At 61.9% G+C, this 115,343-nt stretch carries 105 protein-coding genes and 1 other RNA gene (2 of these 106 cut by a window edge); 53 read left to right on the forward strand and 53 right to left on the reverse strand.

What is annotated here, in order from left to right; all coding sequences use genetic code 11:
- Both FX984_RS25680 and FX984_RS25685 read left to right on the forward strand, forming a co-directional pair.
- Positions 1–25, forward strand: the end of a protein-coding gene (locus FX984_RS25680) for a serine/threonine transporter (protein ID WP_027604686.1). Its footprint begins 1,262 nt before the window's first position; the window shows 25 of its 1,287 coding nt (coding positions 1,263–1,287); the start codon falls outside the window, past its left edge; the stop codon is at positions 23–25.
- Positions 26–324: 299 nt separating this feature from the next.
- Positions 325–642, forward strand: a complete 318-nt coding sequence (locus FX984_RS25685; RefSeq protein ID WP_027604687.1) for a DUF3509 domain-containing protein — start codon at positions 325–327, stop codon at positions 640–642.
- On the opposite strand, the gene FX984_RS25690 is transcribed toward FX984_RS25685, so the two are convergent.
- Positions 639–1,127, reverse strand: coding sequence for a phosphate-starvation-inducible protein PsiE (locus tag FX984_RS25690; protein WP_027604688.1), 489 nt, complete (start codon positions 1,125–1,127; stop codon positions 639–641). The two genes, FX984_RS25685 and FX984_RS25690, sit on opposite strands and share 4 nt — an antisense overlap.
- Before the next feature lie 248 nt (positions 1,128–1,375).
- Here FX984_RS25690 and FX984_RS25695 point away from each other — a divergent pair, with 248 nt between their 5' ends.
- Positions 1,376–1,636: a YebG family protein gene (locus tag FX984_RS25695; RefSeq protein ID WP_012722374.1), complete on the forward strand. Its 261-nt coding sequence runs from the start codon at positions 1,376–1,378 to the stop codon at positions 1,634–1,636.
- Positions 1,637–1,685: 49 nt separating this feature from the next.
- Here the strand turns inward: FX984_RS25695 and FX984_RS25700 are convergent, their stop codons facing one another.
- Positions 1,686–2,705, reverse strand: coding sequence for a Leu/Phe/Val dehydrogenase (locus FX984_RS25700; RefSeq protein ID WP_027604689.1), 1,020 nt, complete (start codon positions 2,703–2,705; stop codon positions 1,686–1,688).
- Between the two features lie 185 nt (positions 2,706–2,890).
- Here FX984_RS25700 and FX984_RS25705 point away from each other — a divergent pair, with 185 nt between their 5' ends.
- On the forward strand, positions 2,891–3,694 hold the full coding sequence (locus tag FX984_RS25705) for a SirB1 family protein (RefSeq protein WP_027604690.1): 804 nt from the start codon (positions 2,891–2,893) through the stop codon (positions 3,692–3,694).
- Between the two features lie 79 nt (positions 3,695–3,773).
- Here the strand turns inward: FX984_RS25705 and FX984_RS25710 are convergent, their stop codons facing one another.
- The 4 genes from FX984_RS25710 to hmgA are packed head-to-tail and all read right to left on the reverse strand — an operon-like array spanning position 3,774 to position 8,418.
- On the reverse strand, positions 3,774–5,144 hold the full coding sequence (locus FX984_RS25710) for an MFS transporter (protein ID WP_027604691.1): 1,371 nt from the start codon (positions 5,142–5,144) through the stop codon (positions 3,774–3,776).
- 49 nt (positions 5,145–5,193) lie between these two features.
- On the reverse strand, positions 5,194–5,832 hold the full coding sequence (gene maiA / locus FX984_RS25715; RefSeq protein ID WP_027604692.1) for a maleylacetoacetate isomerase: 639 nt from the start codon (positions 5,830–5,832) through the stop codon (positions 5,194–5,196).
- 12 nt (positions 5,833–5,844) lie between these two features.
- Positions 5,845–7,131, reverse strand: coding sequence for a fumarylacetoacetase (gene fahA / locus FX984_RS25720; protein ID WP_146476000.1), 1,287 nt, complete (start codon positions 7,129–7,131; stop codon positions 5,845–5,847).
- Positions 7,132–7,134: 3 nt separating this feature from the next.
- Positions 7,135–8,418 (reverse strand): homogentisate 1,2-dioxygenase, encoded by a 1,284-nt coding sequence (hmgA, locus tag FX984_RS25725; RefSeq protein WP_027604694.1) that lies wholly within the window; start codon positions 8,416–8,418, stop codon positions 7,135–7,137.
- Between the two features lie 120 nt (positions 8,419–8,538).
- Here hmgA and FX984_RS25730 point away from each other — a divergent pair, with 120 nt between their 5' ends.
- Positions 8,539–9,318 carry an IclR family transcriptional regulator gene (locus tag FX984_RS25730; RefSeq protein WP_146476002.1) on the forward strand — a complete coding sequence of 260 codons (780 nt, stop codon included), beginning with the start codon at positions 8,539–8,541 and terminating at the stop codon, positions 9,316–9,318.
- Between the two features lies 1 nt (position 9,319).
- On the opposite strand, the gene dacB is transcribed toward FX984_RS25730, so the two are convergent.
- The 7 genes from dacB to FX984_RS25765 all read right to left on the reverse strand — a co-directional run bounded on the left by dacB (position 9,320) and on the right by FX984_RS25765 (position 16,784).
- A complete protein-coding gene (gene dacB, locus FX984_RS25735) occupies positions 9,320–10,765 on the reverse strand; it encodes a D-alanyl-D-alanine carboxypeptidase/D-alanyl-D-alanine endopeptidase (protein WP_146476004.1) in 1,446 nt (481 codons plus the stop codon).
- A 332-nt stretch (positions 10,766–11,097) separates the two neighbouring features.
- Positions 11,098–13,515, reverse strand: a complete 2,418-nt coding sequence (locus tag FX984_RS25740; protein WP_146476006.1) for a TonB-dependent siderophore receptor — start codon at positions 13,513–13,515, stop codon at positions 11,098–11,100.
- A 109-nt stretch (positions 13,516–13,624) separates the two neighbouring features.
- Positions 13,625–14,560, reverse strand: coding sequence for a glutathione S-transferase family protein (locus FX984_RS25745; RefSeq protein ID WP_146476008.1), 936 nt, complete (start codon positions 14,558–14,560; stop codon positions 13,625–13,627).
- 75 nt (positions 14,561–14,635) lie between these two features.
- Entirely contained in the window at positions 14,636–14,911 is a 276-nt protein-coding gene (locus FX984_RS25750; RefSeq protein ID WP_027604699.1) for a GIY-YIG nuclease family protein, read from the reverse strand.
- 36 nt (positions 14,912–14,947) lie between these two features.
- Positions 14,948–15,418 carry a nuclear transport factor 2 family protein gene (locus FX984_RS25755; RefSeq protein WP_098480340.1) on the reverse strand — a complete coding sequence of 157 codons (471 nt, stop codon included), beginning with the start codon at positions 15,416–15,418 and terminating at the stop codon, positions 14,948–14,950.
- A 96-nt stretch (positions 15,419–15,514) separates the two neighbouring features.
- Positions 15,515–16,150 carry a response regulator gene (locus FX984_RS25760; RefSeq protein ID WP_027604701.1) on the reverse strand — a complete coding sequence of 212 codons (636 nt, stop codon included), beginning with the start codon at positions 16,148–16,150 and terminating at the stop codon, positions 15,515–15,517.
- Positions 16,151–16,358: 208 nt separating this feature from the next.
- Positions 16,359–16,784, reverse strand: coding sequence for a hypothetical protein (locus FX984_RS25765; RefSeq protein WP_146476010.1), 426 nt, complete (start codon positions 16,782–16,784; stop codon positions 16,359–16,361).
- A 454-nt stretch (positions 16,785–17,238) separates the two neighbouring features.
- On the opposite strand from FX984_RS25765, the gene FX984_RS25770 reads away from it, so the two are divergent.
- The 8 genes from FX984_RS25770 (at position 17,239) to FX984_RS25805 (ending at position 24,916) form a co-directional block, all read left to right on the forward strand.
- Positions 17,239–17,862 (forward strand): DUF1120 domain-containing protein, encoded by a 624-nt coding sequence (locus tag FX984_RS25770; RefSeq protein ID WP_027604702.1) that lies wholly within the window; start codon positions 17,239–17,241, stop codon positions 17,860–17,862.
- Positions 17,863–17,908: 46 nt separating this feature from the next.
- On the forward strand, positions 17,909–18,523 hold the full coding sequence (locus FX984_RS25775) for a DUF1120 domain-containing protein (protein WP_027604703.1): 615 nt from the start codon (positions 17,909–17,911) through the stop codon (positions 18,521–18,523).
- 29 nt (positions 18,524–18,552) lie between these two features.
- On the forward strand, positions 18,553–19,173 hold the full coding sequence (locus FX984_RS25780; protein ID WP_027604704.1) for a DUF1120 domain-containing protein: 621 nt from the start codon (positions 18,553–18,555) through the stop codon (positions 19,171–19,173).
- A gap of 85 nt (positions 19,174–19,258) precedes the next feature.
- Positions 19,259–19,882 carry a DUF1120 domain-containing protein gene (locus tag FX984_RS25785; protein ID WP_146476013.1) on the forward strand — a complete coding sequence of 208 codons (624 nt, stop codon included), beginning with the start codon at positions 19,259–19,261 and terminating at the stop codon, positions 19,880–19,882.
- 29 nt (positions 19,883–19,911) lie between these two features.
- A complete protein-coding gene (locus FX984_RS25790; RefSeq protein WP_146476015.1) occupies positions 19,912–20,607 on the forward strand; it encodes a fimbria/pilus chaperone family protein in 696 nt (231 codons plus the stop codon).
- A gap of 80 nt (positions 20,608–20,687) precedes the next feature.
- On the forward strand, positions 20,688–23,120 hold the full coding sequence (locus FX984_RS25795) for a fimbria/pilus outer membrane usher protein (RefSeq protein WP_146476018.1): 2,433 nt from the start codon (positions 20,688–20,690) through the stop codon (positions 23,118–23,120).
- Positions 23,117–24,247 carry a DUF1120 domain-containing protein gene (locus tag FX984_RS25800; RefSeq protein WP_146476021.1) on the forward strand — a complete coding sequence of 377 codons (1,131 nt, stop codon included), beginning with the start codon at positions 23,117–23,119 and terminating at the stop codon, positions 24,245–24,247. Before FX984_RS25795 ends, FX984_RS25800 begins: the two co-directional genes overlap by 4 nt.
- A gap of 18 nt (positions 24,248–24,265) precedes the next feature.
- Entirely contained in the window at positions 24,266–24,916 is a 651-nt protein-coding gene (locus tag FX984_RS25805) for a DUF1120 domain-containing protein (RefSeq protein ID WP_146476023.1), read from the forward strand.
- On the opposite strand, the gene FX984_RS25810 is transcribed toward FX984_RS25805, so the two are convergent.
- Positions 24,913–26,178: a CynX/NimT family MFS transporter gene (locus tag FX984_RS25810; protein ID WP_146476025.1), complete on the reverse strand. Its 1,266-nt coding sequence runs from the start codon at positions 26,176–26,178 to the stop codon at positions 24,913–24,915. The genes FX984_RS25805 and FX984_RS25810 overlap by 4 nt on opposite strands.
- On the reverse strand, positions 26,168–26,827 hold the full coding sequence (locus tag FX984_RS25815; RefSeq protein WP_092356653.1) for a FadR/GntR family transcriptional regulator: 660 nt from the start codon (positions 26,825–26,827) through the stop codon (positions 26,168–26,170). Before FX984_RS25815 ends, FX984_RS25810 begins: the two co-directional genes overlap by 11 nt.
- Before the next feature lie 159 nt (positions 26,828–26,986).
- Between FX984_RS25815 and FX984_RS25820 the strand changes: the two genes are divergently transcribed.
- Positions 26,987–27,298, forward strand: a complete 312-nt coding sequence (locus FX984_RS25820; RefSeq protein WP_027604712.1) for a type II toxin-antitoxin system MqsR family toxin — start codon at positions 26,987–26,989, stop codon at positions 27,296–27,298.
- The gene (locus FX984_RS25825; RefSeq protein WP_098480346.1) at positions 27,295–27,777 is read left to right on the forward strand and encodes a type II toxin-antitoxin system MqsA family antitoxin; all 483 of its coding nucleotides are present in this window, start codon (positions 27,295–27,297) and stop codon (positions 27,775–27,777) included. Before FX984_RS25820 ends, FX984_RS25825 begins: the two co-directional genes overlap by 4 nt.
- Before the next feature lie 50 nt (positions 27,778–27,827).
- Here FX984_RS25825 and FX984_RS25830 read toward each other — a convergent pair whose 3' ends face one another.
- The 4 genes from FX984_RS25830 to FX984_RS25845 all read right to left on the reverse strand — a co-directional run bounded on the left by FX984_RS25830 (position 27,828) and on the right by FX984_RS25845 (position 31,997).
- Entirely contained in the window at positions 27,828–28,592 is a 765-nt protein-coding gene (locus tag FX984_RS25830) for an amino acid ABC transporter ATP-binding protein (RefSeq protein ID WP_003171943.1), read from the reverse strand.
- 11 nt (positions 28,593–28,603) lie between these two features.
- On the reverse strand, positions 28,604–29,701 hold the full coding sequence (locus FX984_RS25835) for an amino acid ABC transporter permease (RefSeq protein WP_027604714.1): 1,098 nt from the start codon (positions 29,699–29,701) through the stop codon (positions 28,604–28,606).
- Between the two features lie 10 nt (positions 29,702–29,711).
- Positions 29,712–30,893 (reverse strand): amino acid ABC transporter permease, encoded by a 1,182-nt coding sequence (locus tag FX984_RS25840; protein ID WP_027604715.1) that lies wholly within the window; start codon positions 30,891–30,893, stop codon positions 29,712–29,714.
- 72 nt (positions 30,894–30,965) lie between these two features.
- Positions 30,966–31,997, reverse strand: coding sequence for an amino acid ABC transporter substrate-binding protein (locus tag FX984_RS25845; protein WP_027604716.1), 1,032 nt, complete (start codon positions 31,995–31,997; stop codon positions 30,966–30,968).
- A gap of 345 nt (positions 31,998–32,342) precedes the next feature.
- On the opposite strand from FX984_RS25845, the gene FX984_RS25850 reads away from it, so the two are divergent.
- Positions 32,343–32,999, forward strand: a complete 657-nt coding sequence (locus tag FX984_RS25850) for an alpha/beta hydrolase (protein WP_027604717.1) — start codon at positions 32,343–32,345, stop codon at positions 32,997–32,999.
- 95 nt (positions 33,000–33,094) lie between these two features.
- Positions 33,095–34,558: an ATP-dependent RNA helicase RhlB gene (gene rhlB, locus FX984_RS25855; protein ID WP_169899203.1), complete on the forward strand. Its 1,464-nt coding sequence runs from the start codon at positions 33,095–33,097 to the stop codon at positions 34,556–34,558.
- A 144-nt stretch (positions 34,559–34,702) separates the two neighbouring features.
- On the opposite strand, the gene moaE is transcribed toward rhlB, so the two are convergent.
- The 5 genes from moaE to FX984_RS25880 all read right to left on the reverse strand — a co-directional run bounded on the left by moaE (position 34,703) and on the right by FX984_RS25880 (position 38,822).
- Positions 34,703–35,152: a molybdopterin synthase catalytic subunit MoaE gene (gene moaE / locus FX984_RS25860; protein WP_027604719.1), complete on the reverse strand. Its 450-nt coding sequence runs from the start codon at positions 35,150–35,152 to the stop codon at positions 34,703–34,705.
- Between the two features lie 2 nt (positions 35,153–35,154).
- On the reverse strand, positions 35,155–35,397 hold the full coding sequence (gene moaD / locus FX984_RS25865; protein WP_027604720.1) for a molybdopterin converting factor subunit 1: 243 nt from the start codon (positions 35,395–35,397) through the stop codon (positions 35,155–35,157).
- Positions 35,394–35,867: a cyclic pyranopterin monophosphate synthase MoaC gene (gene moaC / locus FX984_RS25870; protein ID WP_027604721.1), complete on the reverse strand. Its 474-nt coding sequence runs from the start codon at positions 35,865–35,867 to the stop codon at positions 35,394–35,396. Before moaC ends, moaD begins: the two co-directional genes overlap by 4 nt.
- A gap of 88 nt (positions 35,868–35,955) precedes the next feature.
- Positions 35,956–37,350 carry a PhoH family protein gene (locus FX984_RS25875; RefSeq protein WP_005785025.1) on the reverse strand — a complete coding sequence of 465 codons (1,395 nt, stop codon included), beginning with the start codon at positions 37,348–37,350 and terminating at the stop codon, positions 35,956–35,958.
- Between the two features lie 347 nt (positions 37,351–37,697).
- Complete coding sequence (locus FX984_RS25880) at positions 37,698–38,822, reverse strand: polysaccharide deacetylase family protein (RefSeq protein ID WP_027604722.1); 1,125 nt, start codon at positions 38,820–38,822, stop codon at positions 37,698–37,700.
- A gap of 120 nt (positions 38,823–38,942) precedes the next feature.
- On the opposite strand from FX984_RS25880, the gene yaaA reads away from it, so the two are divergent.
- The 17 genes from yaaA (at position 38,943) to FX984_RS25970 (ending at position 60,352) form a co-directional block, all read left to right on the forward strand.
- Positions 38,943–39,722: a peroxide stress protein YaaA gene (gene yaaA, locus FX984_RS25885; RefSeq protein ID WP_027604723.1), complete on the forward strand. Its 780-nt coding sequence runs from the start codon at positions 38,943–38,945 to the stop codon at positions 39,720–39,722.
- 886 nt (positions 39,723–40,608) lie between these two features.
- Positions 40,609–41,925: a nucleotide sugar dehydrogenase gene (locus tag FX984_RS25890; RefSeq protein WP_027604724.1), complete on the forward strand. Its 1,317-nt coding sequence runs from the start codon at positions 40,609–40,611 to the stop codon at positions 41,923–41,925.
- A gap of 83 nt (positions 41,926–42,008) precedes the next feature.
- Positions 42,009–43,490, forward strand: a complete 1,482-nt coding sequence (alg8, locus tag FX984_RS25895) for a mannuronan synthase (RefSeq protein WP_161985711.1) — start codon at positions 42,009–42,011, stop codon at positions 43,488–43,490.
- 38 nt (positions 43,491–43,528) lie between these two features.
- On the forward strand, positions 43,529–44,695 hold the full coding sequence (locus FX984_RS25905) for an alginate biosynthesis protein Alg44 (protein WP_027604726.1): 1,167 nt from the start codon (positions 43,529–43,531) through the stop codon (positions 44,693–44,695).
- A gap of 2 nt (positions 44,696–44,697) precedes the next feature.
- Complete coding sequence (gene algK, locus FX984_RS25910) at positions 44,698–46,089, forward strand: alginate biosynthesis TPR repeat lipoprotein AlgK (RefSeq protein WP_027604727.1); 1,392 nt, start codon at positions 44,698–44,700, stop codon at positions 46,087–46,089.
- The gene (locus tag FX984_RS25915) at positions 46,086–47,573 is read left to right on the forward strand and encodes an alginate export family protein (protein ID WP_027604728.1); all 1,488 of its coding nucleotides are present in this window, start codon (positions 46,086–46,088) and stop codon (positions 47,571–47,573) included. Before algK ends, FX984_RS25915 begins: the two co-directional genes overlap by 4 nt.
- A complete protein-coding gene (gene algG / locus FX984_RS25920; protein WP_027604729.1) occupies positions 47,573–49,141 on the forward strand; it encodes a mannuronan 5-epimerase AlgG in 1,569 nt (522 codons plus the stop codon). Before FX984_RS25915 ends, algG begins: the two co-directional genes overlap by 1 nt.
- Positions 49,142–49,152: 11 nt before the next feature.
- On the forward strand, positions 49,153–50,601 hold the full coding sequence (locus FX984_RS25925) for an alginate O-acetyltransferase (protein ID WP_146476075.1): 1,449 nt from the start codon (positions 49,153–49,155) through the stop codon (positions 50,599–50,601).
- Between the two features lie 8 nt (positions 50,602–50,609).
- Positions 50,610–51,719, forward strand: coding sequence for a mannuronate-specific alginate lyase (locus FX984_RS25930; protein ID WP_083236343.1), 1,110 nt, complete (start codon positions 50,610–50,612; stop codon positions 51,717–51,719).
- A gap of 219 nt (positions 51,720–51,938) precedes the next feature.
- Positions 51,939–53,471 (forward strand): MBOAT family O-acyltransferase, encoded by a 1,533-nt coding sequence (locus FX984_RS25935; protein ID WP_027604732.1) that lies wholly within the window; start codon positions 51,939–51,941, stop codon positions 53,469–53,471.
- Between the two features lie 11 nt (positions 53,472–53,482).
- Positions 53,483–54,667, forward strand: a complete 1,185-nt coding sequence (locus FX984_RS25940; RefSeq protein ID WP_027604733.1) for an alginate O-acetyltransferase — start codon at positions 53,483–53,485, stop codon at positions 54,665–54,667.
- A 16-nt stretch (positions 54,668–54,683) separates the two neighbouring features.
- A complete protein-coding gene (locus FX984_RS25945; protein ID WP_027604734.1) occupies positions 54,684–55,337 on the forward strand; it encodes an alginate O-acetyltransferase AlgF in 654 nt (217 codons plus the stop codon).
- Positions 55,338–55,442: 105 nt separating this feature from the next.
- Entirely contained in the window at positions 55,443–56,894 is a 1,452-nt protein-coding gene (locus FX984_RS25950) for a mannose-1-phosphate guanylyltransferase/mannose-6-phosphate isomerase (RefSeq protein WP_027604735.1), read from the forward strand.
- Positions 56,895–57,157: 263 nt separating this feature from the next.
- Positions 57,158–57,622 (forward strand): hypothetical protein, encoded by a 465-nt coding sequence (locus FX984_RS25955; protein WP_027604736.1) that lies wholly within the window; start codon positions 57,158–57,160, stop codon positions 57,620–57,622.
- 14 nt (positions 57,623–57,636) lie between these two features.
- Positions 57,637–58,449 carry an SDR family oxidoreductase gene (locus FX984_RS25960; protein ID WP_092356189.1) on the forward strand — a complete coding sequence of 271 codons (813 nt, stop codon included), beginning with the start codon at positions 57,637–57,639 and terminating at the stop codon, positions 58,447–58,449.
- Positions 58,450–58,863: a nuclear transport factor 2 family protein gene (locus FX984_RS25965; protein ID WP_154905403.1), complete on the forward strand. Its 414-nt coding sequence runs from the start codon at positions 58,450–58,452 to the stop codon at positions 58,861–58,863.
- A gap of 136 nt (positions 58,864–58,999) precedes the next feature.
- On the forward strand, positions 59,000–60,352 hold the full coding sequence (locus FX984_RS25970; RefSeq protein WP_146476027.1) for a hypothetical protein: 1,353 nt from the start codon (positions 59,000–59,002) through the stop codon (positions 60,350–60,352).
- Here the strand turns inward: FX984_RS25970 and FX984_RS25975 are convergent.
- Genes FX984_RS25975 through FX984_RS25990 form a run of 4 tightly spaced genes read right to left on the reverse strand, consistent with a single transcriptional unit; the run spans position 60,293 to position 65,083 of the window.
- Positions 60,293–61,159, reverse strand: a complete 867-nt coding sequence (locus FX984_RS25975) for an efflux RND transporter periplasmic adaptor subunit (RefSeq protein ID WP_027604740.1) — start codon at positions 61,157–61,159, stop codon at positions 60,293–60,295. The genes FX984_RS25970 and FX984_RS25975 overlap by 60 nt on opposite strands.
- 10 nt (positions 61,160–61,169) lie before the next feature.
- Entirely contained in the window at positions 61,170–61,370 is a 201-nt protein-coding gene (locus FX984_RS25980; protein WP_027604741.1) for a DUF1656 domain-containing protein, read from the reverse strand.
- Complete coding sequence (locus FX984_RS25985; protein WP_146476029.1) at positions 61,360–63,537, reverse strand: FUSC family protein; 2,178 nt, start codon at positions 63,535–63,537, stop codon at positions 61,360–61,362. Before FX984_RS25985 ends, FX984_RS25980 begins: the two co-directional genes overlap by 11 nt.
- 10 nt (positions 63,538–63,547) lie before the next feature.
- Positions 63,548–65,083, reverse strand: coding sequence for an efflux transporter outer membrane subunit (locus FX984_RS25990; protein ID WP_098480354.1), 1,536 nt, complete (start codon positions 65,081–65,083; stop codon positions 63,548–63,550).
- 183 nt (positions 65,084–65,266) lie between these two features.
- On the opposite strand from FX984_RS25990, the gene FX984_RS25995 reads away from it, so the two are divergent.
- The 5 genes from FX984_RS25995 to FX984_RS26015 all read left to right on the forward strand — a co-directional run bounded on the left by FX984_RS25995 (position 65,267) and on the right by FX984_RS26015 (position 69,662).
- Positions 65,267–66,235: a LysR family transcriptional regulator gene (locus FX984_RS25995; RefSeq protein ID WP_146476031.1), complete on the forward strand. Its 969-nt coding sequence runs from the start codon at positions 65,267–65,269 to the stop codon at positions 66,233–66,235.
- A gap of 112 nt (positions 66,236–66,347) precedes the next feature.
- Positions 66,348–67,322: a 2-hydroxyacid dehydrogenase gene (locus tag FX984_RS26000; RefSeq protein WP_092356177.1), complete on the forward strand. Its 975-nt coding sequence runs from the start codon at positions 66,348–66,350 to the stop codon at positions 67,320–67,322.
- A 99-nt stretch (positions 67,323–67,421) separates the two neighbouring features.
- A complete protein-coding gene (locus tag FX984_RS26005) occupies positions 67,422–68,324 on the forward strand; it encodes a chemotaxis protein CheV (RefSeq protein WP_027604746.1) in 903 nt (300 codons plus the stop codon).
- Between the two features lie 3 nt (positions 68,325–68,327).
- The gene (locus FX984_RS26010) at positions 68,328–68,810 is read left to right on the forward strand and encodes a GNAT family N-acetyltransferase (protein WP_065938570.1); all 483 of its coding nucleotides are present in this window, start codon (positions 68,328–68,330) and stop codon (positions 68,808–68,810) included.
- 108 nt (positions 68,811–68,918) lie between these two features.
- Positions 68,919–69,662, forward strand: a complete 744-nt coding sequence (locus FX984_RS26015; protein ID WP_027604748.1) for a YkgJ family cysteine cluster protein — start codon at positions 68,919–68,921, stop codon at positions 69,660–69,662.
- A gap of 17 nt (positions 69,663–69,679) precedes the next feature.
- On the opposite strand, the gene FX984_RS26020 is transcribed toward FX984_RS26015, so the two are convergent.
- Together FX984_RS26020 and FX984_RS26025 are read right to left on the reverse strand one after the other, a co-directional pair.
- Positions 69,680–70,462, reverse strand: a complete 783-nt coding sequence (locus tag FX984_RS26020) for a transporter substrate-binding domain-containing protein (protein ID WP_146476033.1) — start codon at positions 70,460–70,462, stop codon at positions 69,680–69,682.
- 166 nt (positions 70,463–70,628) lie between these two features.
- Positions 70,629–70,862 carry a hypothetical protein gene (locus FX984_RS26025; RefSeq protein WP_092356174.1) on the reverse strand — a complete coding sequence of 78 codons (234 nt, stop codon included), beginning with the start codon at positions 70,860–70,862 and terminating at the stop codon, positions 70,629–70,631.
- Positions 70,863–71,075: 213 nt separating this feature from the next.
- On the opposite strand from FX984_RS26025, the gene FX984_RS26030 reads away from it, so the two are divergent.
- From FX984_RS26030 to FX984_RS26055, 6 genes are all read left to right on the forward strand, one after another.
- Positions 71,076–72,242, forward strand: a complete 1,167-nt coding sequence (locus FX984_RS26030) for an efflux RND transporter periplasmic adaptor subunit (protein ID WP_146476035.1) — start codon at positions 71,076–71,078, stop codon at positions 72,240–72,242.
- On the forward strand, positions 72,239–75,334 hold the full coding sequence (locus FX984_RS26035; protein WP_146476037.1) for a multidrug efflux RND transporter permease subunit: 3,096 nt from the start codon (positions 72,239–72,241) through the stop codon (positions 75,332–75,334). The genes FX984_RS26030 and FX984_RS26035 overlap by 4 nt, the downstream gene beginning before the upstream one ends.
- A gap of 31 nt (positions 75,335–75,365) precedes the next feature.
- Positions 75,366–76,043, forward strand: coding sequence for a heavy metal response regulator transcription factor (locus tag FX984_RS26040; protein ID WP_027604753.1), 678 nt, complete (start codon positions 75,366–75,368; stop codon positions 76,041–76,043).
- Complete coding sequence (locus tag FX984_RS26045; RefSeq protein WP_027604754.1) at positions 76,033–77,397, forward strand: heavy metal sensor histidine kinase; 1,365 nt, start codon at positions 76,033–76,035, stop codon at positions 77,395–77,397. The genes FX984_RS26040 and FX984_RS26045 overlap by 11 nt, the downstream gene beginning before the upstream one ends.
- A gap of 288 nt (positions 77,398–77,685) precedes the next feature.
- Positions 77,686–79,014 (forward strand): OprD family porin, encoded by a 1,329-nt coding sequence (locus FX984_RS26050; protein WP_027604755.1) that lies wholly within the window; start codon positions 77,686–77,688, stop codon positions 79,012–79,014.
- Between the two features lie 86 nt (positions 79,015–79,100).
- A complete protein-coding gene (locus tag FX984_RS26055) occupies positions 79,101–80,594 on the forward strand; it encodes a sensor domain-containing diguanylate cyclase (protein ID WP_027604756.1) in 1,494 nt (497 codons plus the stop codon).
- 106 nt (positions 80,595–80,700) lie between these two features.
- Here FX984_RS26055 and lpxC read toward each other — a convergent pair whose 3' ends face one another.
- The 18 genes from lpxC to rsmI all read right to left on the reverse strand — a co-directional run bounded on the left by lpxC (position 80,701) and on the right by rsmI (position 100,200).
- The gene (gene lpxC / locus FX984_RS26060) at positions 80,701–81,612 is read right to left on the reverse strand and encodes a UDP-3-O-acyl-N-acetylglucosamine deacetylase (protein ID WP_003171886.1); all 912 of its coding nucleotides are present in this window, start codon (positions 81,610–81,612) and stop codon (positions 80,701–80,703) included.
- Between the two features lie 112 nt (positions 81,613–81,724).
- Positions 81,725–82,930 (reverse strand): cell division protein FtsZ, encoded by a 1,206-nt coding sequence (gene ftsZ / locus FX984_RS26065; protein WP_017526184.1) that lies wholly within the window; start codon positions 82,928–82,930, stop codon positions 81,725–81,727.
- A 74-nt stretch (positions 82,931–83,004) separates the two neighbouring features.
- Positions 83,005–84,267: a cell division protein FtsA gene (gene ftsA / locus FX984_RS26070; RefSeq protein WP_027604757.1), complete on the reverse strand. Its 1,263-nt coding sequence runs from the start codon at positions 84,265–84,267 to the stop codon at positions 83,005–83,007.
- 15 nt (positions 84,268–84,282) lie between these two features.
- On the reverse strand, positions 84,283–85,152 hold the full coding sequence (locus FX984_RS26075) for a cell division protein FtsQ/DivIB (RefSeq protein ID WP_027604758.1): 870 nt from the start codon (positions 85,150–85,152) through the stop codon (positions 84,283–84,285).
- A 4-nt stretch (positions 85,153–85,156) separates the two neighbouring features.
- Positions 85,157–86,113 carry a D-alanine--D-alanine ligase gene (locus FX984_RS26080; RefSeq protein ID WP_027604759.1) on the reverse strand — a complete coding sequence of 319 codons (957 nt, stop codon included), beginning with the start codon at positions 86,111–86,113 and terminating at the stop codon, positions 85,157–85,159.
- Positions 86,110–87,558 carry a UDP-N-acetylmuramate--L-alanine ligase gene (murC, locus tag FX984_RS26085; protein WP_027604760.1) on the reverse strand — a complete coding sequence of 483 codons (1,449 nt, stop codon included), beginning with the start codon at positions 87,556–87,558 and terminating at the stop codon, positions 86,110–86,112. The genes FX984_RS26080 and murC overlap by 4 nt, the downstream gene beginning before the upstream one ends.
- Positions 87,551–88,621, reverse strand: coding sequence for an undecaprenyldiphospho-muramoylpentapeptide beta-N-acetylglucosaminyltransferase (murG, locus tag FX984_RS26090; RefSeq protein ID WP_027604761.1), 1,071 nt, complete (start codon positions 88,619–88,621; stop codon positions 87,551–87,553). The genes murC and murG overlap by 8 nt, the downstream gene beginning before the upstream one ends.
- Positions 88,611–89,834: a putative lipid II flippase FtsW gene (ftsW, locus tag FX984_RS26095; protein ID WP_027604762.1), complete on the reverse strand. Its 1,224-nt coding sequence runs from the start codon at positions 89,832–89,834 to the stop codon at positions 88,611–88,613. Before ftsW ends, murG begins: the two co-directional genes overlap by 11 nt.
- Positions 89,831–91,177, reverse strand: coding sequence for a UDP-N-acetylmuramoyl-L-alanine--D-glutamate ligase (murD, locus tag FX984_RS26100; RefSeq protein WP_146476039.1), 1,347 nt, complete (start codon positions 91,175–91,177; stop codon positions 89,831–89,833). Before murD ends, ftsW begins: the two co-directional genes overlap by 4 nt.
- Before the next feature lie 6 nt (positions 91,178–91,183).
- Positions 91,184–92,266, reverse strand: a complete 1,083-nt coding sequence (gene mraY / locus FX984_RS26105) for a phospho-N-acetylmuramoyl-pentapeptide-transferase (RefSeq protein ID WP_003171875.1) — start codon at positions 92,264–92,266, stop codon at positions 91,184–91,186.
- A complete protein-coding gene (locus FX984_RS26110) occupies positions 92,266–93,636 on the reverse strand; it encodes a UDP-N-acetylmuramoyl-tripeptide--D-alanyl-D-alanine ligase (RefSeq protein ID WP_098480360.1) in 1,371 nt (456 codons plus the stop codon). Before FX984_RS26110 ends, mraY begins: the two co-directional genes overlap by 1 nt.
- Entirely contained in the window at positions 93,629–95,092 is a 1,464-nt protein-coding gene (locus tag FX984_RS26115) for a UDP-N-acetylmuramoyl-L-alanyl-D-glutamate--2,6-diaminopimelate ligase (RefSeq protein ID WP_146476041.1), read from the reverse strand. Before FX984_RS26115 ends, FX984_RS26110 begins: the two co-directional genes overlap by 8 nt.
- Complete coding sequence (locus FX984_RS26120) at positions 95,092–96,834, reverse strand: peptidoglycan D,D-transpeptidase FtsI family protein (protein ID WP_162844256.1); 1,743 nt, start codon at positions 96,832–96,834, stop codon at positions 95,092–95,094. Before FX984_RS26120 ends, FX984_RS26115 begins: the two co-directional genes overlap by 1 nt.
- Entirely contained in the window at positions 96,834–97,127 is a 294-nt protein-coding gene (ftsL, locus tag FX984_RS26125; protein WP_003216203.1) for a cell division protein FtsL, read from the reverse strand. The genes FX984_RS26120 and ftsL overlap by 1 nt, the downstream gene beginning before the upstream one ends.
- Complete coding sequence (gene rsmH / locus FX984_RS26130) at positions 97,124–98,071, reverse strand: 16S rRNA (cytosine(1402)-N(4))-methyltransferase RsmH (RefSeq protein ID WP_010213048.1); 948 nt, start codon at positions 98,069–98,071, stop codon at positions 97,124–97,126. The genes ftsL and rsmH overlap by 4 nt, the downstream gene beginning before the upstream one ends.
- Positions 98,068–98,523, reverse strand: coding sequence for a division/cell wall cluster transcriptional repressor MraZ (gene mraZ, locus FX984_RS26135; RefSeq protein ID WP_003171868.1), 456 nt, complete (start codon positions 98,521–98,523; stop codon positions 98,068–98,070). The genes rsmH and mraZ overlap by 4 nt, the downstream gene beginning before the upstream one ends.
- 354 nt (positions 98,524–98,877) lie before the next feature.
- Positions 98,878–99,231, reverse strand: an RNA gene (rnpB, locus tag FX984_RS26140) — RNase P RNA component class A.
- A 96-nt stretch (positions 99,232–99,327) separates the two neighbouring features.
- The gene (rsmI, locus tag FX984_RS26145) at positions 99,328–100,200 is read right to left on the reverse strand and encodes a 16S rRNA (cytidine(1402)-2'-O)-methyltransferase (RefSeq protein WP_027604767.1); all 873 of its coding nucleotides are present in this window, start codon (positions 100,198–100,200) and stop codon (positions 99,328–99,330) included.
- 209 nt (positions 100,201–100,409) lie between these two features.
- Here rsmI and FX984_RS26150 point away from each other — a divergent pair, with 209 nt between their 5' ends.
- From FX984_RS26150 to FX984_RS26165, 4 genes are all read left to right on the forward strand, one after another.
- Positions 100,410–102,221, forward strand: coding sequence for a penicillin-binding protein activator (locus tag FX984_RS26150; protein WP_027604768.1), 1,812 nt, complete (start codon positions 100,410–100,412; stop codon positions 102,219–102,221).
- Complete coding sequence (locus FX984_RS26155) at positions 102,221–102,592, forward strand: YraN family protein (RefSeq protein WP_027604769.1); 372 nt, start codon at positions 102,221–102,223, stop codon at positions 102,590–102,592. Before FX984_RS26150 ends, FX984_RS26155 begins: the two co-directional genes overlap by 1 nt.
- Before the next feature lie 92 nt (positions 102,593–102,684).
- Positions 102,685–103,278, forward strand: coding sequence for a phosphoheptose isomerase (locus FX984_RS26160; protein WP_007904374.1), 594 nt, complete (start codon positions 102,685–102,687; stop codon positions 103,276–103,278).
- Positions 103,275–103,856 carry a BON domain-containing protein gene (locus tag FX984_RS26165; RefSeq protein WP_027604770.1) on the forward strand — a complete coding sequence of 194 codons (582 nt, stop codon included), beginning with the start codon at positions 103,275–103,277 and terminating at the stop codon, positions 103,854–103,856. Before FX984_RS26160 ends, FX984_RS26165 begins: the two co-directional genes overlap by 4 nt.
- Before the next feature lie 64 nt (positions 103,857–103,920).
- Here the strand turns inward: FX984_RS26165 and FX984_RS26170 are convergent, their stop codons facing one another.
- Together FX984_RS26170 and FX984_RS26175 are read right to left on the reverse strand one after the other, a co-directional pair.
- Positions 103,921–104,694 carry a YiaD family glycine zipper/OmpA-like lipoprotein gene (locus FX984_RS26170; RefSeq protein WP_027604771.1) on the reverse strand — a complete coding sequence of 258 codons (774 nt, stop codon included), beginning with the start codon at positions 104,692–104,694 and terminating at the stop codon, positions 103,921–103,923.
- 214 nt (positions 104,695–104,908) lie between these two features.
- Positions 104,909–105,553, reverse strand: a complete 645-nt coding sequence (locus FX984_RS26175) for an MBL fold metallo-hydrolase (protein ID WP_092356165.1) — start codon at positions 105,551–105,553, stop codon at positions 104,909–104,911.
- 144 nt (positions 105,554–105,697) lie between these two features.
- Here FX984_RS26175 and FX984_RS26180 point away from each other — a divergent pair, with 144 nt between their 5' ends.
- The 4 genes from FX984_RS26180 to FX984_RS26195 are packed head-to-tail and all read left to right on the forward strand — an operon-like array spanning position 105,698 to position 109,143.
- Positions 105,698–106,288, forward strand: a complete 591-nt coding sequence (locus FX984_RS26180) for a paraquat-inducible protein A (protein ID WP_092356162.1) — start codon at positions 105,698–105,700, stop codon at positions 106,286–106,288.
- Positions 106,285–106,929, forward strand: coding sequence for a paraquat-inducible protein A (locus tag FX984_RS26185; RefSeq protein ID WP_108573900.1), 645 nt, complete (start codon positions 106,285–106,287; stop codon positions 106,927–106,929). Before FX984_RS26180 ends, FX984_RS26185 begins: the two co-directional genes overlap by 4 nt.
- Entirely contained in the window at positions 106,910–108,565 is a 1,656-nt protein-coding gene (locus tag FX984_RS26190; protein ID WP_027604775.1) for a PqiB family protein, read from the forward strand. Before FX984_RS26185 ends, FX984_RS26190 begins: the two co-directional genes overlap by 20 nt.
- Before the next feature lie 17 nt (positions 108,566–108,582).
- Entirely contained in the window at positions 108,583–109,143 is a 561-nt protein-coding gene (locus FX984_RS26195) for a PqiC family protein (protein WP_027604776.1), read from the forward strand.
- Between the two features lie 12 nt (positions 109,144–109,155).
- Here the strand turns inward: FX984_RS26195 and FX984_RS26200 are convergent, their stop codons facing one another.
- The 3 genes from FX984_RS26200 to FX984_RS26210 all read right to left on the reverse strand — a co-directional run.
- Positions 109,156–111,885 carry a winged helix-turn-helix domain-containing protein gene (locus tag FX984_RS26200; RefSeq protein WP_027604777.1) on the reverse strand — a complete coding sequence of 910 codons (2,730 nt, stop codon included), beginning with the start codon at positions 111,883–111,885 and terminating at the stop codon, positions 109,156–109,158.
- Between the two features lie 240 nt (positions 111,886–112,125).
- Positions 112,126–113,490, reverse strand: a complete 1,365-nt coding sequence (locus FX984_RS26205) for a DUF1329 domain-containing protein (RefSeq protein ID WP_027604778.1) — start codon at positions 113,488–113,490, stop codon at positions 112,126–112,128.
- Between the two features lie 29 nt (positions 113,491–113,519).
- Positions 113,520–115,343 carry the 3' portion of a DUF1302 domain-containing protein gene (locus FX984_RS26210; protein WP_092356148.1) on the reverse strand. Its footprint extends 36 nt past the window's final position, so only the last 1,824 of its 1,860 coding nucleotides appear in the window; its start codon lies beyond the right edge, outside the window; it ends in the stop codon at positions 113,520–113,522.

Genomic DNA, 115,343 nt, shown 5'->3' on the forward strand with positions numbered 1-115,343 from the left:
GATCGTTTTTTCCGTGTTGCCCTGAAACGGATCACCAACCTCAATAACAACATAAAACCCATGTGGGAGGGGGCTTGCTCCCGATAGCGGTGCATCAGCCAAGTATTCATTGACTGATGCACCGCTATCGGGAGCAAGCCCCCTCCCACATAAGGAGCTCATTGTTTGACAGATCGCTGTACGGCACGCCCTTTGCTGTACAGCCCATGAGGTAAACGGAATTTGTACCACCTCAGCGACGGAGTGGCCGGTGGTCAGGCAACGCGAACTAATCACGACACCGGTCGTCAATGACTGCATGTTCTTATCAGGCGGTAACGCACCATGGACAATCCTTTTCAGATCATCACCGACACCTTCACCCCAAAATACCGTGTCAACCTGAGCATCCAACGGCTCGACGGCAGCATCATGCTCACCCTCTCGGACGAGACGGGCGTAGTGGCCAAACGCATGATCAGCGCCGAACAACGCAACGACCCGCAACGGCTCAAACGCCTGGTGCAAAGCATTCAATTCGGCATCGCCATCGAGCAGGGCCACAGCGCCATGGAGATCCTGGCGGTGATGACGGACGGCGACAGCCACAAACTGCTGCAGCGGCCACCGGCCCGCGCCCTGCCCTTCAGCGTCGGGCTTTAAAGCTCACCCTTCTCGGTCTCCAGGCTCGCCTCGCCCTTGCGACGCGGGCCTTCGACCTTCACCGACGGGAACGCCGACGACGCGTAGCGCACCACCAGAATCGCAAACGCCAGCAGCAGAATCCCGCCGCACAGGTAGATGATGCCGAGGTCGGGCGGATTGTGGTGGGACACGTTGGAGATCAACAGGCGCGTCAGCGCGGTGATCGCCACGTAGATCAGGAAGCGCACCGGCATGTGGTTGGTCTTGAAATAAATCCCGACCATCGCGCCCAATTCCAGGTAGATGAACAGCAGCAGGATGTCGTCGATCTTGATGTGCCCGTTCTCCAGCATCCCCAGGAATTCCATCACCGCAGCCCAGGCGGTCACCGCACCGATGGCGAACAACGCCAGGTAATGGAACGACTCGACAAACAGGTTACCCAGGGACTCGGCCAGCCCATGGACTTGATGGCGCAGCTTTTCGGCCCAATTAAATTTCACGATGGTGCTTCCTTAGGTCGGTTCGACCGGATAATGCGGGTTGGACGTGACGGTTGTTCTGCATGCAGAAAAAAGGCCAGAGGCGGGTATAAGATGATGGCGGGGTGACATGAGGCACGCCTGGCCTGTATTTACGGGCTACATTAAAAAACTGCTACCCAAACCCCACGGTTTGGCTTACCCTTTTCGCTGTATATAAATACAGTAGTCGCAAAAGACAACTATCGTGAAGGCATGTGAGGTGGTGAATGGCCGTCGAAGTGGTATACCGCAGCAGCCGAGATCTGGAGCGTTTGTTCATGGATAAAGCCGAAGCTGACCGTCATGACAAGATGCTTGAACTCGCTGAGTTGCTCGCAGAAGTGTTGCAAAAAGCCGTGCCGTCCCTGAGCGAGCAGCAGGTGGAGGAAGCCGGGATCTACATGGCGAAGAATCGCGATGTGTTTGCCAAGGCGTTCAAGAGCCAACCGGATGCATTGTCCGAGTTGCTGAACGCACCGGCGGAATAAGCCCGAATTGAACAGGCCCTGAGTCGATGATTCAGGGCCTTTTTAATGCCTATTTGTAGAGCAGGCGCTCGGCCAGCTCGTCCGCGACCCGTGCGGGTGAGCGTTTTTCGGCCTGGGCGTGGGCGAAGATTTCAGTCAGGCGCGTGCCGATGTTGGACAGGTGCGCGGTGATGGTCGGCAGTTCGGCACCGCTGTGCTTGAGGGCGACGTAGATCAGGCCGCCGGAGTTGATCACGTAGTCCGGGGCGTAGAGGATGCCGCGGCCTTCGAGTTGGTCGGCCACTTGCAGGTTGGTCAGTTGCGCACTGGCGGAACCGGCGACGGCGGCGCAGCGGAGCTGGCCGACGCTCTGGCGGTTGAACACGGCGCCCAGGCCGCAGGGCGCGAGGATGTCGCACGGGGTGCTGAGCAAGGCGTCGTTGGCGATAGGGTGCGCGCCGAGCTGTTCCATGGCCAGCTGCACCTTGCCGTGGTCGATGTCGCTGACCAACAGTTCGGCGCCGGCGGCGTGCAGTTGTTCGGCCAGGGCGAAGCCCACGTTGCCCAGGCCCTGGATAGCTACGCGCAAGCCTTCGAGGTTGTCGCTGCCCAGGCGGGCCATGGCGGTGGTGCGGATACCCGCGAACACGCCCATGGCGGCATGGGGCGAGGGGTCGCCGGCGGCGGTGGTGCTGGTAACGAAGCGAGTGTGCTGGGCGATGCAGTCCATGTCGGCGACCGAGGTACCGCTGTCGGTGGCGGTGATGTAGCGACCGTCGAGTTGCTCGATGCAACGACCAAAGGCTTCAAACAGCGCCGCACGGTTTTCCACATGGGCGGGGCGCAGGATCACCGCCGTCCCGCCCCCCACCGGCAACCCGGCCAGGGCGGCCTTGTAGCTCATGCCTTGGGCCAGGCGCGCGGCGTCCGCCACGGCGCTTTCATCGTCGGGGTAGGCAAGGTAGCGACAACCACCCAGGGCAGGGCCCAGGCGGCTGTTATGGATGGCTATGACCGCCTTCAACCCCGTCACCGGGTCGATGCTCAGGTGCAGCGATTCAAGGCGGGTGCTGTGCATGAGAGCAAACATCGTCGAGCTCCCGAATCACTTCTTGTGTCGCCAAGTATAGGCTTGCGGCAGAAAACTGCCGAAGTGCGCTGGAATAAGCCGTCCGGTTTTGTAGGTCTTGTGACATAAGCGGATAGGATATTTCTTAAGCCACTGGACGAAAATTCCCAGCAAGGCTAAAACGGGGGCATTCGCCGGAGAATGCAATGAATCCCCGTCACGCTTTTTTCGCCTGCCTGGAACGTTCGCCCCCCGCGCTGTTTGAAGCCGCGCTGTGGATCGCCGCCGAGCATGACCCGGCGGTGCAACCGGCGTTGATCATGCAGGACCTGAAATTGCTCGAGCAACAGGTCAGCCTGGGCATGCCCCTGCTGCCAGCGGATGAACTGGGCCAACCCTTGCTGCGAGGTATGAATGACCTCGGCTTCGCCCAGGATGATTTCACCCCGCTGCGCCCCGCCGCCGCCCTGCTGGACAAGGTGTTGCAACGCAAACGCGGGCAACCCCTGGCCATGGGGTTGATTGCCATGGAGCTGGCGCGACGCCTGGGCATTCCCATGGTCGGCGTCAACTTCCCCGGCCACTTCCTGCTGCGGGTGCCCGGTGCCGATCACTTGCTGGACCCTTGCGGCGGGCGACGCCTGTACCCCAACGACTGCCGCGAGCTGCTGCAACGCCAGTATGGTCCCAACCTCAAGTTGCAGGCCGATCACCTGCACACCGCCGAACCCCGTTCGATCCTGCAACGGTTGTCCCGCAACCTGCGCCAGTTGCACCTGGCCAATGACAACCCCCTGGCCGCGCTGATCGACGCCGAACGCGTGCTGGAACTGGGCAATGCCAGCGCTGCCGATTACCTCGCGCGGGCCAGCCTGTATCAACGCCTGGACTGCCCCAACGCCGAGCGCTTCGACCTGGAACACGCGTTGATGCTCAGCGAAGACCCGATCCAACGCCTGCGCCTGACTGAACGCCTGGGGCACCTGCCACCCAACTCCGTGGTGCATTGAACCCACTGCTCTCAAGCGCCTATTTCCCTGTGGCAAGCGGGCTTATGTGGTGATCCTGCTCGATGTAGATGCAACATCTTCAGTGATTGGCCGGCACCTTGAGGATATCGCCATGCAAAGGGCTCTTCGGCGCGTCAGTCGCGGGCGAGCGCACTTGAATGATCAACAACGCCGCGATCACCGCCGGAATCGCGCAGAAGAAGAAAATCTGCTGCACCGGAATATGCATCGCCAGCAGCATGCTGCCCAGCAACGGGCCCAGGATTGAGCCGAAGCGCCCTACACCCAATGCCCAACCCGTACCGGTGGCGCGTACATGCGCCGGATAAAAATTGCTGGCGAAAGCATTAAGGGTCAGTTGCCCGCCGATGATGCAAAACCCGGCGGCAAACACACAGGCCACCAGATAGCGCGGATTGTCGTGGTTCAGCCCCAGCAGCACGGTACACACCGCCGCTGCCGCCAGCACGCCGGACAACAGCCGCACCTTGTGCTTCAATCGATCGGCAAACCAGGCCATGCCGATGGCCCCCAAGGTGCCGGCGAACAGGAACATTGAGGTCACCAGGTTGGCTTCACTCAACGCCAGGCCACTTTCCAGCAGCAGCGACGGCAACCAGCTGATCATGAAATACAGCAGGATCAGGCTGACAAAGAAGGTCGCCCAGATCAGCACGGTCGGGCGTGCATAGCCATGGCGAAACAGCTCCACCACCGTCAACGGGCTGCCCTGCTCGCGGCGGTTTTCGTCCTCGCCCGCCAGCGGCGCACGCCACCCGGGCAACATGCGCGCGGTGACCTTATGCAAGCGTGCATACGGCGGCGCATCGCGCAGCAGGCGCGGCAGGGATTCCGGCAGCAGCCACACCAGGAAAGGGAACAGCAGCAACGGCGTCACGCCGCCGGCAAGAAACACCGCCTGCCAGCCAAAGCCGTCGATAAATCCTGCGGCCACAAACCCACCGGCTGCGCCGCCGAACGAAAAGCCGCACGCCGCCAACGTCACCATCAAGGTGCGCAAGCGTGGCGGGGAATAGTCCGACATCAACGCCATGGCACTGGGCATCGCGCCGCCCATGCCGATACCGCAGATAAAGCGCGCCGCCATCAGCGTGGTCAGCGAGCTGGCGAAGACCATCAACACCGTGAGGCTGGCGTAGATCAGCACGCAGCCCAGCAGGATGCGGCGAACGCCAAAGCGGTCGGCCAGGGGTGTCACCAGCAACGAGCCCAAGGTCAGCCCCAGCAGGTTGGCACTGAACACCGGTCCGAACGCGGCCTTTTCCAGCCCCCAATCCGACGCCAGCGCCGGTACCACATAACCCAGCACCTGGGCATCGTAGCCATCGGTTACCAGCAACAAGGCCAGCAACAGGAGAATCAACCACTGGTAGCGCGACACCGGACGGGCATCGAGTGCCGCGCGAAAGCTGGCAATCTGATTGTGCATCGCAAGGTACCTGTTTTTATTATTGTGCTCACGCTCTGCGCGGGCACGATCACTCAGGAGTGTCGGGTTGATTGGCAGGATGGGCCTGGATAAATGCCGGATGCTGCGCCGCCAACGCCGCCACCCGGCCAATGCGTGGATACGCCCCCAACGGCACCTTGAAGCGCTCCGCCGCATACAATTGGGGAATCAGGAAGGCATCGGCCATCCCCGGCTGCTCGCCGAAGCAATAGCCCTTATCGCCAATCAACTGTTCCACCGCCCCCAGCCCCTGGCTGATCCAATGCCCGATCCACTCCAGCACCTGCGCCTCGTCATGTCCCCACTGACGCAACAGGTTCTGGGTGCTGGAGTTGTGCAATGGGTGAATATCGCAGCCGATGATCGACGCCACTGCGCGCTCATGGGCACGGGTGGCCATGTCCTTGGAAAGCAGCGGCACCTGTGGATAACGTTCGTCCAGGTATTCAATGATCGCCGCGGACTGAATCAGCAGCTCGCCGTCATCGGTGCGCAAGGCCGGCACACGACCTTGGGGGTTGATGGCCAGGTATTCGGGCTGGCGATTGGCGCCACCCGCCGGCACCAGCAGGTTGACGGGCACCGCAGTGAAATCCAGGCCCTTGAGCGCAAGGGCGATGCGAACCCGGTAGGACGCCGTAGAGCGGTAGTAGGTATAGAGTTCCATCGCCCTGCCCTCCTAGCGCGCCGCGACCACGGTGCCACGGCATTCGCCGAAGCCGATGCAGGCGAAGCCTTCACGGTTGCAACGGGCGCGCAGGATGACCTCGTCACCGTCCTCAAGGAACCTGCGCACTTCGCCGGAAGGCAGTTCGATGACCTTCTTGCCGCCTTCGGTCATCTCCAGCAGGCTGCCGAACTGCCCGGCTTCAGGGCCGGACAAGGTGCCCGAACCAAACAGGTCACCGGCCTGCAGTTGGCAGCCGTTGACGCTGTGGTGCGCCACCAATTGCGCGACGGTCCAGTACATATGCAGGCTGTTGCTCAGGGCCACGCGATGGGCCGGCAGGTTCTGTTCGCGCATGGCGGCGGTGGTCAACAGCACCTCAAGCTCGATATCCAAGGCGCCAGCGGCCTGGTCACGCTTATCCAGCAGGTACGGCAGTGGCTGCGGATCGCCTTCGGGCCGCGCCGGCTGGGCTTTGCGGAACGGTTCCAGGGCTTCGGCCGTGACCACCCACGGTGAAATGCTGGTGATAAAGCTCTTCGACAGGAACGGCCCCAGCGGCTGGTATTCCCAGGCCTGGATGTCCCGCGCCGACCAATCATTGAGCAGGCAGAAACCGGCGATATGCTCGGCCGCATCGCCAATGGCAATCGAGTCGCCCATGGCATTGCCCTGGCCGATCCAGATGCCCAGTTCCAGCTCATAGTCCAGGCGTGCGCAGGGGCCGAAGGTTGGTTCGGTCTGGCCAGCCGGCAAGGTCTGGCCTTTGGGGCGACGGACGTCGGCACCCGAGGGGCGAATGGTCGAGGCGCGGCCGTGATAACCGATCGGCACGTACTTGTAGTTCGGCAGCAGCGGGTTATCCGGGCGGAACAGTTTGCCGACGTTTTGCGCGTGCTCGATGCCGACGTAGAAGTCGGTGTAGTCGTTGATCTTCGCCGGCAGGTGCATCTGGCAATCGGCGGCGCGGTGCAGCACCTGCGCTTCACGGGCCTGCAGCCTGCTGCCCTCGGCAAGCAGTTCCAGCAGGCGCTCGCGCAAGGCCACGCGCGGGCCACGGCCCAGCTCGAAAAAGGCGTTCAGCTGGCCGCCCGCAGTCGCGTCAACGGCGCGGCGGGCTTCGCCCTCAAACTCATCCAGGGCGGCGTGCAGGTCGAGGATCGCGTCGCCAATCGCCACGCCACTGCGCGGGGCCGAGCCGTTGATGCTGAACACGCCCAGCGGCAGGTTTTGCAGGGGGAAATCGCGGTGACCATTGGCGGAGGCTACCCAACTGCGGGTAAGGGTTGGCTGCGTCATGGGTTATCTCCGGTTCGGGTTGAAGGTGACGGGCAACGAGGCCCAGCACGCGTCATAGGAAGGTTGCAGTTGCGGGCACTCCAGGGCGAACTGAGTAGGACGCAGCACTTGGCTGGTCTCGAACATGAAGGCCATGGTGTTATCGATCTTGTGCGGTGCCAGGTCGACGTTGATGGCCTTGGTGCAGGTCTCGCCGTCCGGGCCGTGGGCGCTCATGCAACTGTGCAGCGACGCGCCGCCGGGCAGGAAGCCTTCGGCCTTGGCATCGTAGGCGCCCTGGATCAGGCCCATGTATTCGTTCATCAGGTTGCGGTGGAACCACGGCGGACGGAAAGTGTTCTCGGCCACCATCCAGCGCGGCGGGAAGATCACGAAGTCGAGGTTGGCCAGGCCGTGCACGCTGGTGGGCGAGGTCAATACGGTGAAGATCGACGGATCGGGGTGATCGAAGCTCACGGTGCCAAGGGTGTTGAAGCGGCGCAGGTCGTATTTGTACGGCACGTTATTGCCGTGCCAGGCCACCACGTTCAGCGGTGAATGGTCCAGCTCACAGGCCCACAGTTCACCGAGGAATTTCTGCACCAGCGTGGTCGGTTGCCTGAGGTCTTCGTAGTGGGCCACCGGGGTGAGGAAGTCACGCGGATTGGCCAGGCCGTTGCTGCCGATAGGCCCCAGGTCCGGCAGGCGCAGGGGCGCGCCGTGGTTTTCGGCGACGTAACCGCGCGCCTGTGCATCCAGCAGCTCGACACGAAATTTGAGGCCACGGGGCAACACCACAATGTCCAGCGGCTCGACGTCCAGCACCCCCAGTTCGGTGGCGATGCGCAGGCGGCCCTGCTCGGGGACGATCAACAGCTCGCCGTCGGCATTGAAGAACACGCGGTCCATGGAGCGATTAGCGCAGTAGTTATAGATGCTGATGCCCGAGGGTTTTTCCGACCCGGCGTTGGCTACCATGCCGACCAGGCCGTCGATAAAGTCTGTCGGCTCACTCGGAATATCCAACGGGTTCCAACGCAAGCGATTGGGCGTCACCGCGCCCAACGGACCGCCGGCCAGCTGCCGCTCCAGCTTGATAAACGCGGGGTGATTGGCCGATGGCTGGATGCGGTACAGCCAGGTGCGGCGGGCTTCGCTGCGTACCATGGTGAAGGCGGTGCCGGAAAACAGCTCGGTATACAGCCCGTAGGGGGCTTTTTGCGGGGAGTTCTGGCCGACCGGCAAGGCGCCGGGCAGGGCTTCGCTGGCGAATTCATTGCCGAAGCCCGACAGGTATTCGAGGTTCATGGATCATCCTCAGGGCGGAAGTTGTTTTTATCGTAATCCAGTTACGCATAACGTAATTTGATCACTATCGACCGTCAAGCTATAAAGACGCCCATTCATCTCTCGGATTCTCGCCCCTCCATGGAAAAGCCCCGCGACACCGGTAAACAGAAAGTCCACTCGGCCGAAGTGGGCACCGATATCCTCAAGGCCCTGGCCGAACTGTCGCCCTCCACGTCGTTGTCGCGGCTGGCCGACCACGTGCAGATGCCGGCGAGCAAGGTGCACCGTTATTTACAGGCGCTGATCGCCTCGGGTTTTGCCGAACAGAACGCCGCCACCAACCATTACGGCCTGGGACGCGAGGCGTTGCGCGTGGGCCTGGCCGCGCTGGGCAGCATGGACGTGCTGAAAGTCGGCGCGATGCCCCTGGCAGAGCTGCGCGACGAGTTGAATGAAACCTGCTTCCTGGCGGTATGGGGCAACCAGGGCGCGACGGTGGTGCAGATCGAACCGGCCGTGCGCGCCGTGACAGTGGTGACGCAATTGGGTTCGGTGTTGCCCCTGCTCAGTTCATCCACCGGGTTGGTGTTCAGTGCCTTCCTGCCGTCGCGGGAAACCGTCGAGTTGCGTGAGCGTGAAATCCAGGCCGGCACCGCCCATGCCCTCGCCGACGACCAGGCTTACGCCACCACCTGCGAACAAATCCGCAACCGTGGCCTGCACTTTGTGCATGGCCTGCTGATGCCGGGGGTGGATGCGCTGTCGGCACCGGTATTCAACGCGGTCGGGCACGTGGCGGCGGTGATGACCGTGGTCGGCCCCACCTCGCTGTTCCACGCCGACGAAGATGGCCCGGCGGCGCAACGCTTGCTGGCGGCGACCCGAGCCGTGAGTTGGCGGATGGGTTACCAGCCCTGAACTAGTCGTGCCACTGGGCCAGGGCAAGCGCCAGGCGGTTCTCGAGGGCGCGGACAGGGGCTGCGTCACTGAGGTAGTTATTGCTGATTATCGAAAACACCAGGCGTCGCCCCTCGGCATCGGTGATATAGCCGCTCAACGATGATACGCCGGCCATGGAGCCGGTCTTAGCGTGCAGGTTGTTTTCGGCAGCCGTCCCGCGCAGGCGATAACGCAGGCTGCCGCCGGTCATACGGTCGGCATTGCCGGCAATCGGCAAGGCGTTGTACCAGGCGTCGAACCAGGGTTGCCTGGCGGTGACCAGCAGCAGGTCCGTCAGGTTCTGCGCCGACACCAGGTTGCGTCGCGACAAGCCTGAGCCATCTACCTGGCTGAGCGTCGCCGGGGCCAGGCCCTGGCGCTGCATGAACGCCGCCACCGCCGCCACGCCCGCTGTCGCAGTGCCCGCGTTGGCGGTTTTGCGGCCCATGGCCTTGAGCAGGGCTTCGGACATGTTGTTGTTCGAGAGCTTGAGCAGCGGTGTGATCAAGTCCTGCAACGGCGCCGATTGATGCTCGACCAACACCGTCGCCGTCCCAGGGCTGGCCCCCCCGATCACGCGCCGCCCGAGCACCTGGATACCTTGCTGCGCCAGCGCCTGCTCAAACAGATTGGCCACCAGTTGCGTCGGTTCCCACACACTCACCCACTGCCGACTTTGCTTGCCCGGGGCGAGCGCGCCGCTGAGTTGCAGCAGGTTAGTGCCGTGCTGGCGGGTGATGGCGTAGCTGTTGCCGGGGCCGCTGACGGCACGGTTGCTCAGTTGCACGTAGTCGGTGGACGGGCTCACCACCACGTTCACTGGCTGGCCGAGGGCGACGGGAGCCTTTGCCGTGACGAGTAAGGTGCCTGCGTCAAAATCCGCATTCGGCGACACCGTCAACGCCGAAATCTGCGCGCCGTAGTAGGTGCTCTCATCGTCTTGCGCCCAATCCACGCCCAGGCGCTCGGCATCGAACCAGGTGTCGTCGAACACCAGGTCGCCTTGCACCTGGCGCACGCCCCGGCTCGCCAGCTGGGCCGCCAATGCCTGGTAATCGGCGAATTGCGTGGTCGGGTCGCCCAAGCCACGCAGGTACAGGTTACCGGCCAGGCGCTCGCCTTGCTGGGTGCCGTTGCTCAACAGCTGGGTGGAAAAACGGTAGTGCGGCCCCAGCACATCCATCGCCGCAGCGGTGGTGAGCAACTTGAGGTTGGAAGCCGGAATCAGACGGGTGCGCGGGTTGTGCTGATAGAGGGTACTGCCGCTGCGGGCGTCGCGCACCATGACGGAGACCATGGCGCCGTTGAGGACAGGATCGGCCAGCAGCTGATCCAGGGTTGAAGGCGTGGATGGCTGCGAAACACTCGCGCAGCCGCCCAGTAAAACGCTCAGGCACAGCAGGTGCAGCCATCTTCCAAAATGCATCAGTAACGTGTTCCGCAAAGCCATGGGTGGCCGCAACGCTAACAGCTCCGTACCTTTGTGGCGAGCGGGCTTATCCCGCGTTGGGTGGCGAAGCCGCCCTTACTGATGCCGTCGTGTTTTTTCAGGAGCACCGCAGAGTCTGTTTTGGGGCTGCTTCGCAGCCCAACGCGGGGCAAGCCCGCTCACCACAGGAAGCCCACTTACCAGAGGAAGCCCGCTCACCACAGGAAGCCCACTCACCAGAGGAAGCCCGCTCACCACAGGAGGCCCGCTTACCAGAGGAAGCCTGCCCACCACAAGGAGCACACTTGCCATAGGGAGCCCGCCAGGTTTTAGAACTCCAGGGTGCTGGACACCGATACCTGCCGCGCATCGCCCATGGACACAAACAGGCGACTGGCCGCCGAGGTGTAGTAGACGCGGTCGAACAGGTTCTTCACGTTGACCTGGAACTTGACCTTCTGCCCGTCGATCCTGGTGTCGTACGTGGCGAAGGCGTCCGCCACGGTGTAGCCCGGCAGGTTGAAGTCGTTGGCGGCGTCGCCTGCGCGCTCGCCGACATAGCGCGCACCGGTGCCCACGCGTAACTGATCGCCGCCGAAAATGTTGCCGAAGTCGTAGGCCACCGACAGTGAGCCGGTGTGCTTGGCCACGTTTTGCAGACGGTTGCCTTCCAGCGTCGGGTCGTTGTCCTTGATGTCTTCGGCGTCGGTGAAAGCGTAGCTGCCGATCAGGCTCCACTTGTCGGTCAACTGGCCGCTGGCGTCCAGTTCCAGGCCACGGGAACGCACCTGCCCTGCGATGCTGTAGATGGTGTTGGCGCCGGAGCCCACCGACACCAGCACATTGCGTTTGTCGATAGTGAACAACGCCGCGCTGGCGGTGATGCGCCCGGGGATGTCGAGCTTGGCGCCCAGCTCCCACGACTTGGACTCCTCCGGCGTGAGGTCGCCGGTCAACGTGCTGCCATTAAGCAGTGGGGCGATGGTGGAGTTGGGCTTGAACGACTCGGTGTAGCTGCCGTAGAACGACAACTCATCGGTGTAGCGGTACACCAGGCCGGCACGCGGCACCCAGGCCTGGCCGTTGCCGTCGGTGTTGGCCTTGAACGGCACGCCCTTGCCGGCGTACTGGTCATACATCTGATAGCGCGCACCGGCCACGAAGATCCACTGGTCAGTCAGGTGAATCGCGTCCTGGAAGAACAGCGAATCGCTGCGCAGCAGGTCGGTCTGGGCGCTGTCGGCGGCGCTGACGGTGGTGCCCGCAACTTCGTTGCCGTACACCGGGTTGTTGTAGTTGAAGGTACCGCGCGAGCTCTGGCGAATCAGGTCGGCGCGGTAGATCTTGCGGTACTCGTCGTCCAGGCCGAACACCAGGTCATGCTGCATGCCCAGCACATTGACCTTGCCTTCCAGGCTGGCCGTGGCGAAACGGTCGGTGGTGATCGCACCTTTGGTGCCGTCCATCTTGCGGGTCAGGGTGCCGTTGGTGTTCACCGCACTGACGCGCACCTGGCTGGCGTCGTAGGTTTCACGGTTCCAGCTGTAGCCGAAGTGGGCTTTCCAGTCGTCGTTCAAATCGTGGTCGGCTTCAAAGCGGTACAGGTCGGAACGGCCTTCCATGTTATTGAACGGCTCGTCCAGACGGCGAGTGGCGGGGATGTCCAGCGGGTGGTTGGACTTGTCGATGGCCGTGCCGCGGTCGAACGGCGAGAGAAATTCGCGGTGTTCGTAGGCGAACAACAACTTGGTGGTATCGCCGTACCAGGCCAGGGACGGCGCCACCAGCGACTCGCGGTGGGTGCCGAAATTGCGCCAGTAGTCTTCGTCTTCATGGTCGACGATCAGGCGATAGGCCAGGCCCGAATCGCCGATGGGGCCGGTGGTGTCGAGGTTGCCGCCGCTGCCGTTCTTGCCATCCCCGAAAGTCGAGCCGCGCACGGTCAGGGACGCGGCCTGGGTCAGTTGCGGTTTTTTGCTGACGATATTGACCACGCCGCCCGGGTCCTGGATGCCATACAGCAGCGACGACGGGCCCTTGAGCACTTCGACCCGTTCTGCGGTTGAATTCAACGCCCGGCCCTGCACCACCGGCATGCCATCGCGCATGATCGAGCCGTTACGGTTATCGCCGAAGCCGCGCAGCATCACCGCGTCCTGGGTGCTGGCCAGGGTGTTGGCCTGGGTAATGCCGCTGATATTGGCCAGGGCGTCATCCAGGTTGCGCGGGGTCTGGTCGCGCAACACTTGGGCGGGGACCACGTTGACGGTCTGCGGGGTTTCCAGCAGCAACGCGCGGGAACGCATCACCGAGCTGGTGGGCGGGGGCTGGTAGCTGGTGCTGTCCTCGGTTTGGCCGACACCGCTGATGGTGGTCGCGCCGAGGTTGAGCGCGCCCTCGGTGGGCACGGGTTCCAGAGCCAGGGTGCGGGCATCGATCTGGCGGAAAGTGAAACCGGAGTTGCCCAGCAGACGTTGCAGGGCCTGGGTCGCGCTCATTTGCCCGCTGACCGCCGGCGCACTGAGGCCGTAAGGCGCTTCATCGGTGTAGATCACGCTGATCCCGGTGACCCGGCTGAAATCGCTCAAGGCCTGGGGCAACGGTTTGGCAGCCAGGGCAAAGGTGAACCGGGCGCTTTGCTGCTCCTGCGCCTGCGCCACGCCGAGGGGCAGCAATGCCAGCCCCGACACCGCCAATACCGAGGCTCCCAGCCACTGTTTAACCCAACCGCCCGCCGTCGACTTCATGCTGTGAGAACCCGTGTAGAAAACGCTGTTAATGCGAATAGATCGCAGTTTCAAGCACTACACGGATGGACTGACGGTTTACCTCACCTTTATTTGCAAATATTTTTATTTATTGCGCCTGAATGCAAAAACCCAAGCGTGGGAAATGCACATGCACGGTGCCGGCGCGTTCATCGGTGCGACGCAGGATCAGCTCTTCGCGCCCGGCAAACAGCAGTTCACCGGCCACGGGGTCGGTGCCGTAGTCAGTGGCCGAGATGGTCACCTGCTGGCCGGGTTTGAAGCCGTTCAAGTCCTCGAAAACCTCATCGGACAGCGCAGTGGGCGTAGCGTTACGCGCCACTTCCAGCGCTTGCTCGGCGCTGATCTCACTGGCAGTGCCATGGCCAAAGCTCAGTACGCGGTCCAGCCACGCCGCCACAGCGGGATACGCATCCACCAACGGCGCAGTCACCGATGAGCCCTTGAGGAACCACAGCGGATGGGCCAGGGCAAAGTCGGCAATCGACGGTTCACCAAACAGGAAGTCCCCCGTCGGGTGCTGCAATTGCTGATCGATACGATGGATGATCGCCGGCCATTGATGCTTGGCCTGGTCCAGTTGCACGCGGGCGGCGGTGCCACCGCTGAACAATTTGCTGCGGTCAGCCACCAGCACCTGGAGCATTTGCGGCGGTACCTTGGCAAATTTGACGGCCAGGGATTCAGGCTGGAACACCAGCGCCACGGCATGGGAAAACACTACCGAGTCGGCCCAGGCGGCGAAGCCTTGGGTAACCAGTTCCAGGCCTTGGGGAAACAGCGTCGGGGCGGATTTTTCCTGCTCCAGGCGTCGGGCGATCAAGGCGGTGTCGCAGTAGATGTCGGCACCGACTTGCAGCACCGGCGTCTTGCGATAGCCGCCGGTCAAGGCGGTGAGGCCGGGCTTGGGCATCACCGGCGAGATGCGCACGGAATACCAGGACAAGCCCTTGAAGCCCAGCATCAGGCGGGCTTTTTCAGCAAAAGGGGATTGCGGGTAGTGGTGGAGAATCAACTCAGACATGCCAGGCTCCGCTCGATAGGTAAGCGGCTAGCTTAGCCTGCAAAACCCCAGGCGGGGACGATGGCAACCCATCAGTCAAATCAATGAGCCACTTGCGGCCAGGCACTCCTTGGCGCTTTTCTTCAACTTCTTGATCAAGCGCTCCTGGCGCAACGCCTCGCCTTTGCTCGCGCATTGCTCCGTGTACACCAGCGCGACCGCCGGGCTGGACAGGAAAAACCGTGCGCCCTTGCCGCTCTGATGCGCGGCAAAACGGCGCACCGGGTCATTGCTGATGCCGCAATACAACGCGCCATTGGCGGCGCGTACCAGGTACACAAACCAGGGTTTGGGTTCAGAAGGATCAGTCACGGGTCGATTCGGTAAACCAGAAGAGCGCCAAGCTTATCAACGACCGGCCTGGAATGCCCTGAGACCTTTGAGCGCCTGGGCACGCACGGCGTTTTTCAGGGCCGGCGACCAGCCCAGCAACAGGCCCTTGAGGCCCAGGGCCTGGCGCGACCAGCGCCACAGATCGAAGTGGTCGTGGTGTTCGCAGATCTTGCCATCACGAAACACAAACCGCGCGCCGATATCGTTGACCACCGTGTTACCGGTGGCGCTGAACAGGTAGGTCGCGACCCAATGCGCGCTGCCGGTGGTTTCATCGCTGCGCACATGGTCGAACGTCAGGGAGAAATCCTTGGCCCGGGTGGTGAGCATGCGCCACATATCGCCGGCGTCATGCCCGCGCAACTCACCGAAGGCCGGGTCGCTGAACAGCACATCCTCGGTGTAGCAGGCCGCCATGGCCTCGGCATCCAGCCGCTGGAAAGCGCTGTAGAACTCGGTGATCAGGGCATTGTGTGCGTCGCTCATGGGCAGGTTCCAGACCAGGGGTTATAAGCCGTCCAAGATAGTCCGGGCGCCGGTAAAACTCTATCGCCATTTACACCGGGAATGCCCCACCCGGCGCTACGGCACCATGCCGCAGCTGCGGGCGTAGGCAAACAGGTCCACATCGGTGGAGATGCACAGCCGGCTCATGGCCGTGCTTTTCTGCTTGCTGATCGTGGAAATACTGCGATTGACCCGGGCCGCAATCTGGCTGACGGTCATGCCGCTGGCCAGCATCCTGACCACTTCGCGCTCCTTGCTGGACAGCTGCGGCTGTTGCAACTGATCGCCGGTGCCCGCCTCCACCAACTGCGCGCGCAGGCATTCACTGACAAACGTCTCGCCCCTGGTCACTGTAGCGATAGCGGTGGGCAGCTCCCGGGCCGAGGCGCTCTTGGCGACAATCGCCCGTGCCCCGTGGGCAAAGGACGCACGCAGCGTCGCCACATTGGCGAACATGGTGACCAGAATCACCGGCAAAGTCGGGTACTGGCGCCGCAACAGCCCCAGCAGTCCGTAGCCGTCGGCCTGCTGGCCGCCGGGCATGGCGAAGTCAGTCACCAGCACGTCACACGCCACGCTGCCCAGCAACTTGAGCAATTCATCGGGACCGTCGGCCTCACCGACCACTGTGCATCTACCGCCCGCCTCAATCACCACCCGTTGCCCGATGCGCACAATGGGATGATCGTCGGCAATAATTACACGCAACATAAATACCCACGAATGATGGCAACTTGGAATTGGCGCAAAAATACCTGTGTCTTCTTGTCTCAACAACCACTCGACGCAGCCGGCTCCGGATCGCGCCCAGCGTTTGATAGATGGCATCTTTACGCCTACAAAATAAAAAGAAATTACCTACATCCAAGACCTTCAGCGCACAGTAATAACCTCCTACAAACTTTCGAACCCCGAAGACTCATAACTTACTCAGATAAGCCATGTACCCCCGCAAGTTGCGCTGGAAGGCTTGCAACTGCGGCGTATTCGCCACCACACCATCGGCCTGGACCCGCGCAATCAACTGCTCGCCGCAACGCTCCAGGTCGACTCCGCCGACAAAGGCCAGGCTGCCCACCAAACGGTGCAATCTTTCCACCAGCAAGGGCGCATCGGCGCGGGCCTGCGCCAGGTCCAGCCAGGCATCGTCTTCCCGTGCTTCCTCAATCAGGCTGGCCACCGCCCGATTCACCATCTCATCACTGCCGAAAATCTCGATCAGGCTGGCTCGCGTCGGCCATGCAATCGCGCCTGGACGACAAACCGGCTCCTCCACCGACGGTGGCAAGGGTGAGGGTGCCAACTTCAGGACAGGTACTCGCTTGGAAAATACCCTTGTCACCATGGTCACCTCACTGTGCTTACATTGATTGCTCAGCCCATGAGTTCATTAACATCCACTTGAATAGGAGCGGGACGTTGCAACAGCCAAATAAACGAACAGCGTGCAACATCCCCATGGCACTCATGTGACTGTCATAAGCGACAATGAATAGCCTTGCGGACAGGGAAAAGACGATACAACAACTACGAAAAACCCAACTTTCCTACAATCCAAAACATTAATTCCCACGAACTTGCACTCAAATACTGACTACTCCGATTGTCGTAATAGTTGTATTTCCCTCGCCACTCCCCCCGGCTAAATTGCCGCCACCCCCAAAGAGGGGATGGATCGGCCCGTTTCGTCGATCCCAGCAAGACACCACCCGCCGCCCTGCTCGCCGCCTTCCACAAAAAGCTCGGACGATGCCGTGCGCAAGCCTTTATCAGCCAGCCCCTTAGTGGAACCTATAGAAATGAGCAAGTCCCTCACCCTGTTCAGCGCCGCCCTGTTGCTCACCAGTGCCTTGCCTGTCTTGGCTGCCAGCACGGTGGATCTGACGGTCAAAGGTTTGATCACGCCCAGTGCGTGTACGCCCAACCTGCCGGGCGCAGTGGATTTCGGAAAAATTTCCGCGAAAGACCTGAACCTCGACAGCCAGACCCCGCTGCCCACACAAACCGTACAACTGTCCGTCAGTTGCGAGGCATCGACGCTGTTTGCCATCAAGCCTTTCGACAACCGTGCCGGCTCCTCTACCCGCCCCGCCTCGTTCGGACTGGGCCTGATCAACGAGACGGAGAAACTGGGCAGGTACTTCCTGACCATGCGCAATCCCGTCGCCGACAAGCCGTCGACCTTGCTGGTGTCGTACACCGAAGGCCGTTGGACGTGGCTCGCAGAAGACGACACCGTTGAGCCCAACTACCTGATTGCACTGGGAGGCCTGGACGAAACGATTGGCTGGCAGCCTCACCCGCTGCAGGACATGAGCGTGGAGATTGTGCTCAACACCGCGATCGCGCCGGCCAACACACTGACGCTGACCAACGAGGTGGCACTGGATGGTTCTGCGACCTTTGAAGTGAAGTACCTGTAGTGCTTACCCCGCGTCCATCGACCCTGCTCAAATGGTGATTGCCCCTATGAACCTATTTGTCACTCGCGCAGCACTGTTGCTGTTGTTTACGCCAGCGGTGTTTGCCGCCAGCAATACCGACCTCACCGTCAAGGGCAGCATCACGCCCAGCGCCTGCGCGCCGCTGATTTCCGGGGGCGGCGTGGTCGACTTCGGGAAAATGTCGGCCAAGTCGCTCAATGCCGAGCAACACACCGTGTTGCCCAACCAGAACATGCAATTGAGCGTCCGTTGCGAAGGGCCGACATTTTTCACCCTCAACACCATTGATAACCGCGCCGGTTCTTCGGCCAACCATGATCACTGGCATGGCCTGGGCATGACCCCGAACGATGAAAAGATCGGCGGCTCGACCTTCCACCTCTACACCCCCGTGGCCGACGGCGCGGCTGCACGCATCATTACCTCAAGCGATGGCGGGGTGAGCTGGGCCCCCACCAACCAGTTGAACCATATCTGGCTGACCGCCGTTGCAAGCAGCAATGGCCTGGTGCCCATCGCCGTCCGCGACTTTGACGCGCAGATCCGCCTGTACACCCACGTCGCCCCCGCCGACCGCCTGACCCTGCTGGACGAAGTCCCCATCGACGGGCACGCCACCGTTCAACTCAAGTACCTGTAATTCCGCCTATCGAAAGGAGTTCGCTCACCATGAAAACCCTGTTCAGTGCCGCTGCCACCAGCTTGATGCTGCTCACCTGCGCCACCGCCCATGCCGCCTCCACCGTGGACCTGACCGTCAAGGGCCTGATCGTGCCCAGCGCCTGTACCCCCAACCTGTCCGGCGGCGGCGTCATCGACCACGGGAAGATTTCCGCCAAGGACCTGCGCCCGGACAACCCTACCCACATCGGTAAGAACGTCATGACGATTGCGGTGGTCTGTGATGGTGCGACCTCGTTTGCCCTGAATGCGATCGATAACCGCGCGGACTCCGCAATAATGGCGAGTCTCTTCGGACTGGGCTTTATCAACGGTACGCAAAAACTGGGCTGGTTCGACCTGATGTTGCAAAACGCCGTCGCCGACGGCGTACAGGTGGAAACCATCGCTTCCGGCGACGGGGGCAATACCTGGTACAAGGAAAAGTTCTGGGACCCGGGCCTGTACATGTCGGTCGCCACCACGGATGACACCACCCAGCCGGTGCCCGTGAAGGAATTGGTCATGGAGATGGAGGTCAGCACCTCGATTGCCCGCACGGACAGCCTGGACCTGAGCAACGAGGTCACCCTCGACGGGTCGGCCACCCTGGAAGTGAAGTACCTGTGATGCCGGGGATGCCATGCCATGCCAGGCCAGTCCTGCCATGGCCTCCCTTACAGATCGGCCACCGTCTCCCAGCCAGTGATGCCCTATGAACACGCCCGCCACGCTTTTCGCTGCCCTGCTGACACTGACCTTCGCCGCCCCGGCGTGGGCCGCCTCTATCGTCGATATCACCGTGACCGGCCGGTTGACCCCGGACGCCTGTCACGTCGAGCTGTCGGAAGACGGTATGGTTGACCATGGCAAGATTCCCTCCCATACGCTGAGCAGTGATGAATTCACCCTGATGCCGAGCCGACTCCTGGAGCTGTCCGTACAGTGCGCCCGGCCCATGCTGTTTGCGCTGGTGGGCCTGGACAACCGTGCGGAGTCGGCGCTGGCCCCAGGGGTCTTCGGCTTGGGCAGGAACATCCATGCCCCCGAAGAACGCCTCGGCGGCGTGGCGCTGTCCTATCGCAACCCACTGGGCGACGCGCAACCCATGCAGGTGCTGATTTCCCTCGACAACGGTGAAACCTGGACGCCTCGCCCCAACGCCGCGCCCAAGGCCTACACCGGTTTTGCCCTGCCGGGGGATCGCCAGCCGGATTTCATCAGGCATCTGAGCGCCCAACTGCACATCGAAACCTCGATCAACTTTTCCAACTACCTGACCCTGGATCAAGAGGTGCCGCTGGATGGCTCCATCGTCCTGGATCTGCGCTACCTCTGACTCCTCTCCTGCCCAATGGAACTCTTGTCATGACGACACTACTTTTGAACATTGCGACCCTGGCATTGCTGTTCAGCATGAATGCCCGGGCTGATGGCATGGTCCCCGACACCTCCGTGGTGATCGTCTACGAAAGCGACGGCGAAGCCAGCGTTTCGGTGACCAACACCGACAGTCAGCTGGCCCTGCTGCACGTGACCCTGGAAGATATCCCGGAAGACAACGAGCCCTTGCTGGTGGTCACCCCGCCGTTGTCGCGGGTGGAGCCGACGAAATCGCAACTGGTGCGTTTCATCCTGCAAGATCATTTGCCGCTCAAGAGCCAGCGCCTCAAACGCGTGATTTTCGAAGGCATGCCCAAGGGCCGCCCCGCAGCCGAGGCCGGACATGCACGGGTGGGTGTCACCGTGCGCCAGAACCTGCCGGTGATCATTCATCCCAAGGGCCTGGCGCCCAATCGCACGCCCTGGACCGGCTTGACCTGGTCCCTGGAAAACAACCAATTGCTGGTCAGCAATGACACGCCGTATGTGGTGCGGCTGGCCCAGGAACTGCGCCTGCTGCCCGGCGACGGCAAGGCGATGCTGCCGCGCACCTACGTGTTGCCGGGTGAGCGCCTGCGTGTGCCGGCAACCGCCGCCGGCGCCCGCATGGTAAGACTGCAACCGGCCACCCTGTATGGTTTCGCCGTCGCCGCCTACGACGCGCCGCTCACCCTCCCCTGACGCAAGACGACGTGACGGCCTGACAAGCGCCGCTAAGACGCGCAGCCGCCCAATATTCGAATGCCTTGGTGAAAACAGTCGTGAATGATCGTGACGGCAACGCCGTGCCCGCCGCTCCACCCCGCCTTGCCTTACCCGTGCTGTTGTTGACCTTTGTCTTGTTCCCCGAAGAGGTACGGGCCGACGAGTACGCAGGCTTTGATACCAAGACCCTGGACCAGCGCGGCATCGACCCGCAACTGGCGAGCCTGCTACTGGATGCCCCGCGCTTCACGGCAGGCACACACGCCGTGACCTTGCGGGTCAACGGGCAACGCCGCGGCCGCCTGCAGGCCCGTTTCGATGAGCACGGCGCCCTGTGCTTTGACCGCGCGCTGCTGGACACCGCCAATCTGCGGGTCCCGGCGGACAGCGGCCCGTGCCATGACGTGCTCGCCCGCTTCCCGCAGAGTCTGGTCGAGCCGGACCCGGCCAGCCTTACCGTATCGCTGGTGGTGCCAAGCGAAGCCTTGCGCCCCCTGCAGCAGGACATCTCGGGGTACCAGGCAGGCGGCGTCGCGGGCCTGCTCAACTACGACCTCAGCGGGTTCTACAACCGCTTCGGCGACGACGCCAGCCGTTTCGGCTCGGCCAATACCGAGGTCGGCTTCAATGCGGGCGACTGGATCGTGCGCAGCCGCCAGGTGCAGACCTGGCAGGATGGCCTGTCACGCAGCACCCACCTGGAAGCCTATGCCCAACGCACCTTTGCCCGTTATCAAACGGTGCTGCAGGCCGGGCAAGTCAGCCTCTACAACCCGGTGTTGTCCGGCGCCCAGATCACCGGCGTGCAGGTATTTACCGAACAAGCCCTGCAAGACCAGGAACAGGGCGCGACCATCGAGGGCATCGCCAACAGCCCCGCACAGGTCGAGGTGCGGCAGAACGGCGCGCTGATCCACTCGACGGTGGTCCCCGCCGGCCCGTTCGCCCTCACCGATGTACGGCGCTTGAACACCCGCTCGGATGTGGAGGTAACGGTCAAGGAAAGCACGGGCGGCGAACGGCGCTTTACCGTACCGGCGGCGATGCTTGGCCTGGGGCTGCCGGCAGCCGGTTACTCGGTGGCGGCAGGACGCGTGCGCAATATGGGTAACGCTCAAGGTGACGATCCGTGGGTGGTCAGTGCGGGCTGGAACGGCGCCGTGCATCCGCAATTGTCCGTGGGCGGTGGCGTGCTGGCCGCCAGCCAATACCGTGGAGTGGGAGCAAGCATGGCCTGGTTGCCCGGGCTGGACAGCCAGTTGCAGCTGGCCAGCCAACTCTCCGATGCCCAGGCCCGCGACAAGGCACAGGGTGTACAAACCGATCTTTCCTGGGCCCAGCGCCTGGGTGAACAATGGTCATTCAGTCTCGCCAACTCCTGGCGCACCCCAGGCTACCGCGAGCTGGAGGAAGCCACCTACGCAGCCCAACCCGACCGGCACCGCAGCACACGCTATCGCGATCAACAAAGCGCCACCCTGGGCTGGTCGCACCCGTGGCTCGGGGCATTCAGCGCCGGGCTCTCGCGCTCCAGCAATTTTGACGGGGCCAACAGCAGCCGCGCGCTGGCGTCCTGGGGGACGAGCGTCAACGGCGTTTCGCTGTCGGCCAGTGCCGAATGGCAGATGGGCGGGCGCCAGCAACAGGACAACGCGGTGTACCTGAACCTGAGCCTGCCCCTGGGCGAGAGTCGCCGGGCCCGCGCCTGGGTGCGCAACTCGGGCGGCGAGCACCGTTCCGGGCTCGGCCTGAACGAACAGGTCAACGACCAACTCAACTACCGGGTCAGCGCCGAGTACGACAGCCGCGACCGCCAGGTGGAGACCAGCGTGGGCCTGTCCGCCCTGCCGCGCTACAGCCAGTTGGACCTGAGCTACAGCCGCAGCGACGCCGAACGCTCGAGTTACCAGGGCGGTGCCCGTGGCGCGATGGTGGTGCATGGCGGCGGGATGACGTTCTCGCCGTACCCGGTGCGCGACACCTTCGCCCTGGTGTCGGTGGGCGACATGAGCGGCATCAAGCTCAGCACCCCCAGCGGCCCGGTCTGGACCGATTGGCAAGGCCAGGCGGTGGTTTCCCAGGTCAATGCGTACGGACGCAGCCCGGTCGAGGTACAGACCCGCTCGCTGCCACGCAACGCCGATATCCACAATGGCCTGGCAATGATCTCGGCCGGGCGTGGTGCGGTGGATCGCGTCGAGTTCGGCGTCGCGCTGACGCGCCGCTTGCTGCTGACGGTACGCACCGACCAGGACCAGCCGTTGCCCCGTGGCGCCACGGTGAGCACCGCCGAGGGTGAATTCGTCACCCTGGTCCAGGACGGCAGCCAGGTGTTCCTGCCCAATGTGCTGGAGCACACCACGCTGTGGGTCGGCACCGCAGGCAAACACCGCTGTGAATTGCGCTTTGAATTGCCGGCCAAAGCAAATCCGACGGTGTATTACGAAACCGCCCCCGCCCTCTGCCATAGCCCCGAGGATGATCGATGACAGCCCTACGACTAGGCATCGCCTGCGTGCTGATGGGCGCGCTCAATAGCGCCCTGGCCCAGGACGAATGCCGCCTGAACGTCAGCGAGGCGTTGCTGGATTTTGGCCTGATGAACCGCGCCGCCCAGCGCGACAGCGCCCCACAGCGTTTGCTCGGCGAGCGGCGCCTGAGCCTGACGTTCACGTGCCCGCACCCCACCGACCCGAGCCTGTTCTATCGCGCTTTGGCGACAAGCGCAGAGCGCTGGCAATTTACCGAGCAGGGCAGCTACACCCTCCACGCCAGCGACGCTGTACTGGATGGCCAGGCGGTGGCCCTGGGGTTGCTGCCCGCCAGCGGCCAGCCTGCCGTCGCCACAGGTAACAGCCTGGATTGGCGGCCGGGCCACGGGATTGCGCCGGTCCAGAACGGTACGCTGCTGACGGGCAAGCACTTTTCACTGCAACTGAGCGTCAACGCCTGGGCCGACAGCGCCGCCACCCGCGTCAGGGATGCCACCACCTGGGAAGTCTCCGGCACGGTCTACCACCGTCCCAGCGATCGCTACCGCGAACTGACACTGCAGGCGCATTTCGCTCCCGTGGCCTGTGTACCGCAGTTGTCTAATGGAGGGCTGGTGGATTACGGCACGCTGGCGGCCAAAGACCTGAACGCCACCCACGAAACCCCACTGCCCACCCGCACCCTGCAGTTTTCTGTCAGTTGCGACGCCGCCACCCCCTTCGCCTTGAAGATGCACGACAACCGCAACGGCTCGGCGACCGGAGGCACCGATGAAACCGCCTACGGCCTGGACCTGGACGCCAGCCAGAACAAGATCGGGCGCTACTACCTGAACATCGACCCGGCCGAATTCAGCGCCGACGCCCTCGGCACGCTGTATCGCACCGACTCCACCAGCGGCGGGGTGGCCTGGAGCAGTTCCAGTGCCCGGCAGATCCCCATCGCCGCCAACAGCCTCATGGGGTTCACCGACCGCGCCGCCAGCACGTTGGGGCCGGTACCGATCCAGCACCTGGCCGGCACGGTGCGCCTCAAGGCCTACCTGGCGCCGACCCAGGCCCTGGACTTGCGCAACGTGGTGTACATCAACGGCTCCGGCACCCTCGAAATCATCTACCTGTAACCCATTGGAACCCGCCCCATGAAAACCCCCGGCATCACCCTGCTCTCCCTGCTGTTACTGGGGAGCGCGCTCCCCGCACAGGCCGCCTCGCGCGTGGACCTGGCGGTCAAGGGCCGCATCACGCCCACCGCCTGTACCCCGCAGTTGTCCAACGGCGCGTTGATCGACTACGGCAAGATCTCCCACCAGGACCTGAACGCGGACAAAAATACGCGCCTGCCGGTCAAGCTGCTGCAAGTCAGCATCGCCTGCAACGCCTCGAACCGCTTCGCCTTGCGCATGCACGACAATCGCGACGGTTCGGCCATGGTCAACAGCGAGATTTACTACGGCCTGGGCCTGGACAACAGCGGCAACCGTATCGGCCTGTACGCCATGACCTTCGACCCCAGGCAGACCCTGGTCGACAGCACCACGCAGGTGTATGGCACCGAGTCCACCACCGGTGGCGTGGCCTGGCGCACCGCCAACCTCAACCCCATCAATATCGGCGCCAACAGTTACCTGGGCTTTACCGGCATCGCCGGCAGCACGGCCGGGCCCTCGGCAATCCAGGAGCTGATCAGCACGGTCAAGGTCGAAGCCGTGATCAATGCCACGCAAAACCTGGACCTGAGCAGCGATACCCGACTCGACGGCCTTGCCACGCTGGAGGTGGTGTACCTCTAGACTTTCTCGCTGCTGACCTGCACATACTGCGCCCGCCCCGCCCCCAGCCCGGCAATGATGGCGCCCAGGCCGATGACCGCGAAAATCCAGCCGATGGCCGACCAGCCGCCCGTCCAGTCGTGCACCAGGCCCACCGCAAATGGGCCAATGGACGCCAGGGTGTAGCCAAAGCCCTGGGCCATGCTCGACAGGTTGGCCGCCACATGGGAGTCGCGCGAGCGCAGCACGATCAGGGTCAGCGCCAGGCTGAACGTACCGCCCTGGCCCAGGCCGAGCAGGATCGCCCAGCCCCACAGGCCGTCCAGCGGTGCATACAGGCAACCGAACAAACCGCCGAGGGTCAGCAGCATCACCACTACGATCGCCAGGCGCTGGTCTTTGCCACGGGTGGCGAGCCAGGGTGCGGCGAGGGAACTGAACAATTGCATGACGATAGAGCCGGACAACGCCAGCCCGGCTTCGGTGGCGCTCAGGCCACGACCGATCAGGATCGACGGCAGCCAGCCAAACACGATGTACGACAGGGACGATTGCAGGCCCATGTACAAGGTGACCTGCCAGGCCAGCGGATCACGCAGCAGGCCCTTCACTCGGTAGGCGACCTGGTGGGTGGCGTGTCTGCGGCCGACCTGCGGTAACCAGAACAACGCCGCCGCCAACGCCGGCAGAATCCAGAAGCCCAGACCAATGGTCCAGCGGTCACCGAAGTAATGACTCAGCGGCACCGTGGCACCGGCGGCCAACGCCGCGCCCAGGCACAGGGCCATGGTGTAGACGCCGGTCATGGCACCGGCCTGCCTGGCGAAATCACGCTTGATCAGGCCCGGCAGCAAGACGCCGATGATGCCGATGCTCGCACCGGCGATCAGGCTGCCGACGAACAAGCCCACTTCGCCAAAAGCGCTGCGCAGGATGATGCCGGCGGCCAGGGTCAGCAAAATCCCCAACACCACCCGCTCGGCGCCAAACCGCCGGGCCAGGATCGGCGCCGTGGGTGCGAACAGGCCGAGGCACAACACCGGCAGGGTGGTGAGCAAACCGGCCTTGGCCGCCGACAACCCCAGGCTGCTGGAGACGTCGGCCAGCAATGGCGCCACGCTCGACAACGCCGGACGCAGGTTCAAGGCCACCAGGATCAGGCCCAGCAGCAGCAACCAGGGGCGACTCACCACCGGGTGGCTGCTTTGCACCACGTCGTCGTCGGCCTCGGCGTCGATCAACAGTTCGTCCAACTCGCTCGTACGCTTGGTTTCAGGGTTCATTGATCAACTGCCGGCAAAGGGATTTGGCGCGTTCCGGGTCCTGGTGTTCCACGGCTGCGAGCAGGGCGATATGCAGGTCGAACACCGCCTGGCGACGCGGCGAAATGTTCAGGGTCTGGCGCAACTGCGCGCCGACGATGGCGGAAAAGTACTGGTACAGCTCGCTCAACGCCGGGTTGTGCGCGGCGTCCACCAGGCGTTTGTGGAACAGCAGGTCGGCGCTGATATAGGCCTCGAGGTCACCGTGGTACAGCACCGCGCTGGCCTTGAGTGCCTCATGCAAAGCGGTGAGGTCGGCGTCGGTACGGCGCACCGCCGCGAGCCCGACGGCCTCCACTTCCAGGATCTGCCGCGTCTCCTGCGCCTGCTCCAGGGTGCAGTGGGATAACGCGCGCATGGCCCCCAGCGGGTCGGTCATCGAGCGCAGGTAACTGCCGTCGCCCTGGCGGATCTCGATCAACCCGGAGAACGCCAACACGCGCATGGCCTCGCGCACGGTGTTGCGGCTGATGCCCAGCTCGGCGGCCAGCTCCGGCTCGGTGGGCAGGCGTTCGCCGATGGCCCACCGGCCTTCGCTGATGCGCCAGCGCAATTGCTCAAGGGCCTGGTCCACCAGGGAGCGTTTGATCAAGGGGGCGATGTCTGTCATGGAATGCAGGCTTTCGTCCAATCATAGGATGAATTTTCCTACAGCCTATTCAGAGTTGCCTACAAAGGCAACGCACTAGGGTTCTTAGGCAGGAAAAGGAGCAGTATTTTCGATTGGTAAAATTACCCTCAAAGGGTAATTATTCGGCTCAGGTGTCTTATGGAAAAGTACACACCTCATTACGATCTGGCGGTGATCAAGGCGGACGTCAGGCGGCTTGGAGGCCGGGCATTTACGCTCGCAGCAAAGCAAACAGGCGCGCGGCTCGGTCTGAATATCAAGGAGATGCAAGAGGTCGTTTTCGAACTACAAAACAGGATGTTGTACAAATCGATGACCACGTATGCCGATCACCGGGTGTGGCAGGACGTGTACCACATCAATTCACACGGTCTGGAGATTTACATCAAGGTCACTTACTGCACAGCCGGTAACCCTCCAGTGATCTCCTTCAAGAAGAAGAGCTCATGAACACTCAACATTGCTTCATTTGCGGTGCACCCGACGCCATGAGGCGCTTCGAAAGCCGCAGCGAAACCCTCCGTGTCAACGGTATGGAACGGCGTGTCGATGACCTGTCTGGCTGGGAATGCCAACTGTGCGGCGACGGCATGCATGACCCTGACAGCTCCGACCGCTATAGCGCCGCCAGCGATGAACTGGTCCGTACCGCGCGGACAATGATCGGCAACGAGATGAAACGCATCCGTCGCAAGCTGCACCTTACGCAGAAAGAAGCCGTGCAACTGTTGTCCGGTGGCGGTCACAACGCTTTTTCACGTTATGAACGCGGTGAGCTTCTGCCACCGAAGCCACTGGTTCTATTGATGCGATTGTTGGACCGTTACCCTCACCTGCTCGCCGACGCCAGGGTCTTGGCCGAAGGCGCTGACCTGCGGGGCTTCACCCATACCGCGAACACAGGGCAGGAGGCGCTCAAGGCCTCCTGAACAGACAAAAATAAACCCGGCCAGGCCGGGTTTATTTTTTCAGGCATCGATCAATGCAGGATCTGGCTCAAGAACAGCTTGGTCCGGTCATTCTGCGGGTTGTCGAAGAAGTCATTCGGCGCCGCCTGTTCGACGATCTCGCCCTTGTCCATGAAAATCACACGGTTGGCCACGGTGCGCGCGAAACCCATTTCGTGGGTCACGCACAACATGGTCATGCCGTCTTCGGCCAGGCCGATCATGGTGTCGAGTACTTCCTTGACCATTTCCGGATCGAGGGCCGAGGTCGGCTCATCGAACAGCATGATTTTCGGCTTCATGCACAGGGCGCGGGCAATCGCAACGCGCTGTTGCTGGCCGCCGGACAGTTGCCCCGGAAACTTGTGGGCCTGCTCCGGGATGCGCACACGCTCCAGGTAGTGCATGGCGATTTCCTCGGCCTTGCGCTTGGGCATCTTGCGCACCCACATCGGCGCCAGCGTGCAGTTCTGCAGGATGGTCAGGTGCGGGAACAGGTTGAAGTGCTGGAACACCATGCCGACTTCACGGCGGATCGCTTCGATCTGCTTGAGGTCGTTGGTCAGTTCCACGCCATCGACCACGATGCGGCCCTGCTGGTGCTCTTCCAGACGGTTGAGGCAACGGATGGTGGTGGACTTGCCCGAACCCGACGGGCCGCACAGCACGATACGCTCGCCCTGCTTGACGTTGAGGTTGATGTCTTTCAACACATGGAACTGGCCGTACCACTTGTTGACGCCCTGCATCTGGATAATGCCTTCAGGGCTCACAGGCTGTTTGATCGCTTCGCTCATAACATCAACTCCTAACGCTTGTGGCCTGTGTCGAGCTTGTGTTCCAAATGAATGGAATAGCGCGACATACCAAAACAGAAAATCCAGAACACCAGGGCGGCAAACACATAGCCTTCGGTGGCCATGCCCAACCATTTAGGGTCGGCGGCGGCTTGCTTGACGCTGTTGAGCAGGTCGAACAGGCCGATGATAATCACCAGGCTGGTGTCCTTGAACAAGGCGATAAACGTGTTGACGATGCCCGGGATCACCATCTTCAGGGCTTGCGGCAGAATCACCAGGCCCATGCTGCGCCAGTAACCCAGGCCCATCGCCGCGGCCGCTTCGTACTGACCTTTAGGGATCGCCTGCAAACCGCCACGCACCACCTCGGCCACGTAGGCCGACTGGAACAGGATCACGCCGATCAACGCCCGCAGCAGCTTGTCGATGCCCATGCCTTCGGGCAGGAACAACGGCAGCATCACCGAGGACATGAACAGCACGGTGATCAACGGCACGCCGCGCCAGAACTCGATGAAGGTCACGCAGACCACACGAATCGCCGGCATGTTCGAGCGCCGCCCCAAGGCCAGCACAATCCCCAGCGGCAAGGCACCGGCGATGCCGACAGTGGCGATGACCAGGGTCAGCATCAGGCCGCCCCATTGGCTGGTTGCCACATTGGTCAGCCCGAAGATCCCGCCGTGGAGCAGGAAGTAGGCGATGATCGGGTACAGCACCAGGAAGCTCAGGCCATAGACCGCCTTGCGTGGGAAACGCGAGATGAACAACGGCGCCACGCCGACGATGGCCAGCCACACGGTCAGGTCCACACGCCAGCGCAGGTCGCCGGGGTAGTAGCCGTACATGAACTGCCCGAAGCGCTGCTGGATAAACACCCAGCACGCGCCTTCCTTGGTGCAGTCGGCGCGGGTGGTGCCGACCCAGTTGGCATCGAGGATGGCCCACTGCAGGATCGGCGGCACCACCAGGTAGATCAGGTAGAACGCCAACAGCGTCAGCAGGGTATTGAGCCAACTGGAGAACAGGTTGGCGCGCATCCAGGCCATCGGTCCGAAGACTTTGCTCGGCGGCGGCATATCAGGTTTGAAAGTATGCGAACTCATGTGCGTTTCCTCACCGCTCGATCAGCGCAATGCGCTTGTTGTACCAGTTCATCAGCAGGGAAATGCTGATGCTGATCGCCAGGTACACACTCATGGTGATGGCAATAACCTCGATGGCCTGGCCGGTCTGGTTGAGCACCGTGCCGGCAAACAGCGAAACCATTTCCGGGTAACCGATACCGGCGGCCAGCGACGAGTTCTTCGCCAGGTTCAGGTACTGGCTGGTCAGCGGCGGAATGATCACCCGCAGGGCTTGCGGGATGATGACCTTGCGCAGCGTCGGCCCAGGGCGCAGGCCCAGGGAGCGCGCAGCTTCGGTCTGGCCGTGGCTGACGGACTTGATGCCCGAACGCACGATCTCGGCGATAAACGCTGCCGTGTACACGGTAAGCGCCAGGGTCAGGGCCAGCAGTTCAGGGATCAGTACCCAGCCGCCGACAAAGTTAAAACCTGAAAGCTTTGGCATTTCCCAGTGCAGCGGCGCGCCGAAGATCAAGGCACACAACGCCGGGATCACGATAAACAGCGCCAGGCCCGCCCAGAACTTGTGGAAGGGTACGCCGGTCGCCTCAAAGCGCTTGTTGGCCCAACGCGCCATCAGCACGATTGCCACGATGGCAACCACGATGCTGGCCACAAACGGCCAGAACCCGTCAGCGGCCAGCGCTGCGGGCATGTTCAGGCCACGGCTGCTGACAAAGAAGGTGTCACCGAAGTTATGGCTGTTGCGCGGCCCCGGCATGGTCAGGAACACCGCGAAGTACCAGAACAGGATCTGCAGCAGCGGCGGAATGTTGCGGAACACTTCCACATACACGGTCGCCAGCTTGTTGATCATCCAGTTCGGTGACAGGCGCGCCACGCCGATGATGAAGCCCAGCAGGGTCGCCAGGATCACCCCGATAAAGGTCACCAGCAACGTGTTGAGCAGCCCGATCACAAAGACACGGGCATAGCTGTCCGATTCGGTGTAGTCGATCAAATGCTGCGCGATGCCGAAGCCGGCACTGCGCTCAAGAAAGTCGAAACCCGAGGTAATGCCCCGGTGCTGAAGGTTGGTCTGGGTATTGTCGAAGAGGTACCAGCCCAGCGAGATCACCGCCACAATCGTGATGATCTGGAAGAGCCACGCACGCACTTTGGGATCGCTGAAGCTGAGCTTCCGATTTGGTGCGCCGATTTGTTTTTGCATGAAGTGCCCCGGAAAGAATGGAACAGAACATCACCCGGCGGTTGGCCCACCGGGTGACAGAACCATCAGCGATCAGCGCACAGGCGGTGCGTATTGAATGCCGCCGTTGTTCCACAGCGCGTTCAGGCCGCGGTCGATTTCCAGCGGGGTGCTCTTGCCCAGGTTGCGCTCGAACACTTCACCGTAGTTACCGACTTGCTTGACGATCTGTACGACCCAATCCTTCTTCACTTTCAGGTCTTTGCCGTATTCGCCGTCAGCACCGAGCAGACGCGCAACGTCCGGGTTCTTGGTGGACTTGGCTTCAGCTTCAACGTTTTTGGACGTGATGCCGGCTTCTTCAGCGTTGAGCATGGCGTAGCCCACCCAGCGCACGATGGCCAGCCACTCGTCATCACCGTTACGCACGACCGGGCCCAGCGGTTCCTTGGAAATGGTTTCCGGCAGAACTACGTAGTCTTTTGGCGAGGCCAGCTTGCTGCGCTGGGCGAACAGTTGGGACTTGTCGGAAGTCAGTACGTCGCAACGACCGGATTCCAGCGACTTGGCGCTTTCATCGGAGGTGTCGAAGGTGATCGGGGTGTATTTGAGGTTGTTGCCACGGAAGTAGTCGGAAACGTTCAGCTCAGTGGTGGTACCGGCCTGGATGCAGATGGTTGCACCGTCCAGTTCCTTGGCACTTTTGACGCCCAGCTTGTTGTTAACCAGGAAGCCGATGCCGTCGTAGTAAGTGATGAAGCCCGGGAATTTCAGGCCCATGCCCGCATCGCGGGAGCTGGTCATGGTGGTGTTGCGCGACAGGATGTCGACTTCGCCGGATTGAAGCGCGGTGAAACGCTCCTTGGCGTTCAACTGGCTGAATTTGACCTTGGTGGCGTCGCCGAAAACGGCAGCGGCCACGGCGCGGCAAACGTCAGCATCGATCCCGAGGATCTTGCCGCTGGCATCCGGTACCGAGAAGCCCGGCAAGCCGTCACTCACGCCACATTGCACAAAGCCTTTCTTCTGCACGGCGTCCAGAGTGGCGCCAGCCTGGGCGAAACCACTGACACCCAGTACAGCCGCCGCGCTAACGATGGCCAGGGTGGATTTCAATACCTTCATTCAAACCTCCAGTTGCTCTTGTTGTGTCGAAGCTCCAACCTCAGCGCACCCTTATGAGGCGATATCGACCCGTGTTGGCTTTTTTTAGGGTCAAGCGGCATGAGGCTTTCGCGGTAATTCCAGCGGCTATCCCAGAAGCGGCAGTCACTGATAGTGTTACCGTCCAGGGAAAGTTCTGACATCGACCTACACATAGCAAGGCGCGTACCAGAGTGGCGGCTGAGTCGTTTCAGCCCCTCGTCAATGGAAAAAGATTCAACCTTGCGACATTCTCTTAACAGATCAACCTGTCGCGCACCGTTCCGACGCACCCAATCGGAGCGCACGCACATATATGGAGCAGACATGACCGAACCCTTGATTCTTCAGCCCGCCAAGCCCGCAGACGCCTGCGTAATCTGGTTGCATGGCCTGGGTGCCGATCGCTACGACTTCCTGCCGGTGGCCGAGGCGCTGCAGGAAAGCTTGCTGTCCACCCGCTTTGTTTTGCCCCAGGCACCGACCCGTCCGGTGACGATCAATGGTGGCTACGAGATGCCCAGCTGGTACGACATCAAGGCCATGAGCCCGGCCCGCTCGATCAGCCTGGAAGAGCTGGAAGTGTCAGCAAAAATGCTGACCGATCTGATCGAAGCACAGAAGAGAACCGGAATAGACGCTTCGCGGATTTTCCTCGCGGGCTTTTCCCAAGGTGGCGCCGTGGTATTCCACACCGCGTTCCTGAATTGGGAGGGGCCATTGGGCGGCGTCATCGCCCTCTCCACCTACGCGCCCACCTTCAGCGATGAGCTTGAATTGTCGGCCAGCCAACAACGCATTCCAACGCTGTGCCTGCACGGCCAGTACGACGAGGTGGTACAGAACGCCATGGGCCGCAGCGCCTACGAGCACCTGAAAACCCGTGGTGTCACCGTGACATGGCAGGAATACCCAATGGGCCACGAAGTGTTACCCCAGGAGATTCACGATATAGGGACTTGGTTGACCGCTCGCCTGGGCTGAACCCCACGTTTATGTAGCCGTATGACAGACGCACTACGCCGCGCCCGATTCTTGCATTACACTGGCCGGCGTACATTCCTTAACCAATTAATGAGATCACCGTGCTCAAAGCACTCAAGAAGATGTTCGGCAAAAGCGAGGCTGAGCCGCTCGCGCCTGTTCCCAGTGCTCCTGTCCCCTCCTCCGGCAGCCGCAATGACGGTCAACAGCCAGGCCGGACTGCACCTGTCGCCCAGCCGAAGACGCCGACGGTGACACCGCCCGAACAGGCAAAACCCGAGACCCAAGCCGCACCCGCCCCCAAGCCTCGCCGGGAACGCGCGCCCAAACCGCCGGTGATCCCGTGGAAACTCGAGGATTTCGTCGTCGAGCCCCAGGAAGGCAAGACCCGCTTCCATGATTTCAAACTGGCCCCGGAACTGATGCACGCCATCCAGGACCTGGGGTTCCCGTACTGCACGCCGATCCAGGCGCAGGTACTGGGCTTTACCCTCGCCGGCAAAGATGCCATCGGTCGTGCCCAGACCGGTACCGGCAAGACCGCCGCGTTCCTGATCTCGATCATCACCCAGCTGCTGCAAACGCCGCCGCCGAAAGAACGCTACATGGGTGAACCGCGTGCGCTGATCATCGCGCCTACCCGTGAACTGGTGGTGCAGATCGCCAAGGACGCCGCCGACCTGACCAAGTACACCGGCCTCAACGTCATGACGTTCGTCGGCGGCATGGACTTCGACAAGCAGCTCAAGCACCTCGAAGCCCGCCACTGCGACATCCTGGTGGCAACCCCCGGCCGCCTGCTGGACTTCAACCAGCGCGGCGACGTGCACCTGGACATGGTCGAAGTGATGGTGCTGGACGAAGCCGACCGCATGCTCGACATGGGTTTCATCCCACAAGTGCGCCAGATCATTCGCCAGACCCCGCCGAAAAACGAGCGCCAAACCCTGCTGTTCTCCGCGACCTTCACCGAAGACGTGATGAACCTCGCCAAGCAGTGGACCACCGAGCCGTCCATCGTCGAGATCGAAGCGGAAAACGTCGCCAGCGAAAACGTCGAACAGCACATCTATGCCGTGGCCGGTGCCGACAAGTACAAGCTGCTCTACAACCTGGTCAACGACAACGGCTGGGAACGCGTGATGGTGTTCGCCAACCGCAAGGACGAAGTGCGCCGCATCGAGGAACGCCTGGTGCGCGATGGCGTGAATGCCGCGCAACTGTCGGGCGATGTGCCGCAACACAAGCGCATCAAGACCCTGGAAGGCTTCCGCGAAGGCAAGATCCGCGTGCTGGTGGCCACCGACGTGGCCGGGCGCGGGATTCACATCGACGGCATCAGCCACGTGATCAACTTCACCCTGCCGGAAGTGCCGGACGACTATGTGCACCGCATCGGCCGTACCGGCCGTGCGGGGGCTGCGGGCGTGTCGATCAGCTTTGCCGGGGAGGATGACTCGTATCAGTTGCCGTCGATCGAGACCTTGCTGGGCCGCAAGATCAGTTGCGAGACTCCGCCGACGCACTTGCTGCGGGCTGTAGAACGCAAACGCCCGTAAGCTGAAAAGCGATAAAAATGTGGGAGGGGCGGTGCGACGATTCGACTTGCCCCCGATAGCAGTGGATCAGTCGATACATAAATTGACTGACGCACCGCTATCGGGGGCAAGCCCCCTCCCACATTTGGTTAAGTGTTCGGCTGGTTATTTCCAGCGATCCGCCGCAGCGTGGTCGCTGTCCCGCCCTTCCACCCAGCGCGCACCCTCACGGGTGTTTTCCTTCTTCCAGAAAGGCGCACGGGTTTTCAGGTAATCCATCACAAACGCACAGGCATCGAACGCGGCCTGGCGATGGGCACTGGCGGCGGCCACGAACACTATCGGCTCGCCAGGCTCCAGCGCACCGATACGATGCAGCACTTCGAGCTTGAGCAGCGGCCAGCGTTGCTCGGCTTCGACGGCGATCTTGGCCAAGGCTTTTTCAGTCATGCCCGGATAGTGTTCGAGAAACATCCCGGACACCTCTCGGCCCTCGTTGAAATCGCGCACATAGCCGACGAAACTCACCACCGCGCCCACGCCCACATTCGCCGCGTGCATCGCGTTGACCTCGGCACCGGGGTCAAACGGTTCGACCTGTACACGAATGGCCATGTTCAGCCTCCGGTCACGGGCGGGAAGAACGCAACTTCATCACCGGCCTGCAACGGCTCGTCGAGAGCACACAACTCCTGGTTGCGAGCACACATCAAGCTGGTTTCGTTGAGCACTTCAAAGCCCGGATCAGCGGCCAGCGCCTGGCGCACGGCATCGACCGTGGCGAATTCGCCTTCCATCTCAAGTGAATCCAGGCCTATTTTTTCGCTGTAACGCGCGAAAAACAGTACGTTGATGCTCATTGTCCATCCGCCTTGAAATGCCCGCTCTTACCGCCAAGCTTTTCCAGCAGGCGGATGTTTTCGATGGTCATGCCGCGATCCACGGCCTTGCACATGTCGTAGATCGTCAGCGCCGCGACGCTGGCCGCCGTCAACGCTTCCATCTCTACGCCGGTCTGCCCGGACAGCTTGCAGCGCGCGACGATGTGTACCGAGTCTGCGCCATCGGCACTCAGTTCGACCTTGACTCCGGTCAACATCAGCGGGTGACACAGGGGAATCAGATCACTGGTTTTTTTCGCCGCCTGGATCCCGGCGATGCGGGCCACGGCAAACACGTCGCCCTTGGGATGGGCGCCGTCGACGATCATTTGCAGGGTCTCGGGCAGCATGCGCACCCGCGCTTCGGCCACCGCCTCCCGGAACGTCACGGACTTGTCGGTGACGTCGACCATATGGGCGCGACCTTGGGAATCGAGATGAGTCAGCACAGGGATACTCCTGATCAGGAGCGGCGATTGTAAACCCAACACGCAATAAATGTGGGAGCAGCGGTGCGACGCACCGCCGCTCCAACGGTTACAGGTGCGACTCTGCGTATTCAGCCAGAATCGAGCGAGGCACCCCTTGCAGCGCGATATGCACGCCGTTCGGGAAGTCCTTGAAGCGTTCCGTCAGGTAGGTCAGCCCGGAGCTGGTCGCGGACAGGTAAGGGGTGTCGATCTGTGCCAGGTTGCCCAGGCACACCACTTTGGAACCGGCGCCGGCACGGGTGATGATGGTTTTCATCTGGTGCGGGGTCAGGTTCTGGCATTCATCGATCAAAATCAGGCTCTGCTGGAAGCTGCGACCTCGGATGTAGTTGAGGGATTTGAACTGCAACGGCACTTTGCTGAGGATGTAGTCGACGCTGCCATGGGTGTTTTCGTCATCCATGTGCAAGGCTTCGAGGTTGTCGGTGATCGCCCCCAGCCACGGCTCCATTTTTTCCGCCTCGGTACCGGGCAAAAAGCCGATTTCCTGGTCCAGGCCCTGCACGGAGCGGGTGGCGATGATGCGGCGATAGCGCTTGGTCACCATGGTCTGCTCGATGGCGGCAGCCAGGGCGAGGATGGTTTTACCGGAACCGGCAGCGCCCGTCAGGTTGACCAGGTGGATGTCCGGGTCGAGCAGCGCATACAGCGCCAGGCTCTGGTAGATGTCACGCGGTTTCAGGCCCCAGGCTTCCTGGTGCAACAGGGGTTCCTGATGCAGGTCGAGGATCAGCAGCTTGTCGACCTGGATCTCTTTGATCCAGCCCACGAAGCCCTGTTCGTCGACAATGAATTCATTGATATGCACGGCCGGCAGGTTGTCGATCAGTTGTACCTGGTGCCAGGTACGGCCATGGTCCTGACGGGTTTCGACCTTGCTGACACGGTCCCAGAACGAGCCGGTCATCATGTGATAACCACGGGACAGCATCGACACGTCGTCGACCAGTTGGTCGGTACTGTAGTCCTCGGCAGCGATCCCACACGCTCGTGCCTTGAGGCGCATATTGATGTCTTTGGTCACCAGCACCACGCGCAGGTCCTTGTCGCGAGCGTGCAGGTCGATCAATTGGTTGATGATTTTGTTGTCGTTCAGGTTTTCCGGCAGCAGGCTGTTGGGCTCGCTGCGCTTGCTCATCAGGATCGACAGCAAGCCCTTGGGCCCGCTTTTGCCGCGCTGGATCGGCACGCCGACCTCAACGTCCTCGGGTGACGCTTCGCCCAGGGTCTTGTCGATCAGGCGGATGGCCTGGCGGCATTCGGCAGCCACGCTGTGGTGCCCGCTTTTGAGTTTGTCGAGCTCCTCAAGCACGATCATCGGGATGGCGACGTGGTGTTCTTCGAAGTTAAGCAGTGCGTTTGGATCGTGGATCAGTACATTGGTATCAAGCACATAAAGGATTGGCTGGTCGGAAGAAGGGTTACGTCCATGATCATCCATACTCGGTCACCTTTGTGGGAGCCAGTCGACGCAATACCACAACAGTGCTGCGCCTCGATTCGACCACCGACTGCACCTGAGTGACGTCAAGCGCAGTGCCCACATGAGGAGTCTTGGAAGACGCCACCTGTGTTGCAGGTTTCGGCGATCTGACTTCGTAATACCGCAAAACCCATGACAGGAAAAAGTACTTTGACGCTTTTTTGAAGTTTATTTTTCAGGATGACGAATAGCACTAGCCGAGTGCCCGATGCACCGTTAAAGTCGGAAGTCCGCCTGCATCGAAATGTCGCACAAAATCAGCGCCAAAATGCCTCCAACCCAACAGGGCCGGGCACTTCATCCTTTTAACGAAACGCCTCCCGGCAGTCCTGCCAACCCAGCCCACTCTGCGCCGTTGCCTGCAGCAACATCGGCAATGCCACCCGCGCCTTATCCTGGGTGTCGTGAAACACAATCACGCCTTTGCGCCACAACAGCATCAACGTCAGCACCCGTTGCGCCGACTCATCGGCCTTGAGCTTGCCCGGCTCGTCCTGGGAATCGATGTCCCATAACGCCACCTGCAAGCCCTGGGACTGGAAGAACCCCTGGCTGTCCGCGCGCCGCTGCCCGTAAGGCGGGCGGAACAGCGGCACGTAGTTTTCCGGCATCAGGTTCTGCACCAACTGCGCGCTGCGGGTGATGGAACTCTGCCAGTCCACCCAATGGCTGTGGGAACGGTACTGCCAGCCCTCGGTACCGACGCACTGTCCCTGGTACAACGCCTCCACCTCAGCGGCAGAACTGCGCTCCACACGGTTTTGCAGGCTGCTGCCGAGGACAAAGAAGGTGGCGTTCATCTTCTGCTTGCGCAGGTAGTCGGCGAGCCAGTCGGTGTTGCCGCTGACCGGTGCCGGACCGCCGTCGAAGGTCAGCAGGAACAGGCGGTCGTTGAACTCATCGCCATTGCGTTCATGGTCGCCAAAGCGCGCGACTTCGCTGCTGATCTGCGGAAACAGCGCGGCCTTGCGCAGCAGTTCGTCCAGATAACGCTCGTGGAAAGCATGGCTGGGGGCGGCCCAGCCTATATAGAAGGAGTCTTCGCTGATCGCCAGCTTGCCGGCCTGCTCGCGCAGGTCGTCCATGTTCTCCACCAGGTAGCAGAACGAGGCGTCGACTTCGCAGCTCTGCTGGGCGAACGTGTAGTTCTCCAGCAGGCGCTGCCAAAGCTCGCGACGCAGATCGTCGATGGCGGCCAGGTTGATGATCTTCAAGCCCAGGCGCTGCTTGAGTGCGGTTTCATCCTGGGATTCACTGGCCAGCAGGCTGTGGGCGAACATCAGGATTTCCGCACGCGAAGCCACGTCGAACAGGGCAGGACTGCTGAGTTTTTCCGGCCAGGTGCCACGGTCCAGGCTGGCTACATCCACCGGCGCCGCCTGGGCATTCAGGCACAGCAGGCACGCCGACAATAAAAGCGCTATTCGCACGCAGGGTCTCCCTCTCCAGAGTCACCGGCCATCATAGCGGATCGCGCCTATCGCCATCATAGGTGGAGTCAAAACGCCCAACCCCCTAGAATCCCCGCACGATTTACAGGAGACGACTTCATGCTGATGGTGATTTCCCCCGCCAAGACCCTCGATTTCGAGACCCCAGCGGTGACCCAGCGCTTTACCCAGCCACAGTACCTGGACCATTCCCAGGTGCTGATCGAGCAACTGCGCGAGCTGAGCCCGGCGCAGATCAGCGAATTGATGCACGTGTCCGACAAGATCGGTGGCCTCAATGCCGCCCGCTTCGGCAGCTGGACCCCGGCCTTCACCCCCGAGAATGCCAAGCAGGCCTTGCTGGCGTTCAAGGGCGACGTGTACACCGGCCTGAACGCCGAGACCTTCAGCGATGCCGACTTCAGCTACGCCCAGGACCACCTGCGCATGCTCTCGGGCCTGTACGGCCTGCTGCGCCCCCTGGACCTGATGATGCCGTACCGCCTGGAGATGGGCACCAAACTCGCCAACGCCCGTGGCAAGGACCTGTACGCCTTCTGGGGCACGCGCATCAGCGAATGGCTGAACGAAGCCCTGGCCGAACAAGGCGACGACGTGCTGCTCAACCTGGCCTCCAACGAGTACTTCTCGGCGGTCAAGCGCACGGCCCTGAACGCTCGGATCATCAACACCGAGTTCAAGGACCTGAAGAACGGCCAGTACAAGATCATCAGCTTCTACGCGAAAAAGGCCCGGGGCATGATGAGCCGCTTCGTGATCGAAGAGCGCATCAACGATCCGGCCAGGCTCAAGCAGTTCGATGTGCAGGGTTACCGCTTCAATGCGGAGCAGTCCAAGCCGGACAATCTGGTGTTCCTGCGCGATCACGCACCGGAATAAGGCCGTACCAGCCTCTTTCAGACAATGAAATCCAAATGTGGGAGGGGCTTGCCCCGATTGCGGTGGTTCAGTCACGAATCTATCGACTGATGCACTGCCATCGGGGGCAAGCCTCCTCCCACATTTTTATCCGCGCTTCACACCAAGAATCGTCATTTATTTGACGTCAAAAAATATCCCGACACATCCCTAACATTTCTTTCACTCGACTTTTCCGATTTTTTTTCGTAGTGGCACCACTTTTTTAAAACACTAGTGGCACAAAACTATCCCTTCGCGCCAACTACCCGTAACTACTGGCCCAGATAGCAAGTGCTATCAATATAGTACCAGTGCCATCTTTACCTATATTTCAAGAAATTTCGGGAAACAGGATGAGCGGCCAGGAACTTCGTCCTGAAGCGCCGCTCATACCACCGGTAACGAAATTCTCTGTTTCTGTAGGAGATGACTTACAAGGCGGACCAACGGAAGTAGCGAAGTTGTCATATTCAACTTTGACTCAGTGGTCACATTACCAACCGATTAGTTGAGAGCGGCGATAAGGATCCATTGCCACGAACTATAAGGCCAAGGCTGTGCTTACCCTAATGGGTCAGTGAGACAACCCAAGGCATTGATATGTAAAGGCTTACAGCCTCTATCAAGGCCCTGCGGCACTGGCGCCAGGCCCTTCTCCCAGGAAGGCTGGCTGCATTTCAGGGCAGGCCCCAATAACAAGGCCAAGTTGCGCACAACTTGAGTGCAATAGTTAGTCACTCGTTATTCAACATGCCTGTACGCGGCAAGTCGGCGTCTATTCGCCCAACTTTCGCGGCATTTGTGACGTTTGCAAACATGAACTCCGGCCATCTAATGGCATGATTTAAATACAGAGGTAATTGCGATGCGCATCAGCATATTTGGTTTGGGTTACGTTGGCGCAGTGTGTGCCGGTTGCCTGTCTGCCCGTGGCCACGAAGTGGTCGGCGTAGACATCTCCAAGGAAAAGATCGACCTGATCAACGCCGGCAAATCGCCGATCGTCGAGCCGGGTCTGGGCGAACTGTTGAGCCAGGGCATCGCAAACGGTCGACTGCGCGGCACCACCAACTTCGCCGACGCCATCCGTGATACTGACCTGTCGATGATTTGCGTCGGTACGCCGAGCAAGAAGAACGGCGACCTGGAACTCAACTACATCGAATCGGTATGCCGCGAGATCGGTTTTGTCCTGCGTGACAAGACCACCCGCCACACCATCGTGGTACGCAGCACCGTGTTGCCGGGCACCGTCGCCAACGTGGTGATCCCAATCCTCGAAGACTGCTCCGGCAAGAAAGCCGGCGTCGACTTCGGTGTTGCGGTCAACCCGGAATTCCTGCGCGAATCCACCGCCATCGCCGACTACGACCTGCCACCGATGACCGTCATCGGCGAATTCGACAAAGCCTCCGGCGATGTCCTGCAGTCGCTGTACGAAGAACTCGACGCACCGATCATCCGCAAGGACATCGCCGTAGCCGAGATGATCAAGTACACCTGCAACGTGTGGCACGCCACCAAGGTCACCTTCGCCAACGAGATCGGCAACATCGCCAAGGCGGTCGGCGTCGACGGTCGCGAAGTGATGGAAGTGGTCTGCCAGGACAAGACCCTCAACCTGTCCCAGTACTACATGCGCCCAGGCTTCGCGTTCGGCGGCTCCTGCCTGCCTAAAGACGTGCGCGCCCTGACCTACCGCGCCAGTTCCCTGGACGTGGAAGCGCCGCTGCTCAACTCGCTGATGCGCAGCAACGAGTCCCAGGTGCAGAACGCCTTCGACATCGTCGCCGGCCACGACAAACGCAAAGTCGCCCTGCTGGGCCTGAGCTTCAAGGCCGGTACCGACGACCTGCGCGAAAGCCCGCTGGTCGAGCTGGCGGAAATGCTGATCGGCAAGGGCTACGACCTGAGCATCTACGACAGCAACGTCGAGTACGCCCGTGTCCACGGTGCCAACAAGGACTACATCGAAGGCAAGATCCCCCACGTGTCGTCCCTGCTCAACTCGGACTTCGATGATGTGATCAACAACTCCGACGTGATCATCCTCGGTAACCGCGACGAGAAGTTCCGCGCCCTGGCGCAGAACGCACCGCACGGCAAGCAAGTGATCGACCTGGTGGGCTTCATGTCCAAGGCCACCAGTACGACAGGCCGTACCGAAGGCATTTGCTGGTAACAGCAACGGTAAGTTTCGAGCTGCAGGCGTACCAATCCCCAGCGCTTGCAGCTCGAAGCCTTCTTCACCTTCGGATGACGCTTATGTCCAAGTTAAAACACGTACTGCTCCAATCCGCCGGCTGGCTGTTCTTTCTGAGCCTGCTGATGGGTCTCGCCCTGCTGTTGCCGGCGAGTACGTTCGACTCCGAGTCGAAGAATTTTATTTTCCTGATTGGCGCTGTCGGTATCTGGCGCTACTCGATGGGTGCTACGCATTTCTTTCGCGGCATGCTGTTCCTGTACGTGGTCTACCCGCACCTGCGCCGTAAAGTGCGCAAGCTGGGCAAGGCTGCCGATCCGTCCCACGTGTTCCTGATGGTCACCAGCTTCCGTATCGATGCGCTGACCACCGCGCAGGTCTACAGCTCGGTGATTCGCGAGGCCATCGAATGCGGCTTCCCCACCACCGTGGTCTGCTCGCTGGTGGAAATGTCCGATGAGCTGCTGGTCAAGAGCCTCTGGGAACGCATGAACCCGCCGGATCACGTCAAGCTCGACTTCGTGCGTATCGCCGGTACCGGCAAGCGCGACGGCCTGGCCTTCGGTTTCCGCGCCATCTCTCGCCACCTGCCGGACGACCGCGCCGTGGTTGCCGTGATCGATGGCGACACCGTGCTCGCCGAAGGCGTGGTGCGCAAGACCGTGCCGTGGTTCCAGCTGTTCGGCAACGTCGGCGGCCTGACCACCAACGAATTCTGCGAAGTGCGCGGCGGCTACATCATGAGCGAGTGGCACAAACTGCGCTTCGCCCAGCGCCACATCAACATGTGCTCCATGGCCCTGTCCAAGCGCGTGCTGACCATGACCGGCCGTATGTCGGTGTTCCGCGCCAACGTCGTGACGGACCCGGGCTTTATCGCCGACGTGGAAAGCGACTCGCTGCAGCACTGGCGCCTGGGCCGCTTCAAGTTCCTCACCGGTGACGACAAGTCCAGCTGGTTCAGCCTGATGCGCCTGGGCTACGACACCTTCTACGTGCCGGACGCCGCGATCCACACCGTGGAACACCCGCCGGAAAAGAGCTTTATCAAAGCCAGCCGCAAGCTGATGTTCCGCTGGTACGGCAACAACCTGCGCCAGAACTCCCGAGCCCTGGGCCTGGGTGTGCGTCGGCTGGGCCTGTTCACCAGCATCGTGTTGTTCGACCAGCGTGTGTCGATGTGGACCTCCCTGCTCGGCCTGACCGTGGCAATCATCGCCACCTTCAAGTACGGCGGCGCGTTCATCCTCGCGTACCTGCTGTGGATCGGCATCACCCGCCTGATCCTGACCCTGCTGCTGTCGTGCTCCGGCCACAAGATCGGCCCGGCTTACCCGGCGATTCTCTATTACAACCAGATCATGGGCGCGTTGGTGAAGATCTACGTGTTCTTCCGCCTTGATCAACAGTCCTGGACCCGCCAGGACACCAAACTGACCCGCGATTTGGCCAGCTTTCAACGTTGGTTCAACACCTGGTCGTCTCGGACCATGACCTTCTCCGCCGGCAGCATCTTCGTTGCCGTGTTGCTGATGATGGTCTGACCCTGCCAAGCCTGAATTAACCAAGGAATTACACCGTCATGAACAGCCAAGTAAATGCCAACGTTGTCCACGAGTCCGAAGCCCAGCGTCAACATGCCCGGGTCAAAATCCCGGCCAAGCTGCGCTTCTTCAACACTGACCGCACCCAGACCGAAGCGCGGGTGATCGACCTGTCCGCCGGCGGCCTGGCGTTCACCGCCACCCAGCCGTTGACCGTGGGTGAAGTGCACAAGGGTCGCCTGCAGTTCGTCATCGATAACCTCGGCCTGGCCATGGATGTGGAGCTGCAGATCCGCTCCTACGACCGCCAGACCGGCCGCACCGGTTGCCAGTTCCAGAACCTCGACGCCCAGGATATTTCCACCCTGCGCCACCTGATCACCTCGCACCTGTCCGGCGACATCGTGACCATGGGTGACGTGCTGGCGACCCTGCAACGCGACAACTTCACCAAGGCGCGCAAGGTCAAGGACAGCGGCAGCAACATGAGCGCCTTCGGTCGCCTGCGCGCCGTGACGTTCAGCCTGGCGATCTTCCTCGTCGGCCTGGCAGCCTTCGGCTTCGTGTTCAAATCGGTGTACGGCATGTACTTCGTCAGCCACGCCCAGGCGGGCCTGGTCAGCGTGCCCGGCATGAACGTGACCATGCCCCGCGACGGCACCGTGCAAAGCCTGCTCAAAGGTGACGCGGTGGCGGCCAAAGGTGCGCCACTGGCGACCTTCAGCACCAGCATGCTGGATGTGCTCAAGGGCCACCTGGACGAAGACCAGCTGCAGCCGGCCAAGGTCGAAGAGCTGTTCGGCAAGCAAATGACCGGCACCCTCACCTCGCCATGCGATTGCGTGGTCGCCCAGCAACTGGTCGCCGACGGCCAGTACGCCAGCAAAGGCGACGTGATCTTCCAACTGGTGCCACGCGGCAGCCAGGCTAACGTCGAAGCTCGCTTTACCTATCGCCAGTTCGGTGACGTGCGCCCAGGCACCCCGGTGAGCTTCCAGGTGGCCGACGAAGAACAGACCCGCACCGGCACCATCGTCAGCAGCACCAGCCTGAACAGCGCCGACCTGTCCTCCGACATCCGCGTACAGATCAAGCCTGACGCCCCGCTGGACAGCGCCTACGCCGGCCGCCCGGTGGAAGTGACCAGCGACCGTGGCCCATCCCTGAACTGGCTGATCGATAAAGCCATGGCTGCGGGTCTTTAATCATGAGCGCCCTTCGAACCCTGCCGGTGCCCCTGGCGCTGGCCATCGCCCTCGCCGGTTGCGCCGGCCTGCCCGACCAACGCCTGGCCAATGAAGCGCTCAAGCGTGGCGACACCGTCACCGCGCAGCAGAATTACCAGCAACTGGCAGAACTGGGTTACAGCGAGGCCCAGGTGGGCCTGGCCGATATCCAGGTAGGCACCCGCGATCCGGCGCAAATCAAACAGGCCGAGGCCACCTACCGCGCTGCGGCGGATACCTCGCCACGTGCCCAGGCCCGCCTCGGTCGCCTGCTGGTGGCCAAGCCAGGCTCCACCGAAGCCGAGCACCATGAAGCCGAAGGCCTGCTGAAAAAAGCCTTTGCCAATGGCGAAGGCAACACCCTGATCCCGCTGGCGATGCTGTACCTGCAATACCCCCACAGCTTTCCCAACGTGAATGCCCAGCAGCAGATCAGCAAGTGGCAGGCCGCCGGGTACCCGGAAGCCGGCCTGGCCCAGGTCCTGCTGTATCGCACCCAGGACACCTACGACCAGCATCTGGATGATGTGGAGCGCATCTGCAAGGCCGCGCTGAACACCACCGATATCTGCTATGTCGAGCTGGCCACGGTCTACCAGAAAAAAGCCCAGCCGGAAAAACAGGCCGAACTGCTCAAGCAGATGGAAGCCGGCTACAGCCGCGGCACCGTCACCGCCCAACGCGTCGACAGCGTCGCCCGCGTATTGGGCGACGCCACGCTGGGCAAGACCGACGAGAAAACCGCCCAGGCCCTGCTGGAAAAAATCGCCCCCGGCTACCCCGCTTCCTGGGTCAGCCTGGCGCAACTGCTCTACGACTTCCCCGAACTGGGCGACGTCGACCAGATGATGAAATACCTGGACAACGGCCGCGCCGCCGACCAGCCGCGCGCCGAGCTGTTGCTGGGCAAGCTCTACTACGAAGGCAAGTGGGTGCCGGCGGACGCCAAGGCGGCTGAAGCGCACTTCCAGAAAGCCGTGGGCCGCGAAGTGGCTGCCGACTACTACCTCGGTCAGATCTACCGCCGTGGTTACCTGGGCCAGGTCTATTCGCAAAAAGCCCTGGACCACCTGCTGACCGCTGCGCGCAACGGCCAGAACAGCGCCGACTTCGCCATCGCCCAATTGTTTTCCCAAGGCAAGGGCACCAAGCCCGACCCATTGAATGCCTATGTCTTCAGCCAATTGGCCAAAGCCCAGGGCACGCCAGAGGCCAACGACCTGGCCACGCAGCTCGAAGCCCCGCTTACACCGGAACAACGCGCCCAGGGCCAACGCCTGGTGCAACAGGAACTGGCCGCCCGCGGCACCCTGGCCCAGAGCACGCTGCAACTGCACGCCCTGGAAGAAGAAGACGGCGAGGAATCCCTATGAAGCTCAATCCATTCGTGCAGGCCGGCATCGGCCTGACCTTCGCCCTGCTGTGGTCGTGCCCGACCCTGGCCGCGCTGACCGAAGCCAAGAATTTCGGCCTGGAAGTCAAAGTCACCGGCCAGTCCGAAGATGACCGCGACCTCGGCACCCAGAAAGGCGGCGACGTCAACGGCATCGGCCTCGACCTGCGCCCGTGGATCTACGGCGAAAGCGGCAACTGGAGCGCCTACGCCATGGGCCAGGCGGTTGCTTCGAGCGACATCATCGAGACCGACACCCTGCAACAGTCGGCGGATGACGAAAACCAGCAAACCACCAACAACGACCGCAAGACCAAGAAAAACTACCTGGCCATGCGCGAGTTCTGGGTCGGCTACAGCGGCTTCACGCCCTACCCCGGCGAGATCCTCAAACTTGGTCGCCAACGCCTGCGCAACGACGACGGCCAATGGCGCGACACCAACATCGAAGCGCTGAACTGGACCTTCGACACCACCCTGCTCAAGGCCAACGTCGGCGTCGCCGAACGTTTCAGCGAATACCGTACCGACCTCAAGGAACTGTCGCCCAAGGATAAGGACCGTCAGCACCTCTACGCCGACGCGTCCTACCAGTGGACGCCAGGCCAGTGGATCGGCCTGCGTGGCCACCACACCCATGACAACGGCAAGCTCGACTACCCGGAACCGGGCGTCGCCACCGACTCCCTGGACAAGCGCGAGAACGGCGACCTGACCTGGCTCGGCATCGAAGCCAACAGCGACGCCTACAACTGGCGCAACACCAACACCGTCAACTACTGGGCCAGCATCACCGGCATGAAAGGCGACCGCGACTCGGTCAATGCCTTGAACGCCGACGGCACCCGCCCGACAGAGGCCAAGCGCAGCGATGACGTGAGTGGCTGGGCGACCGACCTGGGTATCCGCCTGCGTCTGGACCCGCAATGGCAAGTGGGTGCGGCCTATGCCCGCGCCAGTGCCGAGTACGAGCAGAACGGCCTGCAAAGCAACCGTTCGAACTGGACCGGTACCCAGTCCCGCGTGCACCGTTTCGGCGAAGCGTTTCGTGGCGAGATGAACAACATGCAGTCCATGAGCCTGTTCGGTTCCTGGCAGCTGCGTGAGGACTACGACGCCAGCCTGGTGTACCACAAGTTCTGGCGCGTCGACGGCAACAAGCCAGTCGGCAGCAACGGCATCGACGCCGTGCAGAACAACACCGATGACGTCACCGGCGCGATCCTGTCCAGCACTTCCCTGCCCCTTGAAGACGGCAAGAAAGACCTGGGCCAGGAGATGGACCTTGTCGTCACCAAGTACTTCAAGACCGGCCTGCTGCCGGCCGCGCTCAGCCAGTCGGTTGACGAGCCATCAGCCCTGGTGCGGTTCCGTGCCGGTGTGTTCAAGCCAGGTGATGCCTATGGCAGCCAGGTCGACTCGTACATGCATCGCGCGTTTGTCGACGTGATCTGGAAATTCTGATGGGAGCCTGCGCAATGAATGCTCAAAGCCTACTCGTCGCGGCAATGCTGATGGCCAGTGCCACAGCGTTTGCCGATACGGCGGCCAAGGCGCCGACCATCGCCAAGGAACTGCAACAGGCCAAGACCTACACCATTTCCAGCCCGCCGACCGCGCCGCTGGAAATGGCCAAGCCAGCCCTGCCTGACCTGTCGGGTTATACCGCCGCAGCGATGGAAAAGAAGATCGTACGCACCAAGCCCGGCAAGATCAGCATCCGCCGCATGATGCAGGAAGACGCCCTCAAGGACTTTATCGGCGGCGACAACAAGATGGCCGAATGGGTGGTGCGCCAGCACGGCATTCCCCAGGCGATCTTTGTCGACGACGGCTACATGAACCTCAAGGACCTGCTGGGCAAAGTGCCCAAGCAGTACTTCAGCGAAACTTCGCCGGGCGTGTTCCTGGCCAAGTTGCCGATCGTGGTCGGGCGCAAGGGCATCCTGGACATCGATAAAAACACCCAGGAGCTGCGCCTGTCCCAGGAGGGTGGTTCGTTCCTGATCAACGACGGTCAGCTGTTCGTGCGTGACACCAAAATCACCGGTTGGAGCGAAAAGGCCAATGGCCCGGCGCTGTTCAAGTCGCCCAAGGAATTCCGCCCGTTCCTGCTGGCCTGGGGCGGCACCGAGACCTACGTCTCCAAGACCAAGATGGCCAGCTTCGGCTATGCCAACAGTAAGTCGTACGGGGTGAGTATTTCCCAGTACACGCCGAACATGGCCAAGGTGCTCAAGCGCCCCGAGCCGACCGGCTGGATCATTGATTCCGAGTTCTCGGACATGTGGTACGGCTTCTACTGCTACGAGACCACGGGCTTCGTGATCAAGGGCAACACCTACAAAGACAACATCGTCTACGGCATTGACCCCCATGACCGTTCCCACGGCCTGATCATCGCGGACAACACCGTCTACGGCACCAAGAAGAAGCACGGCATCATCATTTCCCGTGAGGTGAACGACAGCTTCATCTTCAACAACCGCAGCTACGACAACAAGCTTTCGGGCCTGGTGATCGACCGTAACAGCGTGAACAACCTGATCGCCGACAACGAGATCTACCGCAACCACACCGACGGCATCACCCTCTATGAGAGCGGCGACAACCTGCTGTGGGGCAACAAGGTGATCAGCAACCGTCGCCACGGCATCCGCGTGCGTAACAGCGTGAACATCAAGTTGTACGAGAACACCTCGATGGCCAACGGCCTGACCGGCGTGTACGGCCACATCAAGGATTTGACCGACACCGACCGCGACATCGCCCTCGACCCTTTCGACGCCAAGGTCTCGCTGATCGTGGTCGGCGGTGAACTGGCGGGTAACGGCAGCGGGCCGTTGTCCATCGACTCGCCACTGAGTATCGAGCTGTACCGCGTGTCGATGCTGGCGCCGACCAAATCCAGCGGCATCAGCTTTTCCGGCGTGCTGGGCGATCGCCAGGAAGAAATTCTCGACCTGCTGGTGCGCCAGCAGAAAGCCGTGCTGATCGACCCTGTCGAACGCCAGACCGAAATGCAGGACTGAGGATGACCCTTATGCACCCACACATGATCAAACTGCTGAGCCTCTCGGGTCTGACCCTCGGCCTGCTCGCGGCCAGCCAGGGCGTGCGCGCCGACGAAATCAAGGCGCCGACCTTCACCGCCGAGCCCTGCTGCAGCCTGTGCCCGGCCGCCCATGACGCGAAGAACTACACCACGCGCTACCAGCAGAACTTCACCACCCTGGTGCAAGCCCAGGGCGACTGGCTGTTCCGTACCCAGGAAGACCTGCGCACCGAATTCGACACCAGCCCGGCCGGCTACAAGCGCATGCAACAACTGCACGACGCGTTCAAGGCCAAGGGCGTGGAGCTGGTAGTGGTCTACCAGCCGACCCGTGGCCTGGTGAACCGCAACAAGCTCAACCCCGCAGAAAAAGCCTCGTTCGATTTCGACAAGGCCCTGGGCAACTACAAGACCATGCTCGGCCGTTTCGCCAAGATGGGCTACGTGGTGCCGGACCTGTCGCCGTTGACCAACGAGCAACTGCCGGACGAACTGCCGGCCCACGACTTCTACTTCCGCGGCGACCAGCACTGGACTCCATACGGCGCCCAGCGCACGGCGAAAATCGTCGGCGCCAAGGTGCGTGCAATGCCTGAGTTCGCCGATATTCCCAAGCGCGAATTCGAGACCAAGCGCTCCGGACGCATGGGCAAGACCGGCACCCTGCACAACATGGCCGGGCAATTGTGCGGCACCAGCTACGCGATCCAGTACATGGACCAGTTCACCACCGAGCCGAAAGGCGAAGCCGGCGACGGCGACCTGTTCGGCGATTCGGGCAACCCGCAGATCACCCTGGTGGGCACCAGCCACAGTGGCAAGAACTACAACTTTGCCGGTTTCCTGGAACAGGAAATCGGTGCCGACATCCTCAACGTCGCCTTCCCCGGCGGTGGCCTGGAAGGCTCGATGATCCAGTACCTGGGCAGCGACGAATTCCAGAAGAGCCCGCCGAAAATCCTGATCTGGGAGTTCTCGCCGCTGTATCGCCTGGACCAGGAGACCATCTACCGCCAGATGATGGCGCTGCTCGACAACGGCTGCGAAGGCAAGACCGCCCAGATGAGCGCGAGCACTACATTGAAACCGGGCAAGAACGAATTGCTGGTTAACAGTTCGAACAAAGACCTGCGTAATGCCAATCACCAGGTTGATATCCGCTTCGCCGACCCGTCGGTGAAAACCTTGCAAGCCACCCTCTGGTACATGAACGGGCGCCACGAGGACATCAAGATCGAGAAACCCGAAACATCCGAAACAGACGGGCGTTTCGCCTTTGAACTGCGCACCGATGAAGACTGGGCCTCGCAGAACTTGCTGGCCGTGGAAGTGCAGGGCCCCGAAGCGGGCGCTGCCGCGCAGAAGGTCGAAGCGAAAATTTGCACACGCAACGTATTCCCAGCGGGCGGTCAACAGACTGCCTCGACAGGGCAATGAGGTTACTTATGCAGAAGTTATGGATTCCATCGTTACTGGGCCTGGCGATCTTCGCCGGTTCGGTCAACGCCGCCGCCCCGCTGCGTCCGCCCCAGGGCTACTTCGCACCGATTGAAGCGTTCAAGACCGGCGACTTCAAGGAAAACTGCGACACCATGCCGACGCCCTACACCGGGCCTCTGCAATTTCGCAGCAAGTACGAAGGTTCCGACAAAGCCCGTTCGACCCTGAACGTGCAGTCGGAAAAAGCCTTTCGCGACAGCACCGCCGATATCACCAAGCTGGAAAAAGACACCAGCAAGCGCGTGATGCAATTCATGCGCGACGGTCGCCCGGAGCAGCTCGAATGCACCCTGAACTGGCTGGTGTCGTGGGCCAAGGCCGATGCGTTGATGTCCAAGGACTTCAACCACACCGGCAAGTCCATGCGCAAATGGGCCCTGGGCAGCATGGCGTCGGCCTATGTGCGCCTGAAGTTCTCCGACTCGCACCCGTTGGCCAACCACCAGCAGGAGTCGCAACTGATCGAAGCCTGGTTCAACAAACTGGCCGATCAGGTGGTCAGCGACTGGGACAACCTGCCGCTGGAAAAAACCAACAACCACTCCTACTGGGCCGCCTGGTCGGTGATGGCAACGTCCGTCGCCACCAACCGTCGCGACCTGTTTGACTGGGCCGTCAAGGAATACAAGGTTGGCGTCAACCAGGTCGACGACCAAGGCTTCCTGCCCAACGAGTTGAAGCGTCAGCAGCGTGCCTTGTCGTACCACAACTACGCGTTGCCGCCGCTGTCGATGATCGCCAGTTTTGCCCTGGTCAACGGTGTCGACCTGCGCCAGGAAAACAACAGCGCACTCAAGCGCCTGGGCGACAAAGTGCTGGCCGGGGTCAAGGACCCGGAGATCTTCGAACAGAAGAACGGCAAGGAGCAGGACATGAAGGACCTGAAGCAGGACATGAAATTCGCCTGGCTCGAACCCTTCTGCACCCTCTACACCTGCGCACCGGATGTGATCGAACGCAAGCATGGCATGCAGCCGTTCAAGACCTTCCGCCTCGGGGGTGACCTGACCAAGGTCTACGACCCGACGCATGAAAAAGGCAACAAAGGTTCCTGAGCGAACTCGGTAAAAAATGTGGGAGGGGGCTTGCCCCCGATAGCAGGGTGTCATTCAACACAGATGGCGACTGTTACACCGCCATCGGGGGCAAGCCCCCTCCCACATTTTTGAGCCAGTTTCGTCAGTAGGAATGTTGTACCGCCCTCCCCGTCTTTTCGTGGGGGGGTTTGGGGGGGCTCTGGCCCTTGACTGTTGGTTAAACATGGAGAGATCGGGATGGTTTTCTCGTCCAATGTGTTCCTGTTTCTGTTCTTGCCGATCTTTCTCGGCTTGTACTACTTGAGCGGGCAACGCTATCGCAATCTGCTGCTGCTGATTGCCAGCTACGTGTTCTACGCCTGGTGGCGAGTGGACTTCCTGGCGCTGTTCGCCGCCGTCACGCTGTGGAACTACTGGATCGGCCTCAAGGTCGGTGCCGCCGGCGTGCGCACCAAGCCGGCCCAACGCTGGCTGCTGCTGGGCGTGGCGGTCGACCTGTGCATCCTCGGCTACTTCAAGTACGCCAACTTCGGCGTCGACAGCATCAACGTCATGATGAAGTCGGCCGGCCTGGAGCCTTTCATCCTCACCCACGTGCTGCTGCCGATCGGGATCTCGTTCTACATCTTCGAGTCCATCAGCTACATCATCGACGTGTACCGTGGCGATACCCCGGCGACCCGCAATCTCATCGACTTCGCGGCGTTCGTGGCGATCTTCCCGCACCTGATCGCCGGCCCGGTCCTGCGTTTCCGCGACCTGGCCGACCAGTTCAATAACCGCACCCACACCCTCGACAAGTTCTCCGAGGGCTGCACGCGGTTCATGCAGGGTTTCATCAAGAAGGTCTTCATCGCCGACACCCTGGCGGTGGTGGCCGACCATTGCTTCGCCCTGCAAAACCCCACCACCGGCGATGCCTGGCTGGGGGCGCTGGCCTACACCGCGCAGTTGTACTTCGACTTCTCCGGCTACAGCGACATGGCCATCGGCCTGGGCTTGATGATGGGTTTCCGCTTCATGGAAAACTTCAAGCAGCCGTACATCAGCCAGTCGATCACCGAGTTCTGGCGGCGCTGGCACATCAGCTTGTCCACCTGGCTGCGTGACTACCTGTACATCACCTTGGGCGGCAACCGTAAAGGCACGCTGACCACCTACCGCAACCTGTTCCTGACCATGCTGCTCGGTGGCCTGTGGCACGGTGCGAACATCACCTACATCGTGTGGGGTGCCTGGCACGGCATGTGGCTGGCGATTGAAAAAGCCATCGGCCTCAACACCGCACCGCGCAGTTTCAACGTACTGCGCTGGGCCTTCACCTTCCTGCTGGTGGTGATGGGCTGGGTGATCTTCCGCGCCGAAAACCTCCACGTCGCGGGCCGTATGTACGGTGCGATGTTCAGCTTCGGCGAGTGGTCGCTGTCGGAACTCAACCGCGCCAGCCTCACCGGCCTGCAAGTCGCGACCCTGGTGGTGGCGTACGCAACATTGGCGTTCTTCGGCCTGCGCGACTTCTACACCAACCGCCCTGCCGAGAAAACCAAGCCGGCCGACCCGAGCCTGATCAAGGCCGTGCCGGGCGACAACCCGGGCAGCATCCACGAGCCAGGTTTCACCGTAGGTCGTGACGCTGCCGTGCAACCGGCCTACTGGACCGCTGACTGGCCACGCTACGCCATGCGCGCGGCGGTGCTGCTGCTGTTCGTGGCGTCGATTCTCAAACTGTCGGCGCAGAGTTTCTCGCCGTTCCTTTACTTCCAATTCTGAGGGAGCCGACCATGACCCGTTCATTACGCGTCCTCTATATCGGCCTGTTCCTGGTGCTGCTGCTGGCCCTGGGCGCCTGGTCGCTGCGCAGCTTCCTGGGCTTCAGTACCAACGCCGACGCGACCGTGCTCAACGGTCGCTGGACCAAGGCCGTCGAGACCCATTACGACGAGGAGTTCCCGATCAAGCGATTGGGCACCAACCTCTGGGCCGCGCTGGACTACAAGCTGTTCAATGAAGGCCGCCCTGGCGTGGTGCTGGGCCGCGATCACTGGTTGTACAGCGACGAGGAGTTCAACCCCGCCGTCAACGAAGACCAGAACCTTCAAGGCAACTACGCGCTGGTCGAAGGCGTGCGCCAGAAGCTCAAGGCCCAGGGCATCCAACTGGTGATGGCGATCGTGCCGGCCAAGGTGCGCCTGTACCCGGAGCACCTGGGTGAAGTGAAACCGGCGAGCATCCACGCCAACCTGTACCAGGACTTCCACGCCCGTGTGGCCGCCGACAAGATCATCGCCCCGGACCTGCTCGGCCCGCTGCAACAGGCCAAGCTGGGCGGCAAGCAGGTGTTCCTGCGCACCGACACTCACTGGACCCCGGACGGCGCCGAAATCGCTGCCAAGCAATTGGCTAAAACCATCGCCGATAAGACCCCGCTCCACGGCGAGCCGCAGCGTTTTGTCACCGAGGCCGAGAAGACCGAGCCGCATAAAGGCGACCTGCGTCTGTTCCTGCCCCTGGACCCGCTGTTCGAAAACCTGATGCCACCGAAAGAGCCGCTGGAAAAACGCGTCACGCATCTGGCCGAAACCAAAGGCGACGACGCGCTGTTCAGCGACAGCGAAACCCCGGTGGCCCTGGTGGGCACCAGCTACAGCGCCAACCCCAACTGGAACTTCGTCGGCGCCCTCAAGCAAGCCCTGGGCAGCGACGTGGTCAGCTACGCCGAAGACGGCCATGGCCCGATCCTGCCGATGCTCAGCTACCTGAAAAGTGACGACTTCAAGAACAGCCCGCCACAGGTGCTGATCTGGGAGTTTCCTGAACGCTATCTGCCCGTGAACAACGAAATCGGTGATGCCGACCCATCGTGGGTTGCGCAACTTAAACAAGCCGGTTCGCGCCAACAAAACATGGCACTGAACACCCCAGCTAAAAACCCAAAATCCGAGACGCCCGACCGGGCGCAAAACTGAAAGAGAGGTAACTCACATGACTTTCACTACTACTCCGCGTCGTCTCGCTAAGACTCTGGCCCTGGCTGCCGGTATGAGCTTGGTATCCCTGTCCGCCTTCGCCGGTGACGCTGCCTTGTACGGCCCAGTTGCACCGAAAGGCTCAAGCTTCGTGCGGATCTACAACGCCTCCAACCAGGAAGTCAGCGCCACTGTCGGCAGCACCAACCTCAGCGACGTGGCCCCGCTGGCCAGCAGCGACTTCAGCTTCATGCCCGGCGGCGACTACAGCGCCAAGGTCGGCAGCCAGACCGTGCCGGTCAAGCTCGCCCCGGACCACTACTACACCCTGGTCAACAACAACAGCGGCCAGCCGCAGCTGATCGAAGAGCCACCGTTCAAGAACAAGCAGAAATCCCTGGTGCGCGTGCAGAACCTCAGCGACAAGGCCCTGACCCTGAAAACCGCCGACGGCAAGACCGACGTGGTCAAGTCGGTGGCCGCCAAAGGCCGTGGCGAACGTGAGATCAACCCGGTGAAGGTGAGCCTGGCGCTGTATGACGGCGACAAGAAAGTTGGCGACGTCAAGCCAGTGGCCCTGGAGCGTGGTGAGGCAGCGGTGCTGTACGTCACCGGTTCGGGTTCGAGCATTTCGCCAGTCTGGGTAAAACGCCCGGTGTCGACCCGCTGAATGAATTTTCCGGGTCGGCTGCGGCCGGCCCGGACACGAGACAAAAACAAGAGTGAAACGACAAACCTTCGTAGCTCTGACCCAAATTGATTCAAGGAGAAACACATGATCCCAGTAATCCTTTCCGGTGGTAGCGGCTCACGTCTTTGGCCGCTTTCCCGCAAACAGTTCCCCAAACAATTCCTGGCCCTGACCGGCGAGCACACGCTGTTCCAGCAAACCCTGGAACGCCTGGTGTTCGAAGGCATGGACTCCCCGATCGTGGTCTGCAACAAGGACCATCGCTTCATCGTCAACGAGCAACTGGCCAACCGTAAGCTGGAATGCCAGCGCATCCTGATGGAACCCTTCGGCCGCAACACCGCGCCGGCCGTGGCCCTCACCGCGATGATGCTGGTCAACGAAGGCCGTGACGAACTGATGCTGGTGCTGCCGGCCGACCACGTGATCGACGACCAGAAAGCCCTGCAACGCGCCCTGGCCCTGGCCACCGTGGCCGCCGAGCGTGGCGAGATGGTGCTGTTCGGCGTGCCGGCGACCCGTCCGGAAACCGGCTACGGCTACATCAAGTCCACCAACGATTCGCTGCTGCCCGAAGGCGTGAGCCGCGTACAGCAGTTCGTGGAAAAACCCGATGAAAAACGCGCCGTCGAATTCGTCAAAAGCGGCGGTTACTTCTGGAACAGCGGCATGTTCCTGTTCCGCGCCAGCCGCTTCCTGGAAGAGCTGAAAAAGCACGATCCGGACATCTACGACACCTGCGTGCTGACCCTGGAGCGCAGCCAGCAAGACGCCGATACCGTGACCTTCGACGAAGCCACTTTCGCCTGCTGCCCGGACAACTCCATCGACTACGCCGTGATGGAAAAAACCCAGCGCGCCTGCGTGGTGCCGTTGAGCGCCGGCTGGAGCGACGTGGGTTGCTGGGCTTCGCTGTGGGCGGTCAACGATAAAGACGCCAACGGCAACGTCACCAAGGGCGACGTGGTGATCCAGGACAGCAAGAACTGCATGATCCACGGCAACGGCAAGCTGGTGTCGGTAATCGGCCTGGAAAACATCGTGGTGGTGGAAACCAAGGACGCGATGATGATTGCCCACAAGGACAAGGTCCAGGGCGTCAAGCAGATGGTCAACACCCTCAACGAACAGGGCCGCAGCGAAACCCAGAACCACTGCGAAGTCTATCGTCCGTGGGGCTCCTACGACTCGGTGGACATGGGCGGCCGCTTCCAGGTCAAGCACATCTCGGTCAAGCCGGGCGCGTGCCTGTCGTTGCAGATGCACCACCACCGCGCCGAACACTGGATCGTGGTCAGCGGCACCGCCGAAGTCACCTGTGACGAGAACGTGTTCCTGCTCTGCGAGAACCAGTCCACCTACATCCCGATCGCCTCGGTGCACCGCCTGCGCAACCCGGGCAAGATCCCGTTGGAGATCATCGAAGTGCAATCGGGCAGCTACCTGGGCGAAGACGATATCGAGCGCTTCGAAGATATCTACGGGCGCTCGACGCCGGTTGAACGTGGCGTGTCGGTGAAAACTATCGCGCAGTAAAACAGTCGTACAAGAAGCCCTCGCCCAGCCCATTGCGTCCCCTATCCGCAGTGGGTTGGGTGGGGGCTTTTTGTTTGGGATTTACGCTGGCTGGGCGGGCCTCATCGGGGGCAAGCCCCCTCCCACCTTTGATCTGCGAATACATTCAAATGTGGGAGGGGGCTTGCCCCCGATGAGGCCGGCACACCCACCACAGCACTCAAGGTAGCCAATCCCACCTACGCTTAAGTTAGGATGCTCGTTCCCTACTCGAGGTGGTCTCCATGTTCTTCGGCGTTCTACTGATCATCACCTGGCTGATCCTCCTGCTGCGCTACCCGGCCAAGGCATTGCCGGTGTCGTTGGCCGCTGCCGTCGGCCTGGGTCTTGTCGCGGTGTGGGTGGTGTGGCTGGACAACCGCGAAGCCTCGCAACTGGCGCGCCTTGAACTGCGCATCACCTACGCCCCGCAGGAATGCCCGGCTGACCGCCCGCTCAAGCTGACCCTGAACAACGGCAACGACGTCCCCCTCACCGAACTGCGCTGGCGCGTCGCCGCCTATGCGCCGGGCGATACGGTCAACCTGGCCGACAACGTCTACGCCGCCCCGCGCTATCGTGGGCCCGGCGAGTTGCAGGCCGGCGCCACTTGGGACGACTGCCTGCCCACCCCGCCCCTGCGCCCCGGCTACCGCGCGCAAACCCTGGAATTTCGCGCCGAGCATCTGCAAGGCAGCTTCTCGGACTGACAAAGGACTGATCCATGCCCAACGTACTCATCACCGGTTGCTCCAGCGGTATTGGCCGCGCCCTGGCCGAGGCCTTCAAATCCGCCGGTTTCGACGTGTGGGCCAGCGCCCGCCGCCCGCAAGACGTCACCGCCCTCGCCGCTGCGGGTTTCAATGCCGTCGAACTCGACGTCAACGACAGTGCCGCTTTACAGCGCCTGGCCGAACAACTGGGAGAGCTGGATGTACTGATCAACAACGCCGGCTACGGCGCCATGGGCCCGCTGCTCGATGGCGGCACCGAGGCGATGCAGCGCCAGTTCGAGACCAACGTATTTTCCATCGTCGGCGTGACCCAGGCGCTGTTCCCGGCCCTGCGCAAGCGCAAAGGGCTGGTGGTGAATATCGGCAGCGTTTCCGGCGTGCTGGTCACGCCGTTTGCCGGCGCCTACTGCGCGTCCAAGGCGGCGGTGCATGCATTGAGTGATGCACTGCGCATGGAGCTGGCACCATTTGGGGTGAGGGTGATGGAAGTCCAGCCCGGCGCCATCAATACGAGTTTTGCCAAAAACGCCGGCGCCCAGGCCGAGCTGTTAATCAACGAAAAATCGCCGTGGTGGCCGTTGCGCGAGGGCATTCGCGCACGCAGCCAGGCCTCTCAGGACAAGCCCACCCCGGCCGGCGTGTTTGCAGCGGATGTGCTCAAGGCGGTGCAACAACCACAGCCGCCGCGCCTGTTGCGCTCGGGCAATGGCAGCCGGGCGTTGCCGTTGATGGCCGCGTTGTTGCCCAAGGGATTATTGGAAGCCGTGTTGAAAAAACGCTTTGGTTTGAATGGGAGTTTGTAAATGATCGACTACAGCGATTTTTTTGAAGAAGTGATCCAGACCCACGTCGAGATCGAGCAATGGTTTGCCGGGGTTGCGCCGGAAGGCACCCTGCAAAGCCTGCTTGCGCGCTTCTCCCCCGAGTTCAGCATGATCGCCCCCGCCACCGGCACACGCGTCAATGCAGCCGGGGTCAAAGCGCTGTTCACTCGCCTGGGTGGTATGCGCCCGGGGTTGAAGATCACCTTGAGTGAAATGGCTGGGATTGACCGGCATGCGCGCGGCGCAACGGTGACTTATCGCGAGCATCAGATCGATGCCAGCGGCACGCAGACAGATCGCCGCGCCACGGTGGTGTTTGAAAAGCAGGCCAGCGGTGCGTTGCTGTGGCGTCATCTGCATGAGACTTTTGTGCCTCAGGCGCGCAGCCAATAATGGCCAACTAGCACCTGTCAGATTTGACAGTAGACGCGGTATCACACCAAGACCAGACTGAAAACGTCGCCGGGTTTGAGCACACGTTGTATCCAGGGGGCAGACTTTCCTCTCCAACCAAAGAAGGGATGCGTTGATGCGTAAGTCAAAAAAACCCTCAAAGACGCAACCCGGCACGCTGGATCCCGACTTCGGTATTGGAGGGGTGCAAGCCCTGGAAAAAATTCTCGAAGATCATGGTGATCTGAACGTTCGCTTTCGCTTCGGAGGACTTGCAACCGCGAAGGATGGCAAGCTTTTGTTCAGCGCCAGCGTGTATAGAAACCACGACGACCAGTACCTATACGGCTTGGGCCGCCTGAACGCCGACGGCAGCCTGGATAAATCGTTTGGAACGAACGGGCTGGTCATCGGTGATTTTTTACCCTCGCTGCCGGCCGGTGGTTCAAGGCTGGCCGTACAATCGGCCGGCAACATCCTGATGCTGGGCTGGACATGGCGCAGTGCATCCAATGGCTGGGCGGACCTGGTGATTGCACGTTTCAACAGCGAAGGTGAGCCCGACACGAATTTTGCCGAGCAAGGGCGGTGCATTCTGCCCACCAAGGACTACGAAGAACTCATAGGAGAATCAGCGACAGTACACGTCCAGAGTGACGGACGTATTTTAGTGAGCGCCAACTATGTAGCCCACGACAATCAGGACCAGACAGTGGGTGTGCTGTTTCGCCTGCAGCCCAATGGTGCACTGGACGAAAGCTTCAACAAAACTGGCAGGCTGGAGTTCAAACTTGCCGGCTCCAATGTGGCCACGGCGGTCAACGCGTGTATCAGCCAGGGCAGTGATCACAAAATAGTGTTTGTTGGACATGCCCGGTTTATCCCCACCCTCAAGACCGCCCTGTTTGCCCGCCTCAACCCTGACGGCAGCCCGGACGCCGGCTTTGGCAGTCCCAAGACGCCGGGGTTTCATCCCATGGACAGTATCAAGGATCACACCACCTTCAACGCTCTGACCGAGCGCGCGGACAACAGTCTTGTTGGCGCCGGCCAAATTGGGCAGGGCGGCGCCGAAAGCACAAAAGGTCTCATGCAGGCGATTACCCCAAACGGCGCCGTGCACCAACTGTTCAACAACGGTAAACCCCTGGTCAGCCAATTCGACAGCAACCACGACAATGGCTGGCAATGCATCATGCAAACCAGCACAGGCAACCTGGTGACGGCGTCAACCGGCAACTGGATCTACATCGCTCAATTCAAAACCCACGGCGTGCTGGATCTGGCCTTCAACAACCAGGGTTACAACGACATGCAGTCCGAACCCAGATCCCCCCCTGTGCTGCTGACCGAACGGGGTGACCAGCGAATCATTGCCGGTGCGAACGTCTCGGGTATCGATGATAAGGGTGTAGGCCAGCTAAGGTGCTTATTCGGCCAGGGGCACGCTATCGACAATCACCGTGCAGGTAATCCCCGCCGCCAATAACACCCCCTGCGGCACTTCATCAATATGAATCCGCACCGGCACCCGCTGGGCCAGGCGCACCCAGTTGAAGGTCGGATTCACATCGGCGATCAGCTCGCGACTCTCCGGGTTGTCGCGGTCGTAGATGCCGCGCGAGATGCTTTCTACGTGCCCCTTCAATGTCTCGCCGCTCATCAGTTGCATGTCAGCTTTGTCACCGACTTTCACATGGGGCAGTTTGGTTTCTTCGAAGAAGCCATAGACCCAGAACGAGTTCATATCCACCACGGCCATCTTGGCTTCGCCGATGCGTGCGTAGTCGCCGCGATGCACGTTGAGGTTGGTGACGTAGCCGTCCACTGCCGCCACGACCTGGGTGCGTTTCAAGTTGAGTTCGGCCGCTTCGAGTTGTGCCAGTGCGTGCTGGTAATCCGCCAGGGCCGAGTCGGCGATGTTGCTGGCGTCGTCGCGGTTTTCCCTGGAGATCACCAGGGCGTCGAGGTCGGCGCGGCGGTGGGCGTTGACCTTGCGCATTTCCCAGGTGGCTTTGCGCGAGGCGACCAGGGATTGCGCCTGTTTGACGGCGATGCGGTAGTGCTCGGGGTCGATCTGCATCAGCAGGTCGCCCTTTTTCACCAACTGGTTATCGCGCACGGGCACGTCGACCACTTCACCGGTGACGTCGGCGGCCACGTTGATGATGTCGGCGCGCACGCGGCCGTCGCGGGTCCACGGCGTTTGCATGTAGTGCACCCACAACGTGCGGCCAATCCAGATCGCCAAGGCCAGTACCAGCAAGGTCGCGAGCAGGCTGAAAAACTTTTTCATCGGGGCATTCTCAACGGTAGACGGTCAGCGCCAGGGCGCCGAACAGGCAAACGAACAGGCTCAGGCGCAGCAGCGCCGGGTGCCAGAAAAACCGGTACAGGTCGAAGCCGGCCAGGAAGCGGTCCAGGGCCCAGGCCAACGCGGCCGCGATCAGGAACATCAGGGTCATGGTCGGCATATAGATGCCGTGGAATGCGATTTCACGAGGCATTCGGGGTTCCTTTGAGGGCCGCCAGCGGTGATTGCGGGTCCAGCAACGAGGTGCGGATAAAGTGCAGGTAGCTTTTCACCCGGCGCAGGGCCGAGGTATCGAAGTGCGGGGCGAAGGGTTCGTCGGTGGCCTGCACGCGGCTGATCGCGTGGTCGACGGCGATCAGGCCACGCTCCAGGTTGCTGGCGCTGGGTTGCAGGAACAGGCGCACCAACGAGCGGCCCATGACCCGGATCGCCTGGCGCCACGGCTGGGACTCGGCATAGGCCGGGTGTACCGGCAGGATCGCCTGTTCCTTGCGCAACTCGATGATCGCGTGGCCGACTTCCAGCACCACGAACATCCAGCGCAGCAGGTCGCGTTGCACTTGCGGCTGGCCGACAGCGAGGCCATAGGCCTGGTGCAGCAGGTCTCGGGTGCGACTTTCGAAACTCGATGCCAGCCCCTTGAGCTTGCCGCTGATGGCATACACCACCTGCTCGCGCAGGTCCTGCTCCAGGCGGCGCCACAGCCAGCGGCTGTTGGGCGGCAGGATGATCGCCCCTGCCGCCGCGCACACCAGCATGCCAATGATCATGGCGATGTAGTCGTTGATAAAGGTGTAGGGGTTGTAGACCGTGAGGTTGTCCGGCACCGAACCGGTGCTGAAGAAAATCAGCAGGCCCACGCCCACACCGGCGTATTGCGGGCGTGAGGCGAGGAACGCGCCGAGGATGATCACCGGGGCGAGCATCACGCATAGCAGCGGGAAGCCGTCGATCCACGGGAACACGAAGAACATTTCCACAAAGCCCACCAACGCGCCGATCAAGGTGCCGCAGGCCATCTGGAACGCCATGCGCTTGGGATTGGGCGTGGCGGCGGACAGGCCGACGGTGGCAGCGGCGATCAGGGTCATGGTGGCGCCGCTGGGCCAGGCCGTGGCCACCCAGTAACTGCCCAGCACAATCAGGATGAACGACGCGCGAATCCCCGAGGCGGCACAGGCCAGCCAGTTGGTCTTGGGGCTGAAGGCTTCGTCCCATTGCTCCCGTGCATGGCTGTGATCGGCCAGGGACGCATGGGTTTGCGCGTAGTTGTGCAGGTCATCGACGAAGCGGTAGAGCAGTTCATAAGCGGTGTGAAAATCCAGCTGTTCGGCCTCACTCGGGTTGCCCTCCTGGAAGGTCGCACGCAGGCTGCGGACTTTGGCGGGCAGGCTGTCCTTGTAGGCGCAGAGCTGGTTGACCAGGCGCGCGGCGTCGGGGCTGGTGAGGGCGCGGCCGGAGAAGCCGTCGAGGACTTCGGCGAGGTCCTGCAGGCCCGGCTTGATCGCCGCCACCACGTGATCCGCGGCGTCCGTGCGCAGGCGTTCGAGCAACTGGTGCAAGGCATTGAAGCGGGTGGTGATGCTCATGAACTCGCTGTTGAGGCGGCTGAGCCGACCGTTGCGCCGGCGCATATGCGGGTCTTCGAACACCGTGAGGCTGCGCAGACCTTCCAGGCCCACGGCCTCGGCGATAAAGCGCACATTGCTGGCCTCGAACCCTTCGCGCTGGCTACGCCCGCGCAGGCCGTCGGTGACGAACAGCGCGAACACGCCAAAGCGCTGATAGAGCGCGTTGCGCATCGCGGCGCTGGAGGTCTGCGGCAGGATCGCCGCGCTGACCAGGGTGGAACACAGGATCCCCAGGGAGATTTCCAGCACCCGCCACACCGCCGCCATAAAGGCGCCGTCCGGATGGGCCAGGGCCGGCAGGCCGACCATCGCCGCCGTATAACCCGCGAGTACAAACCCGTAGGCGCGAAAGTTACGGTTGCGTGTCGCGCCAGCGGTGCAAATGCCGACCCAGATCGCCAGCGCCCCGAGGAACAACTCGGTGTTCTGCGCAAATAACGCGATCAACACCACCATCACCGCCGACCCCGCCAGGGTGCCGAGGAAGCGATAGAAGCTCTTGGCGAACACCTGGCCGCTCTGGGGTTGCATCACGATAAATACGGTGATCATCGCGGTACGTGGTTGCGGCAGTTCCAGGCGCATGGCCAGCCACAGCGTGAGGAACGCGGCGATCAGCACCTTGAAGATGTACACCCAGGTCACGCCGTCGCTGCGTGCCCAGTCGAAAAAACCACGGCGCCACTCAAGGGAATGCAGCCAGCGCAGCGGTGCAGGCAAGGGAGTCATCAAATCCTACTCAGTGATCAAACACGGCAAGCGCCGCCGGGGTCTTGCTCGGGAGGGTCTTGGCGTCCTGCGGTACGTCTTTGCCGGCGTCGAGGCCGCCACCCAGTGCGGTCACCAGTTCGGCATGGGCGCCAAGCCGCGCGGCCTGGACCTGCTGCTCGACCTGTTGCTGGCGAAACAGCAGGGTCTGGGCGTTGAGCACATTGAGGTAATCGGTGAGGCCGCGCTGGTAGGCGATCATCGCGATATCGTAGGTCTTCTGCGCCGAGGCCACCGACTGCGCCGCAAATGAGGCTTGCTTGTCCATGGACTCGCGGCGGATCAACTGGTCGCTGATGCCCTTGAGCGCATTGACCAGGGTCTGGTTGTAGCGCGCCACGGCGATGTCATAGCCGGCGCTGGCTTCCCCCAGCTCGGCACGCAGGCGGCCGCCGTCGAAGATCGGCAAGGTGATGGCCGGGCCGACGTTGTAGTTGAATTTCTTGCCGGCGAGAAACGCCAGCATGCCGCCGCCGGTGGCCATGTAGCCGAGGCTGCCGACCAGGTCGACGTTGGGGTAGAAACCGGCGTGGGCAACATCGATGCCACGGGCTTGCGCCGCGACCTGCCAACGGCTGGCAACCACATCCGGGCGCTGGCCGAGCAATTGCGCGGGCAGGCTCGAGGGCAGTTTCAGTGGTGCGGCAAGGGACAGCGTCGGACGCTGCAACGTGGCCCCCTCCCCCGGGCCTTTACCGGCGAGCGCCGCCAACTGGTTGCGACTCAGGGCGATTTCCTCGTCCAGGGCATCCAACTGGCGATGGGTTTCCGGCAGCGGCGTTTCGGCCTGGCTCACGTCGAAATGGGTGCCGATCCCGGCGTCCAGGCGTTTGTTGGCCAGGTCGAGGATCTGCTGTTGCTGGGCCAGGGTCGCCACGACGATATCGCGGTTGGCGTAATGCAACGACAGCTGGATATAGGCGCGCACCACGTTGTTCTGCAGTTCAAGCTGGGCCTGGCGGGCTTCGGCGGCGCTCATGTGGGCCAGGTCGACGGCACGCTCGGTGGCGTTGCTTTCGCGGCCCCACAGGTCGAGGGCGTAGCTCAAACCCAGGGACGCATTGTTGTCCCAGGTGTTGGCACCGCTCAATTCACCCGGGCCGTAGAACTGATCCTTGGGCCAATTGTGGCGTTTGAGGGTGGTATCAGCGTTGATCTGCAGCGACTCGGCCGACTCGGCAACCCCGGCCATGGCCCGCGCTTCCCGCACCCGCGCGGCGGCCATCGCCATGCTCGGGCTGCTTTGGGTGGCGAGGTCGACCCAGCGGTTGAGCTGGGGGTCGCCGTAGGCCTGCCACCATTGTGAGGTGGGCCAGTGGGCGTCCTGGGCGGCGCTGCGGATCGCTTCGTCGGTGGCCAGGGTAGTGGCGTTTAGGGGCTGGCCTTGGGGGGCGATTCCTCCGGTTCCGATGCAGCCGCTGATTGCTAACGATAAAGCGCAAACACTGAGAGCCTTCAGCGCTCGGTTAATGAGAGTCTTCAGCTCTCTGCTGATGCGACGCGGCACGGCGAACGAATTCCTGAGGTGGTATTGCGGGGAGAGGTGGCGCAATTCTAGGCGGCGCCATGGAGGGCGATAAGCTGGCATTCCTGTGAATCTTTGTTACCGTTCAAGCGATAATCCGTTGGTAGGGATCACTGGACGGCGTAACTTTCTGTCACAATTTGGCATCTCCCCTGAGAACTCTCCATGGACACTTTGCAAAACATGCGCGCCTTCAGTTGCGTGGCCGAAGCCGGCAGCTTCACCGCCGCCGCCGCGCAACTGGATACAACCACCGCCAACGTCTCGCGCGCGGTCTCCAATCTTGAGGCCCACCTGCAAACCCGCTTGCTCAACCGCACCACCCGCCGCATTGCCCTCACCGAGGCTGGTAAACGCTACCTGCTGCGTTGCGAGCAGATCCTGGCCTACGTCGAAGAAGCCGAGGCCGAAGCCAGCGACGCCCACGCCCGCCCCGCCGGACAGCTGAAAGTGCACACCATGACCGGCATCGGCCAGCACTTCGTCATCGACGCGATCGCCCGCTACCGCCGCACCCACCCGGACGTGACCTTCGACCTGACCCTGGCCAACCGCGTGCCGGACCTGTTGGACGAGGGCTACGACGTATCCATCGTGCTGGCCAGCGAGCTGCCGGACTCGGGCTTCGTCTCCCAGCGCCTGGGCATCACCTACAGCATCGCCTGCGCCTCGCCGGACTACGTCAAGGCCAAGGGCTGCGCGCAACGGCCCCAGGATTTGCTCAACCACGCCTGCCTGCGCCTGGTCAGCCCGGTGATCCAGTTGGACAAGTGGACCTTCAACGGCCCCGAAGGCCAGGAAAGCGTGGCGATCAATACGTCGCCGTTCCTGGTCAACTCCGCCGACGCGATGAAAACCGCGATCACCAGCGGCATGGGCGTCGGCCTGTTGCCGGTGTATGCGGCCATCGAAGGCCTGCGCAACGGCACATTGGTGCGGGTCATGCCCACCTATCGTTCCCAGGAGTTGAACCTGTACGCCATCTACCCGTCGCGCCAGTACCTGGATGCGAAGATCAAGACCTGGGTGGAATTCCTGCGCGGCTCGTTGCCGGAGATCCTGGCGGCGCACCAGGCGGAGCTGGTGGCGTATGAGTTGAGCGGCAGCCTCAGCGGTGCACGGCTGGCGAACTGATTTCTACCAGGCGATACAAGTCTTTAAATGTGGGAGGGGCGGTGTCCTGACAATTGCCGGCAGGAATGTTAGCGTGCTTGGCATTCTTCCGTAGTCGATGAGCCCGCCTGCAATGAAAAAGACCGTCCTCGCCTTCAGCCGTGTCACCCCGCAAATGATCGAACGCCTGCAACAGGATTTCGACGTGATTGCGCCCAACCCCAAGCTGGGCGATATCAACGCTCAATTCAATGAAGCCCTGCCCCACGCCCACGGTTTGATCGGCGTGGGTCGCAAGCTGGGCCGCGCGCAGCTCGAAGGCGCGAGCAAGCTGGAGGTGGTGTCCAGCGTGTCGGTGGGCTACGACAACTACGATGTGCCGTACTTCAACGAGCGCGGGATCATGCTCACCAACACCCCGGACGTACTGACCGAAAGCACCGCCGACCTGGCCTTCGCCCTGCTGATGAGCAGCGCGCGCCGAGTGGCCGAGCTGGACGCCTGGACCAAGGCCGGCCAGTGGAAAGCCAGCGTCGGCGCGCCGCTGTTTGGCTGTGACGTGCATGGCAAGACCCTCGGTATCGTTGGCATGGGCAATATCGGCGCGGCCGTGGCCCGGCGTGGGCGCCTGGGCTTCAATATGCCGATCCTGTACAGCGGCAACAGCCGCAAGGCCGCGCTGGAACAGGAACTGGGCGCGCAGTTCCGCAGCCTGGACCAACTGCTGGCCGAGGCGGATTTCGTCTGCCTGGTGGTGCCGTTGAGCGACAAGACCCGTCACCTGATCAGCGCCCGCGAGTTGGGGCTGATGAAGTCCAGCGCGATCCTGATCAATATCTCCCGTGGCCCGGTGGTGGACGAACCGGCGTTGATCCAGGCCCTGCAAAACCACACCATTCGCGGTGCAGGGCTGGATGTGTATGAGCAGGAGCCGTTGGCCGAGTCGCCGCTGTTCCAGTTGAGCAACGCGGTGACCCTGCCGCACATCGGCTCGGCGACCCATGAAACCCGCGAAGCCATGGCCAACCGCGCGTTGGACAACCTGCGCAGCGCCCTGCTCGGCCAGCGCCCGCAGGACCTGGTGAACCCGCAGGTGTGGAAGGGCTGACACGGGCCCAGCCCGACACAAAATCGGGTTAAAGCCTGGCTCTCCCGAGTCGATAACCTTCAATAGAAGTTCGTCATCCCTGATCCACAGAAGGTTTTTATGTCCACCACCAAAGCCCGCGCAGACTCACTCTCGCTTCTGCTCTTTACCTTGCGCAGCGGCAAGCTGATGGCCATCAACCTGCTGAAAGTCAGCGAGATCATCCCTTGCCCGCCGCTGACCAAGCTGCCGGAGTCCCATCCCCACGTCAAAGGCATCGCCACCCTGCGTGGCAATTCGTTGGCGGTGATCGACCTGAGCCGCGCCCTGGGGGAAATGCCCCTGGAAGACCCGAACGGCGGCTGCCTGATCGTCACCGACGTGAGCCGTTCCAAGCAGGGCCTGCATGTGCAGGCCGTGAGCAAGATCGTGCACTGCCTGACCACCGATATTCGTCCACCGCCCTACGGCTCCGGCGGCAACCGTGCGTTCATCACCGGGGTGACCCAGGTGGAAGGCGGCCTGGTGCAGGTGCTGGACATCGAAAAAGTCATCCACGGCATCGCCCCGGCGCCGATTGAAGCGGCGCCTACCGACCTGACCATGGAAGAGGCGGAAGTGCTCGGCAATGCGCGGATCCTGGTGGTGGATGACAGCCAGGTCGCCCTGCAGCAGTCGGTACACACCCTGCGCAACCTCGGCCTGACCTGCCACACCGCGCGCAGCGCCAAGGAAGCCATCGATGTGCTGCTGGAACTGCAAGGCACGGCCGCGCAGATCAATGTGGTGGTGTCGGACATCGAGATGTCCGAAATGGACGGTTATGCCCTGACCCGCACCCTGCGTGAAACCCCGGACTTCCAGGATCTCTACGTACTGCTGCATACCTCCCTGGACAGCGCGATGAACAGCGAAAAGGCGCGCCTGGCCGGTGCCAACGCGGTGCTGACCAAGTTCTCCTCGCCCGAACTGACCAAGTGCCTGGTGGTCGCCGCCCAGACCGTGGCGCAACAGGGGCTGTAACCGGTGGCGGAGTATTTCCAACTGCTGCGCCGCGACCTCACCGGCAGCCTGCCTGCACCGCAATGGCCGGCCCATACACAGTTGGATCACTACCGCGACGAGCTGGCCCCGGCGATCCATGCGGTGCTGCGCATGACCCAGGAGCAAGGGGGTGGCCGCGTTCCCCATCTGCACGCCTGGCAGCATCTGTTCGTCAGCGACGCCGAATTCGACCCCACGCTGTGCCTGGTGGCCAGCAATGGCGATGGCATTCTCGGCGTGGCGCAGTGCTGGACCAGCGCGTTTATCAAGAACCTGTCCGTGCATCCTTGCGCTCAAGGCCAAGGCCTGGGCCGCGCGTTGTTGCTGCACTGCTTCCAGGTGTTCAAGCAGCGTGGCGAACCCTATGTCGACCTCAAGGTGCTGGAGAGCAACCGGCGCGCCCGACAACTGTACGAAAGCGCGGGCATGGTCTTTGTGCTGCGGGATGTGGTCGCCGACGACTGACAGGCGCTGGCGCATAACTTGCTTCCAGAGCAGCACAACGGTGGATAGAGGTAAAAACCCGTCACTGTTCCTGCGTGCCCTCTGACCTAGCCTGGTGACAGATCCGCCATGAACACCCATTTTTCCTGCGTCGGTTGCGGCAAATGCTGCAGCGATCATCACGTCCCCCTGACCCTGCAGGAAGCCCGCCAATGGGCGGCTGACGGCGGTAACGTCATCGTTCTGGTGGAGGGTTTCCTGAGCAATGGCCTGGGCCTGCCTCAACTGCAGCGCGAACATGCCGAGCGCCGTTCGGTGGTGGTGCCCAGCGGCAACACCGAGGCGTTTGTGGCAATCACCTTTGCCGCCTACAACGCCGGGCGCTGCCGGAATCTTGACGCAGACAACCGATGCCGCATCTACGAGCGCCGCCCGTTGGTGTGCCGCATCTACCCGATGGAGATCAACCCCCATATCCCGCTCAACCCCGCCGCCAAGGATTGCCCGCCGGAATCCTGGGAACAGGGCCCGGCGTTGATCGTCGGGGGTGAATTGATGGACCCGGAGCTGGTGGAACTGATCCAACGCTCGCGCCAGGCCGACCGAGACGATGTGCAGACCAAGGAGGCGGTGTGCGCCTTGCTGGGCATCCGCACCACGGCCCTCAAGGGTGATGGGTTTACCGCGTACCTGCCGGACATGGGCGCGTTTGCCCAGGCGATTGAGCTGGCGGTGGACCGGCCGGCCGTGGCCAATGAGTGGGTGTTTCATGTATCGGGGATGGATATCGCCGAACAGTTGCTGGATGCCGGCGCGCAGATTGCCACCGAGGTGCCGGCCAACTATGCGTTTATCTCGCTGCGGGCGGCGTAGACCTTGAAGGCCGCCGATCAGTGCTCCGCAGGAACGGCGTCAAGGCGGTAGGGCTGGATGATCCGCTGGTACTCGCCGCTCTGCTTCAGTTGTTCAAGGGCGCAGTTGAGTTCGTTGCGCAATGCGGTGTCAGGTTTGCGCACCGCGATGGCCACACCATCGCCCAAAAGCTCGGACGAAATGGCAGGGCCGACGAAGTCGAAATCGTGGCCGTCTTCGGTGTCGAGCAAGGCTTCACGAATTTCTACCGTGCCTTGCAGGGTCGCATCAATCTCGCCGGTTTTAAGGCTGCTGACCAATTCATTGTTGAGCCAGAAACTCTTGACGATGACGCCATTCGGCGCCCACATCGAGCGGGCAAACGCCTCACGGCTACTTCCCAGCAACACGCCGATACGCTTGCCCTTGAGCGACTTTACCCGCGGCTGCAAGTTGGACATCCGGCGCGCCACCAGGCGCGTGGTGAAGGGGTAGAGGTTATCGGTGAAGCCCACCCAGCGTTGTCGTTGCGACGTCGGCGCTATCCCCATGATCGCGTCGAACTTCCTGGCTTCAAGGGAGATGAAATCTTCGGCAAGCACCTGGTCGACCCAGATGCAGCGTGCATTCAACTGCACGCACAGGGCGTTGCCCAACTCGATATTCAAGCCGACCAACTGCCCTTGCGGGTCGCGGCTCTGGAACGGGGGGAACTGTGCAGCAACGGCGAAACGGATTTCACGCAGCGGTGGATCATCGGCCGCAGAGGCATCCGCCGCAAGCAACAGGGCAAACACTACACAGATGTGTATCAGAGCCAAGGGAGACGTCCTTTTCCGGAAAGACCAGCATCGCCCTGCTTCCCCCTGAAATCACAGGGGCAGAGCAAAGGCTGTGCAAGCTTTCAAGAAACGGTCGTAGGCCTACAATCAGAAATTTCAGCAGAGGCTGTAGGCAATAATCGACACGATGTGCGACTTGTTAATCTCAGCGTTTACCCATCGAACGACGAGTACCCGGCGGTGCCATGCCTGGCGACTTGGTATGGCCGTTCTTGGCGCCGTTTTTGTACCACGGTTGGGCCGCATTCCTGGCCCCAGCCAACTCACCCGGCTTGAACGGAAACTTGAACGCCGGGATCTCGGCTTTTTCAACGCCTTCGGCGCTGGCCGGATCGACGTTGTCGGTCGCTTCAACAGGGGGTTGTGTCGGGGAAGTCATGAAAGCTCCGGGGCGTGCAGAAAATGATGCGGGGCCGGCTTGCGGGCCACACTGGCGCGCAGTATACCTGCGAGCTTCAGATCTTTAACCACCACCGGTACGAATGGTCGGAGTTTGCTGACAGCGCTGTCAGTTAGCCGTCACCGTGCTGACCGGGTTGAAGGGCTATAAAGACCGCTCACTCTCCCCATCCTTTGCCCCGGCGCCTCACCCATGCACATTCAACGAAAAACTGCCCTGATCGTGGGTGTCCTCGTGGTCGTGGCGGTTGCAGCCTGGGCGCTGACCCGCCCAGCCAAGGCCAGACTGGCAGCACCCACCGCGATCCCGGTGCGGGTGGTGAGCGTAGCGCAGCAGGACATTCCACGCTTTGTCAGCGGCATCGGTACGGTGTTGTCCCTGCACAGTGTGGTCATTCGCCCGCAGGTCGACGGCATTCTCACCCAATTGCCGGTCAAGGAAGGCCAGTGGGTCAAGGCCGGTGACCTACTGGCCAGAATCGATGATCGCTCGATCCGCGCCAGTCTCGACCAGGCCAGGGCGCAACTGGGCGAAAGCCAGGCGCAGTTGCAGGTGGCGCTGGTCAACCTCAAGCGCTACAAGGAATTGAGCGTCGACGACGGCGTATCCAAGCAGACCTACGACCAGCAACAAGCCCTGGTCAACCAGCTCAAGGCCACCGTCCAAGGTAACCAGGCCGCCATCGATGCAGCCCAGGTCCAGCTGTCCTACACCCAGATTCGCTCACCGGTCAGTGGCCGCGTCGGTATTCGCAATGTGGATGAAGGCAACTTCCTGCGCACCAGCGATACCCAGGGCCTGTTCTCCGTGACCCAGATCGACCCGATTGCCGTTGAGTTCTCTTTGCCGCAACAGATGCTGCCGACCCTGCAAGGCCTGATCGCCGCGCCTGCCAAGGCCAGCGTCGACGCCTACCTGGGTGCCGACACCGACGGCCAGACCGGCGACTTGCTCGGCGAAGGCCACTTGAGCCTGATCGACAACCAGATCAGCTCCACCACCGGCACCGTGCGCGCCAAGGCCGAGTTCAACAACGCCTCGCAACGCCTGTGGCCGGGGCAGCTGGTGACCATCAAGATCCAGACCGCCCTCGACAAAAATGCCTTGGTGGTGCCGCCGACCGTGGTGCAACGCGGCCTGGATTCGCACTTCGTGTACCGGGTCAACGGTGACAAGGTCGACGTGGTGCCGGTGCAAGTCACCTATCAAAACAGCGATATCAACATCATCAAGGGCGTGCAGGCCGGTGATCTACTGGTCAGTGATGGCCAGTCGCGGCTCAAGGCCGGTGCCCAGGTGGAGGTGCTCAAGGAACCCCCGCAGGTGATCCAGACCGTCGATGCCAAGGTGCAGCCATGAACGGCAGCCGTTCGCCCTCGGCCTGGTGCGTCGACCACCCGGTCGCCACCCTGTTGTTGACCTTCGCCCTGGTGCTGCTCGGGATCATTGCCTTTCCGCGCCTTGCCATCGCGCCACTGCCGGAGGCGGAATTTCCGACGATCCAGGTCACCGCACAATTGCCTGGCGCCAGCCCGGACACCATGGCCTCCTCGGTGGCGACGCCGCTGGAAGTGCAGTTCAGCGCCATCCCCGGCATGACCCAGATGACCTCCAGCAGTGCCTTGGGCTCAAGCCTGTTGACCCTGCAATTCACCCTCGACAAGAGCATCGACACCGCCGCGCAGGAAGTGCAGGCAGCGATCAACACCGCATCCGGCAAGCTGCCCAGCGACATGCCGAGCCTGCCCACCTGGAAGAAGGTCAACCCGGCGGACAGCCCGGTACTGATCCTCAGTGTCAGCTCCGACAGCATGCCCAGCACCGAGTTGAGCGACTATGTGGAAACCCTGCTGGCGCGGCAGATCAGCCAGATCGACGGCGTCGGCCAGATCAACATTACCGGCCAGCAGCGCCCGGCGATCCGCGTGCAGGCGTCCCCCGACAAACTCGCGGCCATCGGCCTGACCCTGGCCGATATTCGCCTGGCCATCCAGCAATCGAGCCTCAACCTGGCCAAGGGTGCGATCTACGGCGAGAACAGCGTGTCGACCCTGTCGACCAACGACCAACTGTTTCACCCGGAGGACTACGCGCAGTTGATCGTGTCCTACAAGAACGGCGCACCGGTGCAACTACGGGATATCGCCAAAGTCATCAACGGTTCGGAAAACGCCTACGTGCAGGCCTGGTCCGGCGACACACCGGGGGTCAACCTGGTGATTTCGCGCCAGCCCGGCGCCAACATTGTCGAGACGGTGGACCGCATCCAGGCCGAACTGCCGCGCCTGCAAGGCATGCTGCCGGCTTCGGTGCAGGTCAGCGTATTGACCGACCGCACCAAGACCATCCGCGCGTCCCTGCATGAAGTGGAAGTCACCCTGCTGATCGCCATCCTGCTGGTGGTGGCGGTGATGGCGCTGTTCCTGCGCCAGTTGTCGGCGACGCTGATTGTGTCCAGCGTGCTCGGCGTGTCGCTGGTCGCCAGTTTTGCCCTGATGTACCTGATGGGCTTCAGCCTGAACAACCTCACACTGGTGGCGATCGTGATCGCCGTGGGCTTTGTGGTCGACGATGCCATCGTGGTAGTGGAGAACATTCACCGCCACCTCGAAGCGGGGCTCGACAAGCGCGAAGCGGCGATCAAGGGCGCCGGCGAGATTGGCTTTACCGTGGTGTCCATCAGCTTCTCGCTGGTGGCGGCGTTTATTCCGCTGCTGTTCATGGGCGGTGTGGTCGGACGGTTGTTCAAGGAGTTCGCGCTGACGGCCACTTCGACCATCCTGATTTCGGTGGTGGTCTCCTTGACCCTGGCACCGACATTGGCCGCGCTGTTCATGCGCGCCCCGACCCATCCGGCCCACGACAAACCCGGCTTCAGCGAACGCCTGCTGGCCGGCTACGCGCGCAACCTGCGTCGCGCGCTGGCCCATCAGCGCAGCATGGCCGCGCTATTCGTGGTGACCCTGGCCCTGGCCGTGGCCGGCTACGTGTTTATCCCCAAGGGCTTCTTTCCGGTACAGGACACCGGTTTTGTGCTCGGCACCAGTGAGGCGGCGGCGGATGTGTCGTACCCGGACATGGTCGCCAAGCACAAGGCCCTGGCCGAGATCGTCAAGGATGACCCGGCGGTGCAGGCTTTTTCCCATTCGGTGGGGGTGACCGGCAGCAACCAGACCATCGCCAACGGGCGCTTCTGGATCGCCTTGAAAGACCGCGGTGATCGCGACGTGTCCGCCAGCCAGTTCATCGACCGCATCCGGCCCAAGCTCGCGAAAGTGCCGGGCATCGTGCTGTACCTGCGTGCGGGCCAGGACATCAACCTCAGCTCCGGCCCCAGCCGTGCCCAGTACCAGTACGTGCTCAAGAGCAACGACGGCCCGACACTCAACACCTGGACCCAGCGCCTGACCGAAAAACTGCGCGCCAACCCGGCGTTTCGCGACCTGTCCAACGACCTGCAACTGGGCGGCAGCATCACCCATATCAGCATTGATCGCCAGGCCGCCGCGCGCTTTGGCCTGACCGCCACCGATGTCGACCAGGCGCTGTACGACGCCTTCGGCCAGCGCCAGATCAACGAGTTCCAGACCGAGATCAACCAATACCAGGTGGTGCTGGAGCTGGACAGCCAACAGCGCGGCAAGGCCGAAAGCCTGAACTACTTCTACCTGCGATCAAAGCTGACCAATGAGATGGTGCCGTTGTCGGCAGTGGCCAAGGTCGACCCACCGACCGTGGGGCCTCTGTCCATCAGCCATGACGGCATGCTCCCCGCCGCCAACCTGTCGTTCAACCTGGCACCCGGTGTGGCGCTGGGTGACGCGGTGATCATGCTCAACCAGGCCAAGAATGAAATCGGCATGCCGACCACCATCATCGGCAACTTCCAGGGCGCGGCCCAGGCGTTCCAGAGTTCGCTGGCCAGCCAGCCGTGGCTGATCCTCGCAGCGCTGGTGGCGGTCTACATCATTCTGGGTGTGTTGTATGAGAGCTTCGTGCACCCGCTGACGATTATCTCCACCTTGCCCTCGGCGGGGCTGGGCGCGCTGATAATGCTGTCGCTGATGGGCCAGGACTTTTCGATCATGGCGCTGATCGGCCTGGTGTTGCTGATCGGCATCGTGAAGAAGAACGGCATCCTGATGATCGACTTTGCCCTGGACGCCCAGCGGGTGCGCGGGCTACCGCCGGAGGAGGCGATCTATGAAGCCTGCATCACGCGGTTCCGGCCGATCATCATGACCACCCTCGCCGCCCTGCTGGGCGCGGTACCGCTGATGCTCGGCGCCGGCCCTGGCGCGGAAATGCGCCAGCCCCTGGGCATCGCGGTGGTCGGCGGCTTGCTGGTGAGCCAGGCGCTGACGCTGTTCACCACACCGGTCATATACTTGTACCTTGAGAAATTTTTCCACCGGCCCAAACCAGCGGCTGAGCTGGCAACCACACATTGAGGCCAAGGCACCGTCCTGGAGCAAAAGGCTCATGCGCGTACTGATTGTTGAAGATGAAGAAAAAACCGCCGATTACCTGCACCGCGGCCTGACGGAGCAAGGCTACGCCGTCGATGTGGCGCGCGAGGGTGTCGAGGGCCTGCACCTGGCGCTGGAGAACGATTACGCGGTGATCGTGCTCGACGTGATGCTGCCCGGCCTCGATGGCTTTGGCGTGCTGCGTGCATTACGCGCGCGCAAGCAGACGCCGGTGATCATGCTCACCGCCCGCGAGCGCGTGGAAGACCGTATCCGCGGCCTGCGCGAAGGCGCCGACGATTACCTCGGCAAACCGTTTTCCTTCCTCGAACTGGTGGCGCGCCTGCAAGCCCTGACCCGCCGCAGCGGCGGCCATGAACCGGTGCAGGTCACGGTCGCCGACCTGTGGATCGACCTGATCAGCCGCAAGGCCAGCCGCAATGGCGTGCGCCTGGACCTGACCGCCAAGGAGTTCTCGCTGCTCAGCGTATTGGCGCGGCGCCAGGGCGAAATCCTCTCCAAGACCTCGATTGCGGAAATGGTCTGGGACATCAATTTCGACAGCGACGCCAACGTGGTCGAGGTGGCCATCAAGCGCCTGCGCGCCAAGCTTGACGGGCCGTTCGAACACAAGCTGCTGCACACCATTCGCGGCATGGGTTATGTGCTGGAGAATCGCAGTGTCGGCTAACTCCATTGCCCTGCGTCTCAGCAGCATGTTCACCCTGGTGGCGGCGCTGATATTCCTGTTGATCGGCGGCGCGCTGTATCAGCAGGTGGACCGCAGCCTGGGCTTGCTGCCAGGGGCGGAGCTGGACGCGCGCTACAGCGTGTTGGAATCCTCTGTGAACCGCTTCGGCACGCCGGACCATTGGGTGAAGATTCAAGCCAAGCTCAAATTACTCGGCGAGGAAGACAAGCGCATCCGCTTCTGGGTCGTCAGCAGCGATCCGACCTACGAGTATGGCAACCCCGATGCGCAGATCCGCGCCTTCGCCGAGGGCCCGACCGGCAAGCGGGATCTGCGCCTGCCGGGGCGCGAGTACCCGTTCAAGGTGCTGGTGAGCCAGTTCCCGGCCAAGGACCAACGCCCGCCGCTGCGCTTCATGATTGCCATCGACACCGAAAACTTCCGCGCCACCCAGCACCACCTGCTGGTGGCGCTGGTCAGCCTGGCGCTGGTCGGCGTGGTGCTGGCGGCGCTGCTGGGGTTCTGGGTGTCGCGCATTGGCCTCAAGCCGCTGGGCAAACTCTCGGATGAAGCACAGAAACTGGCGCCACCGAAGCTCTCCGGGCGCCTGCAACTGTCGCCGCTGCCGCCGGAGCTGAGTCAGTTCGTCAACTCGTTCAACGCCACTCTGGACCGCGTGGAACAGGCCTACTCGCGCCTGGAGTCGTTCAACGCCGACGTCGCCCACGAACTGCGCTCGCCGCTGACCAACCTGATCGGCCAGACCCAGGTTGCCCTGACACGCGGGCGCTCGGCCGAGCACTACTTCGAGGTGCTGCAATCCAATCTCGAGGAATTGGAACGCCTGCGTTCGATCATCAACGACATGCTGTTCCTCGCCAGCGCCGACCAGGGCAGCAAGGCCACCAAGCTGAGCGAAAGCTCCCTGGCCGATGAAGTGGCGACCACTCTCGACTACCTGGACTTCATCCTTGAAGACGCCCAGGTTCAGGTACGCGTGCATGGTGACGCCCGGGTGCAGATCGAAAAAGCCCACCTGCGCCGCGCCCTGATCAACCTGCTGAGCAATGCGGTGCAGCACACCGCGCCGGGGCAGGTGATCGATGTGAACATCGACGTGCTGGAGCATCAGGTGGCAATCGGCGTGACCAACCCTGGTGACGTGATTGCCAGCGAACACCTGCCCCGGCTGTTCGAACGCTTCTATCGGGTGGACGCGTCGCGCAGCAACAGCGGGGCGAATCACGGCTTGGGGCTGGCCATCGTCAAGGCGATTGCCTTGATGCACGGCGGTGATGTGTTCGTGCGCAGCGATGTCAGCGGCAATACCTTTGGCATTACCCTGCCGGTCTAGACATCTCCCCCATGGCCCTCAGCATCACTGTTGCTGTTTTGGCAACAGTCATTATCTTGTTACACTCTGTATCGCAGCGCTCGCCTGCGTTAATTTGACGCATCGATGAGCGCGACGGCAAAGGCAGCTGACCCGCTTACCCGAATTTCCCTCGACTTATTTCCAGGGCTCTACACTGGGAATCTGTCTTAAAGCCGCTGACTTCAGCGGCTTTTTTTTGCGGTAAAAAAAGGCCAGGCACACCCCCACGACACTGGCCGTTTTCGATTGACCAAAGGAGCTCCACCGGTGAAGAACTCGCTGACGTTCACCCCGTTATTCCTCGCGATTGCAGCAACGATCGTTCCCCTTGCCCACGCGGCAGACACCACCCCCGCCGACGGATTCGTCGAAGGCTCGCACCTCGACATCAACACCCGCAACTACTACATGAACCGCGACCGTCGCGACCTCCACACCGATGACAGCAAGGAATGGGGCCAAGGTTTTATTGGCACCTTCGAATCCGGCTACACCCAGGGCACTGTCGGCTTCGGCCTGGACGCCCACGCCATGCTTGGCCTCAAGCTCGACGGCGGTGGCGGCACCGACGGTTCCAGCATCCTTCCCTACGGCAGTGCTGACGGCAGCGGCAAAGCGCCCGGTGCGTTCTCCACCGCAGGGGGCACCTTGAAGATGCGCGCCTTCGACACCGAGCTGAAGGCCGGTGACCTGTTCCTCAACAACCCGGTGATCGCCGGCGGCATGACGCGCATGCTGCCGCAGACTTTCCGTGGCGTGAGCCTGAGCAACCACAGTTTCGACGGCTGGATGCTCGAAGGCGGCCAGGCCAGCTTCACCAAGCTCTACAACCAGAGTGGTCACCGACGCATCGGCACCAGCTATGGCGCATTGCCCAGCAACGCTGACAGCCAGCACATGAATTGGGCGGGCGTGTCGTTCAGCGGCATCCCGGGAGTGACCAGCAACCTGTACGCTTCCGAACTCAAGGACGTGTGGCACCAGTACTACTACGACCTGGACTACACCTACGCGCTGAACGACCTGGTCAGCCTCAACCCGGGCCTGCACTACTACCACACCCAGGACACCGGCCAGTCGCTGCTCGGGGATATCGACAACAACACCTACAGCCTGCACTTCACCGTCGGCGTGGGCCACCACAGCGTCACCGCCGCCTACCAGCGGGTCAACGGCAACACGCCGTTCGACTACATCAGCCAGGGCGACAGCGTGTACCTGGACAACTCCCAGCAATACTCGGACTTCAACGGCCCCAATGAGCGCTCATGGAAGCTCAAGTACGCCTACGACTTCGCGGGCCTCGGCATGCCTGGCCTGACCTCGGCGGTGTCCTACATCAGCGGCAAGACCGACCTGACCAAGGTCGACCCGCAAAGCCGTGGCTACAGTGCCTGGTACAGCGCCGATGGCAAGGACGCCAGACACTGGGAACGGGATATCGATGTGAAGTATGTGGTGCAGGGCGGCAAGGCCAAGGATCTGGCGATGCGCCTGCAATGGGCAACCAATCGTGGCAGTCATGGCTACTCGGCGGTGGACCGGGATGTGGATGAGTACCGAGTGATCGTCGACTACCCGATCAACGTGTTCTAACGCGCAGATCTTTCTTTTTAACCGAGTATTTAATTTTCATCGGGTAGAACTAAACTGCCAGCATCCACATCGCTGAAGTCTGCCCGATGAGTCAACGCCGTGTCCGTACCCTGGCCGCACGCCCAGAACTGTTAATGGTTCTGGGCAGCGGTATCACTGTTGTCTTGATCGTGGTCATCGTCGCCGCGTTGCTGATCCGCGAACACGCCAGCACCCTGCAGGCCGCTACGCGCTCAACCACCAATATCGCCCAGTTGATCAACGCCGACGTGCTACGGAACGTCGAGCTCTACGACCTGGCACTCAAAGGGTTGATTGCCGCCAAACAACGCGAAGACCTGTCCCAGGTTACGGCGAATATCCAGCACCTGGTGCAGTTTGACTTGTCCACTGCCGCACCTTTCAAGGGTGAAGTGCTGTTGTTGGACGCCGACGGCGCGGTGATCGCGGACTCTTCCACCCTGCAGCCCACCCCGCGCAACTTTGCCAGCCGCGATTACTTCCAGGTGCATGCCAAAGACGCCCAGGCCGGTTTGTTCATCAGCCGACCGTTCAAGATCCACTGCGATTGCGACCAGGTCTGGCGCATGGCGTTCAGTCGGCGCGTATCAGGCCCCAATGGTGAATTTGCCGGCGTTGCCGTCGCAACCATGCGCCTGGCGTACTTCGATCAGCTTTTCAGTACGCTCACCATCGGCAACGGCAGCAGCGTCAACCTGCTGAGCAACCGAGGCATTTTGCTCGCCCAGCAACCGCTGCTGGAGCGCGACATGATCGACAAGGACCTGAGCGAACGTCCCAACTTCAAGCGCATGCTGCGCGAAGGCAGTGGCAGCTTCCAGGCCATCTCTGCCATCAGCGGCAAGGAGCGCCTGTACACCTTCACCAATGTCGGAGACCTGCCGCTGATTGTGGTGGTGGCCCTGTCCAGTGAAGATGTATTCGCCCCCTGGAAGCGCGCCGCACTGCTGACCAGTGGCGCCACGGGCATCCTGTGTATCGGCTTGTTATGGCTGACCTGGATGCTGCGCCGGGAACTGCGCCGCCGTTATCGCGCAGAGCGCGTCCTGTCAGAACTGGCAGCCACCGACGCCCTGACCGGCCTGGCCAACCGCCGCATCCTCGACGAACGCCTGCGCCTTGAATGGGACCGGGCGCAACGTTCGCTCGAACCACTGACTGTGCTGATGATCGACGTGGACCACTTCAAGGCCTTCAACGACCGCCACGGCCATCATGGTGGCGATGCAGCACTGCGCACGGTGGCCCAGGTTATCAGCGCCAATATCCGCCGCCCTGCCGACCTCGCAGCGCGTTACGGCGGCGAGGAGTTCGCGGTGGTGCTGCCCAATACGGACGCCAAGGGCGCGTGGGTCATCGCCGAGCATATCCGCAGCAGCATCGAACATTTGCCGCGGGTGGCGGGGGATGAGCAGCCGATCACGGCGAGCATCGGCATGAGCACCCGGGACAAGCGCAGCCGGATGTCCCTGGAGGGCTTGCTGCTCAGTGCGGACCGGGCGTTGTATGAGGCCAAGCACACGGGGCGCAATCGGATTGTGGATGCCAGTGAGGGGTGATGATCGCCACCACGCTGCGCATGGGAACGAGGGAGGCGCGTCACAGGCACATAAAAAAAGGCCACCCGAAGGCAGCCTTTAAAAACTAAAGAAAGAGAGTTGTTACTTACACCGCCGCAACGGGACGCATGTAAGAGATCGGTGCGGTGCTGGCATCTTCGAAGGTCACGACTTCCCAAGCGTCTGTCTGCTCAATCAACTTGCGCAGCAGCTGGTTGTTAAGGGCGTGGCCCGACTTGAAGCCTTTGAACTCGCCTATCAGGCTATTGCCCAGCAGGTAGAGGTCACCGATTGCATCGAGGATCTTGTGCTTCACGAATTCGTCTTCATAGCGAAGGCCGTCTTCGTTCAGTACACCATCCGCGTCGACCACAATGGCGTTTTCAACGCTGCCGCCGAGTGCGAGGTTGTGCTTGCGCAGGTACTCGATGTCACTCATGAAACCAAAGGTACGGGCGCGGCTGACTTCTTTTACGAACGAAGTGCTGGAAAAATCCACGCTTGCACTCTGGGTGCGGTCACGGAATACCGGGTGATCGAAATCGATCTCAAAGCTCACTTTAAAGCCTTCGAACGGGACGAAGGTGGCGCGCTTGTCGCCGTCTTCTACTGTCACTTCCCGCAGAATGCGTATGAACTTCTTGGCTGCGTCCTGTTCTTCCAGGCCGGCAGATTGAATCAAGAATACGAAGGGTCCAGCGCTGCCATCCATGATCGGGACTTCGGACGCGGAGAGCTCGACGTAGGCGTTATCGATGCCCAAACCGGCCATGGCCGAGAGCAAGTGCTCCACCGTGTCCACTTTGACGTCACCGTTGACCAACGTGGTCGACATCGTGGTTTCGCCAACATTTTCCGCGCGAGCAGGAATCTGCACCACAGGGTCCAGGTCGGCACGCACAAACACGATGCCGGTGTCGACAGGTGCAGGCTTGAGGGTCAGGTATACCTTCTCCCCGGAGTGCAGACCTACACCTGTGGCACGAATAATATTCTTCAGGGTGCGTTGTTTAATCATGGCTTGGACCGCTTCAGCGCAAATTGCGAACTGGTATCAACAAAGGCTGGCGATAATAGCAGACCAGACCTTTGCTGAACACCAATCACCTTCATAGCCCTGATACATTCCATTAATCGGCCTGACGACGCAGGAATGCCGGGATGTCCAGGTAGTCCAGATCATCTTGCGGATTCGGGCTACGGGACGCCGCAGCACCGGCCTGAGCCTGGTTGCGCATCACGGTCGGACGATCCAGGTCACGGTAGTTCACCGACGGCAGTTCCTGGCGCGAAGGCGCTGGAGCGGCAGCCGCTTGGCTCGCGTGGCTGGCCTGGCTGTTATGCAGGGTGTTGTCGATGACCTTCACAGGCTTCTCGATTTTCGCGCCCAAGCCGGTGGCAACCACGGTCACGTGCAGCTCGTCGCGCATGTCCGGATCGATAACGGTACCGACCTTGACCATGGCGTGCTCGGAAGCGAAGGCTTCGATGATGCTACCCACGTCGGAGTACTCACCCAGGGACAGGTCAGGACCGGCGGTGATATTCACCAGGATGCCGCGTGCGCCTTGCAGGTTCACGTCTTCCAGCAACGGGTTGCGGATGGCCGCTTCGGTGGCTTCGCGTGCACGGTTCGGACCGCTGGCGCAGCCAGTGCCCATCATCGCCATGCCCATTTCGCTCATGACAGTACGGACGTCGGCAAAGTCGACGTTGATCATGCCCGGGCGCTTGATGATGTCGGAGATACCGCGAACGGCACCGGCCAGTACATCGTCAGCCTTGGCGAATGCGGACAGCAGGCTCGCGTCCTTGCCCAGGATGGTCAGCAGCTTCTCGTTGGGAATGGTGATCAACGAGTCGACGCTTTCAGACAGCAGACGGATACCTTCGTCGGCGATCTGCATGCGCTTGCGGCCTTCGAACGGGAACGGACGGGTCACGACCGCGACCGTCAGAATCCCCATTTCCTTGGCCACTTCGGCAATGATCGGCGCTGCACCGGTACCGGTACCGCCGCCCATGCCCGTGGTGATGAACACCATGTTGGTGCCCTGCAGCACTTCGGCAATACGCTCGCGGTCTTCCAGGGCGGCTTGACGGCCGACTTCCGGATTGGCGCCGGCGCCGAGGCCCTTGGTCACGGCGGTGCCCAATTGCAGGATGGTCCGCGCGCCGATGCTTTTCAGCGCCTGGGCGTCAGTGTTGGCGCAGATGAATTCAACGCCTTCAATGTTGCTCTTGACCATATGGTTGACAGCGTTGCCGCCGCCACCGCCGACACCGATCACTTTGATGACCGGGCTGGCGGGGATGTTGTCTACGAGTTCGAACATGTTCCCTCTCCTTTCGTTTTCTCTAGTTTTTTCGCCTACTGCTTGTTTCGGTGCTGCGGTGTTGCGGTAAATCTTTAGAAATTGCCCTTGACCCACGCCTGCAGCCGCTCGAACAACGGCGCCTTGGCCTCGTCGTCGCTGCGGTAGCTGTCCCGGTTGCTCGGGCCCGACAGGGAAATGCCGTCGGTCTGCTTTTGCAGCCCGTACAACAGCAAGCCCACACCGGTGGAATAAATCGGGTTGCGCACCACGTCGCCCAGGCCTTTGACGCCATGGGGAACACCCAGGCGGACCGGCATGTGGAAGATTTCCTCGGCCAGTTCGACCGCGCCTTCCATCTTCGAGGTGCCACCGGTCAGCACAATGCCGGCCGGGATCAAATCTTCGTAGCCGCTGCGGCGCAGTTCAGCCTGGATCAGGGTGAACAGCTCGTCGTAGCGCGGCTCGACCACTTCGGCCAGGGCCTGGCGCGACAACTCACGCGGTGGACGGTCGCCCACGCTTGGCACCTTGATGGTTTCACCGGCACCGGCCAGCTTGGCCAGGGCGCAGGCGTAGCGGATCTTGATTTCTTCGGCGTACTGGGTCGGTGTACGCAGCGCCATGGCGATGTCGTTGGTCACCTGGTCGCCGGCAATCGGGATCACGGCGGTGTGACGGATCGCACCCTCGGTGAAGATCGCGATGTCGGTGGTGCCGCCGCCGATGTCTACCAGGCATACGCCCAGTTCTTTTTCGTCGTCGGTCAGTACCGAATACGCGGAGGCAAGCTGCTCGAGAATGATGTCGTCGATTTCCAGGCCGCAGCGGCGCACGCATTTTTCAATGTTCTGCGCGGCGTTGACGGCACAGGTCACCACGTGGACCTTGGCTTCCAGACGTACGCCCGACATGCCCAGGGGCTCGCGGACGCCTTCCTGGTTATCGATCACGTAGTCCTGCGGCAGGGTGTGCAGCACGCGCTGGTCAGCCGGGATCGCCACGGCCTGGGCGGCGTCGAGGACGCGCTCAAGGTCGGCGGCGCTGACTTCACGGTCGCGAATCGCCACGATGCCGTGGGAGTTCAGGCTGCGGATATGGTTGCCCGCCACGCCGACGAACGCCGAGTGAATCCGGCAACCGGCCATCAGCTGCGCTTCTTCGATGGCGCGCTGGATCGATTGCACGGTGGACTCGATGTTGACCACCACGCCCTTCTTCAGGCCACGGGACGGATGCGTGCCAATACCGACGATTTCGATCGTGCCGTCTTCCCCGACCTCGCCCACCAGCGCCACCACCTTGGAGGTGCCGATATCGAGACCGACGATCATTTTGCCGCTTTGCACGTTTGCCATGGGTCCTGCCTCTTCTTAATTCTTCGCGACAGCGGGTTGCGCTGCCGTGGGCGCAGCCGGTTCACGCCAGCCGACGGCAAGGCCGTTGGCGTAACGCAGGTCGACGCTCGCAATGTTCGTAATCTGTTCTTTCAAGGTCTTGTCATAGATGGCGATGAAACGGCGCATCTTTTCCACCAGGCGGTCGCGTCCCAGCAACAACTGGATGCCCGGGCCGGAACTGCCTGCCCCGGTCGTCAAAAACCAGCTGCCCCGTTCACGCAGTTCCAGGCGTGCAATGGAGAAGCCCATTGGCCGCAGCATCTGGCTCAGGGCCTGGTACTGCTGCATCACTTGCTGCTGCGCCCGCTGCGGCCCGAACAGCTGCGGCAGGTGCTCGTAGTTGGCCAGCTCACGCGGAGTGAACGCCTGGCCCTGGTTGTTCAACAGCGCCTCATCGCCCCAACGGGCCACGGGCAGTTGCTCTTCCAGGCGGATCGTCACCTGGTCCGGCCAGACGCGGCGGACTTCGGCGTGGGCGATCCACGGCATCTGCTCCAGCTCCCGACGCATACCGGCCAGGTCAATGGTGAAGAAGCTCGCGGCCAGGAACGGGCCGATACGCTGCTGCACCGCTTGCTGGCTGATGTAGCTCAGGTCGCCCTGCACGCTGATCTTGGTGATCGGCCGGTCGGCGTACGGCAATAGACGCTGCGCGCCCTCGTAAGTGCCGAAGCCCAACACCACCAGCATCACCGGCCAGAACAGCGCCTTGAGGAAACCAAAGTTGGCTTTCGGCAGGCGCGCCGACATCGGCTCTTTAGCCACCATTCGACTGGCACCCCGTGGCACCGGCTTGCGGCTCGGTGCTTGTGGGGGCTGATGACGAAGCGATGCGCCTTTCATGTCCTTAGCCTCTTGGCTCGATGCTGGCGGCCAGAATCGCCAGCACCAACTGCTGGAAATCCAGGCCGGCTGCGCGAGCGGCCATCGGTACCAGGCTGTGGTCGGTCATGCCCGGTGCGGTGTTGACTTCCAGGAACCAGAAATTCCCTTGGTCATCCTGCATCACGTCTGCCCGTGCCCAACCGGCAATACCCAACGCCTCACAGGCTTTCGCCGTGAGGTCCATCAATTCCTGTTCTTTGGTTGCGTCAAGGCCGCACGGGATCCGGTACTGGGTATCGGAGGCCAGGTACTTGGCGTCGTAGTCGTAAAAGGTGTGGGGCGTGCCCAATGCGATGGGCGGCAATACCTGGCCACGCAGGGTGGCGATGGTGTACTCGGGACCCTGGATCCACTGTTCCACCAACACTTGCGAATCGTAGGTACTTGCCGCTTTCCATGCGTCGATCAATTCGGCGGCCGAGTTCACTTTAGCCATGCCGATACTGGAGCCTTCATGGGCAGGTTTGACGATCAAAGGCAGGCCCAGTTCCTTGGCTGCAGAAATACAATCGTCTTCGCTGCACAGAACACTGTGACGCGGGGTTGGAATACCCAGGCTGTGCCACACCTGCTTGGTGCGCAACTTGTCCATGGCCAGTGCCGAAGCGAGGATGCCGCTGCCGGTGTAAGGGATACCGGCACACTCCAACAGGCCCTGCATGCTGCCGTCTTCACCGCCACGGCCGTGCAGGATGATGAAGGCACGGTCGATCTTCTCGGCCTGCAGGCGGGCGAGGAAGTCATCGCCCACGTCGATCCCGAACGCATTCACGCCGGCACTTTGCAGCGCATCGAGCACGGCGTTGCCGGACTTGAGCGACACTTCGCGCTCGGCGCTCTTGCCGCCGAACAGCACGGCCACGCGGCCGAAGTCGGCTGGCGCGATTGTCGAAAACAGGGAGCCGTAGTCAGCAGTCATTTCGACGCCCCCTTCTTGGCGGCCGCAAACAGCGGGCTCGCCAGCAACTTAGGCGCAAGGCCACCGATATCACCGGCACCCTGGCACAGCAGGATGTCGCCGGCGCGCAGCAGCGGCTTGACGATCGGCGCCAGGTCCACACCGCGCTCGATGTAGATCGGGTCCAACTGGCCGCGCTGGCGGATGCTGTTGCACAGCTTGCGGCTGTCGGCGCCGGGGATCGGTTCTTCACCGGCCGGGTAGACTTCCATCAGCAGCAGCACGTTGGCATCGGCCAATACATTGACGAAATCGTCGTACAAATCGCGGGTGCGGCTGTAGCGGTGCGGCTGGTAGACCATCACCAGGCGACGCTCCGGCCAGCCACCGCGCACGGCCTTGATCACCGCGGCAACTTCGGTCGGGTGGTGGCCATAGTCATCCACCAGCATCACGTCACCGCCTTCCACCGGCAGTTGGCCGTAGACCTGGAAGCGTCGGCCGACACCGGCAAAGCGCGACAGGCCCTCGACGATGGCTTCATCGCTGACGCCCTCGTCGGAGGCGATGCAGATGGTCGCCAGGGAATTCAATACGTTGTGGTTGCCCGGCATGTTCACCGACACATCCAGCGGCTCGCGGTCGGGACGCAGCACGGTGAAGTAGGTCTGCATGCCTTCCTGGCGCACATTGATCGCGCGCACGTCGGCGTCTTCGCTGAAGCCGTAGGTCACGGTCGGACGCTTGACCTGGGGCAGGATTTCACGCACCACCGGGTCGTCCAGACAAAGCACGGCCAGACCGTAGAACGGCAGGTTGTGCAGGAACTCGACGAAGGTTTTCTTCAACTTGTTGAAGTCACCGTCGTAGGTGGCCATGTGATCTTCGTCGATGTTGGTGACCACAGCGACCAGCGGTTGCAGGTGCAGGAAACTGGCGTCGCTTTCATCGGCTTCGGCGATCAGGTAGCGGCTGGTACCGAGCTGGGCATTGGTACCGGCCGCATTCAGGCGGCCACCGATGACGAAGGTCGGGTCCAGGCCACCGGCGGCGAACACCGAGGCAATCAGGCTGGTGGTGGTGGTCTTGCCATGGGTACCGGCGACGGCGATGCCGTGGCGATAGCGCATCAGCTCGGCGAGCATCTCGGCGCGTGGCACCACGGGAATGCGGCGCTCAAGAGCAGTGGCCACTTCCGGGTTGGAGGTGTTCACGGCGCTGGACACCACCAGCACGTCAGCCTCGGCAGCGTTCTCGGCGCGGTGACCGATAAAGATCTGCGCGCCAAAGGACTTCAGGCGCTCGGTAACCGGCGACTCTTTCAAATCCGAGCCGGACACCTGGTAGCCCAGGTTCAGCAACACTTCGGCGATGCCGCACATGCCCACGCCGCCGATACCGACGAAGTGGATGCGACGGATGCGGCGCATTTCCGGTTGTGGCATGGCTTTCTGATTCTCAACCATGGGCCACCTCCAGGCAGATATCGACCACGGTGCGGGTTGCGTCAGGTTTGGCCAGGCGGCTTGCGGTGCTCGCCATGTTGTTGAGTCGTTCCGGTTGCATCAAAACCTCGGTCAGGCGTGCGGCCAAATCGGCGGCGCCAGTCGTTCTTTGCGGCAGCAGGAAGGCAGCGCCCTCCCCGGCCAAATATTCGGCGTTGCGGGTCTGGTGATCGTCGATGGCGTGGGGCAAGGGCACCAGCAAGGACGGCAGACCGGCAGCAGCCAGTTCACTGACGGTCAGCGCACCCGCGCGACAGACCACCAGGTCGGCCCAGCCATAGGCATGGGCCATGTCTTTGATAAAGGGCTGCACATTGGCCGCCACACCGGCTTCGCGATAACGCGTGGCGGTGACTTCATCGTGGTTCTTGCCGGCCTGGTGGAAGATCTCCGGGCGCAATTCCACGGGGAGTTGCGCCACGGCTTCCGGCAGCAATTTATTCAGCGGCTCGGCACCCAGGCTTCCGCCCAGGATCAGCAGGTGCGCCTTGCGCCCCGCCAGTGCTTCGCGGGCGATATCCATAAACAGCTCGGTGCGCACCGGGTTGCCGGTGGTACGGCGCTTATCCGACACACTGAAGGTGTTGGGGAACGCCTCGCACACCCGCGCAGCCAACGGCACCAGCAAACGGTTGGCGGTACCGGCCACGGCGTTCTGCTCGTGCACGATCACCGGCACGCCGGCAAGTCTGGCGGCGACGCCACCGGGGCCGGTCACATAACCACCGAAGCCGAGCACACACACCGGCTGCAATTCACGGATGACCTTGCGCGCCTGCCACACCGCCTTGAGCAACACGAACGGTGCCTTGAGCAGGGACAACGTGCCCTTGCCGCGCAGGCCCGTGACGTTGATCAGGTGCAACGGCAATCCCGCATTCGGCACCAACTCGTTTTCGATGCCGCGCGGTGTACCCAGCCAGTGCACGGTGTAGCCACGGTTCTGGAATTCCCGCGCGCACGCCAGGGCCGGGAACACATGGCCCCCGGTGCCGCCGGCCATGATCAGCACGTTAGCGCCCATGGGTCGGCTCCTCGGCGAAGTCGCTTTCGCTGAACTCCATCTCTTCGCTGCCCAGGTGGGTTCGACTCTCCCACTCGATGCGCAGCAACAAGCCAAGACAGGCGCAGCAGATCACCAACGAACTGCCGCCATAGCTGAGGAACGGCAAGGTCAGGCCCTTGGTCGGCAGCAGGCCGACGTTCACCCCGATGTTGATCAGGAACTGGCCGATCCACAGGAACGACAAGCCGTAGGCCACATAGGCGGCGAAATACTGTTTGGCCTTCTCGGCCCACAGGCCGATGTACATGCCGCGGACACACACGAACACGAACAGGGCGACGGTACACAGCGAGCCGACCACGCCGAGTTCTTCGGCGAGTACGGAGAACACGAAGTCGGTGTGCGCTTCCGGCAGGTAGAACTGCTTCTGCACGCTGTTGCCCAGGCCCACGCCCAGCCATTCGCCACGACCGAAGGCGATCAAGGCCTGGGTCAATTGGTAGCCGGAACCGAACTGGTCGGACCAGGGGTCGGTAAAGGTGATCAGACGCGCCATCCGGTACGGTTGCGCCTGTACCAGGATGGTCACCGCAGCCACCGCCAGCACCACCATCAAGCTGAAGCGGAACAAGCCCACGCCGCCGAGGAACAGCATCGCCGCAGCCGCGCCCATCATCACCACGGTGGCGCCGAAGTCAGGTTCCATCAGCAACAGGCCGGCCATCGGCAACAGCACGATGAATGGCTTGAAGAAGCCCATCCAGCTTTCGCGCACTTCCTTCTGGCGACGCACCAGGTAACCGGCCAGGTAGATCACCACGAACACCTTGGCGATTTCCGACGGCTGTACGTTGAACGCACCGAAGCCGATCCAGCGCATCGAGCCGTTCACCTCGCGGCCGATGCCGGGCAGGATCACCATGACCAGCAAGCCGAACGCGCCGATCAGCATCAGCCAGCCCAGGCGCTGCCAGGTGGCGATGGGGATCATCATGGTGACGATGCACGCGCCCAGGCCGATGATCAGGTACACCAGGTGACGGATCATCATGTACAGGGTATTGCCCGACTGCACGGCGGCCACTTCGGAAGAAGCCGAGGTGATCATCACCAGGCCCAGGCCCAGCAGCGCGAGGCAACCGGCGAGCATTGGGAAATCAAGGTCGATGCCACGCCCGGTGATGATCGGCGACGGGTACGGCTTGATGATGTTTCTGAAATCGATGCTCATGCCAAGCCCTCCACGGCGCGGGCGAACAACTGGCCGCGCTCTTCGTAGTTCTTGAACATGTCGAAACTGGCGCACGCCGGCGACAGCAGTACCGCATCGCCTGGTTGGGCCAGGGCTTGGCACTGGGCAATGGCGTCGTCCAGGGAGGTGGCACGCACCTGTGGCACGGCATCGCCAAGCGCGGCGGCGATCAAATCGGCGTCGCGGCCCATCAACACCACGGCGCGGCAATGAGCAGCCACCGGTGCCTTGAGGTCCTTGAAATCTGCACCCTTGCCGTCGCCACCGGCGATCAGCACCAGTTTGCCTTCGATATCGGCGCCCAGGCCTTCGATGGCGGCCAATGCGGCCCCCACGTTGGTGGCCTTGGAGTCGTTGTAGTAACTGACACCATCAAGGTCGCGGACCCACTGGCAGCGATGCTCAAGGCCGCCGAAGGTGCGCAGGCTCGACAGCATCGCGTCGAACGGCAAACCCACGGCGTGTCCCAACGCCAACGCGGCCAACGCGTTGGACTGGTTATGGGCGCCACGGATTTTCAGCTCGCGCACCGGCATCAGGTTCTGGAATTCGAAGGCCAGGTATTTCTCGCCATTCTCTTCACGAATGCCGAAGGCCTTGAAGTCGGGTTTGCCCAGGCCGAAGGTCCAGCACGGCATGCCCTCGCCCATCAGCGGACGGCTCAGCGCATCCTGGCGATTGACCACAAATTGCCTGGCACCGCGGAAGATCCGGTGCTTGGCCAGGTGGTACGCCGGCAGGCCGCTGTAGCGGTCCATGTGGTCTTCGCTGACGTTCAACACGGTGGCCACTTCAGCGCCCAGGTCGTGGGTGGTTTCCAGCTGGAAGCTCGACAGTTCCATCACGTACAGCTCGACGTCGTCGCTGAGCAGGTCCAGCGCCGGCGTGCCGAGGTTGCCGCCCACGGCCACGCGCTTGCCGGCCGCCATCGCCATCTCGCCGACCAGGGTGGTCACGGTGCTTTTCGCGTTGGAACCGCTGATGGCCACGATCGGCGCCTTCGCATTGCGTGCAAACAGGTCGATGTCGCCGGACAGCTTCACGCCACGGGCCGCTGCGGCTTGCAGGGCCGGTGTCGCCAGGGCCAGGCCGGGGCTCACGTAGAGCTCATCGGCGCGGCACAGAAACTCGACATCCAGCTCGCCACAACGCACTTCCACGTGCGGGTAGTCACGGCGCAGCGTGACCAGCTCCGGTGGATTTTCCCGCGTATCGGCCACGGCAAACGACGTGCCCCGGTTCGCCAGGAAGCGAACCAGGGACATGCCGCTCTTGCCGAGGCCGACAACGATGCGGAAGTGGTCTGAAGCGATCAGGGACACTCGTTTCTACCTCAGTTTCAGGGTGGCAAGGCCGACCAGGACCAGAATCACGGTGATGATCCAGAAACGGACAATCACACGCGGCTCAGGCCAGCCCTTGAGTTCAAAGTGGTGGTGAATCGGCGCCATGCGGAACACGCGGCGCCCGGTCAACTTGAAGGACGCCACCTGGATGACCACCGACAGGGTTTCCATCACGAACACACCGCCCATGATGAACAACACGATTTCCTGGCGAACGATCACCGCGATGGTGCCCAGGGCCGCGCCCAGCGCCAGTGCGCCGACGTCGCCCATGAAGACTTGTGCGGGGTAGGTGTTGAACCACAGGAACCCCAGGCCGGCACCGATCAAGGCGCCGCAGAACACGATCAGTTCACCCGCGCCCGGTACGTAGGGGATCAGCAGGTATTCAGCGAATTTCACGTTACCCGACAGGTAGCAGAAGATACCCAGGGCGCCGCCCACCATCACCGTCGGCATGATCGCCAGGCCGTCGAGGCCGTCGGTCAGGTTCACCGCGTTGCTGGAGCCGACGATCACGAAGTAGGTCAGCACCACGAAGCCGATGCCCAACGGGATGCTGGCGTCCTTGAGCATCGGGATGATCAAGGTGGTTTCCACTGCGCTTGGCGCCGTGGTGTAGAGGAAGATCGCGGCGGCAAGGCCGAACACCGACTGCCAGAAATACTTCCAGCGGCTTGGCAGCCCCTTGGAGTTTTTCTCGATCACTTTGCGGTAGTCATCGACCCAGCCGATGGCGCCGAACAGCAGGGTCACCAGCAGCACCACCCATACGTAGCGGTTGTGCAGGTCGGCCCACAGCAAGGTGCTGATACCGATGGACGACAGGATCAGCGCACCGCCCATGGTCGGGGTGCCGGACTTGGACAGGTGCGACTGCGGGCCGTCATTACGAACCGATTGACCAATTTGCAGGTTCTGCAGGGTGCGGATCATCCACGGCCCTAAAAACAGCGACAAAGACAGCGCGGTCAGCACACCCAGGATCCCGCGCAGGGTCAGGTACTGAAAGACCGCGAAGCCTTTGTGGAACTGTTGCAGATACTCAGCCAGCAGCAGCAGCATTAATGTTTCTCCGTACTTGAGCCACACAAGGCCGCGACGACGTTTTCCATCACCGCGCTGCGCGATCCCTTGATCAAAATGGTTGTGTGTTTGTCTTGTTCTGCCACGCCCAGTGCCTGGATCAACTCGGCCTGGGTGGCGAAATGTCGCGCACCGGGGCCGAAGGCAGCCACGGCATGGGCCATGTTCGGGCCGACGGCGTAGAGGGCGTCGACTTTACCGGTGGCATAGGCCCCGACTTCACGATGACCTTGTTCAGCCCAGTCGCCCAACTCGCCGATATCGCCCAACACCAGTACCTTGCGCCCATCGAAACCTTTGAGCAGGTCGACAGCGGCGTTGACGGACGATGGGTTGGCGTTATAGGTGTCATCGATCACACGCATGCCGTTGCTCGCCAGTTGCGCAACAGTGCGGCCCTTGACCGGCTGCACCGCGCCCAGGCCCGTAGCGATACCGAACAGCGACACGCCCAAGGCGCCAGCCGCAGCCGCAGCGGCCAGGGCATTGGCGACGTTATGGTTGCCGAGCAAATTCAGTTGCACGTGCTCGCTACCTTGCGGGGTGTGCAACGTGAAGGACGGGCAGCCACGGGCATCGACGGTGATGTCGGAGGCATGGAAATCAGCCGCGGCGTTAAGCACGGCAAACGTCAGGACCTTGCGACCGGCGGCGCGTACACGCCAGGTCTCGAAGGCCTTGTCGTCCAGGTTCAAGACTGCGGTGCCCGATGCAGCGAGGCCCTCGAGGATTTCCCCCTTGGCCTCGACGATTTTTTCCGGGCCACCGAACTCGCCGACGTGGGCCGTACCGGCGTTATTGATAATGGCGACGTGGGGCTTGGTCAGCGCCACGGTGTAGGCAATTTCGCCGATGCGCGAGGCACCCAGTTCGATCACCGCCGCCGTGTGTTCCGGGGCGAGTTCGAGCAGGGTCAGCGGAGCGCCGAAATCATTGTTCAGGTTGCCACGGGTGGCCAGCACGGGGCCGCGCGTACGCAGGATACCGGCGAGCAGTTCCTTGACTGTGGTCTTGCCGCTGGAGCCGGTGATGGCGGCAACGGGCTTATCGAAAGCGGCACGGTTCAGCGCCCCCAATTGGCCGAGGGCCAGGCGGGTGTCGGCGACCAGCAGTTGCGGCAAGGTGGAATCAGCCACTTCGCGCTGCACCAAGGCACCTGCGGCGCCTTTGGCGGCGACTTCGTTCAGGTAGTCGTGACCGTCGAAACGCGGGCCGGCCAGGGCGACAAACAGTTGTCCCGGCTGGATCGCACGGCTGTCGATGCTCACGCCGCTGAAGCTGCAATCGCTCGACAGTACGCGTGCCGACAGGGCCTGGGTCAGTTCGCTGAACGTCATCGCCTTAAGCATGGGCAACCTCCCAGGCGGTCAAGGCATGATCGGCCTCGACCAGATCGGAGAAGGCATGACGCTCGCCGTTGATTTCCTGGTAATCCTCGTGCCCCTTACCGGCCAGCACAACCACGTCGTCAGCACTGGCGCTGGCGATCAACCGGGCGATTGCCGCGCCGCGACCGGCGACGAAGGTGGCCTTTGATGCGTCTTTGAAGCCGGTGCGAATATCATCGAAAATCCGGCTTGGGTCTTCGCTGCGCGGGTTGTCGTCGGTGACGAGCACACCATCGGCCAGGCGTTCGACGATCTCGGCCATCAACGGCCGCTTGCCGCGATCACGATCACCGCCACAGCCGAACAGGCAGAGCAACTTGCCCTTGGCGTGAGGGCGCAGGGCTTCGAGGACTTTTTCCAGCGCATCCGGGGTATGGGCGTAGTCAACCACCACCAGCGGCTGCGTACCGCCACCCAGGCGTTGCATGCGACCGGCCGGGCCTTCCAGCTTCGGCAGCACCTTGAGAATCTCGTCCAGTGCGTAATCCAGGCCGAGCAGTGCGCCGATGGCGGCAAGTACATTACTCAGGTTGAAACGCCCGAGCAGGGTGCTGCGCAAGTGGTGCTCGCCCTGAGGCGTGACCAGTGTGGCGCGCACGCCTTCGTCATTGAATTGGGCTTCGCGGCAATACAGGTACGCGCCGGCGTCTTCCAGGCTGTAGGTGATCAGGCGCGCTTCGCTGTCTTGGGCCGCCAGTTGGCGACCAAAAGCGTCGTCCAGGTTGATCACCCGGCACTTGAGGTCATTCCAGGCAAACAGCTTGGCCTTGGCGGCGGCGTACGCCTCCATGGTGCCGTGATAATCCAGGTGATCGCGGGACAGGTTGGTCATCACTGCCACATCAAAGGCCAGGGCGGTGACGCGGCCCTGGTCCAGACCGTGGGACGACACTTCCATGGCAATTGCCTTGGCACCGGCCTTTTTCAGGTCGGCCAGGGTCGCTTGCACGGCGATGGGGTTCGGCGTGGTGTGCAGGCCGCTTTGCAGCGCGCCATAAAAACCGGTACCCAGGGTGCCGACGATGCCGCAGTGCTGGCCCAGCAGGTCAAGGGCCTGGGCGACCAATTGGGTCACGCTGGTCTTGCCATTGGTACCCGTCACGCCCACCAGATTGAGGTGGCGGCTCGGGTCGCCGTAAAAACGCCCGGCAATATCGGACAGTTGCTTGGCCAGCCCCTTGACCGGGATCAGCGGCACGTCGGTGATCGGCAGCACCGTGGCGCCTTCGACTTCATAGGCCACGGCAGCCGCGCCGCGCTGCAGAGCGTCGGCGATGTGCGCACGGCCATCGTACTTGCCACCCGGCACCGCCAGGAACAGGTCGCCAGCGCGCACGTTACGGCTGTCCAGGGTCAACTCGCGAATCAGCAGATCGCGGCCGGCGTGGGCAAAAATCTTGTTCAGGCTAAGAGACATCAGCCGCGCCCTCCATTGGCTTTTACTGCAGCGGCCGGTGGTCCGGCATTCGCTTGTTGGGTCGGCGGCAGGTTATCCGGGGTGATGTTCATCAGGCGCAGGGTGCCGGACATCACTTTGCTGAACACCGGCGCCGATACCAGGCCACCGAAGTAACCGGCCTTGCTCGGCTCATCGATCACAACGACGATGGCGTAGCGCGGATCGCTCATCGGGCCGAAGCCGGCGAACAGCGAGCGGTAGGAGTTTTCGGCGTAGCCCTTGGTGCCCACCGACGTCTTACGCGCGGTACCGGACTTGCCGGCCACGTGATACGCCGGCACCTGGGCACGAAATACGCCGCGCGGTGCTTCGATCACTTGTTGCAGCATGCCCTGCATGGTCTTGGCGACATTTTCCGGGATCACCTGGGTGGCTTTCGGCGCTTCATCGACGTGGATCAGGCTCAGCGGCACCATGCGCCCGTTATTCGCCAGCACGGAGAAGGCATGGGCCAGCTGGATGGCGGTCACCGACAGACCGTAGCCGTAGGAAAGCGTGGCGGTCTCGGCTTTTTTCCAGTCGCGGTAGTTGGGCAGGTTGCCGACGCGCTCACCCGGGAAATCCAGGCCGGTGGGTTGCCCCAGGCCGATCTTCTGCGCCAGGTGGTAGATGGTTTCACCACCGATATCGAAGGCGACCTTACTCATGCCCACGTTACTGGAGTTGATCAGGATACCTGTCAAATCCAGCACCGGACCTTCAGTACGGGACACGTCGCGAATGGTGTATTTGCCCAGCTGCAACGTACCCGGATACACCTCGACCTTGTCGCTGGGCTTCCAGCGTCCGGTTTCCAGGGCGGCACTCATGGAGATGGCTTTCATGGTCGAGCCCGGCTCGAACACGTCGATCATCGCGCGGTTACGCATCATCGCCGGTTGCAGGTTGCGACGGTTGTTCGGGTTGTAGGTCGGCTGGTTGACCATGGCGAGGATCTCGCCGGTCTTCACGTCCATGATCACCAGGCTGCCGGCCTTGGCGCCGTTCTCGATGATCGCGTTACGCAGCTCACGGTTGGCCAGGTATTGCAGGCGCAGGTCAATCGACAACGCCAAGGGCTTTCCGGCCTTGGCGTTTTTGGTGACTTGGACATCCTTGATCAACCTGCCGCGCCGATCCTTGATGACCTGTCGTTTCCCCGGCACCCCAGCCAGCCATTCATCGTAGGCGAGTTCCACACCTTCACGACCATGATCGTCAATGTCGGTAAAGCCGACCATATGGGCAGTGGTTTCACCGGCCGGGTAGAAACGACGGAACTCCTCGATGCCGTAGACACCGGGGACTTTAAGGTCGAGCACCTGCTGGCCTTGTTCGGGGGTAAGGCCGCGAACGAGGTAGATAAATTCTTTATTTGCCTGGGCCTCGAGGCGCTCAGCCAAGGCTTTCGGATCCTGGCCCAGGGCGGCAGCCAACTGCGGCCACTTGTCCTTGGCAACCTGCAATTCCTTGGCGTTGGCCCACAGGGTGGTCACCGGGGTACTCACCGCCAACGGCTCGCCGTTACGGTCGGTGATCAGGCCACGGTGCGCAGGGATCTGGATATGACGCAGGCTACGGGCATCGCCCTGGCCGATCAGGAAGTCACGGTCGACCACTTGCAGGTCGATGATCCGCCAGGCAATCGCACCCACCATCAATGCCAGCAAGCCGAGCATCAGGCGGAAGCGCCATGGGTAGAGTGCGCCTTCGAGTTTCATCATGGCGCCACCATGCGCACTTCGGCCGCGCCCGGGATGTGCATTTTCAGCTGTTCGGTGGCCAGCACTTCGATACGGCTATGGGCCGTCCAGGTGCTTTGCTCGAGGATCAAACGACCCCACTCCGCCTGCGCCTTGTCACGCACGCTCAATTCCCCATAGAGGGTGTTGAGCAGTTGGCGGTTGTAATGGGCGCTGTAGGACACCGCAATTGCGGACACCAGCACGCCGACAAACAGCAGCAACATAAAGAAGCTGCCGCCCGGGAGGGGCTTGGCGAAAAGCTTGCTCACCGCAGCTTCTCCGCGACGCGCATGACGGCGCTACGGGAACGTGGGTTGGCCTTGAGTTCGGCTTCGGAAGCGAACTGCGCTTTGCCATGGATTTTGATTTTCGGCACAAAGGCTTCGAAACGTACCGGCAGGTTGCGCGGCAGGTTGTCGGACTCGCCCTTGACCAGGCGGCGCATGAACAGCTTGACGATGCGGTCTTCCAGGGAGTGGAAACTGATCACCACCAGGCGACCGCCTACTTCCAGCGCCTCGAGGGCGGCCTCGAGGCCAGCCTCCAGGTCGCCCAATTCGTTGTTGACGTGGATACGCAGGCCCTGGAACGCGCGGGTCGCCGGGTTCTTGCCCTTTTCCCACGCGGGGTTGGCGACTTTCAGCACTTCGGCCAGGTCGGCGGTGCGCTCGAACGGCTGGATTTCGCGGCGCTCCACCACGGCACGGGCCATGCGGCCGGCGAAGCGCTCTTCACCGTATTCCTTGAACACACGGGCGATTTCTTCCACCGGCGCAGTGGCAATGAACTGCGCGGCACTGACGCCACGGGTAGGGTCCATGCGCATGTCGAGGGGGCCGTCGTTCATGAAGCTGAAGCCGCGCTCCGGGTCATCGAGCTGCGGCGAAGACACGCCCAGGTCGAGCAAAACCCCGGCTACCTTGCCCGCCATGCCACGCTCGGCGACTTCGGCACCCAGCTCGGCAAAGCTGCGCTGCACAACGACAAAGCGGCCGTCTTCGGCCGCTAGCGCTTGCCCGGTGGCAATCGCTTGGGGGTCTTTGTCGAACCCGAGGAGTTTGCCGTCGGGCCCGAGCTGGCTGAGGATCAACCGGCTATGCCCGCCCCTGCCAAAAGTACCGTCCAGATAGCAGCCATCCGCGCGTACGGCGAGAGCCTCAACGGCTTCGTCAAGCAGTACGGTGATGTGGTTAAAGCCGCTATCAATAGTCACAGGATCAAATCACGCAGTTCATCAGGCATGGCGCCCGGTTGTTGAATAGCAGCCAGGTCAGCTGCAGAAACAGCATCCCAGGCATCTTCGTCCCACAATTGGAACTTGTTCAGTTGGCCGACCAGCATTGCGCGCTTATCCAGCTTGGCGTACTCGCGCAAACGCGGGGGCACCAGGAAACGACCACTGCCATCGAGTTCGAGGTCGACGGCATTACCAATCAGCAAACGCTGCAGACGGCGGTTTTCTTCACGCAATGAAGGCAAGGCACGCAACTTGGTCTCAATCAACTCCCACTCATCGAGGGGGTAAACACATAAACAAGGGTCAACGGCATCGATTGTGATGATCAACTGTCCGGAACTTCGCGAAATCAGCTCGTCACGATACCGGCTCGGCATGGCGAGACGGCCTTTTGCATCGAGACTGATAGCGTTAGCTCCGCGAAACACAGATGCGTTTCTCCAAATTTTAGCGTTTTACGTTCAAAAAACCCACTTTGTGCCACTTTCCGCCACTTGCGCACACTATAGGAATGCGCCCACCACACCGTCAAGGCGCGGATTCAAGGAAAAGCCTTACAGATCGGAGATTTAGGAGCGTAAAAGGAGGAGAAACCAGAGTTCGGCGGTGTTTTTGGCTCGACAAGCACAGATAGCTCAAAGAGCTACAGATCAAAGTTAAAGTGATTTATTAAGAGTAAGATTTTTTTGGTATTACGAAGATGCATCTGCCAATGATTTGGCAGGGAGGGATTCTTGCGCTACTACCGGTTTTCTGCCCGAGATTCGGACAGAAGGAAAAAGGTGGAGAGTCGATCTGTAAGCCGGGTTCTGTCTTGAACAGTCATTCGTCTACGATGGCCATCACTGGACATCTTTAGCAACCTACCCGGTCCCAGCGCGGGCCACGCCTTGGGACCCTATTTGGTCTTGCTCCAAGTGGGGTTTACCTAGCCACGAACTGTTGCCAGTCGTGCGGTGCGCTCTTACCGCACCTTTTCACCCTTACCGGCACCGAAGTGCTTAGGCGGTTATTTTCTGTGGCACTTTCCGTAGGCTCACGCCTCCCAGGCATTACCTGGCACTTCGCCCTATGGAGCCCGGACTTTCCTCCCCCCCCTAATTTTCATAGAGGGCAGCGACTGTCCAATCGACTCTCCGCCGCGCAGGTTAACGGCACGACGGCTTCAGGACAAGTATTAAAAGTGCAGCATTGCCATCACGTTCGGACGGAATACCGGTTTACCCCCGGAACTATTCGGCTTTCTGTTTATCCAGCGCGACTTGATACAACACATTCTTGCGCACGCCGGTAATTTCCGCCGCCAACGCCGCAGCGCGCTTGAGGGGCATCTCCTTGAGCAGCAGGTCGAGGATACGCATGGCCTCGCTGCCGACGGCCTCTTCATTTTCCGGCGCGGTCCAGCCCGCCACCAACACCACGCACTCGCCGCGCTGCTGATTACTGTCGCCCTCGACGAACGCGCGCAGCGCTTCCAGCGGCAGGCCCTTGAGGGTTTCGAAGGTTTTGGTCAGCTCACGGGCCAGCAGGGCCAGGCGCTCGCCGCCGAACACCAGTTCCATATCCTGCAGGCATTCAAGAATACGATGAGGCGCTTCGTAGAAGATCAGCGTGCGCGGCTCTTCTTTCAATGCCTGTAGACGCGCACGACGCCCCACGGCCTTGGCCGGCAGGAAACCTTCGAAAATAAAACGGTCCGACGGCAGGCCTGCCGCCGACAATGCAGCGATCAGCGCGCACGCGCCTGGAACAGGCACTACATTGATACCTGCGGCACGCGCCTGGCGGACCAGATGGTACCCAGGGTCGGAGATCAGCGGCGTACCCGCGTCCGAGATCAGCGCCACATCGTCGCCCGCCAACAACCGCACGATAAAGCGACTGCCTTCTTCGCGCTCGTTATGCTCGTGACAAGCCGCCAATGGCGTGCTGATACCAAAATGCTGCATCAAACGCTGGGAGTGTCGAGTGTCTTCCGCCGCAATCAATTTAACCTCGCGCAACACTTTCAGCGCCCGGGCACTGATGTCGTCCAGGTTGCCAATGGGCGTCGCCACGACAAAAAGCGAGCCTGCAGTGGAATTCAAAGGACCTGGAGCAGTCAAAGCGCACACCTCGATGGTTGGCAAAAGCCATATTGTAGCGCGTAGGCGCCTTGAAAATATGCCATCACGGCCGATGGCTTTTCAGCCGTGCATGGCTGATCGCACCACTTGCACGACCTAAATCGACGGTTTCACGCCAGTAACATCGCGCCTGGGCCAGTGCTTGGGTACAATTCCACGCTAATTTGATCGGTATCAGGAACACTTACATGATCGCTTGCCTGCGGCTGCTCTCCGCCCTCTGCCTCGCTGCCTTACTGGCCGCTTGCGCCAGCTCGCCCTCGTCCAGCCTTGGCGACCTTCCACGGACCCCGGACGCCAGTATCGAGCAACTGCTCGAACAGGCCACCACCGCCAAGACGCCAGAAAAGGCCGCGTTGCTGCGCCTGAGTGCGGCAGACATGGCCTACCGCCAGAACAACCCTGGCCGCTCGTCGCAGATTCTTGCGCAAGTGTCCCTGGATGTCCTCAAGCCAGCCGCGCAAGTCTTTGCCAGCACCCTGGCTGCCGAATTGGCCATGACGCGCAACCAGCCCAAGGCCGCGTTGACCGCCTTGAACCATCCGAGCCTGCAAAGCCTGAAGGAGCTGCCGACCGAACAGCAGATCCGCACCGGCACCGTGCACGCCCGCGCTTATGAAGCCGATGGCCAGACCCTGGCCGCTGCCCGCGAGCGCGTTGCCATGGCGCCATTGCTCAGCGGCGATGCCGCCAAAAGCAATCACGAAGCCATCTGGACCTTGATTGCCGCACTGCCTGCGGAACAACTGCAAGCCAGCGGCAACCCGACCCTGGACGGCTGGATCACCCTGGCCCAAGCCGTCAAGGGCGCCGGTACGCTTGAGCAACAGCAGGCCGCTATCGACACCTGGCGCGCACAAAACCCGGGCCACCCGGCCGCCGTGCAACTGCCAACCCCGCTGACCAAGCTCAAGGAGCTGGCCAGCCAGCCCTTGAACAAGATCGCCCTGCTGCTGCCCCAGGAAGGCCCGCTGGCCTCCGTCGGCAAGGCCCTGCGCGAAGGTTTCATGGCGGCGCACTACCAGGCTGAACAAGCCGGGCAGAAGCCACCGGTCATCGAGTTCTATGACAGCTCGCGCCTGGCCTCCATCGACGACTTCTATGCCAAGGCCCAGGCTGCAGGCGTGCAATTGGTAGTTGGTCCGCTGGAGAAGCCATTGGTCAAGCAGCTCAGCACGCGCCCTCAGCTACCGATCACCACGCTGGCGTTGAACTACAGCGAGACCGATCAGGGCCCGGCGCAATTGTTCCAGTTCGGCCTGGCCGCTGAAGACGAAGCCCGCGAGGTGTCGCGCCGCGCCCGTGCCGATGGCCTGCACCGCGCCGCTGCCATGGTGCCCCGTGGCGAGTGGGGCGAGCGTGTCTACAAGGCCTTCCGCCAGGATTGGGAAGCCAACGGTGGCACGGTTGTCGGTGTCGAGTATGTCGACCAGCCGGTCGCCCTCGCCCAGCAAATTGCCGACCTGTTCCAACTGCGTAAAAGCGAAGGTCGCGCCAAGAGCCTGCAAAGCACAGTGGGCACAGACGTAGCGGCACAGCCGTCACGTCGCCAGGACATCGAGTTCATCTTCCTGGCCGTTACCCCGCAACTGGCCCAGCAGATCAAGCCGACCCTGAACTTCCAGTACGCCGGTGATGTGCCGGTGTACGCCACGTCCCACGTATTCAGCGCCAGCGGTGACAAGAACCAGTACCTGGACATGACCAACGTGATGTTCTGCGAAACCCCTTGGCTGCTCAACACCACCGACCCGCTGCGTAACCAGGTTGCCGCACAATGGCCGCAAGCCAATGGCAGCCTTGGCCGCCTGTATGCGATGGGCGTCGACGCCTACCGCCTGGCCCCGCGCCTGGGCCAGTTGAAGGCACTGCCGGATACACGCATTGACGGCCTCTCGGGCAACCTGGGCATCAGCACCAACCAGCGCGTCGATCGCCAGATGCCATGGGCGAAGTTCGTCGGCGGCGAGATCCAGCGCCTGCCGGACACCCCGCGCTGATGCCGGAGCGGTCTACTGCACAAAGCGGCAAGGATGCCGAACTTCAAGCATTGAAACACTTGCAACAACAGGGTCTGCGCCTGCTGGCGCAGAACTGGTTGTGTAAACGCGGCGAGCTTGATCTGGTCATGCTTGACGGCGATACAGTAGTATTCGTCGAAGTCCGCTACAGAAAACACGCACAATGGGGTGGCGCGCTCGCCAGTATCGACGGGCGCAAGCGTCAGAAGCTGATACTCGCTGCGCAGTTTTTCCTGCAACAAGAGCATCGCTGGGCCGACGCCCCCTGCCGTTTCGATGTGGTTGCCATGGAAAGCACCCCGTCTGGTCAGGTTGATCTGAACTGGCTGCAAAATGCCTTCGACAGCTGATTCACCGGACATCTTCACCACACACTTTTGCTCTTTGCTTTGCGGGCTGCACATTCCTGTGCCAAACAGCCGCGCTACTTAAGGTCACACAGATGGACATGCAATCCAGAATTCGCCAGCTTTTCCAGGCCAGCATCGACACCAAGCAACAGGCGATGGACGTACTTGCACCGCACATCGAGCAAGCCAGTCAGGTCATGGTCAATGCCTTGCTCAACGAAGGCAAAATGCTTTCGTGCGGCAACGGCGGTTCGGCCGGCGATGCCCAGCATTTTTCGTCCGAACTGCTCAACCGCTTCGAACGTGAGCGCCCGAGCCTGCCGGCCATCGCCTTGACCACCGATTCGTCGACGATCACCTCGATCGCCAACGACTACAGCTACAACGAAATCTTCTCCAAGCAGATCCGCGCCCTGGGCCAACCAGGCGATGTGCTGCTGGCGATCTCCACCAGCGGCAACTCGGCGAATATTATTCAAGCGATCCAGGCCGCACATGATCGCGAAATGATTGTCGTAGCATTGACCGGACGCGACGGCGGCGGCATGGCCTCGCTGCTGCTGCCCGAAGATGTGGAGATTCGCGTCCCGGCCAATGTCACCGCACGTATTCAGGAAGTCCACCTGCTGGCGATCCATTGCCTGTGCGATCTGATCGACAGCCAACTGTTTGGGAGTGAAGAATGACCGTTAACCGCCTCGGCCTTTTGGCCATTACGTTGTGCCTCGGCATCAGCGGCTGCAGCACGGCAATCACTGCGACACGTGACACCCCTATTCAGGATGACAAGGGCACCCGCACCTTCGGCAGCAAGATTGATGACTCGCTGATCGAAACCAAGGTCGAAGTCAACATTGCCAAAGCCGCCACGGACCTGGGCAACGGTGCTTCACGCATCGTCGTGACCAGCTTCAACGGCGTGGTACTGCTCGCAGGCCAAACGCCACGCGCCGACCTCAAGGCCCAGGCCGAACAGGCGGCCTCGGCCGTACAGCGGGTCAAGAAGGTCCACAACGAATTGCAGGTCATGGACCCGATCACCCTGCTGGCCATCAGCAACGATGCCCTGCTGACGACCAAGATCAAGGCGCAGATGCTGACCGACAACGCGATTCCCGGCTCGCGGATCAAAGTGGTCACCGATAACGGCATCGTCTACCTGATGGGCCTGCTGACCCAGGCGGAAGCCACGCGCGCAGCCAACCTGGTGCAGGGCGTATCCGGCGTGCAGAAGATCGTCAAGGTGTTCGAGTACATCGATTGATGTAAGCGGCCATAAAAAGGGCGCCATGCATTCACTGCATGGCGCCCTTTTTAGTGACCAGCGATTATTGGTATTGCTGGTACGGGTTGCCCTGGAACTGGTTGTTCTGCTGCGGCGCTTGCTGCTGCGCGCCAGGCTGGCCGTACTGCTGGCCGGGGATCGGGCCGAGGTTCACTTCTACGCGACGGTTCTGCGCACGACCGTTCACGTCGGCGTTGCTGGCTATCGGGTTATCCGGGCCGGCACCGCGTGCACTGAGGTTGGCACCATTGACGCCTTGGGACGTCAGGTAGTTGGCCACGCTCTGGGCACGGCGCTGGGACAGGTCCATGTTCAGTTGGCGGCTGCCGGTGCTGTCGGTGTAACCGACGATCTGGATGGTGTTCTGGTTGAACTGCTTGAGGGAGTTGGCCAGGTTGTTCAGCGGCTGGTAGAAGCTGCTGGAGATCGCGTCCGAGTTGGTGGCGAAGGTGATGTTACCCGGCATGATCAGCTTGATCTGGTCGCCCTGGCGCTGAACTTCAACCCCGGTATTGGCCATGCTCTCACGCAGTTTCTTTTCCTGCTGGTCAGCGTAGTAGCCGTAACCCGCGGCGCCAGCACCTGCAACCACGGCACCGATCAGCGCGCCCTTGCCACGGTTGTTATGGTCGATGGCAGCACCCGCCAATGCACCGGCCAGGGCACCCAGGCCACCGTACTTGGCGGTCTTGCTCATACCGCTGGATTCATTATTCGCCTGTCCCTGGCTGCCACCGCCATAAGGATTAGGTGAAGCGCAGCCGGACAACAGGGCTACGGCGGTAGCGACAACAAGCAGACGACGCGGAGTGAACATGAAGGGAGCTCCTACTTTTGCATTCTGTGGTGCAAAGGACATTGGCAATGGACCCGTGCCGAGTTTGGAACGCGACAAACGGTAAAAATTCCGTGGGCGCGCCCCGAGCTGTAACAAAACATTCGGGGCTTGCGTTGCTACAGAAACCGTAGCAGACACATGCTGAACGCGGCCTGAGTTTTTGCTACAGCGGATTGCCGTTCGAACCATTGCTTCACGCCCGCACAAATGGGTTCTCACGCATCTCGTCACCCAGGCGCGTGTCCGGGCCATGGCCGGTCACCACCGTAGCGCCCTCGTCCAGCGTGTAGAGCCTTTGCTTGATCGAACGCACGATCGTCGCCTGGTCCCCACCCCACAAATCCGTACGCCCAACACCGCGCCGAAACAGCGTGTCCCCGGCAATCAGCAGCTTGGCATCGGCAAACCAGAAGCTCATCGAGCCGGGCGTGTGCCCCGGTGTATGCAGCGCCACACCGCACCCGCAGGCCAACTCCTCATCATCGGCCAGCCAGCGATCCGGCGACGGCACCGGCGTGTAGGGCACACCAAACATCTGGCACTGCATCTCCAGGTTGTCCCAGAGAAACTGGTCTTCCTTGTGCAGGTGCAGGGTTGCACCGGTCTTTTCCTTCAATTGCCCCGAGGCCAGGAAGTGATCGAGATGGGCATGGGTGTGGATGATGCTCACCACTTTCAGGCCCAGGGCATCGAGGCGCGCCAGGATCAGTTCATGATTGCCACCCGGGTCGACCACGATGGCCTTCTTGGTAATGGGGTCGCCAATGATCGTGCAGTTGCACTGCAACGGGCCGACCGGGAAGGTTTCGCGGATCAGCGCGGCTTTTTCAATATTCATCGATGCTCCTGCGGGCGCTATGGCATATTCAGCACAGTATGGTTGACGCGCTGCCAGACCTGAAGAGCAGCGACTGCTAAGCTTGCCCACGCCATCGAAAAACAACCCAGGCCCCCGCCACCGTGCCGCGTTGGAGCGATCCCCATGGCGAATCAACTGATCATCTGCGAGCACTGCGACTGTGTGTACGAAAAAGTCACGCTCGCCAAACATCAAAAAGCCCACTGCATACGTTGCGCAGGCGTGCTCCAGCGCTACAACGGCCTGACCGTGCAACAGCGTCTCGCCCTGACGCTGACGGCTGCGATGCTGTGGACGTTCGCCAATTTCTATCCCGTGATGAGTATCAGCCTGCAAGGCCTGAAAAGCAGCGCCACGCTATGGGATTCGGTGGTAGCGCTGAGCCTGGGGCCGATCACGTTTATCGCCTTGGTGGCGGCCATTTCCATCATCATCGCGCCGGTGTTCCAGTTGCTGCTGCTGATGTGGGTCTTGAGTTTCGCCCTCGCGGGCAAGCGCTCACCGGCGTTCCGATTGTGCATGCGTTGGCTGGAGGCACTCAGGCCCTGGAGCATGCTGGAGGTGTGCCTGCTCGGGGCAATGGTGGCGGTGTTCAAGCTGGCCGGCATGCTTGATGTGATCCCCGGCACCGGCCTGTTTGCCCTGGCCGTGCTCAGCCTGTTGCTGATCCGCATTGCCGGGCGTGATGTGCGCGACCTGTGGGACAGCGTATGAGCACACCGCCGACGGCCAGCGAGCTCGGCCTGTGCCTCTGTCACAGCTGCGGATTGTCCTGCGACCTGCGCGCCGGGCCGACCGAATGCGAGCGCTGCGGCGCGCCCTTGCACCGGCGCAAGGTCAATTCCCTGACGCGCACCTGGGCCTACATGCTCACCGCGCTGGCGTTCTATGTGCCGGCCAATCTCCTGCCCGTGATGAACACCAGCATGCTCGGCTCGGGGGCGGACAGCACCATCATGAGCGGGGTGCTGGAGTTCTGGCAGCACGGCGCGTGGGACATCGCGCTGATTATTTTCATCGCCAGCATCGCAGTGCCCGGCATCAAGTTTGTGTCCCTGGCCCTGCTGCTGGTCACCGTGCAGCGCAATAGCCGTTGGGCACGCAAGGAACGTTCGAAGCTGTTCCGCTTCGTCGAACTGATTGGCTACTGGTCCATGCTGGATGTCATCGTGGTCGCGCTGGTGGCCGCACTGGTGAAGTTCCAGGCCCTGGGCACCATCGAGCCGCGCCTGGGCATCCTGTTTTTCGGCCTGGTGGTGGTGTTTACCATGCTGGCCGCCATGAGCTTCGACCCGAGGCTGATCTGGGAAACCCCACACAACAAGGAGACCGCGGATGACGTCACATCCCACTGACACCCCGCAAGCCCCAGGATCGCCTGCGATCAAGACACGGCGCTTCAGCGTTTCGCTGGTGTGGATCGTGCCGATCGTCGCGGTGCTGGTGGGGATTTCGCTGGTGGTACACAGCGTCCTCCAGCAGGGCCCGACCATCACCCTCAATTTCAAGACCGGCAGCGGTCTGACCGCGAACAAAACCGAGGTCAAGTACCGCAACGTGGTGATCGGCCAGGTGACCGACGTCGCCTTGAGCGACGACCAGAAAAGCGTCAACGCCACGGTTCAACTGGCCAAGCAGGCCGAAAGCTTCACCCGCGCCGATTCACAGTTCTGGGTGGTGCGCCCGCGTATCGGCGCCGGCGGCGTATCCGGCATCGACACCCTGCTCTCCGGCGACTACATCGGTGCCGACATCGGCCAATCGGAGACCCGTGCCAAGCAGTTCAAAGGCCTGGAAAACCCGCCGCCCATCACCTACGGCGAACCGGGCAAGCGTTTCACGCTGCACACGCAGACCCTTGGTTCGCTGGATATCGGCTCACCGGTGTACTACCGCAAAATCGAGGTCGGCCAGGTGGTGGCCTACGAGTTGGATGCCGAAGGCAAGGGTGTCAACGTCGAGGTGTTCGTGCATGCGCCCAATGATGCCTATGTCACCGAAAACACGCGTTTCTGGAACGCCAGCGGGGTTGACCTGAGCGTCGGCGCCAATGGCTTCGCGCTGAAGACCGAATCGCTTTCGTCCATGCTGGTCGGCGGCATCGCCTTTCGGGCACCGCCGTACAGCCCCAACGACAAACCGGCTGACGAGGCACGTACCTTTGAGCTCTTCGACGACCAGGACAGCGCCCTCGCCCCACCCAATGGCGAGGGGCAATACATGGCCCTGCGCTTCGACCAGGCATTGCGCGGGCTCAAGGTCGGGGCGCCGGTGGAGTTCCTCGGCGTCGAGTTTGGCAAGGTGGTGTCGATCAACCTGGACTTCGATGCCAGTAAACGCAGCTTCCCACTCAACGTCGGTATCGTGATCTATCCACAGTTGCTCGGGCAGGCCCACACCAAACTGCTCAAGGTCATGAACCATGACCCCAACGATGAGGCCGCCGGCGTACGGCTGATCGGCTCGTTCATCGAAAATGGCCTGCGCGCCCAGGCGCGCAGCGGCAACCTGTTGACCGGCCAGTTATACATCGCGCTGGACTTCTACCCGAAAGCCGAGAAGGTCAAATTTGACCCCAGCCTGCGCCCGGTCAGCATTCCAACCATTCCCGGCAACCTCGAGCAACTGCAGGAAAAACTCGAGAGCATCGTCAACAAGATCAACCAACTGCCGATCGAACGCATTGCCGGCAACCTCGACGGCAACCTGGTCGAGCTGCGCAAAGGCCTGACCCAATTCAATGCCAAGACCCTGCCCGGCGTGCAGAACACCCTGGCTGACGTGAGCAAGACGCTGCAATCGGCCAGTTCGACCCTGGCCGAGGACTCACCGCAGCGTGAGCAGCTGACCCAGACCCTGGATGAACTGGGGCGCATGTCGCGTTCCCTGCGCGAACTGTCGGACTACCTGGGCCGTCACCCGGAATCGCTGATTCGCGGCCGTCCCGACAACGCCGCGCCCCTGGACCTGCAAGGACCTCCACGCAAATGACCCCTGGAGCAAGCGCCATGACGTTTCCGTTGAAAATCACAGTGGTCGGCATGCTGCTGTTGCTGGCGGCGTGCAGCAGTACGCCGATTACCTTTCATACGCTGACACCGGCGCACTGGAATACGGCCACGGGAGCCGACGCAGGCAGCATCCGGATTGAAAGCATCACCGTTCCCCCCCAGGTCGACCGACCGCAGATTGTGATTCGCCAGGGCGACAGCGGCGTGGCGATCCTGGAAACCCAGTGGTGGGCCGCGAGCCTCGCGGATGAGCTGAGGAGTGCGCTGGTGGACCAACTGGCCAACAGCAACCCTCGGCAATCGATGTTGTTGCGTCTTGAAGTGCAGCGCTTTGACTCAGTGCCCGGCCAGTACGCGCTGCTCGACGTCAAATGGCGCCTGCGCCCGGCCGGGGGCACCGAGCGCCCACCGCTGACCTGCCGGACCACGTTGCAGTCGCCCGCCGGGCCGAGCATCGACAACGTGGTGCTCGCCCATCAAAACAATCTCAAGCGCTTTGCCGCGCAGGTCAGCCAGGCGGTCGACAGGTCAGCCGGCGAGTGCCCGACGGCACCGTAAACCGCCCGGCACTCACGCCAGCAAGCCCATCGCCTTGGCTCGCGCCACGGCCTGGGTGCGTCGCTCCACGCCAAGTTTGCTGTTGATGTGGCTGGCGTGGGTCTTGACGGTGTGCAGGGAGATAAACAGCTGGTTGCTGATTTCCTGGTTGGAGCAGCCTTGGGCGATCAGTTGCAGGACCGCCAGCTCGCGTGTGCTCAGGGTTTCGTGGCCGGTCGTGACCTCGGGCGTCACGACCGCCGGGAGAAGCGCGAGCAGGCTCTGGTGCAGCACACCTTGGGGGTCTTTGCCCAATTGCTCGCGCATCCAGTCCGGATGCCCGTCCAACAAGCGCTGGAACGGCTGTAACGCGCCCCCGGCACCCGCCTCGAACGCCTGGGCCAGCACCGGCCGCGCCCTGGCTTCCTGGCCGCACTCCAGCAGCAACTGCGCCTGCTGGGTCAGCGCCATCAGGGCAATCATCTGGCGCCCACTGTCGTGGGCCTGTTGCGCCAGTGCTTCGAGCCGCTCCAGCGCCGCCAGGGGCTGATGGCGCACGGCATCGAGGGCGGCTTGTTGCAGCCCGATATGCTGCGGCAAGTGCGGATGGAATTCCGGTGCAGCGGCGGCCTGTTCGCCGTGGTAAGTCTGCCCCAGCCGCGTCAGCCAGGCATCCGCCAGGTCGGTGCGGCCCTGGGCCAGCCACAGTTCGCATTTGATCAGGGTAATCATCGCCAGGTAGTAGATCGGCGGCACATCCCAGATATGCATCAGGCGCTCGGCTTCGGCGAGTTCGGCGAAGGCTTTGGGAAAGTCATGGCGCCGCCCTTCGAAGCTGGCGATCACGCAATGGCCGATCAGCACGCTGATATCGCGACAGGCCCGCGCCTCGGCCAGGCCTGCGCGCAGGAGGGCAATGCCGGTTTCGGGCTGGTTGCGCACCAACAGCAAATAGCCTTCGTAGAGCGACAGCCGCGCACGCACCGCATACAGTCGCTGCGGTGCCAGGCCGTGTAGGCGCTGCAGGCCCTGGCGCACCTCGTCGAGGGCGCGCAGGATTTCGCCACGGGCCTGCAGCACCCGTGCACGGTCGTAATGGGCCAGGGCTTCGAACAGCGGGTTGCCGACGCGCTGCGCCAGTTCCAGGGATTCACGGTTCAGGCCACGGGCGCGCCACAAATCGCCATCGGCAATGGCCAGGTTGGACAGGGTCGACAGGCACACCAGGCGCTGGCCGTAACGCCGTTGCGGCAGGCTGTCCAACGCCTCGCTGCAATAGCGCTGCGTCAATTCACGGTCACCTCGACCGCGGGCGATAATCCCGCTCAGCGCCAGCCACTGGGCCAGCATCGAGCGCTGTGCGGTGGCCGAGGGCGCCGGCAGGAAGCGACTGAGGTACGCGGACAGCTCCTGCGCCGCATCCAACTGGCAGGCCAGTGCCAACGCCCAGCTGTACAGCACAATCAGGCGCGGCGTGCTGATCAGCAGGCTGTCGGGCAAGTCCATTTTCCAGCGCAGCAACATGCCGACATTCTGCTCGGCCAGCAGTTGTTCTTCAGACAGGTTCTGCACCAGGTTGGCCGCCACGTCGAGGTGCCCGGCACGCAACGCCTGCTCCACCGCCTCGTCGATCAAGCCCTGGGCGTTGAACCAACGGCACGCGCGCAGATGCAGGCTGGCGGCCGGCAAGACATTGCTGCTCGCGCGACGGGTGCGCAGCAGGTCGGAGAACAAATGGTGATAACGGTACCAGTGCCCCTGCTCGTCCAGGGGCACCAGGAACACCTGGTGGGCTTGCAGGTAACGCAGGATCTCGGCGCTGTCATGGGCTTCGCGCACGGCATCGCACAACTCGCTGCAAAAACGCTCCTGGGGCGCGGTGTCGAACAGGAACGCCTGCACTTCGGGTGGCAGGCAGTCGATCACTTCTTCCAGCAGGTAGTCGCGGATCAGCCCTTCCCCACCGTGCAGGCTTTGTGGCAAGGCGTCCTCGCTGCCGGCTTCGGAAGCCGCCAGCAGCCAAAAGCGCAGGCCGGCCACCCAGCCTTCGCTGCGGCGGATGAGGTTGTCGAGGGCTTCACCACTCAAGGAACTGCTGTGGCGATCCAGCAACGCCTGGGATTCGGCATGGGTCAGGCGCAGGTCTTGCTCGTGCAACTCCAGCAAATGCCGTGACAACCGCAATCGCGCCAGATGCCAGTCCGGGCGCTGGCGACTGGTGACCAGCACCACCAGGCCATCGGGCAAATGGTTGAGAAAGAATTGCAGGCAACGGTCCAGCACCGGCCCCTGGGCCAGATGGTAGTCATCCAGCACCAGCAATAATGGCGCACGGGTGGACAGGTGCACGGTCAGCTCATCGAGCAGGCCGTCGAGCCACTCTTCAAACGCAAAGGGTTGGTGACGCTGGCGCATTTTCAGCAAGCCCAGGGATTGGGTGCCGAGTGCCGGGAAGTAGTGCTGCAACCCTTCGAGCAGGCGCTCAAGAAAACGCCCCGGGTCGTTGTCCCGTGGGCTCAGGCCTAGCCACAGGCTGTGCCAGTGAGCCGGCAGGCCCTGGCAGAACTCCACCGCCAACGAACTCTTGCCGAACCCGGCCGGTGCGCAGACCAGCAGCAACCGCCCCTCCAGGCCGGCGCCCAGCCGTTCACACAGGCGCGGGCGCAGCACGTAGCCATCAGGCAGCGGGGGCCTGTAGAAGCGACCTTCCAGGGTCGGGATTATCCGGCTGGCAGGCCCTTGGATTCGGGACAGATCAGTCATCGCCGGGCTCTTGTAGAAGGCTGTTGTCGGCATTGCAGATGTCCGCAGACTAGCGGTAAAAGCGGCGGGTTTGTAGATCTTTGCAACATTTGCCTGAAAAAGAACTGAGACAAGAAATATCACCGCAAACAAAAAGTGGAAGGGGGCTTGCTCCCGATAGAGGCGGATCAGTCAATGCTGCGCTGACTGTCACATCGCTATCGGGGCAAGCCCCCTCCCACCTTGAGTTACTCGTGCAGCTTAGCGAACACCGTCCTGGCGCAGGGCCGCCGGGGTGAAGTCGCTGGTGGTGGCGGTGAAGCCGAAGTCATAGGCCTGCTTCTCTTCGTTCTTCATGCCCAGGGCCAGGTAGCGGCCGGACTGCAGGTCGTAGAGGGTTTCCAGGGCGTACCACGGCACTTGCTTGTCGTAGTAGTTCTCGGCATGGGCTTCGGCGACACGCCACAGTTGGCCACGGCCGTCGTAGTGGTCGATCACTGCGGCTTGCCAGGTGTCTTCGTCGATGTAGAAGTCACGCTTGGCATAGATGTGGCGCTGGCCTTCCTTCAAGGTCGCGACCACGTGCCAGACACGGCGCAGCTCGTAGCGTGCCAGGTCCTGGTTGATGTGGCCGGCCTTGATGATGTCGGCGTACTTGAGCTTCGGATCGTCGATCTTGTAGCTGTTGGAGGCGATGTAGATTTCCTTCTTGCCTTCCAGTTTCCAGTCGTAGCGGTCCGGCGCACCGTTGTACATGTCAAGGTTGTCGGAGGTACGCAAGCCGTCGGCGGCGGTACCCGGCCCGTCATAGGACACTTGCGGCGCCCGGCGCACGCGGCGCTGGCCGGCGTTGTAGACCCACGCCGAACGCGGTTCCTTCACCTGGTCCAGGGTTTCGTGCACCAGCAGCACACCACCGGCCAGACGTGCCGGCGCGGTCACTTGCTGCTTGAAGTAGAACAGGATGTTGCCCGGGTTTTTCGGGTCGAAGTCCTTCATCTTGTCACGGAACACGAACTGGTCGCGGAAGTACACCAGGCTGTAGGAGCCGTTGGTTTGCGGCGTGGCCTGGGTCACCAGGCGGGTCACGCTGCCGCCGCGATAACGGGTGATGTGGTTCCAGATGACTTCCACGCCGCTTTTCGGGATCGGGAACGGTATGGCGGTTTCGAAGTTCTCCAGGCCGTTGCCGCCAGACACCAGGTTGGTGGTGGTGGCGTTCTTCTTGATGGAGGCGAACACATCGGCCGGCACGGTAGCGCCGCGATGGGTCGGGTAGACCGGCATCTTGAAGGTTTCCGGGTAACGCTTGAACATCGCGTACTGCCCCGGTGCCAGCTTGTCCTTGTACTGCTCGACGTTCTGCGCGGTGATGGTGAACTGCGGTTGCTCACTGGCGTACGGGTTGGCGAGGAAACCTTTGGCATCCACAGCGCCGGCGTTGGTCGGCATCGGCGACCATTTCGGGATGGTGCCGGCCGCGTTACCGGCCATTTCCGCGCCCATCGGCGTCAGGGTCGTGCCCAGCTTGGCGGCTTCATCCGCCGACACTGCCGCCATGACATTGCTCGCCAGGATCGACAGCCCAAGCACACCCACGTGCAACAGACTTTTGGTTATTTTCATGTTCTGGTCTTCCTGAAAATACAGTGTGCTTAGAAGTTGGCGCCGAAGCTCAGGGCGACGAAGTCGCGGTCATTCACCGTGCTGAAATCACCACCGAAAAAGTTGGTGTAGTTGAGGCTGGCGGTGTAGGTGTTCTGGTACTCGGCATCCAGGCCCAGGCTGACGGCTTTGCGGCCCTCTTCGAAGTTGGCGCCAGGACCTGGGGAGTACCCCTTGACGTCATGGGACCATGCCACGTTTGGCTTAAGGTTTACGCCGGCGAAAACGTCCGGATATTCCCAGATAGCACGGGCGCGATAACCCCAGGAAGTAGCCGTGGTAAAGCCATCATTGTTGCAGTTGGTATTCAGCCCGTTGGCGTTACCCAGGCCGGCGCCCACAGCGGTCGAGTTATTGAGCGTGTTACAGAAACCACCGGGCAATGTGCCTGGACCAAACACCGGGTCGCGCCCATAACGCGCCTCGGATTTGCTTTCCAGGCCGCCCACGTGAGTCACACCGATCTCACCCACCGTAGTCAAGCGGCTTGCGCCCATTACCTGATCAAAGAAGTGCGTGAACGTGGTCTGGAACTGCGTGACCTCCTTACGGTTGTAACCATGCAAGTCTTGACCAGCCGAGCCCTTGAGCACAGAGGCATTGCCAAAACCAATAATGGGCGTAACGCCGGCGTAAAGGATGTCGGTGGTACTTAACTGCACGGGCGCATTTGGCCGATAGCTCAACTCACCGCTCCAGGCGGTCCCCGTAGGCAGGGTGGTGGAAAAGCTCAAGCCGTAGAGGCGGATATCTTCTGGGTATTCGACGAAGTAGTTAGAGCTACCCGCCACAATCACTGGACGCAATGCCGCCAAGGGCCCCAGAGGCCGCGTGTATGCCGAAGCTGGCGCACCTTGTGCACTGAAAATCGGCGCACGGCTGTGATAGTTCATGAAGTACGCGCCGAATTCGGTGTCCAGCGGCTCAAAGTTGTAGTGCATCGCCACGCCAAACTGGCCACTGTCACGAGCATCGCGGTCAGGACCACGGCGCACCAATACGCCCTCCTCATTCACATCAACACCAGCAGCGTTGAGGGTTGGATACGCCAGAGGCGAAATGCGCGAGCGCTTGCTCAAGACCCGCAGGTTGTTATCGCAGCCATCAGAGATAACGTCCGGCTGCGAAAAGAACGTCCCGCAATTATCGGTAACCGTCTGGTCCCACTCCAACTGATAAAAGGCTTCCGCCGACAAGTTATCGGTCAGCGTTTGCGACACATAGAACATGTTGACCGGAATCAAGCCTTCCTTGATTTCGGCCCCCGGACGACGGAACGCAGACACGTCGATCGGGTTGATGGAGTTGATACCACCGCCGATGAAGGTACTTTCGCCCCAACTCACCACCTGCTTACCGAACCGCACGCTGCCCGGCTGATCGGCAATGGCATAGTTGTGATAGACGAAGGCGTCGAGAATCTGCCCACCGGAGGACTTGGCGCCCTCCTTGCGGTTGTTGTCGCTGATGTCCTTGAACTCACGGCTTTCGTCCTTGAGTTCGAAGTCATACCAGTACTTGCCGCGCACAAATACGCCGGTATCGCCGTATTTCAATTCCAGGTCATGGATGCCCTTGAAGATCTTCGAGAACGTTTCACCGCGCTTGAAGTTCAAGTGCCCATCATCGGAGGTCTGGGACAGACCTTTGCCACCGTTGTTGGCACCGATCAGATCCTGGTTCGGCTTGGCCGTCGACCAGCTCGCCCCCACAGACAGCGACGAGTCAAAACTCCCTTCGATTTCACCGATATTGAAACTGACGCCGAATGCGGGCCCGGCGAGCGTAGAGGCGAGACTGACGGCCAGGGGCAG

The organism is Pseudomonas marginalis (genome assembly GCF_008692035.1).
Lineage (GTDB): Bacteria > Pseudomonadota > Gammaproteobacteria > Pseudomonadales > Pseudomonadaceae > Aquipseudomonas > Aquipseudomonas marginalis.

Excerpts from the sequence above, each read along its gene's own strand:
- FX984_RS25685 (WP_027604687.1), top strand. The coding sequence starts at position 325 with ATGGACAATCCTTTTCAGATCATCACCGACACCTTCACCCCAAAATAC.
- FX984_RS25695 (WP_012722374.1), top strand. The coding sequence starts at position 1,376 with ATGGCCGTCGAAGTGGTATACCGCAGCAGCCGAGATCTGGAGCGTTTG.
- FX984_RS25700 (WP_027604689.1), bottom strand. The coding sequence starts at position 2,705 with ATGTTTGCTCTCATGCACAGCACCCGCCTTGAATCGCTGCACCTGAGC.
- FX984_RS25705 (WP_027604690.1), top strand. The coding sequence starts at position 2,891 with ATGAATCCCCGTCACGCTTTTTTCGCCTGCCTGGAACGTTCGCCCCCC.
- FX984_RS25710 (WP_027604691.1), bottom strand. The coding sequence starts at position 5,144 with ATGCACAATCAGATTGCCAGCTTTCGCGCGGCACTCGATGCCCGTCCG.
- maiA (WP_027604692.1), bottom strand. The coding sequence starts at position 5,832 with ATGGAACTCTATACCTACTACCGCTCTACGGCGTCCTACCGGGTTCGC.
- fahA (WP_146476000.1), bottom strand. The coding sequence starts at position 7,131 with ATGACGCAGCCAACCCTTACCCGCAGTTGGGTAGCCTCCGCCAATGGT.
- hmgA (WP_027604694.1), bottom strand. The coding sequence starts at position 8,418 with ATGAACCTCGAATACCTGTCGGGCTTCGGCAATGAATTCGCCAGCGAA.
- FX984_RS25730 (WP_146476002.1), top strand. The coding sequence starts at position 8,539 with ATGGAAAAGCCCCGCGACACCGGTAAACAGAAAGTCCACTCGGCCGAA.
- dacB (WP_146476004.1), bottom strand. The coding sequence starts at position 10,765 with ATGCATTTTGGAAGATGGCTGCACCTGCTGTGCCTGAGCGTTTTACTG.
- FX984_RS25740 (WP_146476006.1), bottom strand. The coding sequence starts at position 13,515 with ATGAAGTCGACGGCGGGCGGTTGGGTTAAACAGTGGCTGGGAGCCTCG.
- FX984_RS25745 (WP_146476008.1), bottom strand. The coding sequence starts at position 14,560 with ATGTCTGAGTTGATTCTCCACCACTACCCGCAATCCCCTTTTGCTGAA.
- FX984_RS25755 (WP_098480340.1), bottom strand. The coding sequence starts at position 15,418 with ATGAGCGACGCACACAATGCCCTGATCACCGAGTTCTACAGCGCTTTC.
- FX984_RS25760 (WP_027604701.1), bottom strand. The coding sequence starts at position 16,150 with ATGTTGCGTGTAATTATTGCCGACGATCATCCCATTGTGCGCATCGGG.
- FX984_RS25765 (WP_146476010.1), bottom strand. The coding sequence starts at position 16,784 with ATGGTGACAAGGGTATTTTCCAAGCGAGTACCTGTCCTGAAGTTGGCA.
- FX984_RS25770 (WP_027604702.1), top strand. The coding sequence starts at position 17,239 with ATGAGCAAGTCCCTCACCCTGTTCAGCGCCGCCCTGTTGCTCACCAGT.
- FX984_RS25775 (WP_027604703.1), top strand. The coding sequence starts at position 17,909 with ATGAACCTATTTGTCACTCGCGCAGCACTGTTGCTGTTGTTTACGCCA.
- FX984_RS25780 (WP_027604704.1), top strand. The coding sequence starts at position 18,553 with ATGAAAACCCTGTTCAGTGCCGCTGCCACCAGCTTGATGCTGCTCACC.
- FX984_RS25785 (WP_146476013.1), top strand. The coding sequence starts at position 19,259 with ATGAACACGCCCGCCACGCTTTTCGCTGCCCTGCTGACACTGACCTTC.
- FX984_RS25790 (WP_146476015.1), top strand. The coding sequence starts at position 19,912 with ATGACGACACTACTTTTGAACATTGCGACCCTGGCATTGCTGTTCAGC.
- FX984_RS25800 (WP_146476021.1), top strand. The coding sequence starts at position 23,117 with ATGACAGCCCTACGACTAGGCATCGCCTGCGTGCTGATGGGCGCGCTC.
- FX984_RS25805 (WP_146476023.1), top strand. The coding sequence starts at position 24,266 with ATGAAAACCCCCGGCATCACCCTGCTCTCCCTGCTGTTACTGGGGAGC.
- FX984_RS25810 (WP_146476025.1), bottom strand. The coding sequence starts at position 26,178 with ATGAACCCTGAAACCAAGCGTACGAGCGAGTTGGACGAACTGTTGATC.
- FX984_RS25815 (WP_092356653.1), bottom strand. The coding sequence starts at position 26,827 with ATGACAGACATCGCCCCCTTGATCAAACGCTCCCTGGTGGACCAGGCC.
- FX984_RS25820 (WP_027604712.1), top strand. The coding sequence starts at position 26,987 with ATGGAAAAGTACACACCTCATTACGATCTGGCGGTGATCAAGGCGGAC.
- FX984_RS25825 (WP_098480346.1), top strand. The coding sequence starts at position 27,295 with ATGAACACTCAACATTGCTTCATTTGCGGTGCACCCGACGCCATGAGG.
- FX984_RS25830 (WP_003171943.1), bottom strand. The coding sequence starts at position 28,592 with ATGAGCGAAGCGATCAAACAGCCTGTGAGCCCTGAAGGCATTATCCAG.
- FX984_RS25835 (WP_027604714.1), bottom strand. The coding sequence starts at position 29,701 with ATGAGTTCGCATACTTTCAAACCTGATATGCCGCCGCCGAGCAAAGTC.
- FX984_RS25840 (WP_027604715.1), bottom strand. The coding sequence starts at position 30,893 with ATGCAAAAACAAATCGGCGCACCAAATCGGAAGCTCAGCTTCAGCGAT.
- FX984_RS25845 (WP_027604716.1), bottom strand. The coding sequence starts at position 31,997 with ATGAAGGTATTGAAATCCACCCTGGCCATCGTTAGCGCGGCGGCTGTA.
- FX984_RS25850 (WP_027604717.1), top strand. The coding sequence starts at position 32,343 with ATGACCGAACCCTTGATTCTTCAGCCCGCCAAGCCCGCAGACGCCTGC.
- moaE (WP_027604719.1), bottom strand. The coding sequence starts at position 35,152 with ATGGCCATTCGTGTACAGGTCGAACCGTTTGACCCCGGTGCCGAGGTC.
- moaD (WP_027604720.1), bottom strand. The coding sequence starts at position 35,397 with ATGAGCATCAACGTACTGTTTTTCGCGCGTTACAGCGAAAAAATAGGC.
- FX984_RS25875 (WP_005785025.1), bottom strand. The coding sequence starts at position 37,350 with ATGGATGATCATGGACGTAACCCTTCTTCCGACCAGCCAATCCTTTAT.
- yaaA (WP_027604723.1), top strand. The coding sequence starts at position 38,943 with ATGCTGATGGTGATTTCCCCCGCCAAGACCCTCGATTTCGAGACCCCA.
- FX984_RS25890 (WP_027604724.1), top strand. The coding sequence starts at position 40,609 with ATGCGCATCAGCATATTTGGTTTGGGTTACGTTGGCGCAGTGTGTGCC.
- alg8 (WP_161985711.1), top strand. The coding sequence starts at position 42,009 with ATGTCCAAGTTAAAACACGTACTGCTCCAATCCGCCGGCTGGCTGTTC.
- FX984_RS25905 (WP_027604726.1), top strand. The coding sequence starts at position 43,529 with ATGAACAGCCAAGTAAATGCCAACGTTGTCCACGAGTCCGAAGCCCAG.
- algK (WP_027604727.1), top strand. The coding sequence starts at position 44,698 with ATGAGCGCCCTTCGAACCCTGCCGGTGCCCCTGGCGCTGGCCATCGCC.
- FX984_RS25915 (WP_027604728.1), top strand. The coding sequence starts at position 46,086 with ATGAAGCTCAATCCATTCGTGCAGGCCGGCATCGGCCTGACCTTCGCC.
- algG (WP_027604729.1), top strand. The coding sequence starts at position 47,573 with ATGGGAGCCTGCGCAATGAATGCTCAAAGCCTACTCGTCGCGGCAATG.
- FX984_RS25925 (WP_146476075.1), top strand. The coding sequence starts at position 49,153 with ATGCACCCACACATGATCAAACTGCTGAGCCTCTCGGGTCTGACCCTC.
- FX984_RS25930 (WP_083236343.1), top strand. The coding sequence starts at position 50,610 with ATGCAGAAGTTATGGATTCCATCGTTACTGGGCCTGGCGATCTTCGCC.
- FX984_RS25935 (WP_027604732.1), top strand. The coding sequence starts at position 51,939 with ATGGTTTTCTCGTCCAATGTGTTCCTGTTTCTGTTCTTGCCGATCTTT.
- FX984_RS25940 (WP_027604733.1), top strand. The coding sequence starts at position 53,483 with ATGACCCGTTCATTACGCGTCCTCTATATCGGCCTGTTCCTGGTGCTG.
- FX984_RS25945 (WP_027604734.1), top strand. The coding sequence starts at position 54,684 with ATGACTTTCACTACTACTCCGCGTCGTCTCGCTAAGACTCTGGCCCTG.
- FX984_RS25950 (WP_027604735.1), top strand. The coding sequence starts at position 55,443 with ATGATCCCAGTAATCCTTTCCGGTGGTAGCGGCTCACGTCTTTGGCCG.
- FX984_RS25955 (WP_027604736.1), top strand. The coding sequence starts at position 57,158 with ATGTTCTTCGGCGTTCTACTGATCATCACCTGGCTGATCCTCCTGCTG.
- FX984_RS25960 (WP_092356189.1), top strand. The coding sequence starts at position 57,637 with ATGCCCAACGTACTCATCACCGGTTGCTCCAGCGGTATTGGCCGCGCC.
- FX984_RS25965 (WP_154905403.1), top strand. The coding sequence starts at position 58,450 with ATGATCGACTACAGCGATTTTTTTGAAGAAGTGATCCAGACCCACGTC.
- FX984_RS25970 (WP_146476027.1), top strand. The coding sequence starts at position 59,000 with ATGCGTAAGTCAAAAAAACCCTCAAAGACGCAACCCGGCACGCTGGAT.
- FX984_RS25975 (WP_027604740.1), bottom strand. The coding sequence starts at position 61,159 with ATGAAAAAGTTTTTCAGCCTGCTCGCGACCTTGCTGGTACTGGCCTTG.
- FX984_RS25980 (WP_027604741.1), bottom strand. The coding sequence starts at position 61,370 with ATGCCTCGTGAAATCGCATTCCACGGCATCTATATGCCGACCATGACC.
- FX984_RS25985 (WP_146476029.1), bottom strand. The coding sequence starts at position 63,537 with ATGACTCCCTTGCCTGCACCGCTGCGCTGGCTGCATTCCCTTGAGTGG.
- FX984_RS25995 (WP_146476031.1), top strand. The coding sequence starts at position 65,267 with ATGGACACTTTGCAAAACATGCGCGCCTTCAGTTGCGTGGCCGAAGCC.
- FX984_RS26000 (WP_092356177.1), top strand. The coding sequence starts at position 66,348 with ATGAAAAAGACCGTCCTCGCCTTCAGCCGTGTCACCCCGCAAATGATC.
- FX984_RS26005 (WP_027604746.1), top strand. The coding sequence starts at position 67,422 with ATGTCCACCACCAAAGCCCGCGCAGACTCACTCTCGCTTCTGCTCTTT.
- FX984_RS26015 (WP_027604748.1), top strand. The coding sequence starts at position 68,919 with ATGAACACCCATTTTTCCTGCGTCGGTTGCGGCAAATGCTGCAGCGAT.
- FX984_RS26025 (WP_092356174.1), bottom strand. The coding sequence starts at position 70,862 with ATGACTTCCCCGACACAACCCCCTGTTGAAGCGACCGACAACGTCGAT.
- FX984_RS26030 (WP_146476035.1), top strand. The coding sequence starts at position 71,076 with ATGCACATTCAACGAAAAACTGCCCTGATCGTGGGTGTCCTCGTGGTC.
- FX984_RS26035 (WP_146476037.1), top strand. The coding sequence starts at position 72,239 with ATGAACGGCAGCCGTTCGCCCTCGGCCTGGTGCGTCGACCACCCGGTC.
- FX984_RS26040 (WP_027604753.1), top strand. The coding sequence starts at position 75,366 with ATGCGCGTACTGATTGTTGAAGATGAAGAAAAAACCGCCGATTACCTG.
- FX984_RS26055 (WP_027604756.1), top strand. The coding sequence starts at position 79,101 with ATGAGTCAACGCCGTGTCCGTACCCTGGCCGCACGCCCAGAACTGTTA.
- lpxC (WP_003171886.1), bottom strand. The coding sequence starts at position 81,612 with ATGATTAAACAACGCACCCTGAAGAATATTATTCGTGCCACAGGTGTA.
- ftsZ (WP_017526184.1), bottom strand. The coding sequence starts at position 82,930 with ATGTTCGAACTCGTAGACAACATCCCCGCCAGCCCGGTCATCAAAGTG.
- ftsA (WP_027604757.1), bottom strand. The coding sequence starts at position 84,267 with ATGGCAAACGTGCAAAGCGGCAAAATGATCGTCGGTCTCGATATCGGC.
- FX984_RS26075 (WP_027604758.1), bottom strand. The coding sequence starts at position 85,152 with ATGAAAGGCGCATCGCTTCGTCATCAGCCCCCACAAGCACCGAGCCGC.
- FX984_RS26080 (WP_027604759.1), bottom strand. The coding sequence starts at position 86,113 with ATGACTGCTGACTACGGCTCCCTGTTTTCGACAATCGCGCCAGCCGAC.
- murC (WP_027604760.1), bottom strand. The coding sequence starts at position 87,558 with ATGGTTGAGAATCAGAAAGCCATGCCACAACCGGAAATGCGCCGCATC.
- murG (WP_027604761.1), bottom strand. The coding sequence starts at position 88,621 with ATGGGCGCTAACGTGCTGATCATGGCCGGCGGCACCGGGGGCCATGTG.
- ftsW (WP_027604762.1), bottom strand. The coding sequence starts at position 89,834 with ATGAGCATCGATTTCAGAAACATCATCAAGCCGTACCCGTCGCCGATC.
- mraY (WP_003171875.1), bottom strand. The coding sequence starts at position 92,266 with ATGCTGCTGCTGCTGGCTGAGTATCTGCAACAGTTCCACAAAGGCTTC.
- FX984_RS26110 (WP_098480360.1), bottom strand. The coding sequence starts at position 93,636 with ATGCTTAAGGCGATGACGTTCAGCGAACTGACCCAGGCCCTGTCGGCA.
- FX984_RS26115 (WP_146476041.1), bottom strand. The coding sequence starts at position 95,092 with ATGTCTCTTAGCCTGAACAAGATTTTTGCCCACGCCGGCCGCGATCTG.
- FX984_RS26120 (WP_162844256.1), bottom strand. The coding sequence starts at position 96,834 with ATGAAACTCGAAGGCGCACTCTACCCATGGCGCTTCCGCCTGATGCTC.
- FX984_RS26150 (WP_027604768.1), top strand. The coding sequence starts at position 100,410 with ATGATCGCTTGCCTGCGGCTGCTCTCCGCCCTCTGCCTCGCTGCCTTA.
- FX984_RS26155 (WP_027604769.1), top strand. The coding sequence starts at position 102,221 with ATGCCGGAGCGGTCTACTGCACAAAGCGGCAAGGATGCCGAACTTCAA.
- FX984_RS26160 (WP_007904374.1), top strand. The coding sequence starts at position 102,685 with ATGGACATGCAATCCAGAATTCGCCAGCTTTTCCAGGCCAGCATCGAC.
- FX984_RS26165 (WP_027604770.1), top strand. The coding sequence starts at position 103,275 with ATGACCGTTAACCGCCTCGGCCTTTTGGCCATTACGTTGTGCCTCGGC.
- FX984_RS26170 (WP_027604771.1), bottom strand. The coding sequence starts at position 104,694 with ATGTTCACTCCGCGTCGTCTGCTTGTTGTCGCTACCGCCGTAGCCCTG.
- FX984_RS26175 (WP_092356165.1), bottom strand. The coding sequence starts at position 105,553 with ATGAATATTGAAAAAGCCGCGCTGATCCGCGAAACCTTCCCGGTCGGC.
- FX984_RS26180 (WP_092356162.1), top strand. The coding sequence starts at position 105,698 with ATGGCGAATCAACTGATCATCTGCGAGCACTGCGACTGTGTGTACGAA.
- FX984_RS26185 (WP_108573900.1), top strand. The coding sequence starts at position 106,285 with ATGAGCACACCGCCGACGGCCAGCGAGCTCGGCCTGTGCCTCTGTCAC.
- FX984_RS26190 (WP_027604775.1), top strand. The coding sequence starts at position 106,910 with ATGACGTCACATCCCACTGACACCCCGCAAGCCCCAGGATCGCCTGCG.
- FX984_RS26195 (WP_027604776.1), top strand. The coding sequence starts at position 108,583 with ATGACGTTTCCGTTGAAAATCACAGTGGTCGGCATGCTGCTGTTGCTG.
- FX984_RS26200 (WP_027604777.1), bottom strand. The coding sequence starts at position 111,885 with ATGACTGATCTGTCCCGAATCCAAGGGCCTGCCAGCCGGATAATCCCG.
- FX984_RS26205 (WP_027604778.1), bottom strand. The coding sequence starts at position 113,490 with ATGAAAATAACCAAAAGTCTGTTGCACGTGGGTGTGCTTGGGCTGTCG.